At 67.9% G+C, this 115,343-nt stretch carries 106 protein-coding genes (2 of these 106 running past the window's edge); 58 read left to right on the top strand and 48 right to left on the bottom strand.

Going from position 1 to position 115,343, the window contains the following annotated elements; genetic code table 11:
* The 8 genes from ACFQGD_RS22720 to ACFQGD_RS22685 form a co-directional block, all read left to right on the top strand.
* Positions 1–458, top strand: partial view of a helix-turn-helix domain-containing protein gene (locus ACFQGD_RS22720; RefSeq protein WP_345393888.1) — the 3' portion only. It extends 346 nt beyond the left edge of the window; the window shows 458 of its 804 coding nt (coding positions 347–804); its start codon lies beyond the left edge, outside the window; its stop codon occupies positions 456–458.
* Between the two features lie 71 nt (positions 459–529).
* Positions 530–844, top strand: a complete 315-nt coding sequence (locus tag ACFQGD_RS22715; protein WP_390183558.1) for a pilin — start codon at positions 530–532, stop codon at positions 842–844.
* Complete coding sequence (locus ACFQGD_RS22710) at positions 841–2,043, top strand: hypothetical protein (RefSeq protein WP_345393885.1); 1,203 nt, start codon at positions 841–843, stop codon at positions 2,041–2,043. The genes ACFQGD_RS22715 and ACFQGD_RS22710 overlap by 4 nt, the downstream gene beginning before the upstream one ends.
* Positions 2,040–2,969: a PrgI family protein gene (locus ACFQGD_RS22705; RefSeq protein ID WP_345393882.1), complete on the top strand. Its 930-nt coding sequence runs from the start codon at positions 2,040–2,042 to the stop codon at positions 2,967–2,969. Before ACFQGD_RS22710 ends, ACFQGD_RS22705 begins: the two co-directional genes overlap by 4 nt.
* Before the next feature lie 5 nt (positions 2,970–2,974).
* On the top strand, positions 2,975–4,771 hold the full coding sequence (locus tag ACFQGD_RS22700; RefSeq protein ID WP_345393879.1) for a VirB4 family type IV secretion system protein: 1,797 nt from the start codon (positions 2,975–2,977) through the stop codon (positions 4,769–4,771).
* 45 nt (positions 4,772–4,816) lie between these two features.
* On the top strand, positions 4,817–7,255 hold the full coding sequence (locus ACFQGD_RS22695; RefSeq protein WP_390183557.1) for a type IV secretory system conjugative DNA transfer family protein: 2,439 nt from the start codon (positions 4,817–4,819) through the stop codon (positions 7,253–7,255).
* A 1-nt stretch (position 7,256) separates the two neighbouring features.
* Positions 7,257–8,306, top strand: a complete 1,050-nt coding sequence (locus tag ACFQGD_RS22690) for a replication-relaxation family protein (RefSeq protein WP_390183556.1) — start codon at positions 7,257–7,259, stop codon at positions 8,304–8,306.
* Positions 8,291–9,256, top strand: a complete 966-nt coding sequence (locus tag ACFQGD_RS22685; RefSeq protein ID WP_345393871.1) for a C40 family peptidase — start codon at positions 8,291–8,293, stop codon at positions 9,254–9,256. Before ACFQGD_RS22690 ends, ACFQGD_RS22685 begins: the two co-directional genes overlap by 16 nt.
* Before the next feature lie 104 nt (positions 9,257–9,360).
* On the opposite strand, the gene ACFQGD_RS22680 is transcribed toward ACFQGD_RS22685, so the two are convergent.
* Complete coding sequence (locus ACFQGD_RS22680; protein WP_390221097.1) at positions 9,361–10,053, bottom strand: hypothetical protein; 693 nt, start codon at positions 10,051–10,053, stop codon at positions 9,361–9,363.
* 7 nt (positions 10,054–10,060) lie between these two features.
* Here ACFQGD_RS22680 and ACFQGD_RS22675 point away from each other — a divergent pair, with 7 nt between their 5' ends.
* From ACFQGD_RS22675 to ACFQGD_RS22665, 3 genes are all read left to right on the top strand, one after another.
* Positions 10,061–11,458, top strand: a complete 1,398-nt coding sequence (locus ACFQGD_RS22675; protein WP_345398892.1) for an IS1380 family transposase — start codon at positions 10,061–10,063, stop codon at positions 11,456–11,458.
* 183 nt (positions 11,459–11,641) lie between these two features.
* Entirely contained in the window at positions 11,642–12,316 is a 675-nt protein-coding gene (locus ACFQGD_RS22670) for a M20/M25/M40 family metallo-hydrolase (protein WP_345398912.1), read from the top strand.
* Between the two features lie 30 nt (positions 12,317–12,346).
* Positions 12,347–13,876 (top strand): sodium:solute symporter family protein, encoded by a 1,530-nt coding sequence (locus ACFQGD_RS22665; protein ID WP_345398909.1) that lies wholly within the window; start codon positions 12,347–12,349, stop codon positions 13,874–13,876.
* A gap of 74 nt (positions 13,877–13,950) precedes the next feature.
* Here the strand turns inward: ACFQGD_RS22665 and ACFQGD_RS22660 are convergent.
* Positions 13,951–15,149, bottom strand: a protein-coding gene (locus tag ACFQGD_RS22660; protein ID WP_345398863.1) for an IS3 family transposase whose coding sequence is annotated in 2 segments (ribosomal slippage) — positions 13,951–14,891 and positions 14,891–15,149 — 1,200 coding nt in all. Because the reading frame shifts where the segments join, the coding sequence is not laid out codon by codon here.
* A gap of 29 nt (positions 15,150–15,178) precedes the next feature.
* On the opposite strand from ACFQGD_RS22660, the gene ACFQGD_RS22655 reads away from it, so the two are divergent.
* The 5 genes from ACFQGD_RS22655 (at position 15,179) to ACFQGD_RS22635 (ending at position 19,184) form a co-directional block, all read left to right on the top strand.
* The gene (locus ACFQGD_RS22655) at positions 15,179–16,447 is read left to right on the top strand and encodes an NAD(P)/FAD-dependent oxidoreductase (RefSeq protein WP_345392958.1); all 1,269 of its coding nucleotides are present in this window, start codon (positions 15,179–15,181) and stop codon (positions 16,445–16,447) included.
* Between the two features lie 33 nt (positions 16,448–16,480).
* A complete protein-coding gene (locus ACFQGD_RS22650) occupies positions 16,481–17,257 on the top strand; it encodes a GreA/GreB family elongation factor (RefSeq protein ID WP_345392955.1) in 777 nt (258 codons plus the stop codon).
* A gap of 11 nt (positions 17,258–17,268) precedes the next feature.
* Positions 17,269–18,003: a hypothetical protein gene (locus ACFQGD_RS22645; protein WP_345392952.1), complete on the top strand. Its 735-nt coding sequence runs from the start codon at positions 17,269–17,271 to the stop codon at positions 18,001–18,003.
* Positions 18,000–18,506: a hypothetical protein gene (locus tag ACFQGD_RS22640; RefSeq protein WP_345392949.1), complete on the top strand. Its 507-nt coding sequence runs from the start codon at positions 18,000–18,002 to the stop codon at positions 18,504–18,506. The genes ACFQGD_RS22645 and ACFQGD_RS22640 overlap by 4 nt, the downstream gene beginning before the upstream one ends.
* Positions 18,507–18,596: 90 nt before the next feature.
* Positions 18,597–19,184, top strand: a complete 588-nt coding sequence (locus tag ACFQGD_RS22635) for an Rv1733c family protein (protein WP_425557297.1) — start codon at positions 18,597–18,599, stop codon at positions 19,182–19,184.
* A gap of 116 nt (positions 19,185–19,300) precedes the next feature.
* On the opposite strand, the gene ACFQGD_RS22630 is transcribed toward ACFQGD_RS22635, so the two are convergent.
* From ACFQGD_RS22630 to ACFQGD_RS22620, 3 genes are read right to left on the bottom strand one after another with little or no spacing between them, the layout of a single operon-like run.
* A complete protein-coding gene (locus ACFQGD_RS22630; protein ID WP_345392943.1) occupies positions 19,301–20,545 on the bottom strand; it encodes an NAD(P)/FAD-dependent oxidoreductase in 1,245 nt (414 codons plus the stop codon).
* A gap of 19 nt (positions 20,546–20,564) precedes the next feature.
* Entirely contained in the window at positions 20,565–21,212 is a 648-nt protein-coding gene (gene folE, locus ACFQGD_RS22625; protein WP_345392940.1) for a GTP cyclohydrolase I FolE, read from the bottom strand.
* Positions 21,209–21,646, bottom strand: a complete 438-nt coding sequence (locus ACFQGD_RS22620) for a hypothetical protein (protein WP_345392937.1) — start codon at positions 21,644–21,646, stop codon at positions 21,209–21,211. Before ACFQGD_RS22620 ends, folE begins: the two co-directional genes overlap by 4 nt.
* 84 nt (positions 21,647–21,730) lie before the next feature.
* On the opposite strand from ACFQGD_RS22620, the gene ACFQGD_RS22615 reads away from it, so the two are divergent.
* On the top strand, positions 21,731–22,432 hold the full coding sequence (locus tag ACFQGD_RS22615; protein ID WP_345392934.1) for a helix-turn-helix transcriptional regulator: 702 nt from the start codon (positions 21,731–21,733) through the stop codon (positions 22,430–22,432).
* A gap of 622 nt (positions 22,433–23,054) precedes the next feature.
* Here ACFQGD_RS22615 and ACFQGD_RS22610 read toward each other — a convergent pair.
* From ACFQGD_RS22610 to ACFQGD_RS22590, 5 genes are all read right to left on the bottom strand, one after another.
* Complete coding sequence (locus ACFQGD_RS22610) at positions 23,055–23,405, bottom strand: hypothetical protein (protein WP_345392931.1); 351 nt, start codon at positions 23,403–23,405, stop codon at positions 23,055–23,057.
* Positions 23,406–23,889: 484 nt separating this feature from the next.
* On the bottom strand, positions 23,890–24,984 hold the full coding sequence (locus tag ACFQGD_RS22605) for an integrase core domain-containing protein (protein ID WP_345398882.1): 1,095 nt from the start codon (positions 24,982–24,984) through the stop codon (positions 23,890–23,892).
* Entirely contained in the window at positions 24,984–25,301 is a 318-nt protein-coding gene (locus ACFQGD_RS22600) for a hypothetical protein (protein WP_345398879.1), read from the bottom strand. The genes ACFQGD_RS22605 and ACFQGD_RS22600 overlap by 1 nt, the downstream gene beginning before the upstream one ends.
* 340 nt (positions 25,302–25,641) lie before the next feature.
* On the bottom strand, positions 25,642–26,385 hold the full coding sequence (locus tag ACFQGD_RS22595) for an MBL fold metallo-hydrolase (protein ID WP_345404061.1): 744 nt from the start codon (positions 26,383–26,385) through the stop codon (positions 25,642–25,644).
* Positions 26,386–26,436: 51 nt separating this feature from the next.
* Positions 26,437–26,580, bottom strand: coding sequence for a hypothetical protein (locus tag ACFQGD_RS22590; protein WP_345404058.1), 144 nt, complete (start codon positions 26,578–26,580; stop codon positions 26,437–26,439).
* An 80-nt stretch (positions 26,581–26,660) separates the two neighbouring features.
* On the opposite strand from ACFQGD_RS22590, the gene ACFQGD_RS22585 reads away from it, so the two are divergent.
* Positions 26,661–27,068: an enoyl-CoA hydratase/isomerase family protein gene (locus ACFQGD_RS22585; RefSeq protein ID WP_345404055.1), complete on the top strand. Its 408-nt coding sequence runs from the start codon at positions 26,661–26,663 to the stop codon at positions 27,066–27,068.
* A 520-nt stretch (positions 27,069–27,588) separates the two neighbouring features.
* On the opposite strand, the gene mug is transcribed toward ACFQGD_RS22585, so the two are convergent.
* On the bottom strand, positions 27,589–28,158 hold the full coding sequence (mug, locus tag ACFQGD_RS22580) for a G/U mismatch-specific DNA glycosylase (RefSeq protein WP_345404052.1): 570 nt from the start codon (positions 28,156–28,158) through the stop codon (positions 27,589–27,591).
* A 134-nt stretch (positions 28,159–28,292) separates the two neighbouring features.
* Here mug and ACFQGD_RS22575 point away from each other — a divergent pair, with 134 nt between their 5' ends.
* Together ACFQGD_RS22575 and ACFQGD_RS22570 are read left to right on the top strand one after the other, a co-directional pair.
* Entirely contained in the window at positions 28,293–28,739 is a 447-nt protein-coding gene (locus tag ACFQGD_RS22575; RefSeq protein WP_345404049.1) for an SPW repeat protein, read from the top strand.
* A gap of 181 nt (positions 28,740–28,920) precedes the next feature.
* On the top strand, positions 28,921–30,084 hold the full coding sequence (locus ACFQGD_RS22570; protein ID WP_345404047.1) for a hypothetical protein: 1,164 nt from the start codon (positions 28,921–28,923) through the stop codon (positions 30,082–30,084).
* Between the two features lie 103 nt (positions 30,085–30,187).
* Here the strand turns inward: ACFQGD_RS22570 and ACFQGD_RS22565 are convergent, their stop codons facing one another.
* Together ACFQGD_RS22565 and ACFQGD_RS22560 are read right to left on the bottom strand one after the other, a co-directional pair.
* Positions 30,188–30,916 (bottom strand): PIG-L deacetylase family protein, encoded by a 729-nt coding sequence (locus ACFQGD_RS22565; protein ID WP_345404044.1) that lies wholly within the window; start codon positions 30,914–30,916, stop codon positions 30,188–30,190.
* 105 nt (positions 30,917–31,021) lie between these two features.
* Positions 31,022–31,246: a hypothetical protein gene (locus tag ACFQGD_RS22560; RefSeq protein ID WP_345404042.1), complete on the bottom strand. Its 225-nt coding sequence runs from the start codon at positions 31,244–31,246 to the stop codon at positions 31,022–31,024.
* 380 nt (positions 31,247–31,626) lie between these two features.
* On the opposite strand from ACFQGD_RS22560, the gene ACFQGD_RS22555 reads away from it, so the two are divergent.
* Together ACFQGD_RS22555 and ACFQGD_RS22550 are read left to right on the top strand one after the other, a co-directional pair.
* On the top strand, positions 31,627–32,136 hold the full coding sequence (locus ACFQGD_RS22555) for a YbhB/YbcL family Raf kinase inhibitor-like protein (RefSeq protein WP_345404040.1): 510 nt from the start codon (positions 31,627–31,629) through the stop codon (positions 32,134–32,136).
* 24 nt (positions 32,137–32,160) lie between these two features.
* Positions 32,161–33,075, top strand: coding sequence for a ribonuclease Z (locus tag ACFQGD_RS22550; protein ID WP_345404037.1), 915 nt, complete (start codon positions 32,161–32,163; stop codon positions 33,073–33,075).
* Between the two features lie 34 nt (positions 33,076–33,109).
* Here the strand turns inward: ACFQGD_RS22550 and ACFQGD_RS22545 are convergent, their stop codons facing one another.
* Positions 33,110–33,703, bottom strand: coding sequence for a TetR/AcrR family transcriptional regulator (locus ACFQGD_RS22545; RefSeq protein WP_345404034.1), 594 nt, complete (start codon positions 33,701–33,703; stop codon positions 33,110–33,112).
* 96 nt (positions 33,704–33,799) lie between these two features.
* On the opposite strand from ACFQGD_RS22545, the gene ACFQGD_RS22540 reads away from it, so the two are divergent.
* Positions 33,800–34,177 (top strand): STAS domain-containing protein, encoded by a 378-nt coding sequence (locus tag ACFQGD_RS22540; protein ID WP_345404031.1) that lies wholly within the window; start codon positions 33,800–33,802, stop codon positions 34,175–34,177.
* Between the two features lie 40 nt (positions 34,178–34,217).
* Positions 34,218–35,003 carry a PIG-L family deacetylase gene (locus ACFQGD_RS22535; protein WP_345404028.1) on the top strand — a complete coding sequence of 262 codons (786 nt, stop codon included), beginning with the start codon at positions 34,218–34,220 and terminating at the stop codon, positions 35,001–35,003.
* A 78-nt stretch (positions 35,004–35,081) separates the two neighbouring features.
* On the opposite strand, the gene ACFQGD_RS22530 is transcribed toward ACFQGD_RS22535, so the two are convergent.
* The 6 genes from ACFQGD_RS22530 to ACFQGD_RS22505 form a co-directional block, all read right to left on the bottom strand.
* Positions 35,082–35,951 (bottom strand): chymotrypsin family serine protease, encoded by an 870-nt coding sequence (locus ACFQGD_RS22530; RefSeq protein WP_345404025.1) that lies wholly within the window; start codon positions 35,949–35,951, stop codon positions 35,082–35,084.
* An 80-nt stretch (positions 35,952–36,031) separates the two neighbouring features.
* Entirely contained in the window at positions 36,032–36,634 is a 603-nt protein-coding gene (locus tag ACFQGD_RS22525) for a hypothetical protein (RefSeq protein WP_345404023.1), read from the bottom strand.
* A complete protein-coding gene (locus ACFQGD_RS22520) occupies positions 36,634–38,379 on the bottom strand; it encodes a right-handed parallel beta-helix repeat-containing protein (protein WP_345404021.1) in 1,746 nt (581 codons plus the stop codon). The genes ACFQGD_RS22525 and ACFQGD_RS22520 overlap by 1 nt, the downstream gene beginning before the upstream one ends.
* A 17-nt stretch (positions 38,380–38,396) precedes the next feature.
* Entirely contained in the window at positions 38,397–40,799 is a 2,403-nt protein-coding gene (locus ACFQGD_RS22515; protein WP_345404019.1) for a hypothetical protein, read from the bottom strand.
* 384 nt (positions 40,800–41,183) lie between these two features.
* On the bottom strand, positions 41,184–44,801 hold the full coding sequence (locus ACFQGD_RS22510) for a hydantoinase B/oxoprolinase family protein (protein ID WP_345404016.1): 3,618 nt from the start codon (positions 44,799–44,801) through the stop codon (positions 41,184–41,186).
* 19 nt (positions 44,802–44,820) lie between these two features.
* Positions 44,821–45,570, bottom strand: a complete 750-nt coding sequence (locus ACFQGD_RS22505; RefSeq protein WP_345404013.1) for an IclR family transcriptional regulator — start codon at positions 45,568–45,570, stop codon at positions 44,821–44,823.
* 90 nt (positions 45,571–45,660) lie between these two features.
* Between ACFQGD_RS22505 and leuC the strand changes: the two genes are divergently transcribed.
* The 3 genes from leuC (at position 45,661) to ACFQGD_RS22490 (ending at position 48,749) form a co-directional block, all read left to right on the top strand.
* Positions 45,661–47,115, top strand: coding sequence for a 3-isopropylmalate dehydratase large subunit (gene leuC / locus ACFQGD_RS22500; protein ID WP_345404010.1), 1,455 nt, complete (start codon positions 45,661–45,663; stop codon positions 47,113–47,115).
* Between the two features lie 44 nt (positions 47,116–47,159).
* A complete protein-coding gene (leuD, locus tag ACFQGD_RS22495; protein WP_345404007.1) occupies positions 47,160–47,762 on the top strand; it encodes a 3-isopropylmalate dehydratase small subunit in 603 nt (200 codons plus the stop codon).
* A gap of 153 nt (positions 47,763–47,915) precedes the next feature.
* Positions 47,916–48,749, top strand: coding sequence for an HU family DNA-binding protein (locus ACFQGD_RS22490; protein ID WP_345404005.1), 834 nt, complete (start codon positions 47,916–47,918; stop codon positions 48,747–48,749).
* Positions 48,750–48,768: 19 nt separating this feature from the next.
* On the opposite strand, the gene ACFQGD_RS22485 is transcribed toward ACFQGD_RS22490, so the two are convergent.
* From ACFQGD_RS22485 to cofC, 4 genes are all read right to left on the bottom strand, one after another.
* Positions 48,769–49,815 (bottom strand): protein-L-isoaspartate O-methyltransferase family protein, encoded by a 1,047-nt coding sequence (locus tag ACFQGD_RS22485; protein WP_345404002.1) that lies wholly within the window; start codon positions 49,813–49,815, stop codon positions 48,769–48,771.
* Positions 49,816–50,041: 226 nt separating this feature from the next.
* A complete protein-coding gene (locus tag ACFQGD_RS22480; protein WP_345404070.1) occupies positions 50,042–50,989 on the bottom strand; it encodes an NUDIX hydrolase in 948 nt (315 codons plus the stop codon).
* 94 nt (positions 50,990–51,083) lie between these two features.
* Positions 51,084–53,264 (bottom strand): RNA degradosome polyphosphate kinase, encoded by a 2,181-nt coding sequence (locus ACFQGD_RS22475; RefSeq protein WP_345403999.1) that lies wholly within the window; start codon positions 53,262–53,264, stop codon positions 51,084–51,086.
* A gap of 118 nt (positions 53,265–53,382) precedes the next feature.
* On the bottom strand, positions 53,383–54,036 hold the full coding sequence (gene cofC / locus ACFQGD_RS22470; protein ID WP_345403996.1) for a 2-phospho-L-lactate guanylyltransferase: 654 nt from the start codon (positions 54,034–54,036) through the stop codon (positions 53,383–53,385).
* Positions 54,037–54,159: 123 nt separating this feature from the next.
* Between cofC and ACFQGD_RS22465 the strand changes: the two genes are divergently transcribed.
* From ACFQGD_RS22465 to ACFQGD_RS22455, 3 genes are all read left to right on the top strand, one after another.
* Positions 54,160–54,870, top strand: coding sequence for a lysophospholipid acyltransferase family protein (locus ACFQGD_RS22465; RefSeq protein WP_345403993.1), 711 nt, complete (start codon positions 54,160–54,162; stop codon positions 54,868–54,870).
* Positions 54,863–55,921, top strand: coding sequence for an NAD(P)H-dependent glycerol-3-phosphate dehydrogenase (locus tag ACFQGD_RS22460; RefSeq protein ID WP_345403990.1), 1,059 nt, complete (start codon positions 54,863–54,865; stop codon positions 55,919–55,921). Before ACFQGD_RS22465 ends, ACFQGD_RS22460 begins: the two co-directional genes overlap by 8 nt.
* 223 nt (positions 55,922–56,144) lie before the next feature.
* Positions 56,145–56,639, top strand: coding sequence for a cysteine dioxygenase (locus ACFQGD_RS22455; RefSeq protein WP_345404067.1), 495 nt, complete (start codon positions 56,145–56,147; stop codon positions 56,637–56,639).
* On the opposite strand, the gene ACFQGD_RS22450 is transcribed toward ACFQGD_RS22455, so the two are convergent.
* Positions 56,600–57,286, bottom strand: coding sequence for a pyridoxamine 5'-phosphate oxidase family protein (locus ACFQGD_RS22450; protein ID WP_345403987.1), 687 nt, complete (start codon positions 57,284–57,286; stop codon positions 56,600–56,602). The genes ACFQGD_RS22455 and ACFQGD_RS22450 overlap by 40 nt on opposite strands.
* 77 nt (positions 57,287–57,363) lie before the next feature.
* Between ACFQGD_RS22450 and pdxR the strand changes: the two genes are divergently transcribed.
* On the top strand, positions 57,364–58,773 hold the full coding sequence (pdxR, locus tag ACFQGD_RS22445) for a MocR-like pyridoxine biosynthesis transcription factor PdxR (protein WP_345403985.1): 1,410 nt from the start codon (positions 57,364–57,366) through the stop codon (positions 58,771–58,773).
* 11 nt (positions 58,774–58,784) lie between these two features.
* Positions 58,785–59,903, top strand: coding sequence for a D-alanine--D-alanine ligase family protein (locus ACFQGD_RS22440; RefSeq protein ID WP_345403982.1), 1,119 nt, complete (start codon positions 58,785–58,787; stop codon positions 59,901–59,903).
* A gap of 18 nt (positions 59,904–59,921) precedes the next feature.
* Here ACFQGD_RS22440 and ACFQGD_RS22435 read toward each other — a convergent pair whose 3' ends face one another.
* Both ACFQGD_RS22435 and ACFQGD_RS22430 read right to left on the bottom strand, forming a co-directional pair.
* Positions 59,922–60,479, bottom strand: coding sequence for a DUF3515 domain-containing protein (locus ACFQGD_RS22435; RefSeq protein WP_345403979.1), 558 nt, complete (start codon positions 60,477–60,479; stop codon positions 59,922–59,924).
* A gap of 20 nt (positions 60,480–60,499) precedes the next feature.
* Complete coding sequence (locus tag ACFQGD_RS22430; protein WP_345403976.1) at positions 60,500–60,733, bottom strand: Lrp/AsnC family transcriptional regulator; 234 nt, start codon at positions 60,731–60,733, stop codon at positions 60,500–60,502.
* Positions 60,734–60,924: 191 nt separating this feature from the next.
* On the opposite strand from ACFQGD_RS22430, the gene ACFQGD_RS22425 reads away from it, so the two are divergent.
* Positions 60,925–61,905, top strand: a complete 981-nt coding sequence (locus ACFQGD_RS22425; RefSeq protein ID WP_345403973.1) for a thiamine-phosphate kinase — start codon at positions 60,925–60,927, stop codon at positions 61,903–61,905.
* A gap of 65 nt (positions 61,906–61,970) precedes the next feature.
* Positions 61,971–62,453: a GNAT family N-acetyltransferase gene (locus ACFQGD_RS22420; protein ID WP_345403970.1), complete on the top strand. Its 483-nt coding sequence runs from the start codon at positions 61,971–61,973 to the stop codon at positions 62,451–62,453.
* Between the two features lie 7 nt (positions 62,454–62,460).
* Here ACFQGD_RS22420 and ACFQGD_RS22415 read toward each other — a convergent pair whose 3' ends face one another.
* Entirely contained in the window at positions 62,461–64,209 is a 1,749-nt protein-coding gene (locus ACFQGD_RS22415; RefSeq protein WP_345403967.1) for an ATP-binding protein, read from the bottom strand.
* Positions 64,210–64,475: 266 nt separating this feature from the next.
* On the opposite strand from ACFQGD_RS22415, the gene ACFQGD_RS22410 reads away from it, so the two are divergent.
* On the top strand, positions 64,476–65,153 hold the full coding sequence (locus ACFQGD_RS22410; protein WP_345403964.1) for a uracil-DNA glycosylase: 678 nt from the start codon (positions 64,476–64,478) through the stop codon (positions 65,151–65,153).
* Between the two features lie 81 nt (positions 65,154–65,234).
* Here the strand turns inward: ACFQGD_RS22410 and rpmB are convergent, their stop codons facing one another.
* Positions 65,235–65,441: a 50S ribosomal protein L28 gene (gene rpmB, locus ACFQGD_RS22405; protein ID WP_345403961.1), complete on the bottom strand. Its 207-nt coding sequence runs from the start codon at positions 65,439–65,441 to the stop codon at positions 65,235–65,237.
* Between the two features lie 266 nt (positions 65,442–65,707).
* Between rpmB and ACFQGD_RS22400 the strand changes: the two genes are divergently transcribed.
* Together ACFQGD_RS22400 and recG are read left to right on the top strand one after the other, a co-directional pair.
* The gene (locus ACFQGD_RS22400) at positions 65,708–67,324 is read left to right on the top strand and encodes a DAK2 domain-containing protein (RefSeq protein ID WP_345403958.1); all 1,617 of its coding nucleotides are present in this window, start codon (positions 65,708–65,710) and stop codon (positions 67,322–67,324) included.
* Positions 67,325–67,329: 5 nt separating this feature from the next.
* Positions 67,330–69,483, top strand: coding sequence for an ATP-dependent DNA helicase RecG (recG, locus tag ACFQGD_RS22395; protein WP_345403955.1), 2,154 nt, complete (start codon positions 67,330–67,332; stop codon positions 69,481–69,483).
* Between the two features lie 13 nt (positions 69,484–69,496).
* Here recG and ACFQGD_RS22390 read toward each other — a convergent pair whose 3' ends face one another.
* From ACFQGD_RS22390 to ACFQGD_RS22370, 5 genes are all read right to left on the bottom strand, one after another.
* The gene (locus ACFQGD_RS22390) at positions 69,497–70,246 is read right to left on the bottom strand and encodes a FadR/GntR family transcriptional regulator (RefSeq protein WP_345403952.1); all 750 of its coding nucleotides are present in this window, start codon (positions 70,244–70,246) and stop codon (positions 69,497–69,499) included.
* 83 nt (positions 70,247–70,329) lie between these two features.
* Positions 70,330–71,097: a 3-oxoacyl-ACP reductase gene (locus ACFQGD_RS22385; RefSeq protein ID WP_345403949.1), complete on the bottom strand. Its 768-nt coding sequence runs from the start codon at positions 71,095–71,097 to the stop codon at positions 70,330–70,332.
* Between the two features lie 4 nt (positions 71,098–71,101).
* Positions 71,102–72,466: an aldehyde dehydrogenase family protein gene (locus ACFQGD_RS22380; protein WP_345403946.1), complete on the bottom strand. Its 1,365-nt coding sequence runs from the start codon at positions 72,464–72,466 to the stop codon at positions 71,102–71,104.
* On the bottom strand, positions 72,463–73,209 hold the full coding sequence (locus tag ACFQGD_RS22375) for a gamma-glutamyl-gamma-aminobutyrate hydrolase family protein (protein ID WP_345403942.1): 747 nt from the start codon (positions 73,207–73,209) through the stop codon (positions 72,463–72,465). Before ACFQGD_RS22375 ends, ACFQGD_RS22380 begins: the two co-directional genes overlap by 4 nt.
* The gene (locus ACFQGD_RS22370; protein WP_345403939.1) at positions 73,190–74,554 is read right to left on the bottom strand and encodes a glutamine synthetase family protein; all 1,365 of its coding nucleotides are present in this window, start codon (positions 74,552–74,554) and stop codon (positions 73,190–73,192) included. Before ACFQGD_RS22370 ends, ACFQGD_RS22375 begins: the two co-directional genes overlap by 20 nt.
* Before the next feature lie 291 nt (positions 74,555–74,845).
* Here ACFQGD_RS22370 and eat point away from each other — a divergent pair, with 291 nt between their 5' ends.
* From eat to ACFQGD_RS22355, 3 genes are all read left to right on the top strand, one after another.
* On the top strand, positions 74,846–76,330 hold the full coding sequence (gene eat, locus ACFQGD_RS22365) for an ethanolamine permease (RefSeq protein WP_345403936.1): 1,485 nt from the start codon (positions 74,846–74,848) through the stop codon (positions 76,328–76,330).
* A 219-nt stretch (positions 76,331–76,549) separates the two neighbouring features.
* Entirely contained in the window at positions 76,550–79,924 is a 3,375-nt protein-coding gene (locus ACFQGD_RS22360; RefSeq protein WP_345403933.1) for a pyruvate carboxylase, read from the top strand.
* 43 nt (positions 79,925–79,967) lie between these two features.
* Positions 79,968–81,596 (top strand): adenylate/guanylate cyclase domain-containing protein, encoded by a 1,629-nt coding sequence (locus tag ACFQGD_RS22355; RefSeq protein WP_345403930.1) that lies wholly within the window; start codon positions 79,968–79,970, stop codon positions 81,594–81,596.
* Here ACFQGD_RS22355 and ACFQGD_RS22350 read toward each other — a convergent pair whose 3' ends face one another.
* Entirely contained in the window at positions 81,597–83,720 is a 2,124-nt protein-coding gene (locus tag ACFQGD_RS22350; protein WP_345403927.1) for a HelD family protein, read from the bottom strand.
* Positions 83,721–83,816: 96 nt separating this feature from the next.
* Between ACFQGD_RS22350 and rsmD the strand changes: the two genes are divergently transcribed.
* The 7 genes from rsmD to mutM all read left to right on the top strand — a co-directional run bounded on the left by rsmD (position 83,817) and on the right by mutM (position 88,322).
* Positions 83,817–84,371, top strand: coding sequence for a 16S rRNA (guanine(966)-N(2))-methyltransferase RsmD (rsmD, locus tag ACFQGD_RS22345; protein WP_345403924.1), 555 nt, complete (start codon positions 83,817–83,819; stop codon positions 84,369–84,371).
* 47 nt (positions 84,372–84,418) lie between these two features.
* Positions 84,419–84,901, top strand: coding sequence for a pantetheine-phosphate adenylyltransferase (coaD, locus tag ACFQGD_RS22340; protein WP_345403921.1), 483 nt, complete (start codon positions 84,419–84,421; stop codon positions 84,899–84,901).
* Positions 84,902–84,996: 95 nt separating this feature from the next.
* Positions 84,997–85,716, top strand: a complete 720-nt coding sequence (locus tag ACFQGD_RS22335) for a DivIVA domain-containing protein (RefSeq protein WP_345403918.1) — start codon at positions 84,997–84,999, stop codon at positions 85,714–85,716.
* A 45-nt stretch (positions 85,717–85,761) separates the two neighbouring features.
* The gene (locus ACFQGD_RS22330) at positions 85,762–86,373 is read left to right on the top strand and encodes a YceD family protein (RefSeq protein ID WP_345403914.1); all 612 of its coding nucleotides are present in this window, start codon (positions 85,762–85,764) and stop codon (positions 86,371–86,373) included.
* A 115-nt stretch (positions 86,374–86,488) separates the two neighbouring features.
* The gene (rpmF, locus tag ACFQGD_RS22325; protein ID WP_034273479.1) at positions 86,489–86,671 is read left to right on the top strand and encodes a 50S ribosomal protein L32; all 183 of its coding nucleotides are present in this window, start codon (positions 86,489–86,491) and stop codon (positions 86,669–86,671) included.
* 14 nt (positions 86,672–86,685) lie between these two features.
* Positions 86,686–87,453 (top strand): ribonuclease III, encoded by a 768-nt coding sequence (rnc, locus tag ACFQGD_RS22320; RefSeq protein WP_345403909.1) that lies wholly within the window; start codon positions 86,686–86,688, stop codon positions 87,451–87,453.
* 8 nt (positions 87,454–87,461) lie between these two features.
* Entirely contained in the window at positions 87,462–88,322 is an 861-nt protein-coding gene (gene mutM / locus ACFQGD_RS22315; RefSeq protein WP_345404064.1) for a bifunctional DNA-formamidopyrimidine glycosylase/DNA-(apurinic or apyrimidinic site) lyase, read from the top strand.
* A gap of 134 nt (positions 88,323–88,456) precedes the next feature.
* On the opposite strand, the gene ACFQGD_RS22310 is transcribed toward mutM, so the two are convergent.
* A complete protein-coding gene (locus tag ACFQGD_RS22310; RefSeq protein WP_345403906.1) occupies positions 88,457–89,134 on the bottom strand; it encodes a hypothetical protein in 678 nt (225 codons plus the stop codon).
* A 150-nt stretch (positions 89,135–89,284) separates the two neighbouring features.
* Here ACFQGD_RS22310 and ACFQGD_RS22305 point away from each other — a divergent pair, with 150 nt between their 5' ends.
* From ACFQGD_RS22305 to ftsY, 3 genes are all read left to right on the top strand, one after another.
* The gene (locus tag ACFQGD_RS22305; RefSeq protein WP_390183319.1) at positions 89,285–89,581 is read left to right on the top strand and encodes an acylphosphatase; all 297 of its coding nucleotides are present in this window, start codon (positions 89,285–89,287) and stop codon (positions 89,579–89,581) included.
* A gap of 143 nt (positions 89,582–89,724) precedes the next feature.
* Positions 89,725–93,318, top strand: coding sequence for a chromosome segregation protein SMC (gene smc / locus ACFQGD_RS22300; protein WP_345403900.1), 3,594 nt, complete (start codon positions 89,725–89,727; stop codon positions 93,316–93,318).
* A 138-nt stretch (positions 93,319–93,456) separates the two neighbouring features.
* Positions 93,457–94,947, top strand: a complete 1,491-nt coding sequence (gene ftsY, locus ACFQGD_RS22295) for a signal recognition particle-docking protein FtsY (RefSeq protein WP_345403897.1) — start codon at positions 93,457–93,459, stop codon at positions 94,945–94,947.
* Positions 94,948–94,959: 12 nt separating this feature from the next.
* Here ftsY and dinB read toward each other — a convergent pair whose 3' ends face one another.
* From dinB to ACFQGD_RS22280, 3 genes are read right to left on the bottom strand one after another with little or no spacing between them, the layout of a single operon-like run.
* A complete protein-coding gene (gene dinB / locus ACFQGD_RS22290; protein ID WP_345403894.1) occupies positions 94,960–96,192 on the bottom strand; it encodes a DNA polymerase IV in 1,233 nt (410 codons plus the stop codon).
* Positions 96,193–96,230: 38 nt separating this feature from the next.
* Complete coding sequence (locus ACFQGD_RS22285; protein WP_345403891.1) at positions 96,231–97,424, bottom strand: FAD-dependent monooxygenase; 1,194 nt, start codon at positions 97,422–97,424, stop codon at positions 96,231–96,233.
* A 1-nt stretch (position 97,425) separates the two neighbouring features.
* The gene (locus tag ACFQGD_RS22280) at positions 97,426–97,998 is read right to left on the bottom strand and encodes a TetR/AcrR family transcriptional regulator (protein WP_345403888.1); all 573 of its coding nucleotides are present in this window, start codon (positions 97,996–97,998) and stop codon (positions 97,426–97,428) included.
* A 439-nt stretch (positions 97,999–98,437) separates the two neighbouring features.
* Between ACFQGD_RS22280 and ACFQGD_RS22275 the strand changes: the two genes are divergently transcribed.
* The 3 genes from ACFQGD_RS22275 to ACFQGD_RS22265 are packed head-to-tail and all read left to right on the top strand — an operon-like array spanning position 98,438 to position 101,377.
* A complete protein-coding gene (locus ACFQGD_RS22275; protein WP_345403885.1) occupies positions 98,438–99,502 on the top strand; it encodes a quaternary amine ABC transporter ATP-binding protein in 1,065 nt (354 codons plus the stop codon).
* Complete coding sequence (locus ACFQGD_RS22270; RefSeq protein WP_345403882.1) at positions 99,495–100,442, top strand: ABC transporter permease; 948 nt, start codon at positions 99,495–99,497, stop codon at positions 100,440–100,442. Before ACFQGD_RS22275 ends, ACFQGD_RS22270 begins: the two co-directional genes overlap by 8 nt.
* Positions 100,439–101,377 (top strand): glycine betaine ABC transporter substrate-binding protein, encoded by a 939-nt coding sequence (locus tag ACFQGD_RS22265; RefSeq protein ID WP_345403879.1) that lies wholly within the window; start codon positions 100,439–100,441, stop codon positions 101,375–101,377. The genes ACFQGD_RS22270 and ACFQGD_RS22265 overlap by 4 nt, the downstream gene beginning before the upstream one ends.
* Positions 101,378–101,454: 77 nt before the next feature.
* Here the strand turns inward: ACFQGD_RS22265 and ACFQGD_RS22260 are convergent, their stop codons facing one another.
* From ACFQGD_RS22260 to uraD (ACFQGD_RS22220), 9 genes are all read right to left on the bottom strand, one after another.
* Positions 101,455–101,940: a nucleoside deaminase gene (locus ACFQGD_RS22260; protein WP_390183322.1), complete on the bottom strand. Its 486-nt coding sequence runs from the start codon at positions 101,938–101,940 to the stop codon at positions 101,455–101,457.
* Positions 101,941–102,044: 104 nt separating this feature from the next.
* On the bottom strand, positions 102,045–103,982 hold the full coding sequence (gene uraD / locus ACFQGD_RS22255; protein WP_345403874.1) for a 2-oxo-4-hydroxy-4-carboxy-5-ureidoimidazoline decarboxylase: 1,938 nt from the start codon (positions 103,980–103,982) through the stop codon (positions 102,045–102,047).
* Between the two features lie 77 nt (positions 103,983–104,059).
* Complete coding sequence (pucD, locus tag ACFQGD_RS22250; protein ID WP_345403870.1) at positions 104,060–106,375, bottom strand: xanthine dehydrogenase subunit D; 2,316 nt, start codon at positions 106,373–106,375, stop codon at positions 104,060–104,062.
* Positions 106,372–107,748 carry an 8-oxoguanine deaminase gene (locus tag ACFQGD_RS22245; protein ID WP_345403867.1) on the bottom strand — a complete coding sequence of 459 codons (1,377 nt, stop codon included), beginning with the start codon at positions 107,746–107,748 and terminating at the stop codon, positions 106,372–106,374. The genes pucD and ACFQGD_RS22245 overlap by 4 nt, the downstream gene beginning before the upstream one ends.
* A complete protein-coding gene (locus ACFQGD_RS22240) occupies positions 107,745–108,230 on the bottom strand; it encodes a (2Fe-2S)-binding protein (RefSeq protein WP_345403864.1) in 486 nt (161 codons plus the stop codon). The genes ACFQGD_RS22245 and ACFQGD_RS22240 overlap by 4 nt, the downstream gene beginning before the upstream one ends.
* Positions 108,221–109,105 carry an FAD binding domain-containing protein gene (locus ACFQGD_RS22235; RefSeq protein WP_345403861.1) on the bottom strand — a complete coding sequence of 295 codons (885 nt, stop codon included), beginning with the start codon at positions 109,103–109,105 and terminating at the stop codon, positions 108,221–108,223. The genes ACFQGD_RS22240 and ACFQGD_RS22235 overlap by 10 nt, the downstream gene beginning before the upstream one ends.
* Before the next feature lie 5 nt (positions 109,106–109,110).
* Positions 109,111–110,001 carry a factor-independent urate hydroxylase gene (gene pucL, locus ACFQGD_RS22230; protein WP_345403858.1) on the bottom strand — a complete coding sequence of 297 codons (891 nt, stop codon included), beginning with the start codon at positions 109,999–110,001 and terminating at the stop codon, positions 109,111–109,113.
* 3 nt (positions 110,002–110,004) lie between these two features.
* A complete protein-coding gene (uraH, locus tag ACFQGD_RS22225) occupies positions 110,005–110,331 on the bottom strand; it encodes a hydroxyisourate hydrolase (protein WP_345403855.1) in 327 nt (108 codons plus the stop codon).
* The gene (gene uraD / locus ACFQGD_RS22220) at positions 110,328–110,840 is read right to left on the bottom strand and encodes a 2-oxo-4-hydroxy-4-carboxy-5-ureidoimidazoline decarboxylase (RefSeq protein ID WP_345403852.1); all 513 of its coding nucleotides are present in this window, start codon (positions 110,838–110,840) and stop codon (positions 110,328–110,330) included. Before uraD (ACFQGD_RS22220) ends, uraH begins: the two co-directional genes overlap by 4 nt.
* Positions 110,841–110,976: 136 nt before the next feature.
* On the opposite strand from uraD (ACFQGD_RS22220), the gene ACFQGD_RS22215 reads away from it, so the two are divergent.
* From ACFQGD_RS22215 to ACFQGD_RS22195, 5 genes are all read left to right on the top strand, one after another.
* Complete coding sequence (locus tag ACFQGD_RS22215; RefSeq protein WP_345403849.1) at positions 110,977–112,581, top strand: PucR family transcriptional regulator; 1,605 nt, start codon at positions 110,977–110,979, stop codon at positions 112,579–112,581.
* Positions 112,582–112,605: 24 nt separating this feature from the next.
* Positions 112,606–113,610, top strand: a complete 1,005-nt coding sequence (locus ACFQGD_RS22210) for an o-succinylbenzoate synthase (protein WP_345403846.1) — start codon at positions 112,606–112,608, stop codon at positions 113,608–113,610.
* Positions 113,611–113,658: 48 nt separating this feature from the next.
* Positions 113,659–113,907, top strand: coding sequence for an AbrB/MazE/SpoVT family DNA-binding domain-containing protein (locus tag ACFQGD_RS22205; RefSeq protein ID WP_345403840.1), 249 nt, complete (start codon positions 113,659–113,661; stop codon positions 113,905–113,907).
* Complete coding sequence (locus tag ACFQGD_RS22200) at positions 113,904–114,314, top strand: PIN domain-containing protein (RefSeq protein ID WP_345403837.1); 411 nt, start codon at positions 113,904–113,906, stop codon at positions 114,312–114,314. The genes ACFQGD_RS22205 and ACFQGD_RS22200 overlap by 4 nt, the downstream gene beginning before the upstream one ends.
* Positions 114,315–114,407: 93 nt before the next feature.
* Positions 114,408–115,343 carry the 5' portion of an adenosine deaminase gene (locus ACFQGD_RS22195; protein WP_345403834.1) on the top strand. Its footprint extends 45 nt past the window's final position, so 936 of the gene's 981 nt are visible here — the first part of the coding sequence; its start codon is at positions 114,408–114,410; its stop codon lies off the right edge, out of view.

The following is a 115,343-nucleotide window of genomic DNA, read 5'->3' as shown; positions in this document are numbered from 1 at the left end:
CCGGGGACCCGCACGACATCCACGCCGAGGTGCTGCGCGGGTTCCTCGGCGCCCTCTCAACGGTGGATCTCGACCAAGGGCGGATCGTGATCCGGCTGCGCTGGGCCGCCTACCGGGCTGGCCACAAAGCCCTCCTCGCCACCCTGGACGGTCCGACCCCGGTCCCGTCCGGGTTCGGCCCGAGCGAACCACCGCCGCCGTTCGGCCACCCCGACCTTGTGTTGGCCCGCGCGGTCGAAGCCGGCGTGCTTTCACGCTATGAGGCGGAGCTGATCGGCGACACCCGGCTGCAAGGCATCTCTCTCGCCGACTGGGCCGCCGCGCACAACCTGACCTATGCGCAGGTGCAGCGCGGCCGCCACCGTGCGGAACACAGGCTGGCGGTCTGGATCAAGGCTCGCCTGGCGGGGTCATCGTCTGCTCACGGCGACGATCCCGGACTTCTTGGCTGCGGGTGACCCACCCGCCCCGACACCGACGATGCCGAGAGGTCCCGATGCCCGTTCGCCGTCTCCTCCATCGCGCAGGCGTGGTGACGCTGGTTGCTGCGTTCGCCGCACTGGCCTCTGCCGCAACCGTGCAGGCGGAGCCGTCGGTGGTGTTCGCGCAGGCGGAGTCGGTGGCCCAGGTGCTGCGCAACATCCGCAACTGGTTGATGGGCATCCTCGCGATGCTGGCGACGGTGTTCGCCACGATCGGTGGCGTCCGCTACGTGATGGCCGGCGGCGATCCCGGCGAAGTCGAGAAGGCCAAGACCGCGTTCAAAGCGGCGGGCATCGGATTCGCGCTGGCGGCCCTGGCGCCGCTGCTGGTATCCGTTCTGTCGGGGATTGTCGGCCTGTGACGGCAGCTGCCTGGGGGATCAGGGTGGCGCAGTCACCGGGCTGCGGCACGTTCGACATCGGTTGCCACATCGGCGAAGGTATCAACGACCTGTTCCGCAGCATCGTGGAGACGGCGTTGAACCCGCTGCTGCGGCTGCTGTCCGACACCCTGCTCACCACGCCGACGCTGAACGAGCTGCCGCAAGTCGGCCCCCTCTGGGACGTCTCGTGGCAGATCGTGATCGCCTCCTACGCGGCACTGATCCTCATCGGCGGCATGGTCGTGATGAGCTACGAGACCCTGCAGACCCGCTACACGATCAAGGAGATCGCGCCCCGGCTGGTCGTCGGATTCCTGGCCGCCTTCTTCAGCCTGGTGATCGCCGAGCAGGCCATCCTGCTGGCCAACGCGCTCTCCCATGCCCTGCTCGCGGGTGGCCTCGACGCCGACTCCGCCGGGGACGCGCTGACCAGCATGATTACCGGCGCCCTGTCTGGAGGCGGGTTGTTCTTGCTCTTGCTCGGCCTGGCGTTGGCCGGAATGCTCGTCGCGCTGCTCATCACCTACGTCCTGCGCGTGGCGATCACCGTCATCCTGTTGATCGGGGCGCCACTGGCCCTGATGTGTCACGCCCTGCCGCAGACCGAATCCGTCGCGCGCTGGTGGTGGAAAGCCTTCGCCGGGGTCCTCGCCATCCAAGTGGCACAGTCGCTCACCCTGATCGTCGCGCTCAAGGTGTTCTTCGACCCGAGTGGCTGGACACCCTTCGGCCCGCGGCCCAGCGGGCTGGTGAACCTGCTCGTGGCACTCGCCCTGATATACGTGCTGCTGAAGATCCCGTTCTGGATTCTCGCAGCCACACGCTCGACCGGTGGCCGTTCCATCGCCGGATCGCTGGTGCGCGGCTGGATCGCGTACAAGACGTTCGGGCTCTTGACGGGGCGACACTCCGGGAATCCGGCACCCGCGGCGGCAGCGCCCGCACACCCAGCCCGCGCCAGAAGCGACGCGGGAAACGCTCCGCCACCCTCCCACCCAAAGCCGTCCCAGCCGGTCCTGCCGCCACCGGCGCGACCGACCGGTCCGTACACGCCGGTGCCGGCCACTCCGGCGCCACCCATCGAGTCCACCCCGTGGGGCCAGCCCAAACCTGCCCGCGCCCGCGACGCCGCTCAGCGCGCATGGCGGCCGTTGACCAGACGCGGGGACGCACAATGACCGGGCGAACCGCACGGATTCCTGCCGACATCGAGTTGGAGGACCGCATCCTGGCCGGTCTCACGACCCGGCAGCTAATCAAGCTGAGCGTCACGGCGCTCGTGCTGTACGGCGGCTGGGCCCTGACGCGCCCGTGGATGCCGACCGTCGTCTACGTGGCGCTTACGCTACCCGTCGGGGTGCTCATTACCGTCGTGGTGCTGGGGCGACGCGACGGGGTCGCGCTGGACTCACTATTGGTGGCCGCAGTGCGACAGCGCCTCCAACCACGGCGGCGCATCGCCACATCCGGGACGCCAGCGCGGATCCCTGACTGGCTGCCGACCCCACCGGGCGAGCGGGCTGCTGAACTGGATCTGCCGGCCCTTGGGGTCAGCGAAGCCGGCGTTGTCGACCTCGGCAACGACGGCATCGCGGCCATCGCCGCCGCCTCCACCGTGAACTTTGCGCTACGCACCCCAGCCGAGCAGGACGCTCTCGTTGCCGCATTTGGCCGCTGGCTACACAGTCTCTCCGAACCCGTGCAGCTCCTGGTACGCACCATGCACCTCGAGCTGTCCGACCAGATCGCACAGCTCCGTTCCCGCGCACCGAGCCTGCCGCACGCCGCGCTCGAACGTGCCGCGCGCGATCACGCCAGCCACCTCGAGCGGCTCGCCGCCCGCACCGACCTGCTGCACCGCCAGATCTTCATCGTCGTGCGCGAGCCCGCCGGGACCAGCGCGGCACGATTGCTGCAGCGCCTGGCCGAGGCCGTCGAGCTCCTCGCAGCCGCAGGTATCACGGTCACCCCGCTAGATGCCGGGCAGACCACCGCCGTGCTGAGCGCGGCCTGCAACCCCGACACCCTGATCACCCCATCTCAGGGTCTAGCGGGCGCCGATGAGGTCATCACCACGGCGGCCGGGCGCGATGACGGGAGCTGAGGTCGATGCGGAAACGCCGCCACACACCACGCCGGCCCACGCCCGCCTTCGCACCTCATGCACTCGAGGTCGACCCCCGGCACGTCCGCGTCGGTGATGAATGGGTGGCCACTCTCTCCGTTGTCGGCTATCCGCGCGAGGTCCACCCGGGGTGGTTGCAGCCCCTGCTGTCCTATCCCGGGCGGCTCGATGTTTCCCTGCACGTCGAGCCCGTCAACGCGGCCGTCGCAGCCGAGCGGCTTCAGCGGCAGCTCGCCAAGCTGGAATCTGGTCGCCGCCACACCGTCACCCACGGGCGCCTCGCCGACCCTCAGCTGGAGGCGGCCACCGAGGACGCCCACGATCTCGCCGCGCGACTCGCCCGCGGCGAAGGACGCCTGTTCTGGGTCGGGCTCACCTTGACCGTCCACGCCACCACTCAACGCGAACTGGCCGCCGAAGTCAGCGCGGTCCGCACCCTGGCAGCCAGCCTGCTACTGGACGCGAAACCGACCACCTTCCGCTCTCTGCAGGGATGGGTCACCTCGCTGCCGATGGGCATGGATCTGATCAACATGACCCGTACCTTCGACACCCCAGCCTTGGCCACCGCGTTTCCCTTCGCATCCCCGGACCTGCCAGCGCCTGACCCGGCATCGTTCGGCGCACCGACCGGAGTCCTGTACGGCCGAAACCTCAGCAGTCAAGGTCTGGTCCACTGGGACCGGTTCGCCTGCGACAACCACAACGCGGTCATCCTGGGCCGCTCCGGCGCAGGCAAATCCTACCTCGTCAAGCTGGAAGCCCTGCGCAGCCTCTACCGTGGCGTCGAGGTCGCCGTCATCGATCCCGAAGACGAATACACGCGGTTGGCCCACGCGGTCGGGGGCAACCACCTGGCGCTCGGTGCAACCGGCGTGCGGATCAACCCGCTCGACCTACCCATCGCCAGACACCCGGACGGACGCCGCACCGCACCGGCGGGCGCCCTGCAACGCCGCAGTCTGTTCCTGCACACCCTGCTGACCGTCCTTTTTGGTCAGACGCTCATTGCCGACGAACGAGCGACAGTCGACCGGGCGATCACGGCCGCTTACGCCCACGCTGGCATCACTACGGACGCGCGGACTTGGGCCCGGCCAGCACCAATGCTGGCCGACCTCCGCGACGCTCTCGCCGAACAGGGCGGGACCGGAACACTGCTCGCCGAGCGACTACACCCGTACACCCACGGCGCGTTCCGCGGCCTGTTCGACGGCCCCACAACCACCGCGCCGGAGGGCCACCTACAGGTGTTCTCGCTGCGCCAGTTGCCCGCGGAGCTGAAGCCCGCAGCCACCGTCCTCACCCTCGACGCCATCTGGCGCTGGATCAGCAACCCCACGCACAAACGCCCCCGCCTGGTGGTCGTCGATGAGGCATGGCTGCTGATGCGACAAGACGTCGGCGCGGAGTTCCTCTTCCACATGGCCAAGGCATCGCGGAAATACTGGGCGGGCTTGACCGTCGCGACCCAAGACGTCGGCGACGTGCTCGGCACCGATCTCGGCAAGGCCGTCATCGCCAACGCCGCCACGCAGATCCTCCTACGACAGGCACCCCAGGCCATCGACGACGTCGTCCGCACCTTCGCCCTCTCCGAAGGCGAGCGACAGTTCTTGCTGTCGGCGGAACGGGGCAGCGCGCTCATGGCCTGCGGCCCGCATCGGGTCGTCCTGCGCGCCGACGCCTCCGAATTCGAACACGCGCTGGTCACCACAGATCCGGCCGAACACGCCGCCCGAGACGACAACAGTGCACACGTCGTCAAACTCGACGAATGAGCATTTCGACGTCTGCTCACGGCGCCGATCGCGGACTTCTTGGTCGTGGTGGAACAGCTGCTCGTCGACCCCTGGACCGCAATTCGCAAGCTCGCGGACACCGCTGCGGCCTGGCTGCTCGCGTGGTCACCAGTGCTCGGACCAGTCCTCGTTCTCGTGGTCGGTGCGGCGGTCCTGTTGCGCGCATGGTGGTTCCGCCGCTGCCAGCAAGCGTTGCACGCCGACGCGCGGGCGGTCACGATCATGGCCCCGCCGACGGTGGATCCGGCTGGGGCGCTGGCCGTCTGGTCCAACCTCGTCGGGCTTCTGCGGCCCGCATGGAAACGGCTGATCTTCGGGCAACCGCACCTGGCGTTCGAATCCTACTTCGATCGCGACGGCGTCCAGCTACGCCTATGGGTGCCAGGGATCGTGCCACCCGGACTCGTCGAGCGTGCCATCGAGGCCGCCTGGCCGGGCACCCGCACCCGCACCCGCCCAGCCGACCCGCCCCTCCCCATAGAACCAAGTGGTGAGCGCCAGGTGCTCGTGACCGGAGGTGTACTTCGCCTCGCACGGTCGGAAGCTCTCCCGATCCGGACCGACTTCACGGCTGATCCACTCCGTGCGCTTCTCGGCGCACCCGCCGGTCTCGGCACCGACGACCGAGCGTGTGTTCAGGTACTGGCGCGACCGGCCACCGGGCGACGCGTCGCCCGCGCCCGGCGCTTGGCCCGTCACCTGCGCACTGGACGTTCCCACCACCGGATTGGGCGGGTATTTGATCTACTCACTCCACGACCAGCCGCGCAGCCATCGGCGCAACCTCAGATTGACCGGCACACCGCGCTGGCGTACGCGGCGCAGGACCGCGCCATCGTCGCCAAGGATCGCGGCAGCCACTACGACACGCTCATCCGCTACGCCGTCACCACCCACCTCCCGAGATCGGCGGCACGCAAAGAATACCGGCGGGCGGCCGAGCGCATCCGCGGCCGAGCGCACGCGATCGCCAGCGCCTTCTCCACATTCACCGAGCACAACTACTACCGCCGCCTCCGACTCCGCCAGCCGCTGACGGTGCTGGCCCGCCGCCGGTTCCGGCGTGGAGATCTGCTGTCCGTCCTCGAGTTGGCCGCGATCGCGCACCTACCCACCGACGAAGCGATCCCCGGCGTGGCCCGGGCCGGGGCCCGCGCCGTCCCGCCGCCACCAGCTACGCCGACCGAAGGCCCCGACATCCGACCGCTCGGCATTTCCGACACCGCACATGCCCGCCCCGTCGGCCTGCACGTCTCCGACGCCCGTCACCACCTGCACGTGCTTGGCGCCACCGGCAGCGGCAAGTCGACGCTGCTCGCGCAGATGATCCTCGCCGATGCCGATCGTGGCCGCGGTGCCGTCGTCATCGATCCCAAAGGAGACCTGATCACCGACATCCTCACTAGACTCCCGCTGCACGCCAGCCATCGGGTCGTGCTGTTCGACGCCGACACTCGCGGCCCGGTGCCCTGCCTGAACCCCCTCGAAGGCGATAAGCATTCCGCCGTCGACAACGTCGTCTCGGTGTTCGCGCGGGTGTTCGCCTCCGCTTGGGGGCCGCGCAGTGACGACATTCTGCGCGCAGCCTGCCTCACATTGCGGGCCGACACCGACACACCCACCCTCGCCGACCTGTCCGGCCTGCTTACCGATCCCGCCAAGCGGATCCGGCACATTGCCAAGCTTGCCGACGATCCCGTGCTGCGCGGCTTCTGGACGTCCTACGACCAGCTCTCCGACGCCGCCCGCGCCCACGCCATCGCCCCGGTACTCAACAAGCTACGCGCCTTCCTGCTGCGCCCGTTCGTCGTCAAGGCGATCGCGGCCGGACCCTCCACCGTCGACCTCAGCACCGTGCTCGACGGCGGGTTACTGCTGGCACGCATCCCTAAGGGCAGCCTGGGCGACGACACCAGCCGGCTACTCGGCTCGCTCATCCTCGCCCGCATCTGGCAGGCCACCACCGCCCGATCCGCGACCCCACAGTCCCAACGCCGCGACGCAGGACTCTACGTCGACGAAGCGCAGAACTTCCTGACCCTGCCCTACGCCGTCGAGGACATGCTCGCCGAAGCCCGCGGCTACCGCCTCTCCATGACCCTGGCGCACCAGCACCTCGACCAGCTCGGCCGCGACCTCAGCGAAGCGATCTCCGCCAACGCCCGCACCAAGATCTACTTCTCAGTCTCGCCGCGCGACGCACGCGAACTTGCACGCCACACTGCGCCGCACCTGACCGATCACGACCTCGCCCACCTTGACGCCTTCCACGCCGCCGTACGCCCAGTAGTCAACGGCGCCGAAGTCCGCCCCTTCACCATCACGACCCGCCCGCTCGGCCCAGCCATTCCCGGCCGAGCCCGTGCCGTGCGCGCGGCAGCCGCCGCCCACACCCAACCCCTTGCCCGATCGGCAGTCTCGCCAGCGCGCGCGGTCGGCGCCGATCCCCGCCGCACAGCCTGAGGTGCGCCCTTTGCTGAAACAGAAGGATCTCCGGGCCCCGCTGCCGCAACGCCCGGCCGACCGGGCCGCCGCCTCCCCGCAGCACCACGCCTGGGTCGCCGCACACCTGACCCGCCGTGACCGCTGGATCGCTCGCATGCTCGCCGAGCACCGCGTGCTCACCTCCACGCAGCTCACTCAGCTCGCCTTCCCCTCCCGGCGCGCCGCCAACCTGCGGCTCCGCCAGCTCTACCAATGGCGAGTCGTCAACCGCTTCCAGCCCTTCATCGGCCGAGGCCGCGCACCCATGTTCTACGTCCTCGACATCACCGGCGCCCACGTGCTCGCCCACGAAGACGGCACCGACCCCACCGCGCTGAAGTATCGCCCCGAGCGATCCATCGGCATCGCCCACTCCATCCGCCTCGCCCACCTGCACGGCGTGAACGGCTTCTTCACCGGCCTCATCGCGACCGCCCGCCGACACCCGCGCAGCCGCCTGCTGGCGTGGTGGCCGGAAACCCGCTGCGCCCGCCACTTCGGCGACATCGTCCGCCCCGACGGCTACGGCCGCTGGATCGAGCACGGCCGCACCCTCGAGTGGTTCCTGGAATGGGACACCGGCAGCTACCAGCTCCAACGGCTAGCCGCGAAGCTTCACGACTACGCCAAGCTCCGCGCGATCACTCAGATCAACACGCCGCTGCTGTTGTGCTTCGCCAGTCCCCACCGGGAAGCCCATGCCCGCGAGATCCTCACCCGCCAGGTCCGCGAGACCGCGCACGCCGACACGACTCCGATTGCCACAACGAGTGCCGACCGCATACGCCACTCGGCAGCCGAGGCCGTGTGGTTGCCGCTCGAGCCGCCGACTCCGGATCGGTGCCGCCTGGCCGACCTCGCCGACCGGTGGCCGCACGTCGCCGTCCCAGCCCGATCCGATCAGCAGGCGGCAAGAATCGCCGACTCAGGCGGAACCGCGACGCTGACGCCACCGGAGCCGATGCCGCCGTGGTCCAGCGCCCGGGATCTCACCTGGCATCACGCGCCTGAGGCATGCAGAAGGCGATAGCAGGCGCCGCCGTTGCGGCCGTCCTGGCCGTCCTCACCCTGGCTGGTGTCATCGGAGGAACGGTGGCGGCCGTGGTCAGTGGCGCCGACGGCCCGACGAGGTGCGTTCCGTCCGGTTCTGCTGAGGCGCAACCAGCGGGATACGGCGCTGAACAGCTCTCCAATGCGGGCGTGATCGTCGCTGTCGGTAAACAACTGCGCATACCGCAGCGAGGCTGGGTCGTCGCCGTCACCGCCGCCATGCAGGAGTCCCGACTCCGTAACGTCGACTACGGCGACCGCGACAGCCTTGGCCTGTTCCAGCAACGCCCGTCACAAGGATGGGGTACCCCAGCGCAGATCATGAACCCCAGCTATGCAACCACCCAGTTCTACCAGCACCTCCAGAACATCCCCAGCTGGGAGCGCATGAGCGTCAACGACGCCGCCCAAGCGGTGCAACGCTCCGGCTTCCCCAACGCGTACTCGCAGCACGAGAGCGCCGCGCGCACCATCGTCGCCGCGCTAAACGACGCGACCTGCGCTCCGATCGAGGACGCCAATAGGTGTATGGGTGTGGATGCACCTAGCAGCGCTGCCCGAGTGGTCCTCAAATTCGTTTGCGGACAGCTCGGCGTGCCGTACGAGTGGGGAGGTGACGGACCGGCCAACGGCCACGCTGGCTTCGACTGCTCCGGCCTCACCACCGCCGCCTACGCTGCAGCCGGAATCCGGCTCCCCAGGACCGCGCACACGCAGTATCACGCCACCGCTCGGGTGTCCGAGGCCGAACTCCAGCCCGGTGACCTCGTCTTCTACGGGAACCCGAACATCAAGGTCCACCACGTCGGCATCTACATCGGCAACGGCCAGATGATTGACGCGCCCACCTTCGGCGAGCCCATCGGCATCCGCCCCGTCCGATGGGGCGCGAATGATGACTTCGCAGGAGGTGGACGCCTTGTGAACTGACCCGCCATATGCGGCATGACCGCACGTTTCGTACGTGCATGTGGAGGCAACGGGCACCCGTGCTCCGACTTCGGCATGAACAGACGGTTCCGTAGGCGGACTACTCAACGGCCAGTTGTCCGTGAACGCCCAGGTCGGGGAACCTTGCGCGTCATCCGCTCCAGTGGAACGAGGCGCGCAACCGATTCATCGAGGTCTGAGTCCGGAACTGCGGGCATATTGTCGTACAAGAGCCGTTCAAGCTGTCTGCCCTTTGCGTCGAACACCATGCAGGCCGCTCGGTAGGCTCCCGTCTGATGTTTCTTGGCTCTGAGATACGGCGACAGATACGACACTGCAGTCTCAATGTCTTCGTTAGGCCCATGGCAAGCCCAGACGAGCAGAGTGTGCTTGCCGGACTTGTCGCCCATCACGTGGGTTATCGAGTGGTGCCGCCGATCCCGCCGGACAAGCTTGGCCAGATCGGTGGCATACCGGCCGAATTCCTTTTGCACTCGCCCGTTGCCTTCCAAGAGCGAGGAGCCTGTCGACAGCCACCCAGCGTGTTCTGTGGCCGCGATCATGTCGACGAGGCGCAAGAGCGGCTGATCGCCTACGAATCGTGGCTTGTCGGCTGTATGAACATCCGGACTGCGTTTGGTCTGGTACCAGTTGTCCAAGGGCCGTGTCTGGCTCGACACTAACCTCGCGCTTTCACGCTGGTTCGGCCCGCGGGCTGTGTCGATCATGAAGAAAGGTGCTCTGAGCTGCAAGAATATGACTTGCTGAGGGTCATGTTCGAGCGAGTTCAGGAGCACCTTTCTGGTGGGTAAGTCTACTGGTCCGTACCCGTCGTTGTCGGTCGATACCGCCGGAAGTGGGGTCGTGTCGCAGGCCGGGGCGGTGATCCTGCTGCGAACCGCCGAGAAGGCCGGTCTTGCTGCGGCGCTGTCGGCGGCGTTGGCGCCGTGGCGCAAGCCGTTGGCCACACATGATCCGGGCAAGGTCGTGCTCGATCTCGCGGTGTCGGTGGCGCTGGGCGGTGACTGCCTGGCCGATATCGCTCTGCTGCGCGAGCAGCCAGCGGTGTTCGGCCGGGTGGCGTCGGATCCGACCGTGTCCCGGCTGATCTCCTGCCTGGCCGCCGACGCCGGCAAGGCCCTGTCGGCGATCGGCCGGGCCCGCGTGGCAGCGCGGAAGACGGCGTGGGGCCACGCCGGCAAGCGCGCCCCCGATCACGGCATCGACGCCGAGCACCCGCTGGTCATCGACCTGGACGCGACGTTGGTGACCGCGCATTCGGAGAAGGAGAACGCGGCCCCGACCTATAAGAAGAGCTTCGGGTTCCATCCCCTGCTCGGGTTCGTCGACCACGGCGACGACGGGACCGGGGAGCCGCTGGGCTGGCTGCTGCGCCCGGGAAACGCCGGAGCGAACACCGCCGCTGACCACATCACGGTGGTGGCCGAATGCCTGCGCCAGTTGCCGTTCACCGCCCGGGGTGGCCGGGTCGGGCGCAAGGTGCTGATTCGCGCCGACGGTGCCGGCGGCACCCACGACTTCGTCGACTACCTGACCAAACAGAAGCTGTCCTACTCTCTCGGATTCGGGCTCTCCGACGACATCGTCGCCCGCATCGGCACCATTCCCGCGCACGTGTGGACACCGGCCTACGACTCCGACGGCGACCCGCGCGACGGGGCGTGGGTCGCCGACGCCACCGGTGTGCTGGACCTGTCCGGCTGGCCCGAGGGCATGCGTGTGGTCGTCCGCAAGGAACGGCCGCATCCCGGCGCGCAGCTGCGGTTCACCGACGTCGACGGACTCCGGCTGACCGCCTTCATCACCAACACCGCCCGCGGGCAGCTGGCCGACCTCGAGCTGCGGCACCGCCGCCGCGCCCGCTGCGAGGACCGCATCCGGATCTGTAAGGACACCGGCCTGTCGAACCTGCCGCTGCATGACTTCGCGCAGAACCAGATCTGGCTGGCCATCGTCGCGCTCGCCGTCGAGCTCACCGCCTGGATGCAGCTGCTCGCGCTGGCCGACCACCCCGCCCGCCGATGGGAACCCAAACGCCTGCGGCTGCGGCTGTTCTCCATCGCCGGCCGCATCGCCCGTCACGCCCGCCGCACACGCCTACGGCTGTCCGCGCACGCACCCTGGGCCGATCTGATACAGACCGCGCTCGCCCGGCTCGCCGCACCACCCGCACCGCCCTGATCAGCGACAACCCGCCCCGACGAGACGAAACACCACCCGGGCCCGTGGAACCCGGCAGGCCGCCCCGACTGACCACGGGCCACTGCAGCTCGCCACCGACCGAAAAGGAGGCCAACAACACCACCGCCCAGCGCAGTCAGGCCGACACCTCAAACGCGAGAAAGATCGAGGCTAGAGGCGCACATTGAACAGGGTCCCGTTTTAGAGGCCAACGATATTCCGGTGGGCGCGGTGTTAGGCACGGTAGGAATGAGGCGTTATCGGGTCACTTTCACCGGACGGGCAGCACATGCCGGTACCACGCCCATGAATCGGCGAAACGACCCGGTCCTAGCTGCGGCCAACACTGCGATCGCAGTTCGCGATGCCGCCATCGAGCACGACGGCGTGGGCACGGTCGGTTCCATCGTCACTGTTCCTGGAATAGTTACAGCCGTTTCGGAACAAGCCACCATTTTGGTAGACCAACGTCACCTCGATGCGGATTCGTTGAAGGCGATGCACGAACGGGTCCGATCGGCATCGGAAGTTGCCGCTGCAAGCGAAGATTGCACCGTATCCTGGGAACCATTACTGACCGTTGAGCCACGGCCCTTTGATGAAAAACTGGTCGATCTGGTCCAAAACACCTGTCGAGACGCATGCGGCCAGGACATGTCATTGCCTTCTGGCGCCCTACACGACGCCACTGCCATGGCGTCTCGGGTGCCAACCGCGATGTTGTTCGTATCATCGACTGATGGCATATCGCACAATCGTGATGAAGGCAGCCCGGAAGAGCATCTGCAGATTGGTGTCGAAGTATTCAACCAGATAGTCCGTCGAACCATGAAAATCGTAGCGGACGGTCAATTATAGTATTGGTCTTACTGCGGAAGGGAATCCCTCATGATCTGGTATGCCTTCTACATAGCCTTATTCATCGTCGTCATGTTTGGTATCGGCCTCTACCACTTCAAGCACACCAAGGGCGCCGACGACTACCTGATCGCAGGCTGGAACGTCGGTGCAATCAAGATCACCCTCACGGTGATCGCCACGTGGGCGGGGGCGTCGATCTTCATCGGCAGCGTCGGACTCGGCTACGAGTTCGGTCTCTCCGGCTACATGCGCTTCGCCCTTCCGGGGGCCTTCTTCTCGCTCCTGCTGATCCTGCTCTTCGCTAAGAAGCTGCGCCGGACGAAGCTCTACACCGTTCCCGACATCTTTGACGAGCGATTCGGCAAGCCCGCCGGCGTCATCCCGGCGATCCTGTCGGTCTGCCTCTACGCCGCACCGGTCACGGCGATGCAGATCGTCGCGCTGGGTGCCTTATTCAACGTGCTCTTCGGCATGCCTCTTGGGTGGGGGGTTCTGCTGGGCTGGGCGATCGTCTATGGCTACACCATGCTCGGTGGCCTGCCCAGCGTCATCATCACCGACAGCATCCAGACGGTCGTCCTCGTCGTCGGCTTGGTCATCATGGGTGTTGCCACCTGGGTCTATGCAGGCGGCATGGCCGAGATCGCTCCGGCTATACCGGGGACACATCTCAACCCGGCCGGAGCTGATCCGAGTGCTACCTTGATCTTCGCGCTTACGATCGGTCCGTTCTACCTCATTTGGCAATCGAGTTGGCAACGCATCTACGCCGCTCGAACCGAACGAGTCGCACTGTGGGGCAACGCGGTGGGTATCGCACTCGCCGGATTCGTCATCTCCGTCATCCCGATCTTCATCGGCATGGCCGCACGCTCGTTCGTTCCCGGCGATAATGTACGTCCCGACTCCGTCTTCTACATTGTTTTGCAAGACATCCTGCCGCCATACGTCGGCGGCATCCTCGCAATGGCACTCATGGCCGCACTGGTATCCGGGGGTGATTCCTTCCTCCTGCAAGGAACGGCGAACCTCACACGTGACCTATATCAGCGTCACCTGCGCCCGGATGCGAGCCAAGAGAAGCTACTGAAGATGTCGCGTTGGGGCGTCACGGTTATCGGATTGGCCGCCTTGCTGATCGCGTTCTTCATCACCGACATCGTCGGGATCTACACCTACACACTGAAGTGGTCGGCAGTGGCGCTGGTGCTGCCTTTCCTCGCGGTAATGTTCTGGCGCCGGGCCACTAGGTTCGGGGTCATCACCAGCATGATCGCCGGGCTAACGGCCACGATCGGATGGGAACTAGCTGGCAATCCCTTCGGCATCACCGAGATCCTTCCCGGCTACCTGGTCGGTGCCGCAGCGTTGCTCTTGGGCAGCCTGCTCACCAAGCACGCCGCGAGCGAGCAAGTGAAGGCCATCTGGTACGACGGACTCCAGCGGCAATACACCTTGCCTGGCGCACGCACCGAAACTGGACTACCAGAGGCACAAGAAACACAACTACCCGAACGGATCGACGCAGTGGCGGCCGACGAACCGAAGAGCGGTTGATGAACCGAGGCGCAAGTCAAGTGGGGGCTGGCTGGGCTGCCCCGTGTTTTCCGGACTGGTGAGTTTGTGTCCTTTTATGCCGCGAACTGCTGATTCAGGTATTCGTTGCGGACTTCGTGCGGAGTTTTGTATCCCAGTGCTGAATGGATTCGTCGCCGATTGTAGTGAAGTTCGATATAGCGGGCAATATCAGTCGAAGCCCTTTTTCGTGTGGGATACACCATATGATGAACGCGCTCGTTTTTGAGGCTGGCGAAGAACGACTCGGCGAGCGCGTTATCCCAACAAATCCCGGTGCGACCGAGGGAATGTCGCAAATCGAGTTCATCCAGTTTCGCGCGATATTCGGCCGATGTATATTGGGTGCCGCGATCGCTGTGCATAATACAGCCCGACTCAAGCGTGTGATTTCGTGCGGCCATGTCGAGGGCGTCGGTGACCAATTCGGTGCGCATGTGATCGGCCATCGCGTAGCCGATGACCTCGTTGTTGAAACAATCAATCACGGTCGCCAAATACAGCCAGCCCTGCCAGGTGGAAATGAACGTGATGTCGCCGACCAGCTTGGCCCCGGGCCGGTTGGCGGTGAAGTTCCGCTCGACCAGATCTGGCACGCCGTCGGGCTGTTCAGCGCTGCGGACGGTGGTGGTGCGGTACGGCTTCAGCTGCACCGTGACCAGGCCCATCTCGCGCATGAGTTGGCGGACCGTCTCGTCATCGACCCGCTCACCAGCACGGACGAGCTCGGCATGGATCCGCCGGTAACCGTAGGTGCCGCCGAAGAGGTCAAACAGTGTCTCAATCTTGGTCTTGAGCAGTTCGCGGCGCCGCTCGGTCGCCGACGGCGGCCGGCGAAACCACTCGTAGTAGCCCGATTTCGACACATCCAGCCACGCCAGCATCTGCGTCAGGGTGGGAGCGTCCGCCACATTATGGCCCTTGTTGTGCGCGTACTCGGCGGCGATGAACTCGTACTTCTCGCTCACCGCTGCTCCCTCGCAAAGTACGCTGCCGCTTTTTTCAAAAAGGACAGTTCCATCTCCTGCTCGCGCACCCGGCGACGCAGTTCGGCGAGTTCGGCACGCTCAGACAATTCCAGCGGCGGCTCGTCCCCGGCGTGATCCTCGCGGTATTTCTTCACCCAATTAGCTAGGGTCGTTTCCCCGAGACCGTACTCGCGAGCGACCTCAGCGATCGGACGCTGCCCTTCCACAACCAGCTTCGCCGCCTGCTCACGAAATTCAGGCGTGTACTTCTGATACTTCCTTGCCACGAACCAACATCCCTTCCAGAACGGACCCTATGCGGTCCACAGTCCGGGAAATAACGGGCACCCCACGTACGGCGGTGGTGGTGGGCGCTGGCGTGGTGGGACTTTCGACGGCCTGGTTCTTGCAGGAACGAGGGGTCGAGGTGACGGTGGTCGACCGTACGGGGGTGGCCGCTGGTGCGTCCTGGGGCAATGCGGGGTGGCTTTCGCCGGCGTTGGCTGTGCCGTTGAACGAGCCGACCGTGCTGCGCTACGGGTTGCGCACGATCCTTGATCCGGGCGCGCCGCTGCACGTGCCGGTGTCGTGGGATCCGCCGCTGTGGCGGTTTCTGGCACGATTCGCCGCGCACTGCCGCTGGGGCGCGTGGGACCGGGCGATGTGGGCCAACCTGCCGCTGAACGCCGAGTGCCTCGAGGCATTTGACGTGCTGACCGCGAACGCGGTACAGGCGCCCATGGTGGAGGCGCCGATCACCGCTGTGTTCGAGACGGCGCAGCAGTCGGCAGGCCTGCTGCGGGAGTTGCGTCGGGTGGATGAGGCTGGGCAGCGGGTCGACTACACCGGCCTGACCGGTACCGAGGTACGCGAACAGTTGCCGCAGGTATCGGACCGAATCCGGGCCGGTGTCCGGTTGCACGGACAACGCTTCGTCGATCCGGGCGAGTTCGTCGCCTCCCTTGCCCGATCCGTGACCGCCCGCGGCGGCATCATCCGCGGCGGATTCGATGCCACCGGGACACGCCGTCAGCGGCACGAGGTGACGGTGCGCTCGACATCGGGCGAGGCTGTCACGGCCGACGTGGTCGTGCTGGCTACCGGCGCCTGGCTGAGCCGCCTAGGAAGCGAGTTGGGAGTGCGGGTACCGATCCGTGCTGGTCGCGGCTACTCGTTCACCGTTCCTACCGACGAGCCGGTCGCCGGGCCGATCTATCTGCCCGGCGTGCGGGTGGCGTGTACGCCGTACCGCGATGGGCTGCGGGTCGCCGGCACGATGGAGTTCCGCGGCCCCGACGACCCGCTCGACCCGGCCCGGATCCGGGCGATCATCGCCTCCGCCAGCCCGCTGTTGCGAGGTGTGCGGTGGGAGGAGCGCACCGACCAATGGGTCGGGCCCCGCCCGGTCACCCCGGACGGGTGCCCGCTGATCGGCGCCGTGCCCACTGCCCCCGGTGTCTACCTGGCCAGCGGGCACGGCATGTGGGGACTGACCCACGGGCCGATCACCGGACGACTGCTCGCCGAACAGATCACCACCGGCAAACAGCCCGAACTGCTGCGCGCCTTCAACCCGTTGCGCTAAGCGCCCGACCGCCAGAAAAGGACACTGATCGCCATGTCCAGCCACGAAGCCCTGGGTCCCGCTACGGTCCGTGCCGCCGAGGAACAGGCGGAACTCGACTGGCTCCGCAAGGAGAACGCGCTGCTACGCACCGAGCGCGACATCCTGCTCCGGGACGCGACCGGATTCGCCGAGGACGCCAACGCCACCCTGCTGCGCCGCACCAGCGCCGTGGCGATGTCTCACAACCAGCCCACCCGATCGAGCACCACGAGGAACAGCACGATGACCGAGACGCATCATGTGTGGCTCACCCACGACGCCCACCAACGGCTGCAAGACGAACTCGCCATGCTGCTCGGCCAACACCCTCATGAGGTAGACGACCCCGACGGGGCGCACACGCTGGACAGCGACCCCGAGTTCATTTCGGACGCGAGCCGCCGGCGCGCCCGCATCCGGCAGATCCGCGACCTGCTGGACGATGCCGTGGTCGGGCAGGTGCCGCCCGATGACGGCATCGCCGAGCCCGGCATGGTGCTCACCGTGCGCTACGACGGCGAGGATGAGATCGAGACCTTCTTGCTTGGCACCCGCGACGGCGCCGGCCTCGATGGCCTCGAGGTGTACTCACCCGAATCGCCACTCGGGCAAGCCCTGTCCGGAGCGCGCCAGGGCGATCGGCGCATGTATCGCGTCCCCGCCGGTGGCATCGTGCGGGTGACCCTGCTGCGGGCAGTGCCCTATGGGCAGCACGCGCCAGCAACCGGCCAGGCCCCGATCGCGCCCCGTCGTCGTGGCCTCAGCGCATCCGACGGCACGCAGACATGAGGTGACGTCTGATGCGCGTGCTGCACCCAGAGGACCTGCTGCAGCTCGCTGCGGACCGCGGCGAACCTCGGCTGTCGCTGTTCCTGCCCACCGATCGCAACGAGCCGGACAGGTCTGTCAACCAGGCTCGGTGGGGAAACCTGGTCCACGACGCGAAAGCGGCGATGCGCGCCGACGGCGTCCCCGCCGCACGGGTCCGCCAGATACTTAACGGTCCGTTGGACCTGCTCGCCGACGCCTGGCCGTGGGACCGGCCTGACCGCGGGATGGCCATGTTCGCCGGACCGGGCAGCGCCCGGTGTTACTGGCTCCCCCGGCCCGTGCCGACGCTGGCCACCTTCGGTGACCGGTTCGCCCTCTGTCCCCTGTTCCCCATGCTCAGCACGAAAACCGAGGAGCGGGCTCGCGCGACCTACCGCAGGCTCTCCCGCGATGGCCGCACCGTCACCGAACCCAGCGAGCTCTTCGCCGCGGCCGACCGGGGTCGTGTCGAGACCCTGTTCGTCTCCACCACCGTGACCCCACGGCCCCACAAGCACGACGATCACCTGATCGTGCCGCTCAGCCAATATCCGGACCCGGCACGGCAGGCGGACATCGCGGTGGTGGCGGTGCTGCGGCACGGGGGCCGGGTGCTGTCGCTGCCACCCCGCCGCATGCCCGAGCAGGTGCCGATGGCGGCCACGCTGCGCCACTCAACCCTCCTCCCGGCGCCAAAGACGACGGCAGAGGGGGCGCTGTCATGACCAAGCCAGCCCCCTGGAGCACGGTCGGGCACGGCAACGGGCAGGGCCTCTCCGTGCGCCGACTGCTGCACGGATTGGTGCTCGGGCCCCACGACCAGTATTTGGGTTACGTGTTCGATGTCGCAGTTCAGCAGCGCCACGGCCAGTATCCACTGGTGGCCGGACTGCTGGCGGGCATCGGCGTCCGCGAAGTCTTTCTCCCCAGCGCGGTCGTGCGGACCTGGCATCCGGAGACCATCACCCTGGACACCGCCCCAAAACTACGCCCCTTCAGAGACCACGATCACCTGACCCTGGTCGCATCCGAGCTGCTCGGCCATGTCTTCACCGACACCACCACCTCGACCGACGTCAGTGCCACCGACTTCCTCCTCCACCGACTCCCGTTCGGCTGGGCGCTCACCACCATCGACACCGGCCCAACACCGGCACAGCAGAGTCGCAGATCACCAACCAACAGACTGATCGACTGGAAATCGGCGCAGCAGAGCGACGGGCCGTGACGGCGACGAGCAACAGGACATCCGGCTGCGCGGAAAGCACTCGCGACAGTGAGCGGGAAGTAGCCAGGCAAGTCACGACGGAGGTCGGCGATGTGCAGCGAATCATTCACGCGCTTGTGGCGACACGTTCGTCCGGGCGAGCACCCACTGGTTCGACGGTGGGATCGGATGGAGAGCCGTCTGCTCATCACGGTGACCGTGCTCGCGTTGCTCGCCATTCCCATTCTCGCGGTCATGGGACACACCATGTACACGCAACGACTCGAGCTGGTCGCCGACCAGCATGCGAGCCGGTACCCGGCGCAAGCGATATTGCTTGAGGACGCTCCGCCCGGGAGCCAAAAGGTCCGCGGCAGCCCCGCGACCACCGAGGTCAGGGCCTCTTGGATGTCGGCGAGCGGTATCCGTCATGAGGGAAAGGTGCCGGCACCGTACGGTGCCGCAAAAGGCACCGCGGTCGACGTCTGGCTTGATACGAACGGTGATCTGACGGTGCCTCCGTTGACACGTCGAGACGCTGCCGCCTTCGCCATCGCCACGGCTATTGGTGCCTGGCTGGCCCTCGTGTTCGCACTGGTCTGGGTCTACTGCGGGGTGCGCGCATTGTTGAATCGGGCCCGATACGCCGACTGGGAGCGCGAATGGCGCCACATCTCCAGGGACTCAATCGGGAAATGATGCCGGCGCTCGGATGCTGCCATCGGTTGCGCACGATCGCCGTTACGAAACCCGTAGCCCGGAGGACGCTTTCGTCTGGTCGGCTCTGTGCTGGTACTCCTGGCCTAGATGTGTGTCTAGAGTGTGCTGGCGGCGAGTTCAGTCAGCGACACGGTGGGGTCGGCCAGCAGTGCTGGGTCCATGACGGTACCACCGATGATGAGCTGCTGTGCGGGTTGGATGCCGTCGTCCCAGCGGTTGATGTGCATTCCTGCCACCACACGATCGGAGCGTAGCCAGAAGGCGTGAAACGCGCCGTCGGCGGTATCGCCGCGGACGATGACGTCGTCGTAGCCGCCAGGTGGGAACCAGCCGGTGAACTCCATGCCGACGTCGTATTGGTCGGTGAAAAAGTATGGGATCCGACCATGGCTGACAGGCTGGCCGAGCATCGCTTTCGCCGCAGCCGGACCGCCGTGCAGTGCGTTGGCCCAGTGCTCGACCCGCACCCGCTGCTCATAGTGAGGGTGAGCGGCGTTGGCGACGTCACCTGCGGCGTATACGTCGGGATCGTCGGTTCGCAGCGATGCGTCGACCAGGATTCCGTTGTCGACGGCCAGACCTGCGTGTTTGGCCAGTTCGGTGTTGGGCCGTACGCCCACGCCGACGATGACCGCGTCGGCGCGTGTCGCCGTGCCATCGTCGGTGTTGACCGTGGTGACCCCGCCCGCATCCCCGCGCAGCTCGGTGACCGACTGGCCGAGGCGGAGGTCCACGCCGTGTTTACGGTGCACGTCGGCGAAAAAGCCTCCCATCTCGGGTCCGAGTGCCGCCATCAGCGGTGCCGGTTGGGGTTCGATCACGGTGACCTCACAGCCGTATTCGCGGGCCGCCGCTGCCGTCTCGAGCCCGATCCAGCCCGCGCCGACCACGACAACCCGGCCACCGCCGCGCAGCGTCTCGGCAAGCCGTTCGGAGTCCTCGACCCGACGCAGATAGAAGACGCCGTCGAGGCTGGCTCCCGGTATCGAAAGCGTTCGCGGAGAGGCGCCGGTGGCCAGCAGCAGCTTGCTGTAGCCGATCCGTTCACCCTCGTCGAGTTCGACTTCGTGCGTCGATCGGTCCAGCCGCGTCACCAAGCGACCCAGCATCATCTCGACGGAGTTCTGCTGATACCAGCCGTGATCGTGAACGAAGATGCTCGACTTGTCAGCTTTGCCGAGTAGGTAATCCTTCGATAGTGGCGGGCGCTCGTAGGGCCGTTCGGCTTCGGCACCGATGAGTACTACCCGCCCGGGGAAGCCCTCTTCGCGCAGCGTCTGTGCGGCCTTGGCGCCGGCGAGCCCTGCGCCGACGATGACGAACGTGCGATCAGTTGTCACGACATCCTCCTGAAATTCGTTAGCCGTGCACGCCGGTGAGGGCGAAGAACTCTTGCCGGGATCGGGCGTCGTTACGTAGCACTCCCTGCAGCGAGGAGGTGACGGTCCTGGAGCCGACGGCGCGCACGCCGCGCAGTGACATGCACAGGTGTTCTGCCTCGATGACGACACCGACTCCCTTCGGTGTCAGGTGTTCGGCGAGCCAGTCTGCGACCTGTTTCGTCAGGCGTTCCTGGACTTGCAGGTCATGGGCGAACAACTCGACGACCCTGGCGAGTTTGGACAGTCCGAGGATGCGGTCGCCGGGTAGGTAGCCGACGTGCGCGACGCCGTGGAAGGGCAGGAGGTGGTGCTGGCACAGCGACCGCACGGGAATGCCTCTGGCTAGCACGAGCTCGTCGTAACCCTCGTCGTTGGGAAACGTGGTCAGGTCGAACTCGCGTGGGGAGAGCAGTTCGGCGTAGGCCTGCGCCACTCGTCGTGGCGTGTCAGCCAGGTGTTCCGATGACGGGTCGCGGCCAAGGGCGACGAGCAGATCGGTCACGGCTTGTTGGGCGGCGAGAAGATCGACATCGTCGCGGCCGTCGGCGACGCGCAGCCGACGGCGCTGTGCGCCGACTGCCCCCTGCTGCGGTTCGCCTGGGTCGTCCGGTTCGGTCAGGCTCATGTCGCCCGTCCACGGCGGGCCGGAGCGTACCGTGCGGCCAGCCGTGCCAGCGACACCGCGCCGACCAGCAGCCCGAAGTCACGCAGGGCGATGTCGTAGAACCCGGGAATGGTCAGCAGGTTGACGATGATTCCAGCCAGCCACGCGGCGACAAGAAGTCCGCCATAGCGCGGAATCAGCGCGACCACGATCCCGGCGACGACCTCGACGACACCGACCGCGTACATGGCCTGCTGGGCCGTTCCTGGCACGATGTCGTTGATCCATGGCGCGAGATAGATGGGCCACTCGACCAGCCAGTTCGTGAACTTGTCTAAGCCGAACAGGGTCGGCGCCACGGTGAATACCGTCCGCAGCGCGAAAAACGCCTGGTAGGCGGGGTCCGACCGCAACGAGCGGCCAGCAGTGTCTAGCCCGAATGTAGGTGTGCTCATGACGACTCCTTCTATCGACAAGATGTGTTAACGTTAGATCGGGTGCGATTCTTTAGTCAATAACTGTTATCTTTAGAGGTGAGAATGGCCGACTCGCGGGAAACGCGGTTCGCCGCGGTCGCGGCGCTGGACGAGCCGACAAGGCGGCGGCTTTACGACTTCGTGGTGCGCCAGCCGAGACCGGTGAGCCGCGACGAGGCAGCATCGGCCCTGGGCTTGGCGCGAGCAACGGCCGCGTTTCATCTCGACCGGCTGGCCGACGCCGGACTGCTCGACGTGGTGCACGAGCGGCGCACCGGCCGCAGCGGTCCAGGTGCGGGCCGTCCCGCGAAGCTCTACCACCGGTCCCGGCAGCCCATCGAAGTCAACCTGCCCGAACGGCAATACGAGCTAGCCGGACAACTACTGGCCACCGCGGTCCAAGAAGCCGAACAATCCGGACAGTCGCCACGCATCCTGCTCGACCGGCATGCCCGCGAACTCGGCACGCGACTCGGCGCAGCCTCGCGCGCAGCCGGCTCGGGCGAGGGTGACCAGCCTGTCCTCCTGCGCACGCTCGAAAGCCACGGCTTCGAACCCCATGTCGCCGACACCAACATCCTGCTCGGCAACTGCCCCTTCCACGACCTGGCCCAGAAACACACCGAACTGGTCTGCGGCATGAACCTCTGCCTACTCAGCGGCATGCTCGACGGACTCGCCGACACCGGATTCACCGCTCGTCTCGACCCCGCCCCCCACCTCTGTTGCGTACGACTCGCCCCCACCGACGTCGCCACCGACTGAGCCAGCAGCCGAAGGAACTACGTGCAGTTCGGTACCCAGGCCATGACTCTGTTGCGTCTACTGTGTGACTGCTCGAATCCGCCGGAATAGTACGGTTCAAGATGCATAAAAATGCCAAGCCGGAAGGCGTGCGGTGCGATTCCCATCGCCACCAAATCTTCAGTGTTTTCGTTGGGCAAGTAGCCGGATTTTGGCAAGTTGTCGCTCGATAGGCTACCGAATCGACCGGAATCAGCGCGGTAATAGAGCAAAGGATCAACGCTATCCGTCGCCTGCGCCTCAGACACCTGGCCAAGAAGATCGAATGAGTGCCTCCGTCTATTCTATCCACTACGTGGCACAACAGGCGCGCGAGGGCACCAGCGATCATTGACGGGCCAAGTGCGATGCGGACCGTTTCGCCGGTGGCATCCGCGATGCGCGTTGTCAGCCGCCATGCCGATTCCCGGAACGGGTCGTCGTGGAGGGTGGTTTCGAGCAGTGCAGAAGCGAGTTGGCAGTCACCGAGTTCGAAGGCCAGCTCGCTGACATCGCTGCGGAACTCCGCAGCCAGAACAACCAATTGTTGCTGGCGCTCTTCGATCACGGTGAGGGAACCCAGTCAGGTAATGTCCGTTCCCGATCAGAGGCAGTGCTGCGGTGAGGGCGGTGAGCGATCTTCGCCGCGGAGCCTGGCGGCCTGTGTCACGAGAGAGCGAAATCGTTCGGAGTCGTTGGTGAGAGCGACGTGGGTGGTCATGTTGATGTTTCTTGCGCCTGATTCGATCGCTTCGCTGGGAAGCACCTGGCGAAGTTGGCGAATGGCTTGTCGAAGATAGGCCACGGGGCAATCGTCCTGACGTCCCTCGAACAGGGCTTCGAGGAGCGCGTCCTTGCCTGCCGCATGGCGATGCCGGGTGGCGAGGAAGGCGAGCAGTTCGTAGCTTTTCTTGATGCGGGGGCGAACCGCTTTCCCGTCAACCGTGATCGCCACGTCGTTGTATTCGGTGAGGTTGGATCGTCGTGGCGAGTGGGGTGGCGAACTGGACGCCGCGGGTCATCAGCGCGCGTCCCAGGTCGTGCGCGCTGTAAAGGAGGCAGGTCGAGGCCGATTAACGCGAATAAATTTAGCCGTTAGGGAGAGGGACCGTGACTATCACGCCGAGACCACGGCGCTTCCTGCTGCCACTATCGTCTTAGATCTGGTCAATATTATGACCAAGACCGACGCATTTCCGCCGCTGGATCGACAGCGACCGGTCTGAACCAGCAACGGGCAAGAAGCCGATTGTTTGCCCACTCTGGTGAGCGTGGCCGGTGCGTATATCGGAGGTATGGGAGTTCTGTTGGCCTTATCTCCGAAGAGCCGCGCTAGATAGATCTACCTGGCCGGATGGTTATGTCGGCAACAGATTGAGGTGTGTCTGAGTTAATTGACCAATCGCGGGTTGAAATACCCAGCCACGGCCGGTGCGTGGTCATTGGTTCTCCTCAGGTGCTCTGCTTCGACGGTATGCCAGGCGGTTCTCGCGTGCTTGGGCGAGTCCGTCGCGTCGGTTCTTGCGGATGGCGTCACCTCGTCCTTCGTGTTCGTCGTCGGGCGTGACATACCCGATGGCGGCGTGCAGCCTGACCCCGTTGTATTGGGCCCGTACGAGCTCGAGTTCGGCTTCGAGCTCGCCGGGGTCGCGGATCTTTTCCAGGTGCGGCCACTCGCCCTTCACGTGCCCGAACAGCGTCTCGATCCACGCCTGATCGGTCGGTGTGCCGGGCCGTCCGAACTGGCGGGCGATGGCCACACCGGCGAGGAACTCGCGGGTGGTGTGGCTGCGCATCTGCGGCCCGTTGTCGCTGATGGCCAGCAGCAACGGCAGCTGCCCGTCACCGATCGCGGTGCCGACGGCGTCGCGGTCGCCGGAGGCCAGCGCGGCCACCAGCGCGTCGGTCGCGCGGGCGTCGGCGGCCGCCCACAGGTTCTCGGCCTCCAGCGCGTCGGTGAAGGCGACCTCGACCTGGGTGGAAGACTCCTCGGCCGACACCAGGGTGGTGATCCACTTGCGGGAGACGATGTCGAGGATCGCGATCGCGGCGACCCGGGCGCGGGTGAAGTGCGTGAAGTCGTAACCCCACACCCGGTTGGGCTTCCACTCCAGCCAGGGCGGCCACTCCGCCCGACCGATCGGCTCGCGGGGCGGCTGACCAGGAAGAACGAGCCGTTCGGCGGCCAGGATCCGCCGCACCGTGGACTCGGAGACATGCACCAGTCCGATCCGCGAGCCGCGGTGGGCGAGCTTGCGATGACTACGGTCGGTCTCGCCCCAGGTCTCGAACAGCTCCACGACCGCGGCCCGCTCGCCCGGCAGGATCCCGTGCAGGGGATGCCCGCCCGGCGGTAGGTCGTCCAGCCGCCCGGCGGCCTGGCGGGCCAGCCACGCCTGGTAGCGACCGTGTTCCAGGCCCAGCCGGTCACATGCCCGCCGCGCCGACCAGCCACGCTCGACGGCGTGCTCGATCAACTCGAGTAGGCCGGCCTTCACGTCAGCGTGCACCCGCGCCGGGACCGGGCCGGCCATCAGCCCCAGGCGGGTTTTCCCTCGTGCAGATGCAGCGCCACCGCCTGCTCGGTCACCGTGGCGCGCAGCCGCTCGGCCTCCGCCCGCGCCTCCTCCAACTCCAGCTGCTCGACTGTCTTGCCCGGCCGGCCCGGCCGAGCCGACAGCGCGGTCAGCGCGCCCTGCTTGGCGGTACGGCAGATCGTGGTCACCGTGGTGCGGTCGACCTTCCACTTCTGCGCGGCCTCCCGCTGCGTGCACTGCCCAGTCAGCACCGACACATACATCTCGTACTTCTGGCTCGGCGAGAGCAGCCGTCGCTGCTTGCGTGCCTTCATGGGCGTATTGGACGTCATCATCAGCCTCCGGAACGGTCAGACACACCGCTTCGTGGCTGGGTATTTCAAAGATCAAATGGTCATCTAACTCAGACGCAAGACGAGATCGCCGCATGTGGCGGCAATTTCCTACCTATCGGGGTTGATCCGGTGCATGTACCTTCGCGGTGTGTAGGTGGCCATCAGCGCGTCGCCGACACCCAGTTGGCCCGGTGATGTGGTGCCACGCCGAGTTCGCCGAAGGCGGTGATTGACAGTCCATGGTCGAGCACGAGCATGGCCCAGCGGATGTCCAGAATATCAGTGCAGGGCCGGGGTGCTGGCTAGGGTGCCTGGATTGTTAGGAGGGGCCGTGCTGGCGGGCCAGTTCGACCATCCGCTCGGCGCCATCGCTCCACGCTTCGCCGTGCCCGGTGAGCACGGTACGCGCGCCGGTATCGGCAAGCACGCTCAATGACTCAAGGGCGCGTTCGGGGTCCACGGTGGCCGCTCCGGAAATGATCTGCGGTGTTCGTGTGCCCCGATAAGGGTTGAGCGTGACCACGGCGTCGCCTGCGATGACCGTATCGCGTTCCGGGAAGTGGAACGCGCAGTGGCCGAGTGTGTGGCCAGGTGTGAACAGTACCCGTGGGCCGCCCGGCACGTCCAGCTTGTCGTCGCGGATCCGGCGCACTTCTTTAATCGGTTTCGGCCACCACGCGCGGTTCTTCACGAACCCCGCGACCATGGGCATTGCCTTGACCTGGGTGAGTAGGTACCAGGTGAGCGGGCGGGCGCGTCCGTACTGGCGTGGATTCTGCGTCAACGGTACGTCATTGTCGTGGATATACACGGGCACGCCGATCTCAGATCGCAATTGCTCCGCGAAGCCCAGGTGGTCGAAGTGGCCGTGTGTCAGTAAGAGTGCCTCGATGTCCTTTGGCTGCCTCCCCAGCTCGTCGAGGGCTTGCTGCAGCGACTGCCACGAGGTCGGCAGGCCCGCGTCAACGATGGTGAGCTTGCCGTCGCCCTCGATGATGAACCAGTTGACGTACGAGTCCTCCACGCAGTGGATGCCGTCCGCGACATTCTTCTTGAGCACCATGACCTCCTTCACATGCCGGGCTAACCTGGGACTACCCGTGAGACTGCTGGCTCATGCCTGCGACGACTCGCCATACACACCAGACGGCCCGTGCTCATCCCGGCGTGACTGGTCGGCCTGGTATTCCACCGGATTGAGCGCGTTGTGGCGCTCCATGCCGCGTGCGCCATCGGCGAGTCGTGGGGCCCTGGACACGCCGCTGATTCGGGATAGACGCGACGTCGTTAATGAGATCACTTGTCGTACGTCTAAATCTGTCCACTATGACGGCGTCGATGAGCGAGCTGCAGGACGATCTCAAGAGCGATCGCCGCCATACCCCAGCCCACCGTTGCCGCCATCAGCGGGTTCGCGCTCGGCGGGGACTCGGGGTCGCACTCGGGGCCGACTGGCGGATTGCCTCGGAACATGCCCAGCTCGGCCTCCCGGAGGTCACCCTCGGACTCATCCCAGGCGGCGGGGGAACGCCGCGGCTAGCTCGGCTGATCGGCATCAGTCGAGCCAAAGAACTGCTGATGACACGTCGTCAGGTGAGCGCAGCCGACGCGCTGCCCATCGGACTCGTTGACGAGGTCCCGGCCGGAGAGGCGCACTCATCCGTCGTCGAGTGGGCGTCCCGGTTCACGCACTCGGCACCCCTGGCCGTGGCCGCGTCGCCGATCGCGTGGCCGATGCCGAGTTGAGATCAGGTCTCCGGTACAAGCGGGCACTCTTCCTCTCCGTCTTCGCCTCCGACGACGCTCGCGCCGACCTGAACTCGTTCCTCCACAACAGCCCCGGCAAAGCCGTCGTCGGCGGACCCTGAGCTGGTCTTGTCAGTAGAACGTTCGCTGTGATCTGAAGATGGCACGTACGCCCTTCGTTGCGCTGTCGACGTGATTGCCCAGCCCGCTGCGCAGAGTCCTTGCCTACCGTGGCTTGCGCTGTCGACGTCGTCGGATGAGCATACGTCTCGAGGAAATCCTTAGCTCACGGTACCTGTAGGGCGCGTGGATGTGGTTTGAATCCCATCGGGGGTACAAAGAAAAGACGCGCCTTCGGGCGCGTCTTTTCTGTTTTCGGGACTTCTTCGCCTTGTTCAACCTGTCGCGTGAGACTTTTGATCAGGCTTACTTCCGTTGTCGCGCCTTGTCGAGCTCCGACTGAGCCTGTTGCGCTTTCGGAGTCGAGCGCCGCGTCGGCGGCGCTTCGTAGGCCGAACCGTTAGCTCCGCGGATCCGCGTTAACACGCTCGCGGAGCTTCCCGAACTCCGCCGCCAGGTCGGGAAGTTGGTAATGGGCGTTGAGACCGCTCGGGTTCGGCAGCACCCACAGCACCGCGTCCTCGATGCACTCCGGCTGTGGCCCGACCACGGCCTGTGGTCGGGCGAACGCGCTGCGATACGCGGTCACGCCGACGACGGCGATCGCGCGCGGCCGATACCGCCGGGCCAGCGAGGTTAGCCGTCGCGCGCCGTCACGTAGCTCGGCGTTCGTGAGCTCGTCGGCGCGGGCGGTGGCCCTGCGGACGAGATTCGTGACGCCGAGGCCGTATTTCAGCAGCTCGGCCTGCTCGCTGGGGCGCAGTTGCCGAGGCGTGAATCCCGCCACGTGTAGTGCGGGCCAGAACCGGTTACCCGGTCGGGCGAAGTGATGGCCGGTAGCGCCCGAGTAGAGGCTTGGATTGATGCCGCAGAATAGAACCCGCAGGTCGGCCGCGATGACGTCGGGGATGGTGCGGTCCCGCGCGGCGTTCAGGTCCGCCCGCGTAGGGCGGTAGGTGTCCGAGGTCATCACGCCACAACCTACGTCAGCACGCTACGGGCAGGATGCACGACGCACGATCCGTAGCGACTTAACGTGGTCATTACCCCGGACAAAGGTGGATAATCCGACCAGGGGAACCATCTCACCTGGAGGTGATAGGGATGTCAACGGAGAACATGGGCACTGGTTCGACCAAGTTGGCCGAGCATCCCGACATCGTGGCGATGGGCGCTCGCTATGAGCGCGCCGCGGAAACCCCGACCGCGCAGGCAGCGGACGCGTTGACCGTCCTCGCTGGCCTGTTCGTGGCGCTGTCGCCGTGGATCGTCGGGTTCACGGAGTCGGCTGTGGCGATCAACAACCTCGTCATCGGCCTCGCCATCGCGGGGCTCGGCGCGGGGTTCGCGTTCGCGTACGAGCGCACCCACCGGCTGACGTGGGTGTGTCCGCTGCTTGGTGTGTGGACGATCATCGCGCACTGGGTCATGAGCGGCATCGATACCACCACCGGGATGTTGCTGAGCAACATTATCGGCGGTGCGGCTGTCGTCGTGTTGGGCCTGGCCGCGATGCTGCCGATGATGACAGCACGCAGGTCAGCACGCTGATCGTCACAGCTAGTCGACCGCGGGCCGGGTATCGTCACCCGGCCCGCTCGCGTGTCGGCCAGCGATCCCCTAACCACGTCGTGCGAGGACGGGGTTCGCCCCGATGTCGGGCGCGGCATGCGCACAGCACGCTCGGATATGGCCGGAGTTTGGACCGGCTCGAGTGTGAGGAGCGCCCGTCATGTCAACTCGTCGTCATCGCAAACCCGCGTCCCGCGCCAAGCTCGCCGTCTACGGTGTGGCGATCACCGTAGGATTGGTCGCGTCCGTACTCGGTGGCATGCCGACCGCCAAGGCGGGACCGGAGGACGCCACGTCGGACGACCCGTTCCGGTTCTTCCTCGGGCGGCTGTTCCCTGGCGTGCAGGAGGCGGCACCGGAGAGGACGCATGACGTCGCGCCGGACTCGACGTCGGCACCGGCCGCGTCCGAGCCGCTGGTGCTCGACACGACGCCGAGCCCCGACGCCCCGGCGACTCCGGATGCCCTCGCCCGGCAGCGCCTTCCACTCCGACCCGGCACGGACATCGGCGACGGCGAGATTATCCCGCCGCCGGACGGTGACCCTGACCCCGACCCGGACCCCGGCAGCTACTCCGGCGGCTGGAGCGGCGACACCGCGGTGACGGTGCACCGCTTCCCCTATGCGGAGTCCGAAGTAGACAGCTTCAAGGTGAAGGACGGCTTACAAGCAGCGTGGAACCTGGGGCTGCGAGGGCTGGAAACCCAGCTGGAGCAGCAGATCGAGGCCGAGTCCGGCGGCACGCTTTACGACGTCGACGTGACGCTGGCCAGCGCCGACTCGGACAGCCTGCTCAACCTCACCGTCAGTCCGAAGTGGAAAAGCGTATCGCTGTTCTACATGGTCGGCGGGCACCAGATGCGCGCCAAGGTTGACGCCGACTACGTCAGCGACCCGACCGCCACGATGGACTTCGCCATCGGCCTGCGGCTAGACCTCGGCACCGACACGTGGCCCGAGGAACCGCTCGACCTGAGGTCCGCTGAGGCGGTGGTGATGCCGGACTCCAATGGCGTGAACGTCGACGGTGACTGGACCTACACGGTCGGCAAGGTAGTTCGGTGGCTGAAGAACCTCGGCGATGTCGACAGTGTCGAGCAAACCATCGCGGATGGCTTCACCGGGCGGACATCCGACGTCGAGCCTTCGGTGCAGGGCCCGGTTGATCTACTCAACAATGACCTGGAAAGCCTGATCAGTGGCCTCGGCACCCGGGTCAGCGCGATCACGCCGTACTACGACGACGAGACCTACAGGCTGGTGTTGCGGCTGGACACCCGGCCGACGGTGTACCAGTCGCCGGACGCCGTGATGGCCCGATGACCACGTGGCAGGCCCGAGCCAGCCTCGGGCCTGCCACGTGCGGGTGGGTAGTGCGCTAGAACTGGCGGTTCATTGCACGATTCGTAACCGTTAGCGCGGACGCTCACATCGCGAGCTGCTCGAAGGCCACGGCGTAGCGGCAGCCGAGCTGGCCGCCCGCCTCACTCGCGATGCTGGTCAAGAACTCCGTCGGGTCGCTCATCGGGCCGTCACCAAGCCCCGCGAGATACGCGGCGTGCGCCCGCAGGGACCGGATGCCGGTCTCGAAGTGGTCGCTGACATCGACGCCGTGCCGTGCCTCTGGTGAGCCGCCGACCAACACCATGCGGACGTGGTCCCACGGCTCAAGCCCCTCGTCGAGCAGTTCGCGAAACACCCAGCGGTTACCCGCGTCGCGCACCGCGTCCACGACCGCGCGCCCTACCGCGATGTGATCCGCCTGGTTAAGGAAGCCACCGGGCCAGTGCTCCCGGAAGTTCCCGGTGATCACGACGTCGGGACGATGGCGGCGGATCGCCCGCGCGATGTCGCGGCGCAGCGGCAACCCGTACTCGACCACGCCGTCCGGGTAGCCGAGGAACTCGACGGTATCCACGCCCACGATCGCCGCCGAGTCGCGTTCCTCCCGCTCTCGCAGCGGACCGGCCTCCTCGGGCGGGGTGCCGTCGATCCCCGCCTCGCCACTGGTCGCGAGGCAGTACGCGATCTGTTTGCCCTGCGCGGTCCACCGCGCGATCGCGGCGGCGGCGCCGTACTCCAAGTCGTCTGGATGCGCGACGATCGCCAGCGCCGTCGACCAGTCTTCCGCGATAGGTTCCAGCCCCTCAGTCATGGCGCGCACGCTACCAATCGCCACCGACATCGTGAGCGCGCCGAACGGAGGAAGGCCAGGTCGCTACGTGCGACCTGGCCCGCGTCCGTGGTGCTCCTTCGAGAGTCAGGTGTCTTCGGCCAGCCGCCGCATCAGCATTTCCTTACCCTGGTCGGCGGCCTTCTGGTTGTTGTGCTGGATCTTGCGGAACCATTCCGCGAGCTCGGAGTCGCCCTGCTGCTCGGCATCCTGCGCCCAGGTCTCGACCTGCCAGGCGTAGTGCAGCGAAGCCTGCAGCGCGGAGATCAGGTCGTAGTTCTTGTCCTTGACGGCTGTTGACGGTGCTGCCATGGGGTCGCCCTCCTTCGGATGCATCAGACGTCGACAGCGGGCTACCCCCGTTTGCGAGCGCCTAATCCTCCATCCAGTGCGGTTTCCTGAGAAGGAAGTGCGTCACGAACAGCAACACGATCCTGGCGGCCAGGACCAACCCCGGTGCGTGGAGTCCGAACATCGCGCCTGAAACAATCAGAAGCAGGGCGAGAGCGACGAACTGTGCCATTAGTGACGCCCCCTTTTTCGGTCTGTGCCAACGGAATCGCCGCCGACGCCGAGGGTCAAACCCGGTGTGACACGTGACTCGGTAAACGGTCGCCGTCGTGCGTGAGGGGCGTCGTTGTGGCGGGTAAACGTAGCGGTGGGTTGGACAGCTCGCCCTGGGAGGAAACGTCATGCCAGAGCAGGTCACTCGTACTGACGATGCCGAGACCACCGGCGAAGCGGACGAGATCGCCGAGCTGGAGCTCATCAGTCCCGAGTTCGACGACGATGGCGCGCTCCCCGAACGGTTCTCCTACGCACGCCACAACTTGTCCCCGCCGCTGCTGTGGAGTGGTGTTCCCGAGGAAGCGGCGGAACTGGTGCTGCTGTGCGAGGACATCGACGCCCCGATTGGCACGTTCGTGCACTGGGTCGTCAAAGACATCGAGCCGGACGTCGATGGCGTCGACGAGGCCGACATGCCGCGCGGCGGTATCGCGGGCCGCAACGGGTTCGGTGCGCCTGGCTGGAGTGGGCCGCATCCGCCCGCCGGCGACGACCCGCACCGCTACCTGTTCCAGGTTTACGCCGTCGATCGGTCGTTGCGGTTGCGGATGGACGCCAACGCCGCCGACGTCCGCACCGCCATGGCCGGGCACGTGCTGGCGCGCGGCACGCTGGTCGGCCGCTTCGCGCGCTGATGACGTGCGGGCTAGGGTCGTCGCGTGTCGGTCAGGGAACTCGTCGTGCTCGGCACGGGCAGCCAGGCCCCGTCGCGGACGCGCAACCATAACGGCTACCTGCTGCGCTGGGACGGCGAGGGCCTGCTGTTCGACCCGGGCGAGGGCACCCAGCGGCAGCTGATCTTCGCCGGAGTTCCTGCCACCGCCATCACCCGAATCTGCGTCACGCACTTCCACGGCGACCACTGCCTCGGTGTACCGGGCATCATCCAGCGGCTCAGCCTCGACCGTGTGCCGCACCCGGTCGTCGCGCACTATCCGGTGGCCGGTGCGGAGTACTTCGCGCGGCTGCGCGGCGCATGCGCGTTCGCGGAGCACGCCGACCTGCGGGAACACCCGATCGATCGGGAGGGCGTGATCGCCACCGGCGAGTTCGGTGAGCTGTCCGCGCGGTGGCTGGACCACCGGATCGACACCGTCGGTTATCGGCTGGTCGAACCGGACGGCAGGCGGATGCTGCCCGACGCACTCGCGGCACACGGCGTGACCGGTCCCGACATCGGCAGGCTGCGGCGGGACGGCGCGTTGACCGTGGGTGGGCGGCGGGTTCTGCTGGACGACGTCAGTGTGCCCCGGCGGGGTCAGTGCTTCGCGTTCGTCATGGACACTCGGCTGTGCGACGCCGTGTTCACGCTCGCGGACGGTGCGGATCTGCTAGTGATCGAGTCGACGTTCCTGTCCGAGCACGTCGACCTCGCGGCGGAGTACGGCCATCTGACGGCGGCCCAGGCGGGCAGGGTCGCCGCCGAGTGCGGCGTGCGCACGCTTGTCCTGACGCACTTCTCGCAGCGCTACACCGACGCTGACCGGTTCGCGGCGGAGGCGGGGGAGGAGTTCGGCGGGGACATCGTCGTCGCGGCGGACCTGACCAGGGTGCCGGTACCTCCCCGCCGGTGAGCCGCGTGATGGCCGCCGAACCGACGCGGCCGCGTTACTTGGCGCTTTGCCGGTATCGCTCGATGAGAGCGCGGGCCATCTCCTTGGCGCGCTGGGCCGCCCGCGCGTCGCCCTCGGCGGCGCTGATGATCGAGCCTTTCATGAGGATGTGCCACGACCGGGCGAAGTCCTCGGGATCGCGCAGCCCTGCGCGCCGCGCCCGATCGGCGACCACGCCCCTGATGTTGGCCAGGTGCTTGACGCAGGCTGCGCCCGCTGGGTGATGCGGTCCCAGCTCCAGCAGGACGTTGATGAACGAGCATGCCTCGAACTCGACTTCGTGGAACCAGTCGTGGAAGACGTCGAAAATGGCGAGTAGCTGCGCCTCGGGAGTGGCGCCCCTGCGGCGCGACTCGGCTTCGACGAAGCCGAAGGTCCAGCGCTGCTCCCGATTCTCGAGGAAGGCGATGACAAGATCGTCCTTGGACGGGAAGTGCCGGTAGAGGGTGGCCTTGGCGACCTTGGACTCGGCGATGACCTCATCGATGCCGACCGCGCGGATGCCCCGCTGCGCGAACAGGTCGTACGCGGTGTCGAGGATGCGTTCCCGCGCCGCGGTGGCCTCGTCGGCCGGACTACCAGCACTCATGGTGCCACTATCGTACTGGTAGACAGACCTGTCTGTCTCTGATAGCAAGGTCGTGAGCCTACTTTGTATCGGCTTACGCTCCCGACAGAGAGGACGATGAGCATGCATACCTTGCGCGTCGACTCTCACGTCTTCAGCGATTCCGTCGTGGTCGAGGCTCAAGGAGCGGTAGACGTGAGTACCGCCGAGGACCTGGAACGTCGGCTTCGCAGCGCGCTCGTGGCATCGCGGGGACGGCGCAAGCTCGTCCTCGACCTCGCCCGCGTCACGTTCTTCGGCACCATCGGTCTCCAGCTCTTGATCTGGGCCGATCAAGAATGCCGGGAGCGCGGCGTCACGCTGTGGGTGATCGCGAGCGAGCGGGCGGTGCTGCGGCCTATCGAGGTGGCTGGACTGACCGGCCGATTCCACATCACGTCGAGCATGCCGTCCGTCAACGAGTACGCGGTCGCGGAGCAGTCCCAGACCGCCTGAGCACGCCCCGCTGTCGGTGGTGTTCGGTAATGTCGCCCCCGTGGCTACTTTGGTGACGTTTCACGCCCACCCCGACGACGAGTGCATCGGCTGCGGTGGTGTCATCCGCAAGGCATACGAGGACGGCCATCGCGTCGTGCTCGTCGTCGCGACCAGGGGCGAGGAAGGCGAGGTGCCGGACGATTTCCTCGCCGAAGGGGAACAGCTCTGGCAGCGGCGGGTCGCCGAGACACACGCCGCGGCGGAGATCCTCGGCGTGCATCGCGTGGAGTTCCTCGGCTACAACGACTCCGGCATGATGGGTGAACCGAGCAACGACGCGCCGGGATCGTTCTGGACCACGCCGGTCGAGGAAGCGGCGGCCAAGCTCGCCGACATCCTGCGGGAAGAGCGCGCCGACGTGCTCACCGTCTACGACGACAACGGCGGCTACGGCCACCCGGATCACATCCAGGTGCACCGGGTCGGCTGGCGCGCCGCCGAGCTGGCTGGCACGCCGAAGGTGTACGAGAGCACGATCAATCGCGACCAGGCTATGCGCACGATGTCCGCGTTCGCCGAGCAAGCCACGGCCGCTGGTGTCGAACTGCCGGACATCGAGTCGGACGCCAACTTCGGCAAGCCGGAGTCGGTGATCACCACGGGTGTGGACGTCACGGACTTCCTGGACGTGAAGCGCGCCGCGATGCGCGCCCACGCGAGCCAGATCGGCGAGCAGTCGTTTTTCCTGAGCATGCCGGACGACGCGTTCCGCTTGATGTTCGGGACGGAGTGGTTCATCCGCCCCGGCGACGAGCCAGGCGACGACCTCTTCGCGGGGTTGTAGGGGTCGTTCCCCCGTCCCGACGCTGTATCGCCCGCTCGGGACGCCGTATCCCTCGCTCGCGACGGTAGCTAGCCGCGCTCAGTACAGCGGGTTCGGCAGGTTCGGCGCGGTGGCGAGGGGCTTGCCCGCGATGCGGAGCATGCGGTCGATCGACGTCCCCGCGACGACACCGGGCGCGTACTTGTCGCCGACGACGAGGTGCGTCAGGTTACCCGCGGCTTCGCCGGTCGCCTCTCGCACGGCGGAGCCGGAGTCGCCCGGTGTGGCCGCGCCATCCCAGGCGAACGCGTCGCCCCCGTTCTCGCCCGAGCCGCGATAGACCACGACACCGGCACGCGGCGTGCCGCCGGTGCCGATCACGAGGCCGTGGCCCGCGTGCTCGACCAGATCACCGAAGCGGGGGTCGCCTTTCGACGTCGGGCCGCCGAAGTACGCCATCGACGGGGTCACGTACTGCTGCATGGCGGGGTAGATGTCGATCAGCGCGAAGTCGTTGCCTATCCCGTTGTCGACGCTCTTGACGGTCTCGCCGATGTTCATCAGCACGCCGGGCGCGGCGATGAGCGTGACCTCGTCGCCGACCTCGGTGCAGTGCCCGGCCGTGCCAATCGAGTAGTTGCCTGCGCTGCCGAAAACGAAGTTCGTCGTGCACCCGGCTGGCGCGATGATCCACGCGCCGGGCCGGATGCCGGTGAAGGCGAGTCCGCTTGTCGGGTAGTCGACGGCGTCTGGGATCGGGACACTCTCGCCCTGTTTGCCCGCCGCGACGACCTTCGTGTGGAGTGCGTCGGTGTACCAGTCGGGTTTCGGAGCGATCAGTTCGCTGACGATCGCACCGGCGAACGGACCATCCGATCCGGTCGACACGGTGCCGCCCGCGTGTGGGGCGCTCACCGTCGCCATCGTCATCACCGTGGCCAGCGCGATCAGCGCCCGCGTGAACTTCATGTGCCTGTCAACGACGTCTAATGGCGTGAAGTTACGACGCGATCGCCCGCGTGGGACACCGCGTCGGGAACTGGGGACACTTACCGCCGGATGTCGTCGTCGCGACGGAGCGTGCGATCCGGACAACTCGCGATCATCGGGCTGGACACCACGAGGTCGTGCTGGAAGCCAGCCGTCGTCCGCAGGTTCCGGCCAAACACGCTGCCATCGACCACCGCGCCGGAGATCACCTGCATCTCCCGTTCGTGGTAGTAGCGGCAGTTGTCGAACCGCACCGCAAGCTCCACGTGCCGCGTCTCACCGGCGGGCACGGTCACCGGTAGTGGCGTGCCGTCCGACGTCACCGACGTCACGCTGGCGAGCGGACGCGGCTCGTCCGACAGTTGGACATCGCGGACGGTCACGGGCAGCCAGCCGTCGTTGACCAGCGGGAACGTCATGGTGAACGTATCGCCGTGCTCGTAGGCCAGCACATCGCTGCCGCGCTCACCGAACGTAGGCACGGCAACGTGCGCGTCGTCCGGCATCGTCGGCGACGTCCCGCCCGCGAAGTGCGCCAGTGACGGCAGTGCCACGTAGGCGGCCACGGCGAGCGCCGCGAGCAGTAGCCCGCTCGCGGCAACCCACCTGCGCCGGGTGGACCTGCGCCGAATGATCCGGCGCCATGTCGCCCGACGCCACATCACAACGTCCCGGCACGCTTGCGACGCCACGCCACTAGACCGAGTGCCGCTGCCGCCAGCAGCACGCCGATCCCGCTCGCGGTGGTGGCCTGTGACGGCATCGACATCGTGCTCAGCGAGCCTTCCGACGAACCCGGCCGAGGCGGCGTGTCCATCCAGTCACACCCCACCGGGTCCGGGTTGGACTCCCGGTTGTACTGCGAACACGGCAGCAGCTGCGCGGACTTCACCACGTTGCCGATCGGCCACATCGATCCGGTCGGACAGCCCGGCAACCCACGTGGATCGATGGCGTTGTGCGTGATCTCCGCCCCTGGAGCGGCGAGGTTGCTGTCCCAGCAGTTGCCGTTGCCCGAGTCGTCCCACCAGAAGTCCAGTCCGTTGGGCAACACCGCGCCGCCCGGCTGGTAGCCCATCTGGTTCTTGGTGAACGCGTTGCGGTGTGGGTTGTCCTGTTGCGTCGTCGGGTCGTATTCGCCTCGGATCGCCGCTGGCGCCCAGAACAGCATGACACCGTTGCGCCAGTTGTCGTAGATCTCGTTGGACGTCACGAAGTTGTGGTTGCCGCCCGCGATCATCACGCCCGTGCCGACCGGCACGGGGAACGCTGGGCACACCACTCCGTCCTCGTGCCCGCGATCGGCGGGTTTCTCCGCCGTGCAGGGGCCGCCTTCCTGCACGTTCGGGTAGTAGTTGACGTTGTTGGAATAGATCTGGTTGTCCTTTAGCCATGCGTGATCCTGCGGCATGCCAGGGTGGTCCCCGACGACAGAGTCGGTCACGTAGCCCGCCCCGTTGTGGTGGACGTCGTTGCCGTGGAAGTACACCGAATTGCCTGCCGTGCCGGAGAACCCGAGCGCGTTGTGGTGGGTGTCGCAGCCGGTGATCTCTACCGACCACCGTTGCAGTGGCCCGGTGTTCGTGTCCTGCGAGTTCACGTCCGCGGGCGAGCCGGGATACACGCCGGAATCGCCGTTGTACGACGTCTCGCAGTCGGTGATGAGACCGTGGTCCGAGGTGAACGTCAGGATGCCGTAGAGGTCGTTCTTTCGTGCGACGACGTCGTCCAGCGCGTAGCCGTCGGTTTCGTGCACATAGATGGCGTTCTCGCGGAAAAGCTCGAAGGTCACGTTCGCTAGGTAGAAGCCGTCCGCCCGGTCCGCCTTGAGTCCGTTGTGCTTGACCCAGTCGCCGTTCTCGCGGAATCCGCCCGTGAACGTGACGTCGTCCGCGTCGTCACCGGTGCCTTCGATTTGCAGGTCACACCGCGCGTTGTCACAGGTGATGTCCGGGTCGTCGGGGTCGTCTCCCGTGATCGTGACGAGGTTGACGACCTCGCCGCACGTGGTCATCAGCACGTAGTCGACAACGCCACCGTCGTAATCCTTGGTGCACGGAGGATCCCACGATGGTTCCTCGCGGTACTCGCCCGGAAGGACGTAGATGTTCGTGCCTTGCTCGGCCACGGCGTTCACCGCCGCTTGCAGGTGCTGGAACTCGCACTGGGCGAGCAGTTGCCGGTTGAAGCGCCGCAGCCGAGGATCCGCAAGCTGTCGGATTCGTTGCCGTGAGTCTGGTTTGCACACTACGAGGACGTCGGCGGCCTCATCGAGACCGCGGTGCACCGGGACGCTGCCGTCGCCGGGCGGGAACTGCGACTCGCGTTCCTCGTGCGCCAACGCGGGCGTGGCCGCGCCGAACAACAGCGCCACCACCAGGGTGATCAGGCTGGTACAGCGGAACATGACAACCTCCTTGACGACTAGCGCGCCCGGCTGGAACGGACCTGCGCCACTCGGTCGTGTCGGTCAAACCGCACGCGCAGGGAGCGATCCCTCGCGAGGCAGTAGGTGAAGGTGCGGTTGTCACGCGAGGCCGGTTGGCCCAGCGCGCGCAGCACCTCGGGCGGGGTCATGCCCGGCGCGACGCGGGTGGCGTCGCTGTCTGTGAGGTCTCCAACGTCGTCCCGGCAGGAATCCGGTGCGATGCCGATGGCGCGCTCCCACATCTGCAGGTACGCCTCCGGCCCGCGTACCATGTCTTCGACGATCTGGTCGCCCGCCTGCATCCGCAGGTCCTCGATCCAATCCGGGTAGAGGCCGTAGTGCGCGACACCGTCGATGTTGACGTCGAACGTCCGCTCGCCACTGACCTGCCGGTGGATCGTGGCGCCGCCGAATCCGGTGAACGGATACTCCACCTTCGTGGGAGTGTCGCCGCGCGGTGCGCCTTGCGCGCCGAACCCGTTGGTGTCCGAGCCATAGCCGAAGCCGAAGTAGAATCGGTCGTCGGCCCACTCCCGGTGTTCGCGCCACTTCGCCACGAAGTCCTCGGAGTCACCCGCATACGGTGTGACCACGCCGCCAAGCTCGTAGACGCGTGGGTAAACCGTCTTGTCCGCCCAGCTGTGGCTGGAGATCACGCCGGAGTAACCCTTGCGCTCCAGCAGGTCGAGCGCCTGGTCGGCGGCTTTGGCGCTCATGTGGTCCGGGTCGAACACCATGCCGCGCTCGATCAACCGGTTCAGCGCGTGCTCGCCTAGCTCCGACAGGCCCCGGACGTTGCAGTGCGGCCCTTCCGGGTACAGCGGCGCCGCGCCACTGGTACCAGTCGCGGCCAGAATCGCGCCGAAGATCGAGTCGCGTCCGGTGAGTTCCTTCGGAGCGCCCGAGTCGTCGGGGATGTTGTGCTGCGTGTGGTCGTGCGCGTGAGCGTGTTCGCAGTTGCGCATCTGCCAGAACTCCCCGGTGGCGTAGGCGTTGCCGCTGTTGACGATGACGCCGGTGGTGCCAGCGTCGCCCTTGACGCCGGTCAGCGCGTTGTCGAACTTGTTGACCAGCTCCATCTGCCGGACGCCGAGGTCGTACAGCTCGTCGACGGCACGGTCGATTTGCGTGCGGTCGCAGGTGGGCATGCCGACTCGCAGCCCGCAGTCGAACGGCACCGACAGTTCGATGCCGAGCACCAGGGCGAGCTTGCCCGCGTTGGCGACACGGCGTGCCTCGAACGGGTCGTCCACGACCCGAAGCCAGCCCTCGCCGGGCCCGCCGTGCTGCGCGTCGATGTAGCGCTCCAGTTGCCGGACGCGCTTGGCCTGCAACACTGCACTGTCCATCTCGTTGCAGTCGTTGCGTTTGAACGGGTACTGCTCGCACAGCGCGTGGTTCTCCACGAGCAGGTTGGTCACCATGCGAAGCCCGCCGCGCCAGGCGCGTTCCAGCCACCGGTAGTAGACCTGCTCGTAGGTGAGCGAGTCGTGCGCGGGCCAGTCGTGGAACGTCGGCCAGCCCCGCGTGTCGTGGCCCGCGATCGGATCGCGGCCAGAGAGCACCGTCTCCAGCACGTGTGTGCGTCCGCCGGACGCCTCGTGTTCCTTACAGCCCCGCAAGGCCTCGGTGACACCGAAGCGATGCCACGGCCTGCCGCAGCGTGCCCTGCCGCCGACGAACTCGAACGCCATGCCGTGCAGGTGGCCGTCGAGGAAGCCGCGTACCTCGCCGTACGGCGTCTCGCCTGTCGCGACCGGCCCGGTGACGTTGACGTCGGCCTCCGGCCACGGCGCGCAGCCGGTGGCGCGGTGGAAGGTGATCGTGGTGGCGTCGGCTTCGTGCGGGGTGAGGCTTAGCGCACCGTCATCGTCGACGGTGAGCCACGCGTCGAGCGCCGGGAGGATGAGGTGGAAGCCGCCGGGTGCGTCGGTGATGCGCCAGTCGGCGAGCTCGCTCGGTTCGGCCGCGGTGACGATACGCGCGCCCCTGCCGCTCGCGGTGCCGAGCGGGCCCTCGGCGAGCTTGTCCGCGACGTCTCCGGTGGTGCCTTTGGTGAGCCCGTCGACCATGGCGCCCGCCGAGTTGTCCAGCGCGCCGCCGAGCGCCCTGCCGAGCTCGCCGTCTGACGCGGCGAGGAAGTCGCGCTCGGTGCCGAACAGCAGGTATCGTCCCAGGTCAGTGGCTTGCAGGTGCCACGGCTCAGCCTCGGCGCGGGAGGTCGCGGTCGCGGTGTTCTCAGTGCGGGTGAGGTAGTTACCGTCGGGCGTCTGCGCGGTGAAACAGCCGCCCGCGAGCGCGTAGCGGTCGGTCGGGGCGGGTTGTGCGCTCGTCGGTGGACCGGGGCTCACCAGGGCTGCCACCAACGCCGCGATGACCGCTGTCCGAACTCCGCGCACCAGTACCGCCTCCGTTCGTGAGCCAGGCCACTGACGGCCGTATAGCTCGACCAACGAGCAAGCGTCGCACGCCGTTACGGATAATTTGAAGGAATTTCATAATATTGGCCCAGTCGGCGTTGTTGATCTTTGATGTGTTGGGTACAAAGATCGGCGCCGACGAATCCGGCATCTGGAGCGCAGGACACGACGTCGTGAATGCCGAATACAGCGTCCTGAGTGCCGGACACAGCGTCGGGAGCGCAGGACACGACGTCGTGAATGCCGAATACAGCGTCCTGAGTGCCGGACACAGCGTCGGGAACGCAGGACACGGCGTCTCGAATGCCGAATACAGCGTCGGGAACGTCGGACACAGTGTCGGGAGTGTCGGACACAACCGCGCTAGGGCGTGCCGTAGCCGCCGCCTCCTGGCGTCTCGACGATCAGGACCTCGCCCGCGGCGAGGTCGGCGGAGCCGCAACCCGGCAGGTCCTCGATAGTGTCATCCGTGCGCTGTACCCGGTTCCGCCCCAACGCACCCGGCGAGCCGCCTGCCATGCCGTACGGCGGCACCCGGCGGTGTCCGGACAGTGTCGACACCGTCATCGGCTCGGTGAACCGAAGCTTGCGCACCGCGCCGTCGCCGCCGCGCCACCGTCCCGCGCCGCCACTGCCGCGCCGCACCGCGAACTCCTCCACTCGCACCGGGTAGCGCCACTCCAACACTTCCGGGTCGGTTAACCGCGAGTTCGTCATGTGTGTCTGCACTACCGGCGCGCCGTCGAAGCCGTCGCCGGCGCCCGAACCGGACGCCAGCGTTTCGTAGTACTGGTGTCGGTCGTTGCCGAACGTCACGTTGTTCATCGTCCCCGCGCCCTCGGCTTGCGCGCCGAGCGCGGCGTACAGCGCGCCGGTGATCGCTTGCGACGTCTCGACATTGCCCGCCACGACCGCCGCCGGGTACTCCGGCGAAAGCATCGACGCGGGCGGGATCACCAGCCGCAGCGGCCGCAGGCAGCCGTCGTTGAGCGGGATGTCATCCGATACGAGCGTGCGGAACACGTACAGCACGGCTGCCGTCACCACCGCCGACGGTGCGTTGAAGTTCGTCGGCAACTGTGCCGTGGTGCCGGTGAAGTCGATCGTGGCCGACCGCGCCGCACGGTCGACAGTGATGCGCACCGCGATCGTGGCGCCGGAGTCCATCTCGTAGACGTATTCACCATCGGTGAGCGTGTCGATGACACCACGTACCGCTTCCTCAGCGTTGTCCTGCACGTGCCGCATGTACGCCTGCACGACGTCGAGCCCGAAATGCTCGATCATCGTCCCGACTTCGTCGACGCCCTTCTGGTTGGCCGCGATCTGCGCGCGCAGGTCCGCGAGGTTGGTCTCGGGGTTCCGCGAGGGATACGCCGCCTCGGTCAGCAGCCGCCGCGTCTCGTCCTCGAGGAACCGGCCTTGCGACACCAGCAGCCAGTTGTCGAACAGGACGCCTTCCTCGTGGACATCGCTGCTGTGCGCGGGCATCGACCCCGGCGTGAGGCCACCGATCTCGGCGTGGTGCCCGCGGGATGCCACGTAGAACAGCACTTCGTCGCCGGACGACGAGAACACCGGCGTGATGACCGTGACGTCGGGCAGGTGCGTGCCGCCGTGGTACGGGTCGTTGACGGCGTACACGTCGCCGGGGCGCATCTCGCCCGCGCGCCGCCGCACGACCTCCTTGACGCTGGTGCCCATCGAACCAAGGTGCACCGGGATATGCGGTGCGTTCGCGATGAGGTTGCCGTCCGGGTCGAACAGCGCGCAGGAGAAGTCCAGCCGCTCCTTGATGTTCACCGACTGCGCGGTGGACTCCAACCGGGTGCCCATCTGCTCGGCGATCGACATGAACAGGTTGTTGAAGATCTCCAGCAACACCGGATCGACCTCGGTGACGTTGAGATCGCTTCCCGCGCGCGGCGCCACCCGCTCGACGACGAGATGGCCCTGCGTGTTGACCTGCGCCTGCCAGCCGTCATCCACCACGGTCGTGCTGTTGGCCTCCGCGATGACGGCCGGACCGGTCACGATGCTTTCCGGGTCCTCCGGCCGCAGTGCGTCGCGTCTGTACAGCGGAGCGTCCTGCCAGCCCTCCGAGCCGTAGAGGCGCACCGTCTCGGGTTCCGCCGCGTCCACTTCGGGACGTGCCAGGGCGAGGTCTGGTTGCTCCGTCAGCCCAGTCGCCTCGATCGACAGCGCCTCCACGACCAGCGGGCGGTCCATCAGGAACGAGTACATCGCCTTATGCGCCTGCTCGAACTCCGCCACCATCGCGTCGACGTCGTCCAACGCGACGGTCACCGTGGTGTCGGTGCCGTCGTAGCGCACGTGCGCTCGCCGCACGGTGCGTATTCGCTCGGCCGGGATGCCTTCGTCGCGCAGCTCCGTCTCGGCGTCGCCCACCAGTGTGTCGGCCTCCGCGCGCAGTTGGGGCACGGCCTCGGCCGAGAGCCGCAGCTCCATCGACTGTTCGCGCATCACGGTGGTGTCCGCCAGCCCGATTCCCAGCGCGGACAGCACCCCGGCCATCGGCGGCACCAGGACGGTATCGATGCCGAGCGAGTCCGCGACGGCGCAGGCGTGCTGCGCACCCGCGCCGCCGAACGTGGTCAGCGCGTAGCGGGTGACGTCGTGTCCTTTCTGGACCGAGATGCGCTTGACGGCGTTAGCCATGTTCGCCACCGCGATCCGCAGGAACCCGGCCGCGACCTCCTCCGGCCCCCGTACGTCCCCGGTGGCTGCCTTGATCTCTCCGGCCAGTTCGGTGAACCGCTCCCGCACCACGTCGACGTCGAGGGGTTGGTCGCCGCTCGCGCCGAAGACGTGCGGGAAATGCGTGGGCTGCACCCTGCCGAGCATCACGTTGGCGTCGGTGACGGTCAGCGGCCCACCCTTGCGATAGCACGCGGGGCCGGGGTCAGCGCCCGCCGAGTCCGGCCCGACCCGGTAGCGGCTGCCGTCGAAGTGCAGGATCGAGCCGCCGCCCGCCGCGACCGTGTGGATGTCAAGCATTGGCGCGCGCAGCCGAACCCCACCGACCTCGGTGTGGAACACCCGCTCGTACTCACCGGCGAAATGCGACACGTCCGTGGACGTACCGCCCATGTCGAAGCCGATCACTTGTTCGTAGCCCGCGAGCTGCGACATCCGCACCATGCCGACGATCCCACCGGCTGGCCCGGACAGGATCGCGTCCTTGCCTCGGAAGTGGTGCGCCTCGGCCAGCCCGCCGTTGGACTGCATGAACATCAGGCGCGATTCGGGGGCTGAGGCTGCCTCGCCGTTGAGTTCACTCCCAACCTGATCCACGTAACGACCCAGCACGGGGGAGAGGTAGGCGTCCACGACGGCGGTGTCACCTCGTGGCACCAGCTTCATGAGCGGGCTCGCCTCGGCGGAACGGGACACTTGCGCGAAGCCGACGTCCGCGGCCACCTCAGCGATGCGCCGCTCGTGTTCCGGATACAGATGGCTGTGCAGGCAGACGACGGCGACCGCGCGGATGCCCGCGTCGTGGGCATCGCGCAGGTCCCGTCGTAGCGTGTCGGCATCGGGTGCGCGCAGCACTGTGCCGTCGGCGGCGACGCGCTCGTCGACCTCGATCACCCGCTCGTAGAGCGCGCTCGGCAACTCGATCCGCCGCGCGAAGATGCGCGGGCGGTTCTGGTAGCCGATCCGCAGCGCGTCACCGAAACCACGTGTGATGACCAGCGCCGTGCGCTCGCCGGTGCGCTCCAGCAGCGCGTTGGTGGCGACCGTCGTCCCCATCCGCACGGACTCGACGTCGGCGGCGGGAACCGGGTCGTTCTCGCCGATACCGAGCAGGACCCGGATGCCAGCCACCGCGGCGTCACGGTAGTGCGCCGGGTTGTCGGAGAGCAGCTTGTGCGTCTCGAGGGTGCCGTCGGGACGTCGGGCGACGATGTCGGTGAACGTGCCACCCCGGTCGATCCAGAACTGCCAGCCAGAACTCACGTAGGTAAACCCCGAGGGACTAGAGACGTTCGGTCAGTGCGTCGGCGGCCGAGAGCAAGTCGGACGCCCAGCGCACGCCCGGCTTGCGGCCGATGCGCTCGATCGGGCCCGACACCGACACCGCCGCGACGACCGTGCCTGTCGAGTCCCGTACGGGCGCGGACACGCTCGCCACACCGGGCTCGCGCTCGGCGACGCTCTGTGCCCAGCCGCGCCTGCGTACCTCGAGCAACGTGCGCTCCCCGAATACGGCGTCGGCCAGGATGCCACGTTGTGTCGTGGGATCGGACCAGGCGGCGAGTACCTTCGCGCCGGAGCCCGCTGTCATCGGCAGCCGCGCGCCGACAGGGACGGTGTCGCGCAGCCCGCTCGGGGGCTCCGCGGTGGCGACGCACACCCGCTGCGCGCCGTCGCGCCGGTAGAGCTGCACGCTCTCGCCGGTTATGTCTCGCAACTTGGGAAGCACGGAAGCGGCGGCGTCCAGCAGCGGATCGGTGGCTCCTCCCGCCAGTTCGGCGAGCGCGGTGCCTGGGCGCCAGCGTCCATCCGGTGTGCGCCGCAGCATCCGGTGCATCTCGAGTCCCACCGCGAGCCGATGCGCCGTCGCCCTTGGCAGGCCGGTCTTCGCGCACAGCTCCGCGAGCCCGCACGGTTCGGTCGCCACGGCCTGCAGCACGGCGACGGCTTTGTCGAGCACCCCGATACCGCTGGACAGCTTGGTGGCTGTGCCGGGCGATACGGGTGTCTCCTGACCTGTATGCTGTCCCACAGCGCGATACTATAATCCCGAATCGTGGGATGTCCAGATGCTGAGAAGTAGTCTAGGGCGTAGCGATCGGTGCACGCTAGGAGGAACCTCATGACGGCGACGGGCCGCACATTGGCCGAGAAGGTGTGGGACGCACACGTGGTGCGCCGCGGCGACGGCGCCGAACCCGACATCCTCTACATCGATCTGCATCTGGTGCACGAGGTGACCAGCCCGCAGGCGTTCGACGGGCTACGGCTCGCCGGCCGTCCTGTGCGTCGCCCCGATTTGACGATCGCTACCGAGGACCACAACGTCCCGACGACGTGGACGCTCGACCCCTCGCGGAAGTCCGCTGACATCGAGGCGATCGAGGACCCAGTCTCGCGCACGCAGGTCAGCACCCTGCGCAAGAACTGCGAGGAGTTCGGTGTCCGGCTGCACCCGATGGGCGACGCCGAGCAAGGCATCGTGCACGTCATCGGCCCGCAGCTCGGTTTGACGCAGCCCGGCATGACGGTGGTGTGTGGCGACAGCCACACTTCGACGCACGGCGCGTTCGGTGCGATGGCGTTCGGTATCGGCACCTCAGAGGTGGAGCATGTGCTGGCCACTCAGACGTTGCCGCTGCGTCCGTTCAAGACCATGGCGGTCAACGTCACCGGCAAGCTGCGTCCCGGCGTGACGGCGAAAGACATCATCCTCGCCGTGATCGCGAAGATCGGTACCGGGGGCGGGCAAGGCTACGTGCTGGAGTACCGGGGCGAGGCCATCGAATCGTTGTCGATGGAAGCGCGGATGACGATCTGCAACATGTCGATCGAAGCGGGCGCTCGCGCGGGCATGATCGCGCCGGACGAGACGACGTTCGAGTACCTCAAGGGCCGTCCGCACGCGCCGCGTGGTGCGGACTGGGACGAGGCGGTCGCGGCGTGGCGTGCGCTGGCCACCGACGACGACGCGGAGTTCGACACCGAGGTCGAGATCAACGCCGACGAGCTGACGCCGTTCGTCACGTGGGGCACTAACCCTGGGCAAGGCTTGCCGCTTGGCGAGTCGGTGCCGGATCCGGAGCAGATCGCGGACGAGACCGCGCGGTACTCCGCCGAGAAGGCGCTCGCGTACATGGACCTGAAGCCGGGCACGCCACTGCGGGACATCGCGGTGGACACGGTGTTCCTCGGTTCCTGCACCAACGGCCGTATCGAGGATCTGCGCGCCGCGGCGGAAGTGTTGTCCGGGCACAAGGTCGCCGATGGTGTGCGAATGCTCGTGGTGCCTGGCTCGATGCGCGTGCGCCAACTGGCTGAGGAAGAGGGCCTGGACAAGGTGTTCCTTGACGCGGGTGCGGAGTGGCGACAGGCAGGATGCTCGATGTGCCTCGGCATGAACCCGGACCAGCTCGAGCCGGGGGAGCGCAGCGCGTCGACGTCGAACCGCAACTTCGAGGGCAGGCAAGGCAAGGGCGGCCGTACCCACCTGGTGTCACCGCTCGTGGCAGCGGCGACGGCGGTGCGAGGAACTCTGTCGTCTCCGGAGGACCTGCTCGCAGGGTCCGACCATTAGGCGCGAGGACCTGTAGGTCCCCAGACTTCTCAAGGAGAGCACTCATGGAACCGTTTACCGTGCACACCGGGGTCGGTGTCCCGCTGCGGCGTTCTAATGTAGACACCGATCAGATCATTCCGGCCGTCTATCTCAAGCGGGTCACCCGCACTGGGTTCGAGGACGGCCTGTTCGCCGCGTGGCGTACTGACGAGCACTTCGTGCTGAACCAGGACGCCTTCCGCGATGGCAGTGTGCTCGTCGCGGGACCCGACTTCGGGACGGGTTCCTCGCGTGAGCACGCCGTCTGGGCGCTGATGAACTACGGTTTCCGGGTCGTCATCTCGTCGCGTTTCGCCGATATCTTCCGCGGGAACTCGGGCAAGCAGGGGCTGCTTGCCGCCGAGTGCGAGCAGTCTGATGTAGAGCAGCTTTGGAAGATTCTTGAGAACGAACCCGGCACTGAGGTGACCGTGGATCTGCGGGAAAAGACGGTCAGCGCCAAGGACTTCACCGCGTCGTTCCGGATCGATGATTACACCCGCTGGCGGCTGTTAGAGGGGCTGGATGACATCGCGTTGACCTTGCGGTACGCGGACGATATCGCCGCTTTTGAGGGTTCTCGCCCGAGCTATAAACCGACGACGACTGCGGTCGCTGACGCTTAACGGGTATCGCTAACGTTCACCCGTAGGGGTTTTTTCCGGTCACACAAGGCAATTACGGCTGTGTCGTGTGGCCATCTCGTGATTTGAGTAATAGCGTGCCATTCAAGTCGGTCCGTGAGGCCGTGAACAACTGCAGTTCTCCGGAGGACTCGTATGGCCAACAAGTCAGAAGTCGTCGAGGCACTCGCTGATCGTCTCGGCGATAAGAAGGTCGCTGCCGAGGCGGTTGATGGTCTCGTCGACATCATCGTGCGCCGAGTGAACAAGGGCGAGAAGGTGACGATCACGGGCTTCGGCGCGTTCGAGAAGCGCCCGAGGGCTGCCCGCACGGCTCGGAATCCTCGCACTGGCGAGGCGGTGCGCTTGAAGAAGACCAACGTGCCCGCCTTCAAGGCAGGCACGATGTTCCGTGAGGTCGTTGGCGGGCAGCGTAAGTTGCCCAAGGCGCCAGCCAAGCGCGCGTCCGCCGCGTCCACGACGGGGCGGACCGCCTCCACCACGGCGAGCAAGACGTCGCGCGCGGGGGCGAAGCCCGCCGCTTCGCGGTCGACGACCGCGAAGAAGGCACCTGCGACGGCGACGAAGTCGGCTGGTACGCGGTCGACGACCAAGCGTGCGACGACAGCGAAGTCGGCATCGAAGGCAGCGCCGAAGACCGCGACCAAGTCCGCGACGCGGACCACGGCGAAGGCGCCTGCCAAGACGGCGGCGAAGTCAACGACACGCACGGCTGCCAAGGCGCCCGCGAAGTCAACGAAGTCGACCGCCAAGGCTCCGGCCAAGGCGACGACCAAGTCGACCACGTCGAAGGCGTCCACCGCCAAGACGGCGACCAAGTCGACAACACGGTCGACCGCTAAGGCGGCGCCGAAGACCACGTCGAAGTCGACGGCGTCGAAGGCGAGCAAGACGGCGCCGAAGAAGTCGACCACGTCGAAGGCGAGTACCGCCAAGAAGGCGACCGCCACCACCAAGAAAAAGAAGTAGGAGCCAGGCCGTCAGTGCGTCACTTGGGAATCGTGACGCACTGACGGCCTGGGCCGACTTCCCATCGCCACGACTCCAGCGGCGGCGCACCGCGATCGGCGTACCACCGAACGGCGGCAAGCACCTCGTCGGCGAGTAGTCGTGGCCCGGTTTGCCGCACGGTGATGTGGTCGCCGCTAGCGCCGTGCTCGATGTGTGCCCATGACGACGTCATCGGGTCGCTGAGTTCCACGCCGGCTCGGGTGAGACCGGCGTGGTCTTCCGCGATTATCGCGTCCTGATAGCGGCACGACGGCACCGCGATCGCCACCGCACAACGCCAGGCGGGATGTCGCAGCAGGTCCGCGACGTCGATTGTCGTGTGGCTGACATCGACGTCCGATCGCGGGGTACGGGAGCGAGCAGGGACGGTCGGCAGTGGAGTGATGCGCTCCATGCTGGCTGAATCGGCCGTGCCCGCGGCTACTCCGTCGGATCCGATGTCGAACCGTACGAGCGGACCGGTCGTGAATTCGGTGCTTAGTCGCGCCACGAGTACACCACCGGGTCGGGTTCCGGTGACGGCGGTGTACGGCACCCTGCCAAGGGGCACTGGGGTACTCAGCAGGACGCGATCCCATAGCTGTGGTGGCTCCGGCACATCGGACGGTTCGCGCCGGAGCACCGTGACGTTGATGAGTCCGTTACCGTAGCGTGCTTCTCTGCCCGAGGCGATCAGCCGTTCCCGTGCCTGACTCGCGACGTCAACGTCGGCTTCGGTGGTGACGACATCGCCGGTCCTGCCGACGAGTTCGGACAATACGGCCGCCGTGTAGCCGGAGCCGGTGCCGACCTCCAGCACGCGGTCGCCAGGCCGCGCGCCGAGTAGCCGCAGCATCTGGTTCACCGTGGTCGCTGATGGCGGTTGCCGTGACTTCGTGGCGAAGCCTGCCCTGTCTACCGCCGCGAACGCGGCCTCATACCTGGCGTTCGGGCGCGCGTCCGCGCCTGTCCCCGTGGTGCTCGTGGTGTGCGCCGCCGTCCGCGGGTACCTGACCACCACACCAGTGCCGTCCTCTGTTGCCACCAATCCCCCTTCGCCGCTTGGCGCGCGTTCGCGCTGCCGCAAGTGAAGCGGTCACCGGGGCCGAGATGTGTCCGGGCCTGCCCTGCCCCGGGACCGCACTGCAATCCTCGGTGACAAGAGGTAATCAGGCAATAACCCTGCGTCGCACCTCCGTCGTACTTCCGCTGAACTTTGGCGCGCGGTCGCGGGTACTCGTCACTCGCGCGGTTTCCGTTGGCAGTTCAACTCACTCGGTGTCGCTGGTCGCCGCCGCCGCCGGTGGTGGCAGGTAACTGGCGGCGACCAGCCGGGGAATCCCGTCGGTGCTCACGGGCTCTATGGCGGGGCGCCGGAAACTCAGCAGCCACACCGACCCCTTTTTGCTCGGCACATCGTCGAGCGGGACGCCGTCGTGCTCGGCCAACGTGCGGACCAGGTGCGGAATCACCTTGCCCTGACTGGAGACGACCGGTGTGCCCGCGTCAGCGGCCAGCGCGCGCAGTCGGGCGAGACCGGCATCCGGGTCGCTCCAGTAACCCTCCTCGGAGAGCAGTGGCTCGTGCGTGACGCTGACGTCCATGTCGTCAGCGATGGGCTGGACGGTTTGCACGCATCGCAGCCTTGGCGCGGAGTGCACCCGGTCAGGGCCGAACAACGGCAGCAACGTCCGAAGCGCGTCCGCTTGCTGGTTGCCCGCGGGGGTGAGCGGGCGCAGGTCGTCGTCGCCGCGCCAGTGCTCCCGCTTACCCGCCTTGGCGTGCCGGACAAGCAGCACGGTCGTCAGGTCGGTACCAAGCCGGGAGAGCTCATCGAGTGCCTCGATCTCACCCGCGTAGTCGAGTAAGGCCCGCGCGGCGGGAGGTGCGAGCCAGCGAAGCGTGTCGACTTCCTCGTTGGGTTGGAACACGCCGTCGCGCGCGCGAGCGCTGAAGTAGGTGACGGCCTTGTCCGCCACCGCACCGGATCCGGTTTGTACCTGGTAGTGGCAACGCGACAGCCGTGGTCCTAGCACACACGAGAATCCGGTCTCCTCGGCCACTTCTCGCGCCGCGGCGGCGGGCACCGTCTCGCCAGGATCGAGCTTGCCCTTCGGCAGCGACCAGTCGTCGTAGCGTGGTCGGTGGACCACCGCCACCTCGATTCCGTCACCGCCATCGGGCCCAGTGCGCCACAGCACCGCCCCCGCCGCGCGCACCGTGCGTCTCGGTGCTGTCGTTGTCGTACCCGCTCGCGCGTCGTGGTGGTCGTGATCGTGGCTGCCGTCGAAATTGCCCACGCGTGTCCTCAGCTCACCCGGTCGCTCTGTGCTTGGCCAGCAGTTCCACCTGATGATCCCTGACTTGGGTCACGTCGGCGGGAGAAGGGGTCCACTCGCCAGTGGAACTCAGCACCCAGCAGCGCGTGACCGGATCGAGCGCCGAATCGAACAGCTCGTCAAGCTGCCTGGCCAGCTTCGGGTCCTTGACACCGACGATGACTTCGATCCTGCGGTCGAGGTTACGGTGCATCATGTCGGCGCTGCCGATCCAGTACTGCCCGCTCGCCCTGAAATGGAACACTCGCGAGTGCTCGAGGAAACGGCCGAGGATGGAGCGCACCGTGATGTTGTCCGACAGGCCGGGCACGCCCGGTTTGAGCGCGCAGATCCCACGCACCACGACCTCGACCGGCACGCCCGCGCGCGACGCCTGGTAGAGCCCGTCGATGATCTGCTCGTCCACCAACGAGTTCACCTTGATCCGCACGCCAGCCCGCTGGCCATCGCGGGCACGTTCGATCTCCTCGGCGATGCAGCGCAGGATCCCGTTCCTGATGCCGCTCGGTGAGGTGAGGATGTTGCGGTAGGTGCTCTGCCGCGAGTACCCGGTGAGCACGTTGAACAGATCGGTCAGGTCAGCGCCGACGTCGTCGTCCGCGGTGAGCAGCCCGATGTCCTCGTAGAACCGCGCGGTTTTCGGGTTGTAGTTGCCGGTGCCAATGTGACAGTAGCGCCGGATGCGCTGGCCTTCCTGTCGCACGACCAGCGACGTCTTGCAGTGCGTCTTCAAACCGACCAGGCCGTAGACGACGTGCACCCCTGAGCGTTCCAGTGTGCGGGCCCAGCCGATGTTGGCCTGCTCGTCGAACCGCGCCTTGATCTCGACCAGCGCGACGACCTGCTTACCCGCCTCGGCGGCGTCGATGAGCGCGTTGACGATCGGCGAGTCACCCGATGTCCGGTACAGCGTCTGCTTGATCGCCAGCACCTTATCGTCCGACGCCGCCTGCTCGATGAACCGCTGGACGCTGGTGGAGAACGAGTCGTATGGGTGGTGCACGAGAACGTCACCCTCGCGCAGCGTCGAGAACACGCTGCGCGGTGTTTCCCGATCCGCGAACGCCGGGTGCGTCGCGGGCACGAACGGTGGGTACTTGAGTTCCTTACGGTCAACGTCAGCCAGCAGCTCAAGGCAGGTCATGTCGATCAGGCCAGGCACGGCGACGACGTCGCGGGGGTCCACTTCGAGCTCCCGCAGCAGCAGTTCGAGCATGTGGTCGCTCATGTTCTGCTCGACCTCGAGCCGCACCGGTGGACCGAACCGACGCTGCGCCAGCTCGCGTTCGAGTGCTTGCAGCAGGTCCTCGTCGCGGTCTTCCTCGACCTCGAAGTCAGCGTTGCGGGTGACGCGGAAGACGTGGTGCTCGGTGACCTCCATGCCGGTGAACAGATCGCCGAGATGTGCCGAGATCAGCTCTTCCAGCAACAGGAACGTCGCGGTCGGCTCGTCAGGGGTGGTCTCGACGCGGATCAGCCGAGGCACGTTGTTCGGTACCTTCACCCTGGCGAACCGTTCCAGCCCGCCGTCCGGATCGCGCACCGTGACCGCGAGGTTCAGTGATAGCCCCGAGATGTAGGGGAAGGGGTGTGCCGGGTCGACCGCGAGTGGCGTCAGCACGGGGAAGATCTGGTCGGTGAAGTAGTGCGACAGCCGCTCCCGCTGCCCGGTCGGCAGGTCGGCCCAGCGCACGATCCGGATGCCCTCGGAGTCCAGCGCGGGCCGCACCGACTCCTCGAACACCTTGGTCTGCCGCGAGACGAGATCCTGGTTGCGCTTGGCGATGTAGGCCAGCTGCTCGCGCGGGGAGAGACCGTCGGCGCTGCGCACCGAGAGGCCGGTCTCGTCGCGGCGCTTCAATCCCGCGACGCGCACCATGTAGAACTCGTCGAGATTGGACGCGAAGATGGCGAGAAACTTAGCGCGTTCCAGCAGCGGTTGCGAGGTGTCCTCGGCCAGCGAGAGCACCCGAGCGTTGAAGTCCTGCCAGGACAACTCACGGTTGAGGTAGCGGTCGTCCGGCAGCTCACCCGCCGCCGTCGCGGGGGTCACCGCCGGCGGGGCCGTGGGAACGGCGAGCGAATCGGCCGCGACGTAACCGTTCCCGGCTGCCGCCCGGGTACTCGGTGTGCTTTCCGCGCTGCCTGTGCTCACCTGTACCGCCCGTGTAAATCGTCCCCGCGCGTCACGCGGTTGTGGCGCCCGCTGCCTGTTCACCCCGCCGTTGTCCTGTACTTAGTCCGACCCGCGGGCCGGGCTGATCGTCCTGGTTTCACGATACCGGCTCGGCGCTGGTGCAGCTGTGACGCGCGCCGCGCAGGACCGCGGCTGTGTTACGACCGACACCCAGCGTACGCACCCGCGCCACGTCGTCGATCGTGTCCACGTCGGTGCGCAACGTCGCCGCTGGCGTGGCCAGTGGCAGCGCGCCGGAGCGCACGTGCGCGGCGGCGGAGCCGTCGCCGAAGTGGGGCTCCAAGGGGCCGCCGGACGCCGACAGCAGCAACGTCGTCCCGGTGCCCGCGTGGTCGGCGCACACCGCCCGCTTGCCATCCGCTTCGGCGATGGCAGCGGCCAAGTCATCGGATCGCAGCGCGGGCAGGTCCGCTTGCAGCGCCCCGATGACGCCATCCGGGTCCGCCCGCCGCAGCAGCGCCGCCCCGTGGCACAGGGCGGCGTTGAGATCGGCCGCGTTCCCGTCGTCGACGACGTCGGCGCCCAGCGCGCGCAGCTCGGCGACCTCGTCCGGCCTCGCCGCCGCGACCAGCACGCGGTCCACACCCGGCGTGGCCAGTGCGGCGGCGATGGTGTCGGCCGCCATCGCGAGCACCAGCCTGGCACGGTTGCGTTCATCACTCGGGAAGCAGCAGCCGAGCAACCGTGACTTTGCTAGCGTCAACGACTTGATCGGCACGACAACACTCACCGAAGGCACCACGCGGCTATCTTGCCTGACGCGCGGGGTCCTGGTGGGGGCTGGCCGTGCTGGACCGAGCACGATGAGGCGCGCGACACTGCGATACGGCAGTCAGGACGGAGGGATGCGACGGTGACCGAGCGGGAGCGAGGCGGGTTCTGGGTCGGCTTCACCGCGGCGATCTTCTACCCCTTGAGCTGGCTAGCTGGCCATCGCTACCGGCGTGCCGACCGGGTGCCCCGCAGCGGCGGAGCGTTGCTCGTGCTCAACCACGTCTCGCACTTCGACCCGGTCGTCGACGCGGTGTTCGTGCACCGGCAGCGACGGGTGCCGCGCTTCATGGCGAAGGCGAGCCTGTTCTCCGTCCCGGTGCTCCGGCGGATCCTGATCGGCTCCGGTGGCATTCCGGTATATCGGGGGACGACCAGCGCGGGCGACGCGCTCCGCGAGGCGCATCGCACGCTCCGCGAAGGCAAGCTCGTCGTGATCTACCCGGAGGGCACCATCACCAAGGACCCTGACGGCTGGATGAAGCACTCCTACACCGGCGTGGCGCGGCTCGCGCTGGAGAACGATGTCCCGGTGATCCCGATCGCGCGCTGGGGCACCAACCTCATCCTCGACGGCTACCGCAAGAAGTTCCGGCCGTTCCCTCGCAAGACCGTCGAGTTCAGCGTGGGGGAGCCGATCGACCTCTCGAAGTACCGCGCGCTCCCGCAGAGCGCGGCGACTCGGCGTGAGGTCACCGACCTGATCACCAGTGAGGTCACCGCGCTGCTCGCCGAACTGCGGGGCGAGCAGCCACCGGCGGCCGAGAGCGGATCGAAGGCCAACGATGCCTGAACCCGGCGCGCGGCAGGAGACTCAGCAGGAGATGCCGCTGCCGACCCCGCAGCGGATCACGGTGCTCGGTGCGGGCTCGTGGGGCACCACGTTCGCCAAGGTGCTCGCCGACGCGGGCAGGGATGTCACGATCTGGGCCCGCAGGACCGAGGTCGCCGAGGAGATCACCGAGAAGCGCACCAACACGTCGTACCTGCCGGATCTGGTGCTGCCGGAAGGGGTGCGCGCCACCACCGATGCGGCCACCGCGCTGGCCGATGCCGAGGCCGTCGTCCTGGCGGTGCCGAGCCAGTCGCTGCGCGCGAATCTGACGTCGTGGCTGCCGGTGTTGCCCACCGACGTGCCACTCGTCAGCCTCGCCAAGGGCGTCGAGCTCGGCACGATGAAGCGGATGAGCGAGGTGATCGTCGAGGTCACCGGCGTGTCTCCGGAACAGGTCGTTGTGGTGTCCGGGCCGAATCTCGCCGTGGAGGTCGCCGCCGAGCAGCCCGCAGCAGCCGTCGTCGCCTGTACCGACCACGACCGCGCGGTGGCCATCCAGCGCGCCATCTCGGGGCCCTACTTCCGGCCCTACACCAACGTCGACGTCGTCGGTTGCGAACTGGCAGGGGCCTGCAAGAACGTCATCGCGCTGAGCTGCGGCATGGCGGCCGGGCTTGGGTACGGGGCGAACACGGTGGCCAGCCTCATCACGCGTGGTCTCGCGGAGATGGCCCGCCTTGGCGGCAAGCTCGGCGCCGACCCCTTGACGTTCGCCGGGCTCGCCGGGGTGGGCGACCTGGTCGCTACCTGCTCATCGCCGCTGTCGCGCAACCGGACGTTCGGGGAACGGCTCGGCAAGGGAGAGACGGTCGCGCAGGCGCAGGACGCCACCGGTGGCCAGGTCGCCGAGGGCGTCAAGTCCTGCTCGTCGATCCGGGAGTTGGCGCGGGCACACGGCGTCGACATGCCACTAACCGACGCGATGCACCGCGTGTGCCACGAGGGCGTCCCGCCCCGCAAGCTGGTGGCGGAGCTGTTCGACCGGGCGAAGAAGTCCGAGTGGGGGTAGTGGCGGCGTCGCGCTGCGTCTCACTCCGTGGGCACCGGCTTGACCGGCGCTGACGCGCCTGATTGGCTAGACGCCATGACCGAGCGTGCGCTGTTCTCGCGGCCGGGGATCCCCCGTGCCGCCGCCACGCCGTGTCCGTGTCCTTGTTGTTGTCGGTGACCCGTCGCGCGTCTCTCGCGCGGCCATATCCCATCCCACCGTCGTGACCAGCAAGGACTTCTCGATGTTCGCCGTTCCTGACAACACGATCGCCGCACCGGAGAACCCCGCACTCCGGCACCCGGTGCGCGTCGCCCTCTCCTACGCCACCGACCGCGACTCCTGGCGGCACCTGCTCCGCTACGATCCCGACGAGCGGTTCGCCACGCTCATCGAGCGCACCGACGCCGACGAGATCTGGTTGCTGAGCTGGCTACCTGGCCAGCGCACCGACCTGCACGACCACGGCGACACCAGCGGTGCGTTCACCGTCGTCAGCGGCAAGCTCACCGAGGTCGTCGCGCGCGGCAGCGCGGTGGCGGAGCCGGAGTCCCGGCCCGAGGCATTGGACATCCATGAGTTGTCCGTTGGCCAGTCGCGGGTGTTCGGTCCCGGCTACGTGCACCAGGTCACCAACGTCGGCCCGGATCCAGCCGTGAGCATTCACGTCTACCGTTACGGCGGCAGGACGATGCGGCCTTACCGCGACGATCCCGAGCAGGGTCCTGTACTGGCCTGAGCCGCGCGGGCGGTGACGTGCGCGGGCACCGGTAGGTCCGTCGCGGGCTCCGGTGTGCCGAACACCTGCCGGACCGGCAGGACGCCAGCCCACACCGCGTTCGCCTCGATGTCCTCCGCGTCGTCGTTCGGGCCCTCGGCCCTGACCTTCACCGACGCCTCGTGCAACGGCAGCGCCAGCACCGACACGGCGGCGTACTCTTTCGCGTTGACCCCACGTGCGTGGTCCCACGACCCCGGCGCTAGGTGCTCGGTGACCATCCGAAGCCCGTGCAGTTTCTCCGCTCGCTCGGTGACGGGCCGGGCGCGGCCGTGCACGACGGCGCTGCGGTAGTTCATCGAGTGGTGGTTCAGGCTCCGCGCGTAGACGATGCCGTCGAGGTGTGTCACGGTAACGCAGACGTCGATGCCGTCTGCCGCCGCGCGCAGGCTGCGTGCCCCGGTCGAGCCATGCAGGTACAGCGTGTCGCCGTCGCGGCCGTATCCTGTCGGCAGGACGACGGGCGAGCCGTCGAGCACCAGCCCGAGGTGGCAGATCAGGCCAGTATCCAGCACGTCGTAGAGCGCCGCGCGGTCGAAGACGGCACGATGCTTGGTACGGCCTGGGGTGCTCCGTTCCGTCGGGGACAGTGGCGTGGAGATCGTCATGCCGCCATCCTCGCCAGCCAAGTGGCATGATGGAACGGCCAATTCTTCCGGGAATCAGAAGTCCATTTGGAGCTGGCATGGCGACCTACCCGGCGCGGAGCGGGGTGAACGCGGGAGTCGACACGGCCCTCCCGGTCGCGCTGGATCGGCGTGCCGGGGTGCCCCTGGCGGTGCAACTGGCCGACGCGCTCCGTGACGCCGCCGCCACCGGACACCTGCGCGGCGGGGACCGGCTGCCGTCCACTCGCGCGCTCGCGGGGCGGCTCGGGGTCAGCAGGACCGTGACGTCGGCGGCGTACGAGCAACTGCACGCGGAGGGCTGGATCGCGGGCAAGCACGGCTCCGGCACCTATGTCACCACCACGCCGCCCACCGGCGCGCCGCAGCGCGGCACCGTACCGGAAGACGACGCCGACGGCGATGACCTGCTCGCGCTCGTGCCCGGCGTGCCGTGGGCGGACGGTATCGAGCGCGCGGCGTGGCGCAGGGCGTGGCGGGCCGCCGCCGACACGCCGCCGTCGCAGCAGACCGAGCGGGCCGGGCTCACCGCCTACCGTGCCGCCATCGCCGAGCACCTGCTGCGGCATCGGGGCTTGATGATCGCCTCCGCCAGTGTGCTAGCGACCGCGGGCACCACGAGCGCCGTCGCGGAGCTGGCCTCGGCGTTGTTCCAGCCGGGCGACGTCGTCGCCGTGGAGGAGCCCGGCTACCAGCGCGCGGTGCAGGCGTTTCTCGCGGCGGGGCTGCGGGTGGTCGGCGTGCCGGTGGACACCGACGGCGTCGTCGTCGATGCCATTCCGGCGGGCGCTAAGGCCGTGTACTGCTCACCGGCACATCAGTACCCGATGGGAAGCAGGATGAGCGCGACGCGCCGGGTGGCACTGGTCGAGCGCGCGCGGGCCGAGGGGTTCCTCGTCATCGAAGACGACTACGACGGTGAACTGCGCTTCGACGTCGCGCCGCTGCCGCTGCTGGCGGGCCTCGCTCCGGACGTCGTCGTGCACCTGGGCACCACCAGCAAGATCCTCACGCCGACGCTCGGCGCCGGCTGGCTGGTCGCGCCACGCGGAGTGGCGGACACCGTGCTGACCTACCGCGACCGCACCGGTACCCGGCCGTCGCCCGCTGGGCAACGGGTCTTCATCGAGTTCGCTCACAGCGGTGACCTTGGTCGTCATCTGCGGCGGGTGCGCAGGGAGATGTCAGAGCGGCGACAGTTGCTGGTCGGAGCGCTGGGGGAGGCGGGCATCGAGATGGTCGGTGACGACGCGGGCGCGCACCTCGTCGTCCCGCTGCGCTCGGCCGACGACGAGCGCGCGAGACTGCGGGCGGCGCGACAACACGGCATCGTGCTCGACGGGCTCGCACGGCACTTCGCGGACAAACCGACCGCATACGGCATCGCGATTGGCTACGCCGGGTGTTCCCGTAACGAACTCCACGATGCGGTGGGTGTGCTCGTCCAGGTGCTCACACGTCAGGGGTAGGGTCGGCGGTCATGAGCGAGGCACATTCGGCACCGCACGGGCGCAAAACGAGGGTGGCGGTCGTGTTCGGCGGCCGCAGCAGTGAACACACCATTTCGTGCGTGTCGGCGGGCAGCATCCTCGCGAACCTTGACCCGGAGCGGTTCGAGGTCGTCCCGATCGGCATTACTCGGGAGGGTGGCTGGGTGCTTGGCACCAGCGACCCGAAGGCGCTCGCCATCAACGGCAGGACGTTGCCCTCGGTGGAGTCCGGCGATGAACTGGTGCTCGCGGGTGATCCGACCCGACGCGAACTTGTCCTGATCGGCTCCGGGGACGAGTTGCACACGCTCGCTGGGGTCGACGTCGTGTTTCCCGTCCTGCACGGCGCGTTCGGTGAGGACGGCACCATCCAGGGCCTGCTTGAGATGGCTGACTTACCTTACGTCGGCGCGGGGGTGCTGGCGAGCGCCGCGGCCATGGACAAGGTGTTCGCCAAGAAGCTCCTCGCCGCGGAAGGCTTGCCGGTAGGCACGTACGCGGTGCTCGACCGCGACGCCGCCACGCTTGACGAGTCCGAACGCGACCGTCTCGGACTCCCGGTGTTCGTCAAACCGGCACGAGCGGGATCGTCCATCGGCATCAGCAAGGTCACCAACTGGGCACACCTCGACGACGCGATCGCGCTGGCCCGTGAGACCGACCCGAAGGTGCTCATCGAAGCCGGGGTCGTCGGCAGGGAGGTCGAGTGCGGCGTGCTGGAGTTCCCCGACGGGCGTGTCGAGGCGTCGCTGCCCGCCGAGATCAGGGTGCTCGGCGACGACGACTCAGCCTGGTACGACTTCGAGACCAAGTACCTCGGTGACGCCGCCGAGCTGGATATTCCCGCGAAGCTGGACGACACCACCACCGATCGGCTGCGGGCGATGGCGGTGCGTGCGTTCGCCGCGCTGGACTGCGAGGGGCTGGCTCGGGTGGACTTCTTCGTCGGCGCCGACGGTGAGCTGACGATCAACGAGGTCAACACGCTGCCTGGGTTCACGACGACGTCGGCCTACCCGAAGATGTGGGAGGTCACCGGCGTCGACTACGCGACGCTACTGACGACGCTGGTCGACACGGCCCTGAGCAGGGGCACCGGCCTGCGCTGACGGGCGCTCGATCCGGCGCTACGGCCGAGGCGGCACCGCCGTCAGATCATCGTCGATGATGTTCGAGATCTCCTGCAGCGGGCCAGTGCCCGCGTCGTTGGGCACTGTCAACGCGATGTACGCCTTTCGGTCAACCGCGTACCAGGTCGTCGATCCTTGGGTGGTGATGGGCAACCACCGCACGCCGTTGACCTGCCGCAGTTTCGACGTGGCCGTGAGTTCCCCTGGTTTCGGGACCCCGCACCGCAACACCACCGGATTCACTCCGCCCCATGCGGCGGCGCCCTCCGGAGCGGGCTCGGCCAACTCTCGGCGTGGCAACTCCTCGCCGGCGGACTCCAGCGTGTCCGGCAGCGCGGCGGCCAGTGTGTCGCAGGCGGGCGCCCCCGACTTCGGCGCCGCGACCGCGGGCAAGGGCAGCGGCCCCGATGGCGCGTCCGCGTCGCCCGGCGCGTCGTCCCTGGTGGTCAAGCCAATGACGACGACTGCGGCCACCAGCCCGAGGCCGAGCACGGTGGCGACGATGATCAGCGGGCGGGACGGGGCGGCAGCGTCCGGGGTATCGGGTTCAGACACGGCGTTACGAGATCACAGCCTCAGAGGTGCACCACGGGGCAGGTCAGGGTGCGTGTGATTCCGCTGACGTTCTGCACCTTCGCGACAACCAACTGCCCGAGTTCGTCGACGTTTTCCGCCTCGGCCCGCACGATGACGTCATACGGGCCGGTCACGTCCTCTGAGCTGGCCACACCGGGGATCTCGGCGATCTCGGCCGCGACCGAGGCGGCCTTGCCGACTTCGGTCTGAATCAGGATGTATGCGTTGACCACGGCGCGCCCTTTCGTCTGCGTCGGTCGGTTCAGTGTCCAATGTAGTGAGGCAGGATGGACGTGGATCGCCCAACCTACCGCAGCCATCGATGGCTGGCAGCGCCATGCCATCAGGAGCCATCAGGAGCCGCTCGTCAGCCGTGAGCGTCCGGCTGTCGCAAGTATCCAACCCCGAGACTCTGGAGGTCAGCGTGCCGTCGCAACAGGGACCGACCGAAGGCACCGTCGCGGAGATCGGTGAGTTCGGCTTGATCGACTCCGTGACGAGGCATCGCAGCCAGCCGGAGCACACGTTGCTTGGTCCCGGAGACGACGCCGCGCTCGTGGCCGCCCCGGATGGCAAGGTCGTCGCAAGTACCGACATGCTGGTGCAGAACGTGCATTTCCGGCTCGACTGGTCCAGTCCCGCGCAGGTCGGCAGGAAGGCGGTCGCGGTGAACCTCGCCGATGTCGCTGCCATGGGCGCGATGCCGACGGCAGTACTCGTCGGGCTCGCCTGCCCCGGCGCGACACGCACCGAGCAGATTACCGAACTGGCCGACGGCATGTGGGAGGAAGCTGAACGCGCCGGGGTCGGCCTCGTCGGCGGGGATGTCGTCGCGGCCGATCAGATCGTCATCAGCGTGACGGCGCTGGGCGACCTGCGTGGCGTCACGGCGGTGCGGCGTTCGGGCGCACGGCCGGGCGAGGTCGTCGCGATCAACGGCAGGCTCGGCTGGTCCGCTGCGGGGCTCGCCGTGCTGGGCAGGGGTTTCCGCTCGCCGGTCAGCGTGGTCAACGCGCACCGTTACCCCGAGCCGCCGTACGCGGCGGGGCCCGAGGCAGCGGCGGCAGGGGCCACGGCCATGATCGACATCTCCGACGGGCTGCTCGCCGACCTCGGCCACGTCGCCACGGCGTCCGGCGTGGGTATCGACGTCGACTCCAACGCCCTTCCAGTGGATCAGAAACTCATCGAGGTGGCGTCCGCGCTGGGAGCGGAACCGCTGCGGTGGGTGCTCACTGGCGGCGAGGATCACGCCCTGGCCGCGACGTTCCCCAGCGCGCGGGAGGTGCCGCCAGGTTGGCGGCGCATCGGCGTCGTCGCGGCGGCAGCCGACAGGGGTGTCGGGGTGACGGTTGACGGCAAGCCGTACGAGCCGGAGCAGGGCTGGCAGCACTGGCGCGGGTGAGCGCTGCGTCTCACCGGTGAAAAATCGGGCGAGCTCGCGGCGGGCGCTGACGTAGGCTCGCGCGCGTGGAGTTCGCACCAGTTCCCTATGACCACCCCGACTCGACCAAGCTGATCGTCGAGGTGCAGCGAGAGTACGTCGTCCGGTATGGCTACGAGGACGTCACGCCGGTCGATCCGGACGACTTCGCGCCGCCGCGCGGCCGGTTCTTCGTCGGCTACCTCGACGGCACGCCGGTCGCCTGCGGCGGCTGGCGCTGCCAGGACGGCCCCGAACCGGAGTACACGCCGGGCGATGCCGAGATCAAGCGGATGTACGTCGCCGAGTCGGTGCGCGGCAACGGCTACTCGCGTGCGTTGCTCGAGGTCATCGAACAGAGCGCCCGCGATACGGGCAGGAAGCGGATGATCCTGGAGACCGGCACCGAGCAGCCCGAGGCGATGTCGCTGTACGAGTCGTCCGGGTACCACGCCATTCCCCGGTTCGGCGTCTACCGCGAGGACCCCGCCAGCCGGTGCTACGCGAAGGCGCTGCCGCAGTCGGCGTGACGGCGCGCTAGGAGGCGGGGACGTAGAAAAATCCCCGTCCGCGGCGTTGTGCGCGACCCGACGCGAGGACGCCATCGCGCTCGAGGTCGTCCAACGCGGTGCGAGCTGTGTTCGCAGACGATCCCAGCAGCGAGGCGGCTTCAGTGGATGAGATCCGACCCCGTTCGCGCGCATAGCCTGCGAGCAGTTGGTCGCGCGACGGTCCGAGGCGTCGGCGGGATGCATCGAGCCGGGCACGCACGTCATTGGAGAGCTGCCACGCGGCATCGTAGGGATCCTTGTCGGCATGCGGGTCGCCGTCCACCTCCACGAAGAGTTGCTTCCCATCGTCTTCGACCGTCACCTGCGTGAGCCGTTCGATAACGTCCGTCGTCTCGGCGCGTGAACGTTGCATCGCAGCCGCCGCCGTTGGTCCCGATATCCAGCCTCGGCGCGCGGTGGCGTCCAACACGAGCAGGAAATCCAGATCGTCGCAAGCATTTGCGGGCCACATGCGCGCTCGCAGTTCTAGCCATGCGTGGTCCGGCTCGCCACCGAGAAGTGTGGTGCGCACCGATGGTCCGGGAAGCTGTTCGATGACTGGTGCGGGAAGACCGAGAGCGAGCATGTCACGGTGCATGCGGTCGACGCCGATCCCCTGACGCTCGGCGATTCGCAGTTTTGCCATCGTCTGCGCGAGCCGTGGGTATCGCGGAACAGAAGGATGCGTGATGATGTTGTCCGGCCCGACACCGCCGATGAACCCACCGGGGGAGGTCACCGTATATCGGTCCCCAACGTGCTCGATCTCTGTCGCCGTAGGTGACTGCCAGTCCCGGTGCGTGATGCCGTTGACCACGGCCTCACGTGCGGCGAGGTCAGGAATCCGGTATGTCTGGCCGCGCACCCAGCGCACGTCGAGTTCGACTCGCGGGTTGTGCAGCCTGACCGCATCGATGACCTGTGCGAACTGCTCCAGTACCGACCGGCCAGAACGGTGAATTCGGGTGACCGCGTCCCCGCCAGCAACTTTCCGGCGGCGATAGTCGATCACGGCGGGTCCGGAGCACAGCAGCAGCGCCCCCGCGTTGGTCAGTGCGCCGGAGCCATCGCACAGGTTGAGTCGACGGACCAGGTCCTGATCAGACGCTGCGGCAAGGTCCGCGGCGGCGGCCTCGCCGGATGCGTGCAGGAAGTCGCGCGCGACCTCCAGCGCGGCAGCGCGAACATCGGCGAGCGTGCGCGTGGACGGCTGCGCGGACCAGTCGTAGCCCATGCGAATCTGATGTGTGCCGGCCCAGGTCGCGGCGTCGATCTCGACGCAGTTCTTGCCGACGCGGTGACGGATCTTGCCGCGGAACCGGATCGGCTCCAATGCTGCGGGCGCGACTATCTCCAGCACCCGTTCGCCTCGCAGCGGCAGCGCGGCAGCCGTCACGGTGAGTTTGCGATCGGTCAGCTCGTAGATCCGATGTCGCAGCCAATCCACATCGAGCTGCGTGCCAATGACCGTGCCGTCGTCGGCGACGCCGAGCACAACAGCGCCCCCACCGGAGTTCGCCAGACACGCGAGCTCTCCTGCGAGGTAGCTCGCGGCTGCCTCATTGGTCGTGGTAGCGGGTAGAACTTCCTTACGGCCTCCTCGACGCCGGGGCTCTTCCTTCATGTCGACGAGTTCGGACTCGATTGCGTCGGCTGGCATGCCCGACGACAGGGCGTCGAGCACCCGGTTCAGTTCCAACCGGACAGGCGGTGGACCGGTGAAATGTTCAGTCATCGCGACACCCCGCTCGCTGTTGCGCTTTTCTTGCCTAAAATTGTAAGTGTTCGTCGGCGACATCGGAGTCATGCGCTTTTTGGCGTGTCGAGAGCCTGACCCAGGTGGCCTGACGGCGTGAAGGCGCGGCGGTACACACCTGAGGTTGTTGATCAACTCCGCGAGCGTGCAGTGACAGCGCCGTTCGCCGCGCTGGACGCAGTGAAGGCGCTGTACACCCCACGCCGATGCATGGCCGCGAATCGGGCGCGCTAGGCTCAGGCGGCATGGCAGCACGGCCCCTCGAAGAGATCGTTGAAGCAGGCTGGGCGAAGGCCCTGGAGCCGGTCGCGCCCAATATCGCGCGGATGGGGGAGTTCCTCCGCGCGGAGATAGCGGCGGGACGTACGTACCTGCCATCGGGGGACAACGTGCTGCGGGCATTCAAGCAGCCGTTCCACGACGTCAGGGTGTTGATCGTTGGCCAGGACCCTTACCCGACGCCGGGACACCCGATCGGGCTGTGCTTCGCGGTCGCCCCCGACGTACGTCCGCTGCCGAAAAGCCTGGTCAACATCTTTAAGGAGTACTCGGACGACCTCGGTCATCCGCTACCGTCCAACGGCGACCTGACGCCGTGGACCGAGCAGGGTGTGTTGTTGCTGAACCGAGCGCTGAGCGTGCAGCCGGGCAAGCCGAACTCGCATCAGGGCAAGGGCTGGGAGGAGATCACCGAGCAGGCCATTCGCGCTCTCGCGGCGCGGGACGAGCCGCTGGTCGCGATCCTGTGGGGCAGTAACGCGCGCAAGCTCAAGCCGTTGATCGGAGCGGAGCGGTGCATCGAATCGGTGCACCCCAGCCCGTTGTCCGCGCATAACGGCTTCTTCGGCTCCCGGCCGTTCAGCCGCGCCAACGAGCTGCTGGAACAGCAGGGCGCGGCCCCCATCGACTGGAAGCTGCCCTAGCGGCAGCGCCCCACACACGCGAAGCCCCGGCACGACGAGGTCGCGCCGGGGCTTCGTCAGTTCGCGCTCTCGCGCCGCGTGTCAGACCGCGGTGCGGCTCACACGGGTCACCTTGCCCGCCTTGAGGCACGAGGTGCAGACGTTCATGCGCTTCTTGCCGGAAGCACCGATCTTGGCGTGAACAGTCTGAATGTTGGGGTTCCACCGGCGGTTGTGGCGCCGGTGGGAGTGCGAGACCGACTTGCCGAAGCCCGGCCCCTTACCGCAGACGTCGCACACGGCAGCCACGTCGAACACTCCTTAGATCAGGGAAAGAAATGTGCAGGCCCGAAACGCATCGGGCGACTCGGATAGGGTAGCCGGTGCGATCTCGCTGGGCGCATCCGGGTCGATAGGCTGCGTCTTCGCAGGGTGTCAGACGTTCACTCTGCGCAGGTAGAGCGGTAGGTTGTGGCGCTTCCGGCGTGGCACGGGCACGCTGTGTGAGTGCTTCGCGGGCGCGGCAGGTACGGAAGGCACACAGTGGCGACTCAGGTAGAGGTTCCGAGGTAGATATGCGGGCTGTTGACGCGGCTGCCGTGCGGGCGTGGGCGACGTCGTGTGTCACCGTGCTCGACGCGCTGCGCGCCGATATCGACCGGATCAACGTGTACCCGGTGGCGGACTCCGACACTGGCTCCAACCTTCTCTACACCGTCACCGGTGCGCGGGACGCCCTTACCCGGTACGAATCGGGCAATCCGGATGACGGCGCGGGCGCGGCGCTGGCGGTGTTCGCGCGAGGTGCCGTGCGCGCGGCGCGCGGCAACTCCGGCGTGATCCTGTCCCAGCTGCTGCGGGGCATCGCGGAGTCCGTCGGCGATGCCGTCGTCGTCGACGCGCCCGGGCTCGTGGCGGCGCTCGCGCGCGCGGAGCGTACCGCTACGGCCGCTGTCGCTCGGCCCGTCGACGGGACGATGCTCACCGTGCTCGCCGCGGCCGCACGAGGTGCGCGGGACGCCAGGGGAGAGGACGTCGGAGACGTCGCTGAGGCGGCGGCCGACGCGGCTGCCGCCGCGCTGGCCGAGACACCACACCAGCTCGCCGCGCTCGCGGACGCGGGAGTCGTCGACGCTGGCGGACGTGGCGTGCTAGCCGTGCTGGATGAACTCGCCGGGGTCGTCGCGGGCAGACCAGCCAGGAATCGACCCGAGTTCGCGGGCGGCGACGACCCGGTCCCGTCGCAGGGAAAACTCACGGAGAGCTCGCAGCCGTGGGAGGTCATGTACCTTCTCGACGGCATGTCCGACCTTGCCCTGCCCGAGTTGCGCGACCGGCTCAGCGCACTGGGCGATTGCGTCACCATCGCGGGTGATGGCGCTGGCAGCCACGCTGTCCATGTGCACTGCGCGGACATCGGTGCCGCGATCGAGGCGGGACTGGACGTCGGTAGACCTCGCGACGTGCGCGTGGAGTCGTTGGCGGTGGCGGGTGGCTCGCTGCTCGGCGGCAGGGCGGTGCTCGCCGTCGTCCACGGCCGTGAACTGGGGGAGCTGTGCCGCCAGGAGGGGGTTACCGCGCTCGCCTGTGACACCCGCGACCCGTTGAGCATCGACCGCGTCATGCGCGCCGTCACCGAGCTGCGCGCGTCGCACGTCGTGGTGCTGCCCGCGGGCGCTGAGACGACCAGCGTCGTCGAGGCCGCGACCGAACGTGCGGTGACAGCGGGCAAGGACGTCGTCGTCATCCCGTGCTCGTCCCCGGTGCAGGTGCTGGCCGCGATCGCGGTGCACGACGTCGAGCGCAGGGCCGCGGACGACGTCGTGGCGATGGCTGAGGCCGCCGCTGCCACCCGGAGGGGTGAACTGCTGGTCGCCGCCGAGGACGCGATGACCTGGGTGGGCCGGGTGAACGCGGGTGACCTTGTCGGGTTCGTCGACGACGAGGTGGTGCTGATCGAGCCGGAAGTGTCGGCGTCGTCGGCTACCGTGGTCGCGGACGCGGCGATGAGCGTGGTCGAGCGGATGTTGAGCGCGGGTGGCGAACTCGTCACCCTGCTGCTCGGCGCAAGGGCGCCGGAGGGGATCGACGCCGCCGTCGCCGAACGGCTCGCGCGAGCGCATCCCGAGGTCGAATTCGCCGCGTACCAGGGTGGACAGACCGAGTCGATGCTGACGTTCGGAGTGGAGTAGTAACCGTGGCCACGCTGCGCGACGATCTCAAGTCGCTGATCGGCACCCGATCGGCGAACCTGCTCGCCAACAAGATGGAGATCACCACCGTCGGCGAGCTGCTGCGCCATTACCCGCGTCGCTATTCCGATCGCGGTGCGCTGACCGAGATCGCGGGGCTGGAGCAGGGCGAGCACGTCACCGTCATGGCGCGCGTGGTCAACGCCAACCTCCGCAGGATGCGCAGCCGCAAGGGCAGCATCCTCGAAGTCACCATTACCGACGGCACCAAACAGCTCCGCCTCGCCTTTTTCAACAAGGCCCAGTTCCACGCCCAGCGCCTGAAGCCGGGCAAAACCGGTCTGTTCGCTGGCAAGGTGTCCGAGTACCGGCGCGTGCTCCAACTCGCGCACCCGGAGTACGAACTGCTGGACGACATGAGCGCGTCATCAGTCGATGACTTCGTCGGCGAGATCATCCCGGTCTATCCCGCCGCGGAAGGCATGCAGTCCTGGGTGATCGCCCGCTGCGTGCGGCAGGTGCTCGACATGGTCGAGATCGACGACGACCCGATGCCGCCCGAACTGCTCGCCGCGCGCGGGCTCGCCAGCCTAGACACCGCGCTGCGCATGATTCATCGGCCGCCGAACCTCGAGTCGATCGACGTCGCGAAAGAACGCCTCAAGTGGGACGAGGCGATGGCGATCCAGCTGATCTTCGCCGAGCGTCGAATGTCGGCGGTATCGCGGCCCGCGCCGGCATGCCCGCCGGTATCCGGCGGGTTGCGGGAGGCGTTCGACGAGCGGCTGCCGTTCGCGCTCACCGATGGTCAGCGGGAGGTCGGCGCGGACATCGCGGCCGACCTCGCGAAGGACCATCCGATGAACCGGCTGTTGCAGGGCGAGGTCGGCAGTGGGAAGACCGTCGTCGCGTTACGGGCGATGGCGCAGGTCATCGACGCGGGCAAGCAAGCGGCAATGCTCGCGCCCACCGAAGTGCTCGCCGCCCAGCACGCCCGCTCGCTACGGGACCTGCTTGGTGACCTTGGTTGCGCCGGGGAGCTGGGCGCGGCCGAGGGAGCGACGCGGGTCGCGCTGCTCACCGGGTCGATGTCGGCGAAGCAGCGTAGGCAGGCACTGTTGGACACGGCGAGCGGCGCTGCGGGCATCGTCGTCGGTACCCACGCGCTGATCCAGGACACGGTGTCCTTCGCTGATCTCGGTTTGGTCGTCGTGGACGAACAGCACCGGTTCGGCGTCGAGCAGCGGGACGCGCTCCGGTCACGTGGCGCGGACTTCACCAGCCCGCACGTGCTGGTCATGACGGCGACGCCGATTCCGCGCACCGTGGCGATGACCGTCTACGGCGACCTGGAGATCTCCGCGCTGCGGGAGCTGCCAGCTGGCCGATCCCCGATCAAGACGAGCGTGGTGCCAGCCGCGGAGAAGCCGACGTGGCTGGATCGAACCTGGGAGCGCATCGTGGAGGAGGTGCGTAAGGGTCACCAAGCGTACGTCGTCTGCCCGAGGATCGGTGACGAGCCACCGGCTACCAACGGCGAGGGCAGGCCCGCCATCTCTGTGTTGGACATGGCCGCCGAGCTGGAGAACGGTCCGCTGTCCGAGCTGCGCATTGGGGTGCTGCACGGCAAGCTGGCCGCCGACGAGAAGGACGCCGTGATGCGCGCGTTCGCGGCGGGCAAGATCGACGTCCTCGTCGCGACCACGGTGATCGAGGTCGGCGTGAACGTCCCGAACGCGACCGCGATGGTGATCATGGACGCCGAGCGGTTCGGGCTGTCCCAGTTGCACCAGTTGCGCGGCCGGGTCGGCCGGGGCGACGTGCCTGGCCTGTGCCTGCTGGTCACCGAGACGCTGGAGGGCACGGCGGCGCGAGAGCGGCTGGCCGCCGTCGAGTCGACGCTGGACGGTTTCGAGCTGTCCCGCAAGGATCTGGAACTACGCCGGGAGGGTGACATTCTCGGCGCGGCGCAGTCTGGCAGTCGCTCTGGTCTCAAGCTGTTGTCGTTGCTTGCTGACGAGGACATGATCGCCGACGCGCGGGAGGCGGCGCTGCGGATCGTCGCGGACGACCCGTCCCTCGGCAGGCACCTCGGCCTCGCGCACCTGGTCACCGACTTGATCGACCCGGATAGGGCGGACTACTTGGAGAAGACCTGACGCGCCCAGCGCCTCAGGCGAGGAACCCGCGCAGCAGCGACGCGGTGCCAGCGGCGTGCTCGGCCATCGCCTGCCGCGCGGCCTCCTGGTCACCGGCGATGATCGCCTCGACGACGGCGGCGTGCTGCTGATTGGAGTGCTCGATGTTGCGGGTCAGCAGCGGGATGGCGTCGAGCAGTTCGTTGAGCCGCATCCGCGCGTCGGCGACGGCGGCCGTCAGCGAGGAGGAGCCGCTGAGCTCGGCGATGGCGAGGTGGAACCGGGAGTCGAGCCGCCGGTAGCTGTCCAGTGTCGCCCCGCGGCACTCGTCGAGCCTGCGCCGCAGGTAGTCCCGCTCCGCGTCGGACAGCTCGCGCGCCGCGGCCGCCTCCGCCGCGCCCACCTCGAGGACGTAGCGCAGGGTGAGGGCGTCGTCCAGCCCGTCGCCCAGCTGCCTCGCCATCCGCTTGAGGTCGCGCTTGCGGGGCCGGGGCGGCGTCCGGCTAACGAATGTGCCGCCGTAGCGGCCCCGGCGTGACTCCACGTAGCCGGCTTGCGCCAGCGCGCGGATCGCCTCCCGCAGCGTGACCCTGCTGACGTTGAACCGGGCGGCGAGCTCACGCTCGGCAGGTAGCCGTTCGCCCGGGTCGACCACGCCGAGCCGGATCGTCTGTAGCAGCCGCTCAACGGTCTCCTCGAAGGCGTTGCCCGCCCTGACCGGTCGGAACAGCGCATCGACGGTGCCTGCCGACTCGAGCGGCGTCGCCTCTTGACTGCTCGCCACGACGGCCTCCGGCCTTCGTCAATGGTTAATGGTCCGACATCACGATATTACGGATGGTGGCCGGACCGCCGGACGAGCCATGCCTACAGCGGGGTGACGTATGCGCTGGAGATGCCGCCGTCGACAAGGAACGTGGACGCGGTGATGAACGAGGCGTCGTCGCTGGCCAGGAACGCCACCGCGGCGGCGATCTCCTCCGGCTCGGCGAACCGGCCCATCGGCACGTGCACCAGGCGGCGCTCCGCCTTCTCCGGGTCCTTGGCGAACAGCTCCTTCAGCAAGGGGGTATTGACCGGGCCGGGACACAGCGCGTTGACGCGGATGCCCTCGCGTGCGAACTGCACACCCAGCTCCCGCGACATCGACAGCACGCCGCCCTTCGACGCGGTGTAGGAGACCTGCGACGTCGCCGCGCCCATCACCGCCACGAACGACGCGGTGTTGATGATCGATCCCCTGCCCTGTCGCCGCATGTACGGGATCACCGCCTTGCAGCACAGGTACACCGAGGTGAGGTTGACGTCTTGCACCCGCCGCCACGCGTCGAGGTCGGTGTCGAGGATCGAGTCGTCGTCCGGCGGCGAGATGCCCGCGTTGTTGAAGGCGATGTCGATCGCGCCGTGGGCATCGTCCGCCGCGGCGAGCAGGTTCGCCACGTCGGACTCGCTGGTGACGTCGGTCGGCACGAACAGTCCGCCCACCTCGTCGGCGGCGGCCTTGCCCGGGTCCGCGTCGACGTCGCCGATCACGATCTTCGCGCCGTCCGAGGCGAGCCTGCGCACGGCGGCAAGGCCGATACCGCTCGCGCCGCCGGTCACCACGGCCACCCTGCCGTCGAGTCGCTGGGTCATGGGTTCACTCCTGGGTGTTGATGAACACGTTCTTGGTCTCGGTGAACGCGTCCAGCGCGTCCGGGCCGAGTTCCCGGCCGAGGCCGGACTGCTTGAAGCCGCCGAACGGCGTCGAGTACCGCACGGCGGAATGCGAGTTGACGGACAGGTTGCCGCTCTCGACCCCGCGCGCCACCCGCAGCGCCCTGCCGACGTCGCGGGTCCAGATCGAGCCCGCGAGGCCGTAGTCGGTGTTGTTGGCGATGCGGACGGCGTCGGCATCGTCATCGAACGGCATCACCGCGACGACCGGCCCGAAAATCTCCTCCCGCCACGCGCGTGAGCCAGGATCGACCGGCGCGAGCACCGTCGGCGGGAACCAGAAGCCCGCCCCGTCCGGGCAGCTGCCCCGAATCGCGACCGGCGCGTCGTCGGGGACGAAGGACGCCACCGTCTCCCGCTGCGCGGCCGAGATCAGCGGCCCCATCTCGGTGCCCTCGTCGCCGGGGTCGCCAACCTTCACCCCGGTGACCGCGGGCTCAAGGAGCGCCATGAACTTCTCGAAGACGTCGCGCTGCACCAGGATGCGCGACCGGGCGCAGCAGTCCTGGCCCGCGTTGTCGAACACGCCGTACGGCGCGGTCGCCGCCGCGCGCTCCAGGTCGGCATCCGCGAACACGATGTTGGCGCTCTTGCCGCCCAGCTCCAGCGTCACTCGCTTCACCTGCTCGGCGCAGCCCGCCATGATCCGCTTGCCCACGCTGGTTGAGCCGGTGAACACCACCTTGCGCACGTCGGGATGGGTGACAAACCGTTCGCCGACCACCGCGCCCTTGCCGGGGATCACCTGGAAGACGTCCTCAGGGATGCCCGCGTCCAGCGCCAGCTCCGCCAGCCGCAGCGCGGTCAGCGGGGTGAGCTCGGCGGGTTTGAGCACCACGGCGTTGCCCGCCGCGAGGGCGGGCGCGAAGCCCCACGCCGCGATCGGCATCGGGAAGTTCCACGGCACGATGATCCCGACGACGCCGAGTGGCTCGGCGAACGTGACGTCGACGCCGCCCTCGACCGGGATCTGCCTGCCGAACTGCCGCTCAGGTGCGGCCGCGTAGTAGTGCAGGACGTCCCGGACGTTGCCTGCCTCGCCGCGCGCGTTGCCGATGGTGTGCCCCGAGTTGCGCACTTCCAGCGTGGCCAGGTGCTCCAGGTCGGCGTCGACGGCGTCGGCGAACCGGCGCAGCAGCCGTGCCCGCTCGGCGGGTGCGACGGTGCGCCACCGCCGCTGCGCCCGCACGGCGCGCGCGATGGCCGCGTCGGTCTCCTCGACGTCTGCCAGCGGCACGGTCCGCACCAGCTGCTCGGTCGCGGGGTTGATCACGTCGAACGTCGTCACTGGCTCTCTTCCTTGTCGTGGCTTGCGGCTGAGCTGGCGGTCACGAGTGCCTGGAAGAGACGGAGGTCGTCGGCGTCCTGCTCGGGGTGCCATTGCACGCCGAGCACGAAGCGGTGCCCCGGCAGCTCGACGGCCTCGACGGTGCCGTCGGTCGCCCAGCCGGTCGCCGTCAGCGCCGGGGCGATCCGGTCGAGTGCCTGATGGTGGTAGCACGGCACCTTGACGTCGTCGCCGAGGATCGTGGCGGCGAGGCTCCCTGCCGCCAGCCGCACCCGGGTGGCGCCGAACACCGCTGGCCCCGGCCGGTGCGCCTCGTGCTCAACCACGTCGGGAAGGTGCTGGTGCAGCGTTCCGCCGAGCGCGACATTGAGCAGTTGCGCGCCGCGGCACACGCCGAGCACCGGCAGATCCCGTGGCAGCGCGTGGCGCACCAGCTCCGCTTCCCACTCGTCGCGACCGGGGCGGGTGGCGGTGGTCGCCGGATGCGACTGGTGGCCGTAACGGGCAGGGTCGATGTCGGCGCCGCCGGACACCACCAGCCCGTCGAGCGCCGCGACGACTTCCTCGGCGCCGTGCTCGATCGGTGGCAGCAGCACCGGCACGCCGCCCGCGCGGCTGACGGACTCGACGTAGTTGTAGGGCAACAGCGCGAAGTCGGTGTCCCAGACGCCGGTCTGTGCCCGCTCGGCGTAGGTGGTGAGCCCGATCAGCGGACGCGTTGTGCTAGAGCCGTTCGAAGCCACGGAACCTCTCCCAGTCGGTCACGGTGGCGTCGTAGGCGGCCAGCTCCACCCTCGCGGCGTTGGCGTAGTGGTCGACGACGTCCTCACCGAAAGCGGCGCGGGCCAGCTTGCTCTCCGAGAACAGCTGAGCGGCGTCGCGCAGGTTCGCGGGCACCTGCGGTAGGTCGGCGGCGTAGGCGTTGCCGCTGAACTCGGGTTCGAGCTCCAGCTCCTGTTCGATGCCGTGCAGTCCGGCCGCGACCAGCGCCGCGACCGCGAGGTACGGGTTGACGTCACCGCCTGGCACCCGGTTCTCCACCCGCAGCGACGGCCCGTGCCCGACCACCCGCAGCGCGCACGTGCGGTTGTCGATCCCCCACGCCACGGTGGTCGGCGCGAAACTGCCCGGCTGGTAGCGCTTGTAGGAGTTGACGTTGGGCGCGAACAGGTAAGTGAGCTCAGCGAGGCAGGCCTGCTGCCCTGCGAGGAAGTGCGCCATCAGCGGGGAGAACCCGTACGGCCCGTCTCCAGCGAGAACGGGGTCGCCGTCGTCGGAACGCAGCGAGATGTGGATGTGGCAGGAGTTGCCCTCGCGCTCGTCGAACTTCGCCATGAAGGTCAGGCTCATGCCCTCCTGCGCGGCGATCTCCTTCGCGCCGGTCTTGTAGATGCTGTGGTTGTCGCACGTCGTGAGCGCCTCGTCGTAGCGGAACGCGATCTCGTGCTGGCCGAGGTTGCATTCGCCCTTGGCCGACTCGACGTACATCCCGGCGCCAGTCATGCCGTTGCGGATGCGCCGCAGCAGCTTCTCGACCCTGCCGGTGCCGAGCATCGAGTAGTCCACGTTGTACTGGTTGGCGGGCTCGAGGTCGCGGTAGCCGCTGCGCCAGGCGCTCTCGTAGCTGTCGTTGAAGACGATGAACTCCAGCTCGGTGCCGACGTAGGCGTGCAGTCCCCGCTCGGCGAGCCGGTCGAGTTGCTTGCGCAGCACCTGTCGGGGCGACGCGGTGACGGGGTCGCCGCCTTCCCACCGCACGTCGCACAGCACGAGCGCGGTCGCGTCGGCCCAGGGCACCCTGCGCAGCGTCGCGAGGTCGGGCCGGAGCACGAAGTCGCCGTAGCCGCGCTCCCACGACGACATCGCATACCCATCGACGGTGTTCATGTCGACGTCGACCGCGAGCAGGTAGCTGCACGCCTCCGAGGCGTGCGGCAGCACCTCGTCGAGGAAGTAGCGGGCGGCGCACCGCTTGCCCTGCAACCGCCCCTGCATGTCGGTCGCCGCGACGAGCACGGTGTCGATCTCGCCTGCGTCCACCAGCGCACGGAGCTCGTCGACGGTGAGTAGTCCTTGCTGTGCGGACACGATCGCCGCTCCTTCCTGCCCGCGTGCGCCCCGCGGCCGCCTCGAACTAACTCGAACTAAAGGTATAAGAACAGTCCTTTGAGCATGCAACCACCATCCGAGCTCGGGGTCAATGGTGAGCGCGAAATGCGCCATGAGCGTCACGGAGGGCGTCGCGGGGACGACCTTGACACCTTCGAGTGATTCATGCCACGCTCACCTGCCATCTGACAATGGACCGACCCTAGACCATTGAAATCCGGCGATCGGCTCGTCGCCGATCGACTGCCACGACGCAGGAAAGGGACCGCGATGGCCGGTACGGAGCAGCATCGACAGGCGGACGTCACCCATGTGCACGGCCACGGCGTCGACGTGGACTACGAACGCAAGGGCCAGGACTACTTCGACCAGCGCTCGCTGAAACGTGGTGCGGCCGGATGGGTATTGCTCGCCGGGCTCGGCGTGTCCTACGTGATCTCGGGCGACTTCGCTGGCTGGAACTTCGGGCTCGCCCAGGGCGGCTGGGGCGGCCTGCTGATCGCCACCGTCCTGATGGCGACGATGTACACCTGCATGGTCTACGGCCTCGCGGAGATGAGCGCGGCCATGCCGGTCGCGGGTGCGGGCTACGGGTTCGCCAGGCGGGCGCTCGGGCCGCTCGGCGGCTTCGCGACCGGCACCGCGATCCTCATCGAGTACGCGATCGCGCCCGCCGCGATCGCGGTGTTCATCGGCGGCTACGTCGAAGCGCTCGGGCTGTTCGGCTTGACAAGCGGCTGGCCGGTCTTCCTCGTCACGTACGCGATCTTTGTCGGCATCCACCTGTGGGGCGTAGGCGAGGCACTCCGGCTGATGTTCGTGATCACCGGGTTCGCGCTGGTCGCGTTGGTCGTGTTCGTGGTCGGCATGATCGGCAAGTTCGACGTGGACAACCTGTTCGACGTCCCGATGACCAACGCGTTCGGCGCCAGCTCGTTCCTGCCGTTCGGCGTCGTTGGCGTGTGGGGCGCGCTGGTGTTCGCGATCTGGTTCTTCCTCGCCATCGAGGGCGTCCCGCTCGCCGCGGAGGAGGCGCGTGACCCCAAGCGCGACATGCCGAGGGGAATCATCGTCGGCATGGCGATCCTGCTGGTCACCGCCGCCCTGATCCTGGTGACCGCGCCGGGCGGAGCGGGGGCACGGGCGCTGATGGACTCCGACAATCCGCTGCCGGACGCGCTGCGGCAGGCCTACGGCGGCAACACCTTCCTGGCGGACTTCGTCAACTACATCGGGCTCGCCGGGCTGATCGCCAGCTTCTTTTCGATCATCTACGCCTACTCTCGGCAGCTGTTCGCGCTGTCGCGGGCCGGGTACCTGCCGCGCTGGCTGTCGGTCACCGGCAGCAGGCGCACGCCGTACCTCGCGCTGATCATCCCCGGCACGATCGGCTTCGCGCTGGCGTCCATCACGCAGGCGGGCGACCTGATGATCCAGATCGCGGTGTTCGGCGCGGCGGTGTCGTACGTGCTGATGATGGTCTCGCACATCGTGCTGCGGCGGCGCGAACCGGACATGGAGCGCCCGTACCGCACCCCAGGTGGCGTCGCGACCACGGGTGTCGCGCTGGTCCTCGCGGTGACGGCGCTGATCGCGGTGTTCCTGGTCGACCTGCTCGCCGCGGCCATCGTGGCCGGGATCTTCCTCGCCGCGATCGCGTATTTCTGGTTCCACAGCAGGCATCACCTGGTGGCCAACGCACCGGAGGAGGAGTTCGAGGCCATCGCGCGCGCCGAGGCCGAACTGGACCACTGACCGGGGTCCGAGGTGGGGCTGGCGGACATGCCGAGTGTCTGCCAGCCCCACCTCGTCGTGTCACCACAGAGCGGTCTCGCGCGGGTAAGGTTTTGACGACGTAGCGCTGTGCTCGCATCTCCGGCACGCTCCCACTATGTGGCCGGGGACTCGGCAAAACAGGGCGAACCGAGTAATGTCTCAGAACCGATTCAGTAACCTGCCGAGGAAGGATCGGGCATGTTCCGCAAGGTGCTCGTCGCTAACCGGGGCGAGATCGCTATCCGCGCGTTCCGGGCCGCCTACGAACTGGGGGCCGGGACCGTCGCGGTGTTCCCGCACGAAGACCGCAACTCGTTGCACCGGTTGAAGGCGGACCAGTCGCTTGAGATCGGGGAGCGGGGACACCCCGTCCGGGCTTACCTCTCCGTTGACGAGATCGTGCGCGCCGCTCAGGAGGCTGGTGCCGACGCGGTCTACCCCGGCTACGGGTTCCTGTCCGAGAACCCGGACCTGGCCAGGGCCTGCGAGCAGGCGGGCATCACCTTCGTCGGACCGAGCGCGGACATCCTGGAGCTGACCGGCAACAAGGCTCGCGCGGTGGCCGCCGCCCGCGAGGCGGGCATCCCGGTGCTGGGCTCAAGCAGGCCGTCTACCGACGTCGATGAGCTGGTCGTCGCTGCCGAGGAGATCGGGTTCCCGGTCTTCGTCAAGGCCGTCGCCGGTGGTGGCGGACGCGGCATGCGGCGGGTGACTGACCCGGCGAAGTTGCGGGAGGCGATCGAGGCGGCGTCCCGTGAGGCCGAGTCCGCGTTCGGTGACGCCACGGTGTTCGTGGAGAAGGCCGTGGTCAACCCGCGTCATATCGAGGTGCAGATCCTCGCCGACGGGCTGGGCAACGTCATCCACCTCTACGAGCGGGACTGCTCGGTGCAGCGGCGGCACCAGAAGGTGATCGAGCTGGCGCCAGCGCCGAACCTTGACCCCGAACTCCGCGAACGGATCTGTGCCGACGCGGTGGCGTTCGCCCGCCAGATCGGCTACCGCAACGCGGGCACGGTGGAGTTCCTGCTTGACGAGTCCGGTGAGTACCACTTCATCGAGATGAACCCGCGTATCCAGGTGGAGCACACCGTGACCGAGGAGGTCACCGACGTTGATCTGGTGCAGTCGCAGCTGCGCATCGGCTCCGGTGAGACGCTGGACGACCTCGGCCTGAGCCAGGACGCGATCTACGTGCGGGGTGCGGCGTTGCAGTGCCGCATCACCACCGAGGACCCGGCGAACGAGTTCCGTCCCGACGTCGGGATGATCTCCGGCTACCGCTCGCCGGGCGGCTCCGGCATCCGGCTGGATGGCGGCACCGCGTTCGCGGGCACCGAGATCTCAGCGCATTTCGACTCCATGCTGGTGAAGCTGACCTGCCGGGGTCGCGACCTGACCACGGCCGTGCGCAAGGCACGCCGTGCGGTGGCCGAGTTCCGCATCAGGGGCGTGGCGACCAACATCCCGTTCCTCCAAGCCGTGCTGGACGACCCCGACTTCCGCGCTGGGCGGGTGACGACGTCGTTCATCGAGGAACGGCCGCAGCTGTTGACCGCGCGCCATTCCGCCGACCGGGGCACCAAGCTGCTGACCTACCTGGCCGATGTCACGGTGAACAAGCCGAACGGTCCCCGGCCACACCTGATCGAGCCCTCGGCGAAGCTGCCCGACATCAGTGGTCTCGAACCTTCGTCTGGGTCCAAGCAGAAGCTGACCGAGCTGGGGCCGGAGGGCTTCGCGCGGTGGCTGCGGTCCTCGCCGACGCTCGGCGTCACCGACACGACGTTCCGGGACGCCCACCAGTCATTGCTGGCGACCCGGGTGCGCACCAAGGACATGCTGGCGGTGGCGCCAGTGGTCGCCGCGACCTGCCCGGAGCTGTTGTCGCTTGAGTGCTGGGGTGGGGCGACCTACGACGTCGCGCTGCGGTTCCTCGCCGAGGACCCGTGGGACCGGCTGGCCGCGTTGCGGGAAGCGGTGCCGAACATTTGCCTGCAGATGCTGCTGCGAGGCCGCAACACCGTCGGCTACACGCCGTACCCGACCGAGGTGACGCACGCCTTCGTCGAGGAGGCTGCCGCGACGGGCATCGACATCTTCCGGATCTTCGACGCGCTCAACGACGTCGAGCAGATGCGGCCCGCGATCGAGGCCGTCCGGGAGACCGGCGCCTCGATCGCCGAGGTGGCGCTGTGCTACACCTCGGACCTGTCCGATCCGGCTGAGAACCTCTATACGCTGGACTACTACCTCAAGCTGGCCGAGCAGATCGTCGCGGCGGGCGCGCACGTGCTGGCGATCAAGGACATGGCGGGCCTGCTGCGTGCGCCAGCCGCGAAGAAGCTGGTCAGCGCGTTGCGGTCGGAGTTCGACCTGCCGGTGCACGTCCACACCCATGACACCGCGGGCGGGCAGCTCGCGACGTATCTCGCGGCGATCCAGGCGGGCGCGGACGCCGTCGATGGGGCTGTGGCGTCGATGTCGGGCACCACCAGCCAGCCGTCGCTGTCGGCCATCGTCGCCGCGACCGACCACTCCGACCGGCCCAGCGGCCTCGACCTGCATGCGGTCAACGAGCTGGAGCCGTACTGGGAGAGCGTCCGCAAGATCTACGCGCCGTTCGAGGCGGGCCTGGCCTCGCCGACCGGCCGGGTGTACCACCACGAGATCCCCGGTGGGCAGTTGTCCAACCTGCGCACGCAAGCGATCGCGCTCGGTCTCGGTGATCGGTTCACCGACATCGAAGCCATGTACGCGGCCGCGGACCGGATGCTTGGCCGCCTTGTCAAGGTCACGCCGTCGTCGAAGGTGGTCGGTGACCTGGCGTTGCACCTGGTCGGCGCCGGGGTGGAGCCGAAGGAGTTCGAGGAGTCCCCGAACAGTTTCGACATCCCCGACTCGGTGATCGGGTTCCTGCGCGGTGAGCTGGGCGATCCGCCCGGCGGCTGGCCGGAGCCCTTCCGGAGCAAGGCCCTCGAAGGTCGCGCCGAGGCGAAACCAGTGGTCGCCCTCTCGGCCGAGGACCGTACTGGCCTCGCCGAGGACCGCAGGAGCACGCTGAACCGCCTGCTGTTCCCCGGCCCGACCAAGGACTACGAGCAGCACCGGCAGGCCTACGGGGACACCAGCGTGCTGGCAAGCAAGGACTTCTTCTACGGGCTGCGGCCGGGGGAGGAGTACGCGGTCGACCTGGAACCAGGTGTGCGGCTGCTCATCGAGCTGGAAGCGGTCGGCGAGGCGGACGAGCGCGGTATGCGTACCGTCATGGCCAGTCTGAACGGGCAGCTGCGGCCGATCATGGTGCGTGACACGTCGGTCGCCTCCGACCTGCCCGCTGCCGAGAAAGCGGACAAATCCAACAAGGGTCACGTCGCCGCGCCGTTTGCGGGAGTTGTCACACTTGCTGTGTCCGAGGGCGATACCGTCGGTGCTGGCGATACCGTAGCGACTATCGAAGCGATGAAGATGGAAGCCGCGATCACCGCATCCACCGCGGGCACCGTGTCCCGGCTGGCGATCAACACGGTTCAACAGGTCGAAGGCGGAGACCTCCTCGTCGTACTGGACTAGCGCGCCACCATTGACGCGCCTGTGACGAGCACCGGGAGGCATGGTGAGTGAGCAACAGACGTCGCCACCCACCATGGCCGACCGGCTGCGGATGGCACGTAAGTCGGAAGATCGGGTGATGCGGGAATCGCCGTTCGGTTCCTGGCTGCTCGGTTCAGGCGATCAGGACGGCGGCAAGTTGCGCATCCGGGTGCGCTGGCTGCTCGGCGGGCTGCTCGCCATCGCCAACATCGTCGGTGCCACGGTCGCGATCTTGCTGGTGACGCTGGTGATGCCGGGGCCGCCGGTGTTCACCGACGAACTGGTGCTTGTCAACTTCGTCGCTGTTCCCGCCTATATCGTCGTCTCCTGGGCCTGCATCAACATCTGGGCGGTGATCCGGGGGCTGCGGGTGCTGCACTGGGCCACCGACGGCGGGCAGCTCGACGAGCACCAGCGCAGGGCGACGTTGCGGCTGCCAGCCGAGTTCACGATCATGCAGGCGCTGGCGTGGCTCGGCGGGCTGATCGTGTTCTCGCTGCTGTATGGGCTCGCCAATCCTGACCTGCTGTTGAAGATCGCGTTCAGCATCGTGCTCAGTGGCACGGTGACCTGCGCGAACGCCTATCTGCTCAGCGAGTTCGCGTTGCGTCCCATCGCCGCGCGGGCGCTGTCGACCGGACCACGGCTGCGGCGGCTGAGCGTCGGCGTGACGTTGCGGACTCTGCTGTTCTGGGCGATGGGCACGGCCGTGCCGGTGCTGGGCCTGATGCTTGTCGCGCTGTTGGCACTGCTGCGGGTGGAGGACGTCTCGCGGTTCGATTTCGCGGTCACCGTGCTCGTGCTTGGCGCGATCACACTGGCGGGTGGCTTCGGTGTCACGTTGCTGACCACTCGCGCGACGACCGCGCCGATCCGAACTGTCCGCGCCGCCCTGGCACGGGTCGAGCGTGGTGATTTCGACACCGAGGTCGTCGTCTTCGACGGCACCGAGCTGGGCAGGCTGCAAACCGGCTTCAACGACATGGTCGCCGGGCTGCGAGAACGCGAACGGGTGAAGGACATCTTCGGCAGGCTTGTTGGCGAAGACGTCGCGGAGGTCGCGATGTCGCAGCAGGTCGAGCTGGGTGGCGAACTGCGCGACGTCGCGGTGCTGTTCGTCGACGTCGTCGGCTCGACCGCGATCGCGGCCACCCGTCCGCCGACCGAGGTCGTCGAGCTGCTCAACCGGTTCTTCGCGGTCGTCGTCGACGAGGTGCACGCCCACGACGGGTTCGTGAACAAGTTCCAGGGCGACGCCGCGCTCGCGATCTTCGGTGCCCCCACCGAGCTGCCGGACGCCGAATGCATGGCGCTCAAGGCCGCGCGCCGTATGAACGAGCGGTTGCGCGCCGAGGTACCGGAGTTCCCGGCGGGGATTGGCGTTTCGGCTGGCCCCGCGGTCGCGGGCAACGTCGGTGCGGAGACTCGCTTCGAGTACACCGTGATCGGTGACCCGGTCAACGAGGCGGCGCGGCTGACCGAGCTTGCCAAATCCGTGCGGGGCAACGTCGCCGCGTCGATGCGGGTGCTGGAGCGAGCCTGTGACGACGATGAACGCAAGCACTGGCGGGAGTACAAGCGCGTCCCGCTGCGCGGAAGGACGGAGCACACGCGGGTAGCCGTCCTGGCGGATGGCGGCCGGCGGAGATGATCACTCCGCCAGCCAGCTCCGATCAGAAGCCAGCACGACCAGCCGTTGCGTGGCGCGGGTCAGGGCGACGTAGAGCAGCCGGGTGCCGGTTGTCGACTCCGCGATCAGCTCGCGCGGCTCGACCAGGACGACAGCGTCGTACTCCAGGCCCTTGCTGTCCAGGCTGCCGACCACCTTCAGGCGCTCGTCGGCCAGCGTCGACACCCACTTCTCGACGTGCGGCACCCGCTCCATCGCGCTGATCACGCCGACCGTGCCCTCGACCGACCGCAGCAACTCCTCGGCGGCGGCGGGCACGGCACTCTTCAGTTCAGCGACGTCGACGTCGCGCACCTCCGGTTCCGCCCCGGTCCGGCGCACCGCCTGAGGCAGCTCGCCCGGTTCGGCCGCGTCCGCGACGACGCGCGCGGCCAGGTCGAAGATTTCCGCCGAGTTGCGGTAGTTGGTGCGTAGGGTGAATCGCCTGCGAGTGGTGCGCGCCCCGAACGCCTCAGTGGCCGCCGCCTGGGCTTCCGCGGTGTCCGGCCACGAGCTTTGCACCGGATCGCCCACCACGGTCCAGCTGGCGTACTTGCCCCGCCTACCGACCATTCGCCACTGCATCGGGGACAGGTCTTGCGACTCGTCGACGACGATGTGCGAGTACTCGTCGTAGTGCTCGGGCCGGTGTCGTCCGGCGTGCTCGCCGCGCTCCGGCTCGGGGCTCTCCACGGTGCGCCGCCTGCGGCGCGGCTTGCCGACCAACACCCGCAGCTCGTCCAACAACGCGATATCCGCGACGGAGAACCCCCGGGAGCGGTCCGCGAACGACGCCGACAGCAACGCCACCTCGTCCGATGTCAACGTCGTGCGCGCGGCCCTTGCCAGCCGCCCAGGGTCACCCAGCCAGCTCAACACCTCGTCCGGGTACAGCACCGGCCACCAGACGACGAGGAACCGATGGAACTCCATCCGTTCGCCCAGTTCGGTGATCAGATCGGCGCGCCGCGCGGGGGAGATCGCCTCGCCGTCATCCCGGGCTGCCTGCTCAGCCACGTCCGCCAGTGCCTCAAGCAGCGCCTCAGCTGCGCGCACTCGAATGCGGTTCGGTTGGCCGCCGCTGGCAAGCACCCGCTTTCTTACTCGTTCGAGTGCGTCACGCTCCAGGGTGAGCACCTGGCCCTGGTAGACCATGCGCAGCCGCGTCGGCACGTCCGGCGGGGTGTCGCGAATCGCCCGCTGCAGCACCTTGCGCATCCGCAGCGAGCCCTTGATCGCGGCGACCGCGGCAGGGTCGACGTGCTCGGCGGTGAAGCCGTCCAGCACCTCGCCGAGCGCACGCAGTTCGACGTCGGTCTCGCCCATCGCGGGCAACACGCGCGAGATGTAGCTGGTGAACACCCCGGACGGTCCGATGACAAGCACCCCGGCTCCGCCGAGTTGCCGGCGGTGCCGGTACAGCAGGTACGCCGCCCGATGCAGCGCGACCGCCGTCTTGCCGGTGCCCGGTCCGCCGGTGATCTCCGTGACGCCGCGCCACGGCGCGCGGATGACGTCGTCCTGTTCCTTCTGGATCGTGGCGACGATGTCGCGCATCCGGTCGCCCTTGGCGCGACCGAGCGCGGCCATCAGCGCGCCCTCACCGACGATCACCATGTCGTCCGGTACCGCGCTCGCCATGAGCACGTCATCATCGACGTCGAGTACCTCAGCGCCGGAGCAGCGGATGACGCGTCTCCGAATGACATCCATCGGCTCTTGCGCCGTGGCCTGGTAGAACGGTGCGGACGCTGGCGCGCGCCAGTCCGTGACGACGTTGTCGAAGTCCGCGTCGCGGATGCCGAGCCTGCCGACATAGATCGGCTCCCCGCATTCGGTGTAGTCGAGGCGCCCGAAGACCAGGCCCTCGTACTCGGCGTCCAGCGTGTGCAGGGTCTGGTTCGCGTGAAAGACCATCATGTCCCGCTCGAACAGCATCGACGCCTGCTCGAAGACGGCTTCCTGCTGTGCGCCGTGACCGATCTCGTAGCCCTTGGAGCGCATCTGCTCCGCGCTCTCGCGCAACTCGCCGAGGCGTGCGTACACCCGGTCGACGTGGGCCTGCTCCAGTGCGATCTCGGCTCGCCTGACCCGAGGTTCCGACACGCGGCGCTCCTAGTGATGAGGGGAACGTCGAGAATACGCCTTCCCGCCACCCCCCCACCGCCACGCCACCTCACCCGCATACGCCAATATCGGGGCGTGACGAGGATTGTGTCGGGCTCGGCCGGTGGCAGGCGATTGCGCGTGCCACCGCGCGGCACGCGGCCGACGGCCGAGCGGGTGAGAGAGGCGCTGTTCAACGCCCTCGACGCTGCTGGGGATGTCGAGAACGCCAGGGTGCTCGACCTCTACGCGGGCTCTGGCGCGCTCGGGCTTGAGGCGCTGTCCAGGGGGGCGGCGGACGCCTACTTCGTGGAGTCCGACCGGCGAGCGCTGGCCGATCTGCGTGCGAATGTCGACGCCCTCGCCCTCGGTGGCACCGTCCGCCCCGGCGCCGTCACCACGGTTGTCGCTGAACCAGCGCCCACGACGTTCCATCTCGTGTTGTTCGACCCGCCCTACGCGGTGACCAACGATGAAATCCAACAGGCCCTGACGTCACTGGCCACCCGTGGGTGGCTTACACCGGACGCGCTGATCGTCGTCGAGCGGGAGAGAAAGACCCCCGAGGTCGACTGGCCAGCCGGATACCGGCGGCTGCGTCCCCGCACGTATGGCGGCACTAGGCTGGATCGCGCCGAGTACGTGGCCTGAGCCACTCACGCCAACGGGCCACCGGTGAGGGTGCTACGGTCCGCTGCATGCGGCGAGCGGTGTGTCCCGGATCGTACGACCCCGTCACCAACGGCCACCTCGACGTCATCGAGCGGTCGGCCGGTCTCTTCGACGAGGTCGTGGTCGCGGTGCTGATCAACAAGAGCAAGAAAGGCTTGTTCTCCATCGATGAGCGCATGGACATGCTGCGCACGGTCACCGCGCACCTGCCGAACGTCCGGATCGACTCGTGGTACGGCCTGCTTGTCGACTATTGCACCGAGAACGCCATCGCGGCGATCACGAAGGGCCTGCGCGCGGTCAGCGACTTCGACTACGAGCTGCAGATGGCGCAGATGAACAAGCGGCTTTCCGGCGTCGACACGCTGTTCATGTCGACCAACCCGGAATTCAGCTTCCTATCCAGCTCGCTGATCAAAGAGGTCGCCACCCACGGCGGTGACGTGACCGGGCTGGTGCCGGACCACGTGCGCGAGGAGTTGCTGCGCCGGATCCGCGAGAACAGCTGAGCAACACGCCCAACAATCACGCACGTGCGCCCGTTTCGTGGCGTCTCGGGGCAGACTTGGAGCAAGCAAACTCAGCAAGGCCCAAGGAGACTGCCGTGTATCGCGTGTTCGAGGCTCTCGACGAACTCGTCACGATCGTGGAAGAGGCACGCGGTGTGCCGATGACGTCCAGTTGTGTCGTGCCGCGTGGCGATGTTCTCGAACTCCTTGATGACGTCCGGGACGCGCTGCCCGGTGAGGTGGACGACGCGCAGGACGTCCTGGATAAACGCGACGAGATCCTCAACACCGCCAGGCAGCAGGCCGACGAGACGATCAACTCGGCCAACACCGACGCGGAGCAGACCCGCGCCGACGCGCGCGCGGAGGCGGAACGACTTGTCGCGGACGCTCGCGCGCAGGCGGAGGCGATCCTCGCCGACGCCGACGCGGAGGCCGACCGGGCGGTCGCTGCCGGTCGCGCGGAGTACGACCAGCTGACCGAGCGGGCGCGGGGCGAGTCGGAACGCATGATCGAGGCGGGCAGGGACGCCTACGATCGCTCGGTGCAGGAAGGTCTCGCTGAGCAGGCACGGCTGGTGGCCGACACCGAGGTGGTGCGCGCGTCCCACAACGAGGCGGCCCGCATCGTCGATGACGCCAACGCCGAGGCCGACCGGCAGCGCGCCGACTGCGACGCGTATGTCGACGAGAAGCTCGCGGAGTTCTCGGACCTGCTCTCGCAGACGCTGCGCACCGTCGACCAGGGGCGTCACCACTTGCGCGGCGCCGTTGGCAACGCGAGCGGTTACTCCCGCAACGGCTACGACTACTGAGGTCTCTCGGCCGGTGCCACCGACGTGACCGGTAGGCTTGAGGTGATGTCAGACATGCACCGCGCCGAGCGATCGGCCGCACTCGATCCGCGCGATCCGTGGGTCATCGACACCAAGGACCTTGGCAGGCGCGCGGGCAGCAGCCGCACCGTGCGGCGTCAGCTTCCGGTGCCAGAGCCGCTCGGCGTCTCGGGCGTCATCGAGGTGCCAGCAGGGGCGGAGTTCACGCTCGACGCCCTGCTGGAGGCCGTTGTTGAGGGTGTGCTGGTCTCTGGCGAGGCCACCGCCCCGATCGAGGGCGCCTGCTCGCGTTGCCTCGACCCCATCGCCGAGGAGGTCTCGGTGCGGTTCACCGAGCTGTTCGCCTACCCGGACTCCGCCACCGAGGAGACCACCGAGGAAGACGAGGTCAGCCGCCTCGTTGATGATCTGGTCGATCTGGAGCCCATGGTGCGCGACGCGGCGGTCCTCGCGCTGCCGCAGGTGCCGTTGTGCGCGCCAGACTGCCAGGGACTGTGCGCCGACTGCGGGATCAAGTGGGCCGATCTCGAACCGAGACACGGCCATGAGAAGATAGACCCTCGGTGGGCAGCGCTTGTCGAACGCTTTGGCGAGCCCGGCTCGGATACGCCGCCCGCCGAAGGCGACAGGCAGTGACCGTGCCGCGGTGAGGGCAGTGTCGTCGCCATGGACTTCGCGGGCGCGATGTCCGCACCAACACAGACCGAAACATGCTCGCCGTGCGAGCTGACCAGAATGAGGAGAGGTAGTCGTGGCTGTCCCGAAGCGGAAGATGTCGCGCTCCAACACGCGGTCCCGCCGCTCGCAGTGGAAGGCGAGCGCCGTGCACCTCGTGCCTTGCGCCAACCGCGCGTGCAAGGAGCTCAAGCCGCAGCATGTCGCCTGCCCGAACTGCGGTCAGTACTCCGGTCGTCAGGTCGTCGAGCCTGCTTGATCGGCTGAGGCGAGATGGCGTCGAACACGGTGAGCGGTCCCGCGTCCGACACCACGCCGCTCTTGCGGGCGCTGGGTGTCGAACTGCGGGATGAGCTGCTCACCCTCGCGTTGACCCACCGCTCCTACGCGTACGAGAACGGTGGGTTGCCGCCGAACGAGCGCTTGGAGTTCCTTGGGGACGCCGTGCTCGGTCTCGTGATCACTGACCACCTCTACAACGAGCACCCTGACCTGCCGGAGGGGCAGCTCGCCAAGCTGCGTGCCAGCGTGGTGAACATGCACGCGCTCGCCGGCGTCGCCAGAGGGCTCGGTGACGGCGGGCTCGGCGCGCATCTCCTGCTCGGCAAGGGCGAGGAGATGACCGGCGGCAGGGACAAGGCCAGCATCCTGGCCGACGGCCTTGAGGCGATGATCGGGGCGGTCTACCTGGAACACGGCATCGACGTCGCCAGGGAACTCGTGCACCGCTTGTTCGGTGACCTGCTGGCCGAGGCGCCGCTGCGGGGTGCTGGACTCGACTGGAAGACCAGCCTGCAGGAGCTGACGGCGTCCGCCTCGCTCGGCGTGCCGGAGTACAAGGTGGTCGACACCGGACCGGACCACCAGAAGGAGTTCACCGCGACCGTCATCGTGAACGATGACGAGCGGGGCAGCGGCAGTGGTTCCACGAAGAAGGAAGCCGAGCAAAACGCCGCCGAGATGGCGTGGCGGGCGCTGTCGGCGGAGTTGAGTTCCACCGCGGGCGCGGCGTCCTCCTCGGCCGACGACGCCGCGAGCTGACGGCGGCCGTGCCCGAGCTTCCCGAAGTCGAGGTCGTGCGTGCCGGTCTCGCGAAGTACGTCACCGGCAGGACCGTCGTCGCCGCCGAGGTCCTGCATCCCCGCGCGATCCGGCGTTACGTGCCCGGCGACGCCGATTTCAGCGGCAGACTCGCTGGTCAGCGCATCGAGGCGGTGTCACGCAGGGGCAAGTATCTCTGGTTCGAGCTGAGTTCCGGCGACGCGATGCTCGGCCACCTCGGCATGAGCGGGCAGCTGCTGGTGCAGTCCGGCGACATCGACGACGGGCCCCACCTGCGTATCCGCCTGCGGTTCGCCGACGACGGCACCGAGCTGCGCTTTGTCGACCAGCGCACGTTCGGGGGATTCACCCTCACCGAGCTGGTCGACGTCGATGGCACCGCCGTGCCGGAGCCGATCGCACACATCGCCCGCGATCCGATGGATGCCCGGTTCGACCCCTCCCAGGTGGTCGTGCGGCTGCGTGCCAAACGCACCGAGGTCAAGCGCGCCCTGCTGGATCAAACGCTCATTTCTGGGATCGGCAACATCTACGCGGACGAGGCGCTGTGGCGCGCCAAGCTGCACGGCACCCGGCCTACCGGTCGGCTCGCGCCCGCCACGGCCACCCGATTGCTGCACGCCGCCAGCGAGGTGATGACGGAGGCCCTCGCGGCAGGCGGCACGTCGTTCGATTCGCTGTACGTGAACGTCAACGGCAGTTCGGGGTACTTCAGCCGCTCACTGAATGTCTATGGGCGCGAGGACGAGCCGTGCGGCCGCTGCGGCGCGCTCATCCGGCGGGAGAAGTTCACCAACCGGTCATCGTACTTCTGCCCACGCTGTCAGCCGCGTCCGCGGCGCGGCTAGCCGGGCCGCGGCTCACACGGCGAGTCGCGCTCGTCGTTGCGCAGCAAACCGCGCCACGTCGCGGATTGGGCGCGGTTGTCAGACATGTTGATCAACTGAACGTTAGAGGCTCGAACGTGGCGGTCTAGGCCGATCTACTGATCCCCGCCGCCATCGCCACCGGCTTGCGTGCCTTGGCTTGTCGTGCTGCCGCCGTCGGACGTGGTCGTGGTCGTCTCGGACGTCGTGGTCGGCTCAGACGTCTCGGTCGTGGTCGGGCTGGGGGAGTCGCTGGTCGACGTCTCCGTCGTCTCCGACGGGGGCTCCGAATCCGAGGTGGACGTCGTATCAGGGCTGCTGCTGGTAGACGTCGATGACCGCTCTGACGTCTCTGAACTCGTCGTGCTTGTAGAGTTCGTCGTGGTCGTCGTGGTCGTGCCATCGGGCCGGATGACCGTGGTCGTGGTGGTGCCGTCCGGGTTGGTCATGATCACCGTGGTCGGCGTGGTCGTGTTCCGCTTCGACGTCGCGAGCTCATCGGTGGACGCGGCGCCGCTGACGGTGACGTCACGTTGTTCGGGGCTCGCGTTGCCGGGGACAAGCTCCTCACCGTTCGAGGGGTCGGACGGCGCGCGTTCGTAGTCCTGCGTCGGGGGCGGGCTGGCGGTGTTCATGGTGGTGCCGGCGATGTCCGCGATGCCCGCGAAGGCGGTCGCGGTGATCAGGCCGCTCGCGACCAGCGCGAGGTATCCGGCCTTGCGGGACTTGGCGTCGCCGACGGTCGGGGGAGCGACGGTGACGCGCGGCTCATCGGCAGAGCCAGTCGGGGGCATACAGGCTCCTTGTTCCTGGTTATGCGGTCGGGGTCGCATCAGAACAGCTATTTCACGGAGGCGGTGCGAACTGTATCACTGAAGAGTGAGCCTGACACCTTTCAGTGCATCGTGGAGTGCGTACCTGACCTCGCAGGGTAATACGGCACCATGGATCTCGTGAGCGACGGACGTGAGCACGCTCGGCTAACCGCGTGGGTGCATGGCGCGGTGCAGGGTGTCGGTTTTCGCTGGTGGACGCGTAGTAAGGCGCTTGAGCTTGGCCTCGTCGGGCACGCGAGCAACCTCGCCGACGGTAGGGTCGAGGTCGTCGCGGAAGGACCGCATGATCACTGTGAGCGACTACTCGCCGCGCTACGCTCCGGTAATACACCCGGTTGGGTGGACACCGTGGTGGAGCGGTGGTCGGACCCCAAGGGAAACCTGTCGGACTTCACACAACGGTGACGTGCGGGACCGTTGAGGCCAGTGGTGCGGGAGAAACCCTCCTGCGGGTGAATGCGCCCTGACACACGCCGAGCAGTGCGAACCCCGTATCGCGCCGCCGGTACGATGTGTGGCTTGACGCGGACAACGAAGGGTCGTCACTTGTGCATCTGAAGAGCTTGACGATGAAGGGGTTCAAGTCCTTCGCATCGGCGACGACGTTGCGCTTCGAACCAGGCATCACCTGCGTCGTCGGCCCCAACGGCTCGGGCAAGTCGAACGTGCTCGACGCGCTGCGCTGGGTCATGGGCACCCAGGGCGCCAAGGACCTGCGCGGCGGCAAGATGGAGGACGTCATCTTCGCGGGCACGTCCGGCCGCTCGCCGCTCGGCCGCGCCGAGGTCACGCTCACCATCGACAACTCGGACGCCGCGCTGCCCATCGACTACACCGAGGTGTCGATCACGCGCCGGATGTTCCGCGACGGCGCCAGCGAGTACGAGATCAACGGCGACACCTGCCGCCTGCTCGACATCCAGGAGATGCTGTCCGACTCCGGTATCGGCAGGGAGATGCACGTCATCGTCGGGCAAGGGCAGCTGTCCGAGATCCTGCAGTCCAAGCCGGAGGAGCGCAGGGCCTTCATCGAAGAGGCCGCCGGGGTGCTCAAGCACCGCAAGCGCAAGGAAAAGGCGCTGCGCAAGCTCAACTCGATGCAGGGCAACCTCGACCGGCTCAACGACCTGACCGCGGAGTTGCGCAGGCAGCTCAAACCGCTCGGCAAGCAGGCCGAGATCGCGCGCAAGGCCCAGGTCGTGCAGTCCGAACTGCGCGACGCCAAGCTGCGGCTCTACGCCGACGACCTGGTCACTCAGCGCGAGGCCATCGCCAAGGACGAGGCCGACGAGGCACGGGTGAAGCAGCGCCGTGACGAGGTCGAGCAGGAATACGAGTCCGTCAGCGCGAGGCAGACCGAGTTGGAGGAAGCCCTCGCCGAGGACCAGCCCAAGCTCGCCGCGGCGCAGGACACCTGGTACAAGCTCTCCGCGCTGGCCGAGCGGCTGCGCGGCACTGTGCGGCTCGCCGTCGAGCGGCAGCGCCACCTCTCCGAAGAGGAACCCATGCCGTCGGGCGGCAAGGACCCCGAGGAACTGGAGATCGAGGCGGAGGAAGCCGCCGAGCGCGAGGCGGAGCTGACCGAAGAGGTCGAGCAGGCGCGGGCGGCGCTGTCCAGCGTGATCGAGCGTCGCGAGGACATGGAGCGGCAGGCGCAGGAAGCCGAACGGGCCCACATGGCCGCCGTGCGCGCCGTCGCTGACCGCCGTGAGGGCATCGCCAAGCTGTCCGGCCAGGTCGAGGCGCTGCGCAGCAAGACGGGTGCCACCTCGGAGGAGATCGACCGGCTCACCACCGCCATCGAGGAGGCCAGCGCCCGCGCGGAGACCGCCACCGAGGAGCTGGAGGAAGCCAAGGCCGCCGAGGGCGATCCGGATACCGACGACAGCGACCTCACCGAACGTCTCGAGCGGGCCATGCGCGCCAACGACGCCGCCAAGGCGCGGGTCGCGGAGCTGGTCGAGGCCGAACGCGCGGCCGAGCGCGAGATCGCCAGCGAGAAGGCGCGAGTCGACGCGCTCTCGATGGGGCTTTCCCGCAAGGACGGTGCTGGCGACCTGCTCAGCGCCACGGGACAGCTGCCTGGATTGCTCGGCTCTGTCGCCGCACTGCTCACGGTGGAGTCCGGGTACGAGGTGGCGCTGGCCGCCGCGCTCGGTCCCGTCGCCGATGCCGTCGCCGTGCGCTGCGGTGAGGATGCCTTGATCGCGCTGAAGTACCTCAAGGAGCACGAGTCGGGCAGGGCGTCGTTGCTGCTCGGCAGCGCCGTCGCCGACGTCGATACCGCGAGCTGGCCCACGCTGCCGGACGGCGCGCGCTGGGCGCGGGACGTCGTCTCCGCCCCGGAGGAGCTACGGCCCGCGGTCGAGGTGGCGCTGGAGAAGATGGCGCTGGTCGCAGACTTGCCCGCTGCCGAGGCACTGGTGCGCGACCATCCGGACGTTAGCGCCGTGACCAGTGAGGGTGACGTCCTCGGCACGCACTTCGCGTTCGGCGGATCCTCGCGCAGCGAGAGTGTGCTCGAGGTGCAGGCCGCCGTCGACGAGGCGGAGGACCGGCTGATCGAGGCGCAACGCTCGCTGGAACGCATCACCGCCGAGTTGGAGGGCGCGAGGGCCGAGCAGCAGGCTCGGCGCGACGATGTCGGCCAGGCCCGCGAGGCGATCTCCGAATCGAAGATTGACAAGGCGCGGGTCGCGGAGCGACTTGATCGGCTGCGCCAGGCGGCGCGCTCGGCGGAAGCCGAGGTGGAGCGCCTGCGGGTGCAGCGCGACAAGGTCGAGAAGAGCAGGCAGTCCGCGCTGGAGCAGCTCGCTGAACTGGAGGAACGTCTCAACGCCGTCTCCGATCAGCCTGTGGACGATGACCCTGACACGACCGAGCGTGACGAAGCCGCCGCCGCTGTCACCGAGATCCGGCAGCAGGAGATGGACGCCCGGTTGGCGCTGCGGACGTCGGAGGAACGGGCGCGCGGCATCGCGGGCAGGGCTGACTCGCTGCTGCGGGCCGCGCAGGCCGAGCGGCAGGCACGGGAACGCGCCGAGCAGGCCCGCATCGCCCGGCAACGCGGCGCGGAGGTGGCCGCCGCGGTGGTCGAAGGCGGCGAGGTCGCGCTGGAGCGCATCGAGGTGTCGCTGCGGCGTGCGGCGGCCGAGCGGGACGCGATCCAGGAGCAACGGCAGTCCCGCGAGGACGCGTTGGCGCAGGTGCGCACCAAGGCGCGTGAGCTGTCCGCCGAGCTGGAGAAGCTGACCAACGCGGTGCACCGCGACGAGGTGGTGCGTGCCGAGCAGCGGATGCGGCTGGAGCAGCTGGAGACCAAGATCGCTGAGGAGTTCGGCATCGGACTCGAGGATCTGGTCAACGAGTACGGCCCGGACCAGCCCGTACCAGCCAGCCCCGGTGAGATGGCCGAGTACGAAGCCGCGAAGGAACGCGGTGAGGAGGTCAGCGAGCCGCAGCCGATCCCGTACGACCGGGGCGAGCAGGAGCGCAGACTCAAGCGGGCGGAGCGCGACCTCGCGACGCTGGGCAAGGTAAACCCGCTCGCACTGGAGGAGTACGCCGCGCTTGAAGAGCGCTACAAGTTCCTGTCCACTCAGCTCGAAGACCTCAAGGCCACTCGCGAGGACCTGCTGTCGGTGATCTCCGACGTCGACAACAAGATCCTCGAGGTGTTCACCCAGGCGTACGAGGACGTGGCGCGCGAGTTCGAGACTGTGTTCGCGGCGCTGTTCCCCGGCGGCGAGGGCAGGATGGTGCTGACCGAGCCGGGCGACATGCTCACCACCGGTGTCGACGTTGAAGCGCGCCCGCCCGGCAAGAAGGTCAAGCGGCTGTCGCTGCTCTCCGGTGGCGAGAAGTCGCTGGTCGCGGTCGCGATGCTGGTGGCGATCTTCCGGGCGCGGCCGTCGCCGTTCTACGTGCTCGATGAGGTCGAGGCCGCGCTGGACGACACCAACATGCGTCGGCTGATCGGCCTGCTCGAGCGGCTGCGGGACAACTCGCAGCTGATCGTGATCACCCACCAGAAGCCGACCATGGAGATCGCCGACGCGCTCTACGGCGTCAGCATGGCGGGCGACGGCATCACCAAGGTGATCTCCCAGCGGCTGCGCTCCGGGGAGCCCGTCCCGGCGTAGGGAGCGGGCTCGTGTGCTAGGTCGCCGCCACGCCGCGCACGGCCCGGGACGGCACGTCGTACCCGGCGGCGGTGTCCTGGCGTCGTCGCACCACCGCCATCCCTGCCGCGCACGACCGGATGCGAGGATGGGTTTGTGATGAACAACCTCTGGTTATGGGTCATCCTCGTCGTCGTCCTCCTGCTGACGGTCGCGCTCGTCGCGGGATTCACGCTCGCCCGCAAGCGCAAGGTCAGCTTGCGCGAGGCGCGGCGCGGCGACGAGGGAGGCACCCCGTCTGGGCGGGGTTATAGCGCCGGTGGCGGTATCGCGCTAGCACCTGGCGGCACGGAACAGCGACAGAGCGGCACTCCGCCGGACCACCCGGTCGAAGACCGCACCGAGGTCGACGGCGAGCCCGGCGTCGGGGACGACGCTGCCGTGCCCCGCGACTCGGCGCGGCGTGGCATCGTCGACGTCACGCTGCCCAGCGAACAGCGGGCAGACGTCGAGGGCGCGGCGGAAGCCGACACCGAGCAGCCGTCCGCCGGGCCCCCGGCGGAAGCAACGGACGCAGAGCGGCCAACGGAGACCGCCCCGAAGGTCGACACGGCCCCGGAAGCCGCGCCCGAGCGCCCCACCGACACCGAGGCGCCTGAGCGCCAAGCGGCGCCGGAACCCGCACCGCAGGCCGTGCCCGCGCCCCTTGAGGAGATCGAACCGCCGTCGGGCAGGCTCGGACGGTTGCGTGGCAAGCTGTCGAAGTCGCGGTCGGCGTTCGGGCAGAGCCTCGTCGGGCTGCTCGGCGCGGGCGACCTGGACGAAGATTCCTGGGAAGAGGTCGAGGACACGCTGCTTGTCGCCGACCTGGGCGCGGCGACCACGACCGAGATCGTCACCCAGTTGCGCGAGGAGCTGCACACGCGCGGCGTGCGGTCGTCCGAACAGGCGCGTGCGGTGCTGCGGGAGGTGCTGATCAAGGCGCTGCACCCGGAGTTGGAGCGGTCGGTGCGCGCGTTGCCGCACGAGGTTGACGGGAGCAAACGACCCGCCGTCGTGCTGATCGCGGGCGTCAACGGCACCGGCAAGACGACCACGACCGGCAAGCTCGCTCGTGTGCTCGTCGGCCAGGACCACAAGGTCGTGCTTGGCGCGGCCGACACCTTCCGCGCGGCGGCCGCCGACCAGTTGCAGACCTGGTCGGAGCGCGTCGGAGCGGAGGTCGTGCGCGGCAAGGAGGGTGCCGACCCGGCTTCGGTCGCGTTCGACGCGGTCAAGCGCGGCACCGACGCCGGGGTGGACGCCGTCCTCGTCGACACCGCGGGCAGGCTGCACACCAAGACCGGCCTGATGGACGAGCTGGGCAAGGTCAAGCGCGTCGTGGAGAAGCAGGCCCGCGTCGATGAGGTGCTGCTTGTGCTCGACGCGACCACTGGCCAGAACGGCCTGATGCAGGCACGGGTGTTCGGCGAGGTCGTTGACGTCACCGGCATCGTGCTGACCAAGCTCGACGGCACCGCCAAGGGCGGCATCGTGTTTCAGGTGCAGCGCGAGCTCGGCGTCCCGGTCAAGCTCGTCGGCCTCGGCGAGGGGCCGGACGACCTGGCACCCTTCGAGCCGGAGGCGTTCGTCGACGCGCTGCTTGAGTGAGGCTCGCGTCGGTCAATCCGGCAGGGTCGGCATAGCGACGCCGGGGGAGCGCCCGAGCAGGGTGCCTCGGGTGATGGCCTCGACGCCGAAGCGCTCGCGGACGTGGTCCAGCACGGGATCGACGTCAACCCAGGAGTGGGTGTCGGCACACGTCCTGGCCTCGGCGTTCCAGAACGGTAGCTCCAGCTGCGCGGACGCCTCGTCGCTGAGGTTGGCCACCGCTACCCCGATCAGCGTTAGCCCCTGGCGGTCGACGCGTGGCATCACCTCCCGCAGCAGGTGCCGCACCGTGGCTAGCACAAGCGATGTCCTGGCGGTCGGCGCCGCCAGGGTGTGCGAGCGGGTCGCGCGCGTGTAGTCGTCGAACCGTAGCCGCAGCACCACGGTGCGACCGCGACGATCCGCCCGGCGCATCCGGCGACACACCCGTTCGACCAGCCCGGTCAGTGCGGCGTCGATGTCGTCGGACGTCTTCGGTGTCCTGCCCAGCGCGCGCTGTGCCCCGATCGACCCGCGCCGCTTGCGCCGCAGGACGGGACGCGGATCATGATTGTGCGCCAGCCGGTGGAGATGCCGTCCCGTCGTGGTCCCGAGCAGCGCCGTCAGCGCGGCCTCGCTGTAGCGGGCGACGTCCCCAACTGTGTGCATTCCCCGATCGCGCAGCCTCGCCTCGGTCACCGGGCCGACGCCCCACAGCTTCCCGACCGAAAGCCGGTGCAGGAAGTCCAGCTCGGCGTCCGGTTCGACCACCAGCAAACCGTCCGGCTTGGCCACGCCGCTGGCCACCTTCGCCAGGAACTTCGTGCGCGCCACGCCCACCGTGATCGGCAGCCCGACCCGCTCCCGCACCTCGCGTCGCAGCCGTGCGGCGATGTCGGTTGGGCTGCCCGCGATGTTCCGGAGCCCGGACACCTCGAGGAACGCCTCGTCGATCGACAGCCCCTCGACATGCGGGCTGGTCCGGTCGAAGACGTCGAACACCGCCTTGCTCGCCTCGGCGTACGCCGACATCCGAGGCGGCACGATCACCGCATGTGGACACAGCCGCCGCGCCTGTGCCCCGCCCATCGCGCCGCGCACCCCGTACGCCCGCGCCTCGTAGCTCGCCGCGAGCACCACCCCGCCGCCAACAAGCACTGGACGTCCCCGCAACGCGGGATCGTCACGCTGCTCGACCGACGCGAAGAACGCGTCCAGGTCGGCGTGCAGGATTGTTGCTTCACTCGGCCGTGCTGACACGAACACATGTTCGCATCAACCACCGACAATCCCAGGGGTCGCGCTCAGCTCGTCGTCAGCCGTTCGGCGCTGAGGTCGTCGAGCCGCACGGCGTTCTTCCCGACCAGTGACGAACCGAGCAGCGACTCCATCCCCGGCAGTACCGCCAGCCCTAGCATCACCCTGCGCGCATACACCCTGGCGCGTGATGTCGGCAGGAACCACTCGGCACCGCGACGTCCCGCAGCCTGCTTCTCAACGACGACGGGCCGCCAGTGCGTCTCGTACCGCCGTAGCGCTCCGGTCACCGACGACGCATCGGCCAGGCATGCCGCCAGCACGTACGCTCCCGCCATCGCGAGCGAAGCGCCCTGCCCCGCCAGCAGCGAGACCGCCTGGCAGGCGTCCCCGATCAGGGTGACCCGACCGGTACTCCACTGGGGGACGTCGACCTGCGCGACCTGGTCGTAGTAGACCTCGTGCGCCTCCGGCATCCGCGCCAGCGCGGTCGGCACGATCCAGCCGAGCGAGCCGTACTCCGCCCGCAGGAACGCCGGGATGTCGCCGGGTAGCGCGGGGTCGTCGCGGTAGTGGGTGGCGAACACCGCGACCGTGCCGTCGCGCAGCGCGTAGCAGCCCATCATCCGCCGCGACGTTTCCGTCAGCGCGAAGCTGTCGCCTAGTTGCGCGTGCACCTCGGGCGCGTCGAACGTGTACGCGGCGGTCTGCATCCCGAGATAGCGGAAGAACCGCTGTTCGTCGCCGAACATCATGCCGCGCACGACGGAGTGGATGCCGTCCGCGCCCACCAGCAGGTCGGCCTCGATGTCGCTGCCGTCCGACAGCCCGACCGCGACCGCGCTCTCGCGTTCATCGATCGCGGACACCGTGGTGGCGTAGCGCAGGTCGACCGCGTCGGGCAACCGCTCCCGCAGTGCCAGCTCCAGATCCGGCCGCATGATTGACAACAGCTTGCCGTCGACGGCGCGGGCGAACCGCTCGTAGCTGAGCCGCGCCCGTACGCGCCCGGCGTTGTCGACGAAGTTCGCGCCCGGCACGTCGTAACCCAGTTCGGTGAGCCTCGGCAGCAGGCCCATCCGCTCGGCCGCGTCATAACCGAGGCCGAAGAAGTCCACCATGTAGCCCGCCGTGCGCGGCGCTGGCGCGCGGTCGACGATCGTGACGTCCCAGTCGCGTTCGCTCAGCAGGTTCCCCAGGGCCAGCCCTGCGATGCCTGCGCCGCAGATCACCACTCGCATGTCAGTTCCCCTCTCTCGCGGTGAGCACGCGCAGCAGCACGGGTGACACCGCGCGTGCGGTCAGGTCCGGATGCAGCGCCCGGTGCAGCAGCAAGCCGTCGATGCTCGCCGCGAGCACGGCCGCCGTGTTCGCCGGATCGGGTGTGCCTATGCCGTCGAGCCAATGGGTGAGCCGGTCTCGGAAACCCGCCAGCACGTCGGCGAGGTCGGCGCGCAGCGCCTCGTCGCGCGTGGCGGCGAGATAGGTCTCAACGAATAGCAGCGACGTCGGGTCGGTCCCCGTGTAGTCGTCCAGCGCGCGCAGCATCAGGTCGAGGCCGGTTGCCGCGTCGGTCGCCTCGGTGAGCACGTCCTCGACCTCGGACACCGTTTCCCGCATCGCACCAACTGCCGCCACCCGCAGCAGCGCGGGCAGCGAGTCGAAGTGGTAGTGGACCAGTCCCGGGGCGACCCCTGCCCGCTCGGCGAGTTGCCGGGTGCTGACGGCGAGCCAGCCGCGCTCCGGGATCAGCTCGAGCGCGGCGGTGAGCAACTGCTGCCGCACCTGTTTGCCACGCTCCGCCGACGTGACCATGCACCCTCCTTGGACGATCGACCTGGACGACTGCCCAAACAGTAGCGCACGCGGGTGCGTGGTGTCGACAATGGAATGCGGATGGGCGCTCGGTAACGGCGACGGTGCGACCGGTCGCGATCAGTCGCGTGCTGGCAGGTCGCGGCGATAACACTGCTGTAACTCTTAGTGAGCACGTCGGCTGGCACTGGTGGCGTCGTGGCGGCGAGCGTGACTGAGCGTGGTGGCGAATGGGGGAGCGCGCGTGGTCCGGCAAGCGGCGTCATGAGTACGCCTGTGAACATGGGTGTTGCGATGCGGTTGCGGTTCACGCTTGGACGGGGCGTTACGGGCCCGTGAGCTCGAAACGTCTGATATGCCGATGTACCGTCGTGGAGAACCACGATAGGCGGAACTGGCATGATCCACTCGGTCCGTCTAACCTACCGGCCCGGGAGGTGTGTTCGTGGCCGCTATCAGAGCCGAAGGGCTCTACAAAGTGTTCGGCAGGCGCCCCGACGATGTGGTGCGCCAGCTGGACGAGGGCGCGAGTACGGAAGACGTCGTCGCCCGTGGCGCGACGCCCGCCGTGATCGACGTGAGCTTCGAGGTCCAACCCGGTGAGATCTTCGTCGTGATGGGACTGTCCGGCTCAGGCAAGTCGACGCTCATCCGCATGCTCAACGGTCTGCTGACGCCGTCGGCGGGACATGTCCACGTTGGAGACAGGGACGTCTCCATGCTGGGAGCGAAGGAGCTGCGCCAGCTGCGCTCCGAGGAAATGAGCATGGTGTTCCAGCACTTCGCGCTGCTGCCGCACCGGACAGTGTTGGAGAACGCCGCGTACGCGCTTAAGGTGCGCGGCTTCGACAAAGAGACTCGCGACGAGAAGGGACGCGACGCGCTCAACCTCGTTGGCTTGTCCGGCTGGGAGGACCGGCTGCCGAGCCAGCTGTCTGGCGGTATGAAGCAGCGCGTCGGTCTGGCGCGGGCGCTGGCGGCCGAGACCGACATCATGCTGATGGACGAGGCGTTCTCCGCGCTCGATCCGCTGATCCGTCGTGAGATGCAGGATCAGCTCATTGACTTGCAGCACCGGCTGAACAAGACGATCGTGTTCATCACGCACGATCTCAACGAGGCGATGCGGCTCGGTGACCGAATCGCCGTGATGCGTGCGGGCAGGATCGTGCAGATCGGGACGCCGGAGGAGATATTGCGCGAACCGGCTGACGACTATGTCGCCGAGTTCGTCAAGGACGTTGACCGCACCAGGGTGCTCACGGCGTCGTCGGTCATGGAACCGGTCACCGAGCAGGCTGGCTCGCACGACCAGTACGGCAGGGTCTCGGCCAACACGCTGTTGTCGGACGTGTTCGCGATGACCGAGCGCAACCCGCTGCCGCTGGCGGTTGTCGATGGCGACAACCGGACGCTGGGTGTCATCAACGAGCGCACCCTGTTGCACGCGATGGTCAGAGCTGACGAGGGACAGGCCCGGGAGCAGGAGGCCAGCCATGGGTGACATCAAGGCGTGGCTCCAGGCCATAGAAGAGTGGCGTCTCCCGCTCGGCCGGTGGGTCGAGCAATTCGTCGATTGGCTGACGGATACCTTCCCGGCGTTCTTCGAGTTCCTGTCCGACGTCTTGTTTGGTGGCTACGAGGCGCTGGCGGACCTGCTCATCTGGCCAATGGACGTCGTGATGATCCTGATCCTCGGCGTGCTCGGCGTGCTCGCGCGCGGCTGGAGGTTCGGCCTCGGCGGGACGGCCGCGTTGTTCGTGATCTCGCTGCTCAACTTGTGGGATCCCGCCATGGAGACGCTGGCGCTCATCCTCGGCTCTGTGGTCATCGCGACGGTGCTCGCTATTCCCATCGGAATCGCCGCGGCGCGCTCGGACATCGTCAGCAACGTCGTCCGGCCCGTGCTCGACTTCATGCAGACCATGCCCCCGCTGGTCTACCTGATCCCGGCGATCATCCTGTTTGGTGTCGGCGTCGTGCCCGGGTTGATCGCCACGATCATCTTCGCGATGCCGCCAGGCATCCGGCTTACCGAGCTCGGTATCCGGCAGGTCGACCAGGAGGTCGTCGAGGCGGGCCACGCATTCGGCAGTGCTCCCGGTGAGATCCTGCGGCAGATCCAGCTGCCACTGGCACGGCCGACGATCATGGCCGGCATCAACCAGGTCATCATGCTGGCGCTGTCGATGGTGGTGCTGGCCGGGTTCGTCGGTGCCCCCGGCCTCGGGCAAGAAGTGCTGTCGGCGATTTCCCGTGTTGAGATTGGTCCTGGGGCGGAGGCTGGCCTGTCCGTGGTGATCCTCGCGATCTACCTGGACAGGGTGACCGCAGCGCTCGGAACGGGGTCGGGCGCATCACCGGGCTCGGCTCTATCACGGTGGCGCACCCGCTTTGCCGGGCGCGTATCGGTCCGAGCAAGGACGACTAAGGAGGACACATGAAGATCAAGAGAACTACCCGTGCGATGCAGCTGATCGCTGGCCTGGCGGCGGCGTCACTGGTGCTCGCGTCCTGCGGTGACGATGGCGGGGACGGCACCGCAGGCGGTGGCGGAGGGGGTGATGGCGAAGCCGCGCTGGAAGGCAAGGACATCACCATCGGTGTGTTCAGTGGCTGGGAGGAAGGCATCGCCGCTTCCTACCTCTGGGGCCACATCTTCGAGGAGGCTGGTGCCGAGGTCAGCTATGAGACAGCCGACCCAGGTCCGATCTACGCGGGTGTCGCCCAGGGCCAGTTCGACGTCACGTTCGACGCCTGGCTGCCGGAGACGCACAAGGACTACTGGCAGCGCTTCGGTGACGACATGGAGGACTTGGCCACCTGGTTCGACGACGCACCGCTGACGATCGCGGTGAACGAGGACGCGCCGATCGACTCGCTCGAGGAGTTGAGCGAGAACGCGGCTGAGTTCGACAACGAGATCATCGGTATCGAGCCAGGCGCAGGGCTGACCCGGATCACCAAGGACCAGGTGATCCCGGAGTACGGGCTGGACAACATGAAGCTGGTGACGTCATCGACGCCGGCGATGCTGGCCGAGCTGAAGTCGGCGATCGACAAGGGCGAGAACGTCGTCGTGACCCTGTGGCGGCCGCACTGGGCGTACTCGGCATTCCCGATCAAGGACCTTGAGGACCCGAAGAACGCCCTTGGTGACCCGGAGGAGATCCACGCGCTCGGCAAGAGCGGCTTCAGCGAGGACTTCCCGACGGCCGCGGAGTGGATCGGCAACTTCAAGATGACCGACGAGCAGCTGAGCTCGCTGGAAGAGATCATGTTCAACCAGAACAACGGCGAGAAGAACGCCGAGTCGGTCGAGCAGTGGTTGGAGGACAACCCGGACTACATCGACCAGCTGAAGGCTGGCGAGCTCTGAGGTTCGCTCCGCTCTGACTCTGACGCGAACGGCCCCGTCCCTACGCTGAGGGACGGGGCCGTTCGTCGTTGGCCGGGTTAGTACTCCACCCGTTCGGCGTTGGCCAGCCACGCGTCGAACGGTGACCGGCTGTCCGGCAGCGACACCACGCGGACTGGCATCGACCATTCGGCGCGGGGCCGCTCGAGCATGTCGTAGAACGCGAGGTCGTCGAAGCCTGCCTTGGCCGCGTCGTAACGGTCGGCGGTGTAGACGACGCGGTCCACTCGCGCCCACAGCGACGCCGACACGCACAACGGACACGGCTCACACGAGCTGATCAGCTCGCAGCCGGTGAGGTCGAACGTGCCGAGCTTGCGGCAAGCTTCCCGGATGGCCACGACCTCGGCGTGCGCGGTCGGGTCATGATCCAGCGTGACTCGGTTGGTGCCGGTTGATACCAGTTGGCCGTCGCGCACGACCAGCGCGCCGAACGGCCCGCCGCCCGCGGCGACGTTCTCCCGCGCCAGTCGCACGGCCAACGTCAGCCAGCCGGAGTCGGAGGTGCCGGTGTCGGGCCCCATGTGGGGCACCGTCTCGGATCGCGTCATGTCGGTTCCTTCTCGTCTGGTGTTGCCGTGCCGTGCCGCCGATGCGGCACGGCACGGCAACGGGTTGGTCGGGTGGCTCAGCCGTCGATGCTTGCCTTGGCCGCCTTGCTCGCCTCGGCGGACTCCGGCTCCCGCTCCCGCACGATGTCGTTCAGCCGGGCGTTGGCGATCTTGGCGATCTCCACAAGCGCGGTCGCCCGCTCTTGCTCGGGTGGGTTGTGCAGCCGTGACTCCGCGATGTCCACGACTTCACTGGCCGACAGCCCACGCACGCAGATCACCAGCGGGAACCCGAACGTCTCTCGGTAGGCGTCGGTGATCTCGGTGAGCCGCTCGTTCTCGTCGGGGGGTAGCTGGTGTAGCCCCGCCGTGCACTGGTCGCGCAGCGATTCTCGCCCGAGCTGATGTTCGGCCAGTGCCGCGCCCGCCAGGTCGGGGTAGCAGCGGATGAGCTCGAGCTGTCGCTGCTGGTCGGCCGCGAACAGCGTGGTATGGAGCGCCCGCCGGAGCGCGTAGGCGCCGTCGAACGGCCGCTGCGACGCCGCCTCCTGCGCGATCCATTCGCCGCCCTGGAACACCGAGCCGATCCGCTCGGCGAACTCGGCGTCGCTCATCGCGTTGACGGTGTCGACGTCGACAGGCGCAGGGGGTGCGGCTGCCTTCTCGGTCTTTCGCTTGCCGCCGATCTCGTTGAACAACACGTTGAGCAAGATCGCGGACAGTGCCGCCATCGTGATGCCACTCGCGAAGATCATCTGCAACGCCTCGGGCAGGAACGAGTAGAACTCGGGGAACCCGACCGGGATCAGCGCGAACCCGAGGCTGGTGGCCAGGATGATGACGTTGCGCTCGTTGGTGAGGTCGGCGCGGCGCAGGATCTGGATGCCGACAACGGCGACGACGCCGAACAGCACCAGGCTCGCCCCGCCGAGCACCGGCTCCGGGATGGTCGCCACGACAGCGCCGGTCTTCGGCACCATCCCGACGATCATCATCATCACGCCCGCCGTTGCCACCACGAAGCGGCTGCGCACCCGGGTGAGCCGGATCAGCCCGGAGTTGGCGGAGAAACTCGTGTAGGGGAATGAGTTCAGCACGCCACCGATGGTGGTGGACAGCCCACCGCTGCGGATCGCCCGTGCGATGCCGTCCGGCCCGACCGGCTTGCGCACGATCTCACCCACGGCGAGCGTGTCACCGGTCATCTCCACACAGGTGATGATCATGACGATGATCATGGAGGCGATGGCGGCGCCACCGAAGGTCGGCAGTCCGAAGTGGAACGGCGTGATGACACCGACCCACGAGGACCCGGCGACGCTGCTGAAGTCCGCCTTGCCTGCCAACGCCGCGATCCCAGTGCCTATGGCGAGTCCGATTAGGACGGCGATGGTGGCGACGAAGCCACGGAAGAACCGGTACAGCGCCAGGATCAGCACCAGCGTCGTCGCGGCGAGTGCGAGGTTGGGGATGCTGCCGAACCGCGGGTCCTCGGGATTGCCGCCACCGGCTTCCATCGCCGCGACCGGCAGCAGTACCAACCCGATTCCGGTGATCACCGTGCCGGTGACGATCGGCGGGAAGAACTTGACGATCTTCGCGAAGAACGGCGCGATCACGAACGTGAAGACGCCCGCGACGATCACCGCGCCATAGATCTCCAGCAGGCCGGGCACGCTGCCGCCCTCGGCCAAGCCGATGGCGATCATGGGGCTGACGGCGACGAACGTGGTGCCCTGTACGACCGGCAGCCGCACGCCGATCTTCCAGAACCCGATGGCCTGAATCAGTGTCGCGATGCCGCAGGTGAACAGGTTGGCGTTGACCAGGAACGCGAGGTTCTGCTGGCTCATGCCGAGCGCACCTGCCACCAGCAGCGGGACGATGGCAGCGCCCGCGTAGAAGGTGAGCAGGTGCTGGGCGCCGTAGATGGTCATCTTGCCGACGGGCAGCACCTCGTCGACCGGGTGTTTCGGTTCTGCTGGGGGAGAGTTCTTTGCGGACTTGCCGAACATGGCCGCTCCCTGAATTGGGCGTGCGAGGGTGACGCGGAACGTCGCTGAGGACGCGCCGCTACGGTGTACCGGTGCCGTTACGGGGTACCGGTGATGTGGTGGGGTTGGACGGGGACCCGGGTCAGGTCGAGGCCCGTCGCGTTCCTGATGGCGGCGACGATCGCTGGGGTCGATGAGATCGTCGGGGGTTCGCCGACGCCGCGCAGCCCGTACGGGGCGTTTGGGTCGGCGAGTTCGAGCACGTCCACCCGCATAGGTGGCATGTCGAGAATCGTGGGGATGAGGTAGTCGGTGAACGACGGGTTGCGCACCGTGCCGCCGGACACCTGGATCTCCTCCATGACGGCGAGGCCGAGGCCCTGCGCCGAGCCACCGTGGATCTGGCCAACGACGGCGTCGGGGTTCATCGCCTTGCCGACGTCTTGGGCACAGTCCAGCTGCACCACACGGACCAGGCCCAGTTCGACGTCGACGTCGACCACCGCACGATGGGCGGCGAAGGCGTACTGCACGTGTGCGTTGCCTTGGCCGTTGTCATCCAGCGGATAGGTTGGCCGGTGCCGCCAGGTGACGGTCTCGGTGATCGCCTCGTCGCCCAGTACGTCGACGACGGCCGCGACCACGGTCTCGTCGGCGGAGACGATCTTGCCAGCGTGCAGCCGAAGCTGGTTGGCAGGCAGGTCCAGTTTCTTCGCGGCCTGCCGCAGCACCCGCGTGCGGACTTGCTCGCAGGCGGCCTTGACGGCGCCACCGGTGACGTACGTCTGCCGGGACGCCGAGGTGGACCCGCCGGAGCCGACGCCGGTGTCGGCTGGCTGGATCACGACCCGTTCCACGCCCAGCTCGGTGCGTGCGATCTGCTGCTGCACGGTGACCAGGCCCTGACCGACCTCCGCCGCCGCGGTGTACACGGTGGCCACGGCGTCGCCACCGTTCACCTTGAGCGTGACCTGTGCGGTCGAGTAGTCGTCGAAGCCTTCGGAGAAGCAGACGTTCTTGATGCCGATGGCGTAGCCGATGCCGCGTCGCACGCCTTCGCCGTGGGTGGTGTTGGACACGCCGCCTGGCAGCAGCCGCAGATCGTAACCGTCCTCATCGGACGCGTCCGGCTCTGCTGGCAGCGGCATCGCCTTGACCCGCTCAAGCAGCTCCTCGACCGGCGCCGCGGAGTCGACCACTTGCCCGGTTGGCATGGTGGCGCCCTCGTGCAGCGCGTTGCGGCGGCGCACCTCGACTGGGTCCATGCCAAGCTCGTCGGCGAGTTTGTCCATCTGGGACTCGTAGCCGAACGCGGCCTGCACCGCTCCGAACCCACGCATCGCACCGCACGGCGGGTTGTTGGTGTAAACGCCGTAGCAATCGACCGACACGTTGCGCACCTTGTACGGGCCGACGCCGAGCGTGGCGGCATTGGCGACGACGGCGGGCGTGCTTGACGCGTACGCGCCGCCGTCCAGGATGATCCGCGCCTTGACGTAGACCAGTTTCCCGTCGCGGGTGGCTCCGTGCTCGTAGCGCATCTTCGCTGGGTGCCGGTGCACGTGGCCGAAGAACGACTCCTCGCGGGAGTACATCATCTTCACCGGACGTCCGGTGTGCAGCGCGAACAGGCACGCGTGCGCCTGCATCGACAGGTCCTCGCGCGCGCCGAACGCGCCGCCGACCCCGGACAGGGACAGCCGCACCTTGTTGGCGGGCATGCCGAGCACCCGGCACAGCTGCTTCTGGTCGACGTGCAGCCACTGGGTCGCGATGTAGAGGTCGATGCCGCCATCGTCGGCAGGTACCGCGAGACCGGACTCCGGGCCGAGGAACGCCTGGTCCTGCATGCCGACCTCGTACTCGCCGTAGACAACGACGTCGGCGGTGGCGTCCGGGTCGCCCTTGCGGATCGGCAGGTGCCGCAGCACGTTGCCGCCCGCGTGCAGCGCGGGCGCGGTGTCGTCGAATACCGCGCGCTCCGGGTCGACAAGGGGCTCCTGCACCTCGTAGCTGACGACGATCTTGTTCACCGCGCGCCGGGCCGTCTCCGGGTGGTCGGCGGCCACGATCGCGACTGGCTCGCCCTGGTAGCGGACGACGTCACCGGCGAGCACCGGCTGGTCGGCGTGTTCCAGGCCGTAGAGGTTGTCGCCGGGGACGTCGTCGTGGGTGAGCACCGCGTACACGCCGTCGGTGCGCACCGCCTCGGTGATGTCGATGGAGCGGATGCGCGCTGACGGGTGCGGGCTGCGCAGCGTCGCGCCCCACAGCATCCCGGTCAGCCACAGGTCGGACGAGTAGGCGAACTCGCCCTTGACCTTCAAGGTGCCGTCCGGGCGTAGCGGGCTCTCGCCGACGCCGCCCGCGATGTCGGTGCCCAAGTTTTGGTCGGTGCGGGTGGGCGTGCTCATGATGTCGCCTCCTGCAACGTGCGGCTCGCGGTGCGCGCGGCACGGGCGAGCTCTGCTTCGTCCACGGTGGACAGATGGTCATGTTCGACGACGGTGCGGCCGCCGACCAGCAGCCGCGCCAGCGGCGGGCGCGGGCCGAGCACCAGCGCCGCCACGGGGTCGGCGATCCCGGCGTGGCCAAGGCCGTCGACGCGCCACAAGGCGATGTCGGCGAGCTTGCCTTGCTCCAGCGAGCCGATGTCGGCCTCGCGGCCGAGGCAGCGCGCGCCGCCGAGCGTGCCGAGTTCAAGTGCCTCGCGGGCGGTGAGCGCGGCCGGGCCGCCGCGCAGCCGAGCGACAAGGGCGGCTTGGCGCAGCTCGTCGCCGAGGGAGTTCTGCTCGTTGGACGCCGCGCCGTCGACACCGAGGCCGACCGGCGCGCCCGCGTCGAGCAGTGCCCGCACCGGGGCCATGCCCGCGCCCAGCCTGGCGTTCGACGTCGGGCAGTGCGCGACGCCGGTGCCGGTGGTGCCGAGTCGCTTCACGGCGGTGTCGTCGAGATGCACACAGTGCGCCAGCCAGACGTCGTCGCCAAGCCAGCCGAGGTCGTCGATGTAGTCGATGGGGGAGCGGCCGAACTGCTCGCGGGCGAAGTTCTCCTCGTCCAGCGTCTCCGCGAGGTGGGTGTGCAGCCGCACGCCCTTGCGTCGTGCCAGCTCGGCGGTCTCCCGCATCAGTTCGCCGGACGCGGAGAACGGCGAGCACGGTGCCACCGCGACCCGCACCAGCGCGTCGGATGACGGGTCGTGCCAGGTGTCGATGGCGGCCTCGGTGGCGGTGAGGATGCTGTCGCGGTCCTCGACCACCTCGTCGGGCGGCAGTCCGCCCGCCGACTTGCCCAGGTCCATCGAGCCTCGGCACGGGTGGAACCGCACGCCGACCCGCAGGGCCGCGTCGATCTCGGCGGCCAGCAGATCGCCACTCTGGTCGGGAAAGACGTAGTGGTGGTCGGTCGACGTCGTGCAGCCGGACTTCGCCAGCCAGCCCAGCGCGGCGTCCGCCGCGGCGGAAGTGATGTCGGCGTCGATCCCGGCCCACACCGGGTAGAGCGTGGTCAGCCAGCCGAACAGCGTCTCGTCCTGCGCCAGCCCACGGCTGGCCCACTGGTAGAGGTGGTGGTGAGTATTGACCAGGCCGGGGGTGGCCAGGCACCCGGAACCGTCGACGTACTCGGTGTGCTCGGCTCGCCCGGTGGCCCCCTGCGCCTCCGGTGCCCTGCCTGGCCCGACCGCGGTGATCCGGCCGTCCTCGACGACGACGTGGCCGTCACGGTACTCCGTGCCCGCCGGGTCCACCGTCGCGACGGCGCAGCCTTCGATGACCGTGCGTGTCATTCCAGACCCGCCTTCGCCTGTGCGGCTGTGGTGGCGGCCTGCCGTACCGCGTCCAGGATCTTTTCGTAGCCGGTGCAACGGCACAGGTTACCCGCCAGTGCTTCGCGGATCTCGGGGTCGCTCGGGTGCGGTTCGCGTTCCAGCAGGTCATGGGTGGCGACCAGCAGGCCTGGCGTGCAGAAGCCGCACTGCACCGCTCCCGCGTCGAGGAATGCCTGCTGCACCGGGTGCAGCTCGTCGTCGGAGGCGAGCCCTTCGACGGTCACGACGTCCCGGTCCTGGGCCTGGCCTGCCGCGACCAGGCACGCGCACACCGGCGTGCCGTCGAGATAGACCGTGCACGAGCCGCATTCGCCTTGCTCGCAGGCATTCTTCGAACCGGGAAGTCCCATCCGCTCGCGGAGCGCGTAGAGCAGGCTCTCGCCCTCCCAGACGTCGTCGATCTCCTGCGGCTGGCCGTTGACGGTGCACTTCACGCGCATGTCCTCACCCGCTTCCTGCGGTAGTCGGTCCACGCCCAGACGAGCGTCCGTCGCGCCATCACGGACAGGGCGTGCGTGCGGTAGTCGGCGGTGCCCCTGACGTCGTCGATCGGTGACGCCGCCTCGGCGACCAGCGCGCCGAAGCGGGAGACGGCGGCGGGGTCGAGCTCGGCGCGGGAGTCCCAGCGGCCGGTGTCGGACAGCTCGGCGGACAGGAACTCCTCGGCCTTCGTGGCACGGCGCGGAGTGGGCGCGGCCGAGCCGAACGCGGCGCCTACCTTGCCCGTGCTGGGATGCAGCGCCAGCCCGAACGCCGTCACGGAGATGACCATGGCGTTGCGGGTGCCGATTTTGGTGAACTGCTGCGGACCGTCGGCTGGCGGCACCAGCACCGCCGCGATCAGCTCGTCGTCCGCGAGCGCGTTGCGCTTGACGCCGGTGTAGAACTCGGTGATCGGGATATGCCGCACCCCGCGCGCCGAGTGCGCCTCGACCACGGCGTCGTCCGCGAGCAGCGGCGGGTGCGAGTCCCCGGCGGGCGACGCCGAGCCGAGGTTGCCCGCGACGGTGCCCCGGTTGCGGATCTGCGGCGAACCGACCGTGCGGGACGCCATCGCCAGGCCGGGCAACTGGTCGGCCAGGTCGGCGATCAGCCGGGTGTAGGTCACGCCGGCGCCGATGCGCAGTCGGTCGCCGTCGGCGGACCAGTCGGTCAGCTCGGCGATGCGCGTCAGGTCGAGCATGAAGTCCGGCCGGGTGGCATCGAAGTTGATCTCCACCATGACGTCGGTGCCGCCCGAAATCGGCAGCGCGCCGGGGTGCTCGGCCTTGGCGGCCAGCGCCTCGTCCCAGGTGGCGGGTCGCAGGAATTCCATCGCCATCACCACGCCAGGCCCGGCTCGGGGGCGGTGTCCTGGACGACCGTGCCTTCGATCAGGCCGTAGGGACGGTCGGCCGCGAAGAACACCTCGTTGTCGTTGCGCAGCCCGAACGGCTCCATGTCCACGACGAAGTGGTGCTTGTTCGGCAGCGACAGCCGGACCTCGGCGATCTCGGGGCAGTGCTGTAACACCCGCTCGCCCATCGCGTAGAGCGTCTGCTGCAACGACAGGCTGTACGTCGTCGCGAACGCCTCGGTCAGGTGCTTGCGCACCGCGTCGTACGACTTTCCCCAGTCGCTGTCGGCGTCCACGTGCCGCCACTGCGCGTTGACAGCCGTGGCGAGGACGCGGTCGTGCGTCTCGGGCAGCGTGGTGTAGCGGTCCTTGGGGTAGCCCCAGAACTCCGAGTCGGTCGTGTTGAGGACGACCAGGTCTTTCAGCCCGGACACCACCCACGCGCGCTCGCCGTCCGTGGTGGCTGAGTTGTCGACGGTGACCATCGCGGTGCGCGTCTCGCGGCCGGTGCGCTGGAACGAATGCGGCGCGGGGGAGCTGTCGACGTCGATGCGCTCCCAGCCGTACTGCTCGATGGTGACGCGGGCGCGGTGGATCGGCTCCTGCGTGCCGACGAAGTGCCGCGCGAGCTTCAGCCCGAAGTCCTCGATCTCGCCGACGCCGTGCTCCTTGGCGAACGCGAACACGGTGTTCTTCTGCGTGTCGGTGGGCAGCACCTTGGCGTTGTCGCCGGTGAGGTGGGTGTCGGCGAGGTCGCCGGACAGTGCCGTCGAGACGTTGAGGTCGACGATCTCGTGCGCCTCCGCGCCCCGGGTGACGTGCACCAGGCGGGTCTCGGCCTTGCCGTACTGGTTCGCGCCAAGCTGGATGGTCATGGGTCAGCTCCCTCGGTAGGTGGAGTAGGCGAACGGGCTGAGCAGCAGCGGTACGTGGTAGTGCTCGGCCGGGTCGGTGACTTGGAAGGTGACGACGACCTCGGGGTAGAAGGTCCGCGCTCCGGCGAAGTACGTCTCGGTATCGAAGACCAGCCGGTGCACGCCCTCGGGTGGCCCGTCGGGGACGAACTCGCGGACCCGGCCGTCGTCGTCGGTCGTCGCCTCGGCGACCGGGATCCAGCCGTCCTGCTTGCGGGTCTCCAGGCGGACCGGCACCCCGGCGGCGGGACGTCCCCGCGTGCTGTCGAGGACATGGGTGGACAGACTCATGAACGCACCAGCTTTTCCAGTCGCAGTCGGTTGATCTTGCGGAGTTCTTCGCGCACGACGGCGCGTTCGGTCTCGGGGTCGTTGCCGATGCGCTCGCGCAGCTGGGCGAGCATCTCCTCGGCGGACAACCCGGTGGCACAGATCAGGAACACCCGGCCGAACCGCTCCTCGTAGGCGGCGTTTCCCTTGGCCAACTCGGCGCGCACGTCATCGGACGCGCTATGCGTGCCGGACTGCTCCTGCCGTGACCAACGCTCGCCCGAGGTGTCCCCGATGCGGGGGTGTCCCGCGATGGCCTGCTCGATGTCGTGGTCGGTGAGCCCGCACACAGCGTCGTCCGACGTGTTCAGCAGATCATCCAAAGATCGATAGGGCCGGTTCGCGGTCACCACGTCCACCCACGCCGGGGCGGAGCAGCAGCGGACAACGGCGTCGCGCGCCGTTTCGGGGTCGGCGTTGTTGAGCCAGGTCAGCGACGGGTCGTCGCGGTCGGATGTGAGCTGCGCCATAGCAAGAAGTACACCAAGCCCCTACCCCGTGCGACCAGTGGCAGGAGGCATGAAAGACCAGCCTGGTTGCGGCGCTGGCGTTGTAGGATCATCCAAAGCGTCTGCTGGCCTGAGGCGTGGGGAAGGCGGTGCGGCCATGCGCGTCAGGGACCTCGTCGAGATGAGCGACCTGCATCTCGTGCCGTTGACCGGCGAAGTCGGCATGGACCGGCCTATCCGGTGGGTCTACACCACTGACCTGCTTGATCCTGGCCGCTATCTGAACGGCGGTGAACTCGTTCTCACCGGAATGATGTGGCGGCGTAGTCCCGACGACTCGGCCGAGTTCGCATCCGTGACGGCGGCGCGTCGCGTCGCGTGCGTCGCCGCTGGCGACGCCGCGTACGGCACCGTGCCGCCTGATCTTGTCGCCGCGTGTGTGGAACGCGAGATCCCGCTGCTCGAAGTGCCGATCGATGTGTCGTTCGCGACGATCACCGATCGCGTGATCCACCTGCTGACCATCGAACGGCAGGGTGACCTGGCCGAACAGCTCGACCGCAGGCGCAAGCTGCTGGCCGCCGTCGCCGAGGGCGCGGGACTGGACACCGTGCTGCGGCTGTGGACGGAAGGCTCGGACGTCCGGTGCGTACTTCGTACGGCGACAGGGCGGTCGCCGGTGACGTCGGAGCGCGTCGATGGTGACGCCGACGACGCTGTGCTGGCCGAGCGGTTCCTCGCGGCGGGGAGCCTGCCGGATGTCATCACGGTGGATCAGCCGTCTAGCAGGGGATTCGCCCACGATCCGGCGGTGCGGACGTCGAGACGAGGCCCGGCTCCGGTGGCGTACTCGTTGTTCCCCGTCGACGTCCGCAGTGAGCATCGCGCGACCGCGTGGTTCCTCGCGTGCGAGGGTGACTTCCGGGAGTGGCCCCGGGCGCGGCATGAGTCGGTGACGGAGCTCGCGTCGTTGCTCGCGCTGGAGCGGGAGCGTATCGAGGAAGCACGGCGGGCGGATCGCGTCGTGGCAGAGCAACTGTTCCGCCTGGTGATGTCGGGCCGATCGACACGCGAGGAGATCGCGGGCAGGCTCGCCGAGTTCGGCCTGGCCGACCAGTCGTATGTCGCCGTGTCGGCCTCACTGCTGCCGGTAGCCGATGGGCAGCTCGCCTGCCGCATCCTCGATGAAGTGCTCGCGACGGTGGTGCGGGACGGGCGCACCCTCGTGTCGGCCGTCGACGACGAGGCGGTGGCGCTGCTGCCGCTGCGCTCGGAGGACGCGACGGACGTGTTGCGCGCGCAGGCGAACGCGCTCGCTCCCGCGATGGCGGAGGGACGGTTGCTACTCGGCGTGAGTCTGCCGACGTCGGGACCAGATGGGTTGAGCGCGGCGCTCAGTGAGGCGCGGCAGGCCCGTACCCTGGCAGAACTGCGCGGCGGCACCGTCGCCGTGCTGGCGACCGACGAGATCGACTCCCACGCGCTGTTGCTCGCGACGGTGCCCGACGACGTCCGGCGAACGTTTCTCAACCGCGTGCTTGGTCCGGTGCTGGCCTACGACAAGCGGCATGGCTCCGACCTGATCGACACACTAGAGGCGTTCCTGGCCGCCTCCGGATCGTGGACGGTGTGTGCGGAGCGGCTCCACGTGCATGTGAACACCCTGCGATACCGGATCAAGCGCATCGAGGAGCTGACCGGCCGGTCGTTGTCGACGCTGGAGCACCGGGTGGACTTTTTTCTCGCGTTGCGGGCTCGGTAGTGGTCGTCGGCTACCGTCATCGTCGTGCGTGCTCTGGATGACATCGACTTCGACGGTGCCCGCGTCTACGCGATCCCGATGACGACGCGGTTCCGGGGCATCACGGTGCGCGAGGGGATGCTGCTGCGCGGCCCCGCTGGGTGGGGCGAGTTCTGCCCGTTCCCGGAGTACGACGACCGCACGGCGGCGTCGTGGCTGGCCACGGCCGTCGAGCAGAGCGCGGTGGGTTGGCCCGAGCCGGTGCGCGAGGAAATACCGATCAACTGCACCGTGCCCGCCGTCGAGCCGGAGCGTGCGCACCACATCGCGCAAACGTCGGGCTGCGCCACGGCCAAGATCAAAGTCGCCGACCATCCCGACTCGCTTGCCGACGACCTGGCCCGCGTCGAGGCGGTGCGGGGCGCCCTCGGCCCGTCCGGCGCCATCCGCGTCGACGCCAACGCCGCCTGGGACATCGACACCGCGATCCGCCACATCCGCCAGCTCGACAAGGCGGCAGGCGGACTGGAGTACGTCGAGCAGCCGTGCCCGACGATCGAGGAACTGGCCGCCGTCCGGCGCGCGGTCGATGTTCGGATCGCGGCGGACGAGTCCATCCGGCGGGCCGAGGACCCGATGCGCGTCGCCGTCGCAGGCGCGGCGGACGTCGCCGTCATCAAGTGCACGCCGCTCGGTGGGGTGCGGCGCGCGTTGCGCATCGCGGAGGCGGCCGGACTGCCGTGCGTGGTGTCCTCGGCGCTGGAGACGAGCATCGGCCTCGGTGCGCAGCTCGCGCTCGCGGGGGCGTTGCCCAAGCTCGACTTCGCGTGCGGGCTCGGCACGACGTCGTTGCTGTGGGACGACGTCGTGGCGGAGCCGGTGCGGCCCGTCAACGGCACCGTGCCGGTGCCCCGCACGCCGCTGGCACCGGATCAAGACCGGCTCGCCGCAGCAGAGCAGACCGATCCAGACCGCGTCGCCTGGTGGCGCGACCGCCTGCGCCGCACCCGCGCGGAACTCGCTGAAGCACCTGAACAGGGTCAGTGGTAATCCGTTGCCATTGTGCTACCATTGCCGTGGAACGGCGAAGGAGTTCGGATGGCCGCTTCACGAATTGACAAGGCAGGACGAGTCGTCATACCGCTTGAGATTCGTCGCGCCTTGCGACTGGAGGAAGGTGGCGAAGTCGAACTCATGCTGTCAGCTGAGGGTGTCTCGATTCGTAAGGTCGCGCCTGAACCGGATGTGACCGTGGAAAATGGTCTTCCTGTGATCTCGTTGGGTGGCGCCGCCGTCACCAACGACAGTGTCTTGGACGTCATCGATCGTGACCGGGGAGCGCGGTGAGCTTCGCGGTCGACACGTCCGTGATCATCGCGTCCACGATTGCGGAGCATGAGTACCACGCGCCCGCGCGCCGTGCGATGACACGCGCGACCCATTTGCCAGCGGCGTGTCTTGCCGAGTCGTGGTCGGTGCTGACTCGAGCGTTCGGACTTGATCCGGTGACCGTTGGCCAAGTGATCACGGCGCTCGTGAAGTCGGGCCGGGATCTTCTGGTGGCTACGCGGGAGGACTACGCCGAGGTGTTTCGTCATGGCGCGGCGATTGGGCTGCGCGGCGACATTCACGACGCGCTGATCTGGCAGGCGTGTCAACGGTCGGATGTCGAGCTCGTCACGCTCGATCGGCGCTGGGTGCAGCGCGCGGGGCAACCGGACCGGTGTCGTTACCTCCTGGACGAACGGGCGTAACACCGTTCGCCAAACCCCGAGCTCTTGCCGCGGTGATCACAACCTCACCCGCACCGGTTACCGCGCGCGTGGTGGTTCTGACACCCTGGCAGCATGGCTGCGATACCCAAGGCTGAGCTGCACGTCCACATCGAGGGCACGCTCGAGCCTGCGATGGTCTTCGACCTCGCCGAGCGGAACCACATCGACTTGCCCTACGACTCGGTCGCCGAGCTCGAGGCCAAGTACCGCTTCACCGACCTCCAGTCCTTTCTCGACATCTACTACGAGAACATGGCCGTGCTGCGGACGCGACAGGACTTCCACGACCTCGCCGCCGCCTACCTGCGCACCTGTCCTGAACAGGGCGTGCGGCACGCGGAGATCTTTTTCGACCCGCAGGCGCACCTGAAGCGGGGCGTATCGATCGACACCGTCATCACCGGATTGTGTGATGCCATCGACGAATACCGTGATCAGGTGAGTGCGAGCCTCATCCTGTGCTTCCTGCGGGACGACACCGCCGAATCCGCCATGGCGACGCTGCTGGCCGCGGAGCCGTACCTCGACCGCATCATCGGTGTCGGGCTCGACTCCGCCGAGGTGGGGCACCCGCCGTCGAAGTTCGCGGAGGTGTTCCAGCGCGCTCGCGAGAAGGGTCTGAAGGTGGTCGCGCACGCGGGGGAGGAGGGCCCGCCCGAGTACGTGCGCGAGGCACTGGACGTCCTTGGTGCGCAGCGCATCGACCACGGCATCCGTGCGCTCGACGACCCTAAGCTGGTGGCGCGGTTGCGTCGCGAGCAGATCCCGCTGACCGTGTGCCCGCTGTCCAACGTCCGGCTCGGCGTGTTCGGCGATATTCGTGAGCACACCCTGCCCCGGATGCTGGACGAGGGTCTGCTTGTCACCGTCAACTCCGACGACCCCGCGTACTTCGGCGGTAACGTCGAGGCCAACGTCGCCGCGATCCGCGAGCACCTGGGCGTCACCGAGAAGCAACTGCGAGCGCTGGCGGAGAACTCGGTGCGTGCGTCGTTCCTCGATGAGCAG

Origin of the sequence: Haloechinothrix salitolerans (assembly GCF_042662605.1) — a bacterium.
In the GTDB taxonomy this organism is placed as follows: Bacteria; Actinomycetota; Actinomycetes; order Mycobacteriales; family Pseudonocardiaceae; genus Haloechinothrix_A; species Haloechinothrix_A salitolerans.
This window is presented reverse-complemented; position numbering and strand designations above follow the sequence as displayed.

What these genes read in the sequence shown, in the direction of transcription:
- ACFQGD_RS22410 (WP_345403964.1), top strand. Translation starts at nt 64,476, where the DNA reads ATGGCAGCACGGCCCCTCGAAGAGATCGTTGAAGCAGGCTGGGCGAAG.
- ACFQGD_RS22205 (WP_345403840.1), top strand. Translation starts at nt 113,659, where the DNA reads ATGGCCGCTTCACGAATTGACAAGGCAGGACGAGTCGTCATACCGCTT.
- mug (WP_345404052.1), bottom strand. Translation starts at nt 28,158, where the DNA reads ATGACCTCGGACACCTACCGCCCTACGCGGGCGGACCTGAACGCCGCG.
- ACFQGD_RS22285 (WP_345403891.1), bottom strand. Translation starts at nt 97,424, where the DNA reads ATGCGAGTGGTGATCTGCGGCGCAGGCATCGCAGGGCTGGCCCTGGGG.
- eat (WP_345403936.1), top strand. Translation starts at nt 74,846, where the DNA reads ATGGCCGGTACGGAGCAGCATCGACAGGCGGACGTCACCCATGTGCAC.
- ACFQGD_RS22400 (WP_345403958.1), top strand. Translation starts at nt 65,708, where the DNA reads ATGCGGGCTGTTGACGCGGCTGCCGTGCGGGCGTGGGCGACGTCGTGT.
- ACFQGD_RS22565 (WP_345404044.1), bottom strand. Translation starts at nt 30,916, where the DNA reads ATGACTGAGGGGCTGGAACCTATCGCGGAAGACTGGTCGACGGCGCTG.
- uraD (WP_345403874.1), bottom strand. Translation starts at nt 103,982, where the DNA reads ATGTTCGGCAAGTCCGCAAAGAACTCTCCCCCAGCAGAACCGAAACAC.
- ACFQGD_RS22575 (WP_345404049.1), top strand. Translation starts at nt 28,293, where the DNA reads ATGTCAACGGAGAACATGGGCACTGGTTCGACCAAGTTGGCCGAGCAT.
- ACFQGD_RS22530 (WP_345404025.1), bottom strand. Translation starts at nt 35,951, where the DNA reads ATGAAGTTCACGCGGGCGCTGATCGCGCTGGCCACGGTGATGACGATG.
- ACFQGD_RS22705 (WP_345393882.1), top strand. Translation starts at nt 2,040, where the DNA reads ATGACCGGGCGAACCGCACGGATTCCTGCCGACATCGAGTTGGAGGAC.
- leuC (WP_345404010.1), top strand. Translation starts at nt 45,661, where the DNA reads ATGACGGCGACGGGCCGCACATTGGCCGAGAAGGTGTGGGACGCACAC.
- ACFQGD_RS22655 (WP_345392958.1), top strand. Translation starts at nt 15,179, where the DNA reads ATGCGGTCCACAGTCCGGGAAATAACGGGCACCCCACGTACGGCGGTG.
- ACFQGD_RS22270 (WP_345403882.1), top strand. Translation starts at nt 99,495, where the DNA reads ATGGGTGACATCAAGGCGTGGCTCCAGGCCATAGAAGAGTGGCGTCTC.
- ACFQGD_RS22240 (WP_345403864.1), bottom strand. Translation starts at nt 108,230, where the DNA reads ATGCGCGTGAAGTGCACCGTCAACGGCCAGCCGCAGGAGATCGACGAC.
- ACFQGD_RS22460 (WP_345403990.1), top strand. Translation starts at nt 54,863, where the DNA reads ATGCCTGAACCCGGCGCGCGGCAGGAGACTCAGCAGGAGATGCCGCTG.
- uraH (WP_345403855.1), bottom strand. Translation starts at nt 110,331, where the DNA reads ATGAGTCTGTCCACCCATGTCCTCGACAGCACGCGGGGACGTCCCGCC.
- ACFQGD_RS22385 (WP_345403949.1), bottom strand. Translation starts at nt 71,097, where the DNA reads ATGACCCAGCGACTCGACGGCAGGGTGGCCGTGGTGACCGGCGGCGCG.
- ACFQGD_RS22305 (WP_390183319.1), top strand. Translation starts at nt 89,285, where the DNA reads ATGGATCTCGTGAGCGACGGACGTGAGCACGCTCGGCTAACCGCGTGG.
- ACFQGD_RS22665 (WP_345398909.1), top strand. Translation starts at nt 12,347, where the DNA reads ATGATCTGGTATGCCTTCTACATAGCCTTATTCATCGTCGTCATGTTT.
- ACFQGD_RS22525 (WP_345404023.1), bottom strand. Translation starts at nt 36,634, where the DNA reads ATGTGGCGTCGGGCGACATGGCGCCGGATCATTCGGCGCAGGTCCACC.
- ACFQGD_RS22310 (WP_345403906.1), bottom strand. Translation starts at nt 89,134, where the DNA reads ATGCCCCCGACTGGCTCTGCCGATGAGCCGCGCGTCACCGTCGCTCCC.
- ACFQGD_RS22450 (WP_345403987.1), bottom strand. Translation starts at nt 57,286, where the DNA reads ATGACGATCTCCACGCCACTGTCCCCGACGGAACGGAGCACCCCAGGC.
- ACFQGD_RS22490 (WP_345404005.1), top strand. Translation starts at nt 47,916, where the DNA reads ATGGCCAACAAGTCAGAAGTCGTCGAGGCACTCGCTGATCGTCTCGGC.
- ACFQGD_RS22570 (WP_345404047.1), top strand. Translation starts at nt 28,921, where the DNA reads ATGTCAACTCGTCGTCATCGCAAACCCGCGTCCCGCGCCAAGCTCGCC.
- ACFQGD_RS22635 (WP_425557297.1), top strand. Translation starts at nt 18,597, where the DNA reads ATGTGCAGCGAATCATTCACGCGCTTGTGGCGACACGTTCGTCCGGGC.
- ACFQGD_RS22620 (WP_345392937.1), bottom strand. Translation starts at nt 21,646, where the DNA reads ATGAGCACACCTACATTCGGGCTAGACACTGCTGGCCGCTCGTTGCGG.
- ACFQGD_RS22605 (WP_345398882.1), bottom strand. Translation starts at nt 24,984, where the DNA reads ATGGCCGGCCCGGTCCCGGCGCGGGTGCACGCTGACGTGAAGGCCGGC.
- ACFQGD_RS22330 (WP_345403914.1), top strand. Translation starts at nt 85,762, where the DNA reads ATGTCAGACATGCACCGCGCCGAGCGATCGGCCGCACTCGATCCGCGC.
- pucL (WP_345403858.1), bottom strand. Translation starts at nt 110,001, where the DNA reads ATGACCATCCAGCTTGGCGCGAACCAGTACGGCAAGGCCGAGACCCGC.
- ACFQGD_RS22615 (WP_345392934.1), top strand. Translation starts at nt 21,731, where the DNA reads ATGGCCGACTCGCGGGAAACGCGGTTCGCCGCGGTCGCGGCGCTGGAC.
- ACFQGD_RS22600 (WP_345398879.1), bottom strand. Translation starts at nt 25,301, where the DNA reads ATGAAGGCACGCAAGCAGCGACGGCTGCTCTCGCCGAGCCAGAAGTAC.
- ACFQGD_RS22595 (WP_345404061.1), bottom strand. Translation starts at nt 26,385, where the DNA reads ATGGTGCTCAAGAAGAATGTCGCGGACGGCATCCACTGCGTGGAGGAC.
- ACFQGD_RS22540 (WP_345404031.1), top strand. Translation starts at nt 33,800, where the DNA reads ATGAGCATGCATACCTTGCGCGTCGACTCTCACGTCTTCAGCGATTCC.
- ACFQGD_RS22555 (WP_345404040.1), top strand. Translation starts at nt 31,627, where the DNA reads ATGCCAGAGCAGGTCACTCGTACTGACGATGCCGAGACCACCGGCGAA.
- coaD (WP_345403921.1), top strand. Translation starts at nt 84,419, where the DNA reads ATGCGGCGAGCGGTGTGTCCCGGATCGTACGACCCCGTCACCAACGGC.
- ACFQGD_RS22245 (WP_345403867.1), bottom strand. Translation starts at nt 107,748, where the DNA reads ATGACACGCACGGTCATCGAAGGCTGCGCCGTCGCGACGGTGGACCCG.
- ACFQGD_RS22640 (WP_345392949.1), top strand. Translation starts at nt 18,000, where the DNA reads ATGACCAAGCCAGCCCCCTGGAGCACGGTCGGGCACGGCAACGGGCAG.
- ACFQGD_RS22260 (WP_390183322.1), bottom strand. Translation starts at nt 101,940, where the DNA reads ATGGGGCCCGACACCGGCACCTCCGACTCCGGCTGGCTGACGTTGGCC.
- ACFQGD_RS22645 (WP_345392952.1), top strand. Translation starts at nt 17,269, where the DNA reads ATGCGCGTGCTGCACCCAGAGGACCTGCTGCAGCTCGCTGCGGACCGC.
- ACFQGD_RS22280 (WP_345403888.1), bottom strand. Translation starts at nt 97,998, where the DNA reads ATGGTCACGTCGGCGGAGCGTGGCAAACAGGTGCGGCAGCAGTTGCTC.
- ACFQGD_RS22215 (WP_345403849.1), top strand. Translation starts at nt 110,977, where the DNA reads ATGCGCGTCAGGGACCTCGTCGAGATGAGCGACCTGCATCTCGTGCCG.
- pucD (WP_345403870.1), bottom strand. Translation starts at nt 106,375, where the DNA reads ATGAGCACGCCCACCCGCACCGACCAAAACTTGGGCACCGACATCGCG.
- ACFQGD_RS22545 (WP_345404034.1), bottom strand. Translation starts at nt 33,703, where the DNA reads ATGAGTGCTGGTAGTCCGGCCGACGAGGCCACCGCGGCGCGGGAACGC.
- ACFQGD_RS22560 (WP_345404042.1), bottom strand. Translation starts at nt 31,246, where the DNA reads ATGGCAGCACCGTCAACAGCCGTCAAGGACAAGAACTACGACCTGATC.
- pdxR (WP_345403985.1), top strand. Translation starts at nt 57,364, where the DNA reads ATGGCGACCTACCCGGCGCGGAGCGGGGTGAACGCGGGAGTCGACACG.
- folE (WP_345392940.1), bottom strand. Translation starts at nt 21,212, where the DNA reads ATGAGCCTGACCGAACCGGACGACCCAGGCGAACCGCAGCAGGGGGCA.
- ACFQGD_RS22685 (WP_345393871.1), top strand. Translation starts at nt 8,291, where the DNA reads ATGCAGAAGGCGATAGCAGGCGCCGCCGTTGCGGCCGTCCTGGCCGTC.
- rnc (WP_345403909.1), top strand. Translation starts at nt 86,686, where the DNA reads ATGGCGTCGAACACGGTGAGCGGTCCCGCGTCCGACACCACGCCGCTC.
- ACFQGD_RS22650 (WP_345392955.1), top strand. Translation starts at nt 16,481, where the DNA reads ATGTCCAGCCACGAAGCCCTGGGTCCCGCTACGGTCCGTGCCGCCGAG.
- ACFQGD_RS22265 (WP_345403879.1), top strand. Translation starts at nt 100,439, where the DNA reads ATGAAGATCAAGAGAACTACCCGTGCGATGCAGCTGATCGCTGGCCTG.
- ACFQGD_RS22700 (WP_345393879.1), top strand. Translation starts at nt 2,975, where the DNA reads ATGCGGAAACGCCGCCACACACCACGCCGGCCCACGCCCGCCTTCGCA.
- ACFQGD_RS22585 (WP_345404055.1), top strand. Translation starts at nt 26,661, where the DNA reads ATGAGCGAGCTGCAGGACGATCTCAAGAGCGATCGCCGCCATACCCCA.
- leuD (WP_345404007.1), top strand. Translation starts at nt 47,160, where the DNA reads ATGGAACCGTTTACCGTGCACACCGGGGTCGGTGTCCCGCTGCGGCGT.
- ACFQGD_RS22415 (WP_345403967.1), bottom strand. Translation starts at nt 64,209, where the DNA reads ATGACTGAACATTTCACCGGTCCACCGCCTGTCCGGTTGGAACTGAAC.
- ftsY (WP_345403897.1), top strand. Translation starts at nt 93,457, where the DNA reads ATGAACAACCTCTGGTTATGGGTCATCCTCGTCGTCGTCCTCCTGCTG.
- ACFQGD_RS22520 (WP_345404021.1), bottom strand. Translation starts at nt 38,379, where the DNA reads ATGTTCCGCTGTACCAGCCTGATCACCCTGGTGGTGGCGCTGTTGTTC.
- ACFQGD_RS22455 (WP_345404067.1), top strand. Translation starts at nt 56,145, where the DNA reads ATGTTCGCCGTTCCTGACAACACGATCGCCGCACCGGAGAACCCCGCA.
- ACFQGD_RS22235 (WP_345403861.1), bottom strand. Translation starts at nt 109,105, where the DNA reads ATGGAATTCCTGCGACCCGCCACCTGGGACGAGGCGCTGGCCGCCAAG.
- uraD (WP_345403852.1), bottom strand. Translation starts at nt 110,840, where the DNA reads ATGGCGCAGCTCACATCCGACCGCGACGACCCGTCGCTGACCTGGCTC.
- ACFQGD_RS22360 (WP_345403933.1), top strand. Translation starts at nt 76,550, where the DNA reads ATGTTCCGCAAGGTGCTCGTCGCTAACCGGGGCGAGATCGCTATCCGC.
- ACFQGD_RS22440 (WP_345403982.1), top strand. Translation starts at nt 58,785, where the DNA reads ATGAGCGAGGCACATTCGGCACCGCACGGGCGCAAAACGAGGGTGGCG.